The sequence below is a fragment of the Ignavibacteriales bacterium genome, from assembly GCA_026390575.1.
Taxonomy (GTDB): Bacteria; Bacteroidota; Ignavibacteria; order UBA10030; family UBA10030; genus Fen-1298.
On the sequence record JAPLFR010000008.1, the window covers coordinates 57,672 to 173,014 of the forward strand.

Here is a 115,343-nt window from a genome sequence, read left to right on the forward strand (position 1 = left end):
GCAACATTGAATATTTATTTACAAAATATTATTGTTGAAGGTGTTCATATGAAAATGAAATTATTTGTCTGTATCGCAAGTCTTTTCTGTTCTACGATAAGTATTGCACAACCTTATGACGCTTCAGTCATCATTCACCAAAATACGCTCAACGGCTTTTTTAATGCCATCGGTCCCGTTAGCGGTAAAGCTCAATATAATGTACTCGGACAGCATGGAGAGTACGATTGGACGCTCCGCAATGCCCGGATTGAATTGCGTCCGAATCAGGCACGATTCATTGCCGATGCAAACATCCACATCGGGCCGCTCTCCTATGGTTCAGAAGCGTCCGGGAAGGTCGAGGTCCTCTATCACCCGGAATCGAACAGAATCTCGGTCAAAATTCTACAGGCAACCTTCGAAGTGTATTTTAAAATATTCGGGAAGAAAATCCATATCACGGACATCGATGTTGCGAGATATTATAAACCGGAATTCGAATTCTCAGGCCCGCAGCCAATTCAGGCAAGCGTCGATGTTGCGCTTCCGGACGGATCCAAGAAAACGATCTTCATTAAGCCAGTCACGCAAAATCTTCGCATCGAGCAGGATCAAATAGTTGTCACGTCTATGCTTGCCTTCGCAGATCATCCAATCCCGGAAACGGTTGAGCATCGTTGAAGCCTTAACCCGATTAAGCTCGTTGTGCTTTTTGCAAGTAATAACAAGCCCCGCCGGTGACGGCGGGGCTGAGCGTTAGTTCTTAAGTTCACTTCAACAGTACCATTTTCCTCACTTCATTCAATGAATTTCTTTTCCCAGCTATTGGAGTCACCTCCACACGATAAAAATAGACTCCGCTGGACATGATTTTGCCGGCGTCATTTGTTGAATTCCACACTACTGATTGCAAACCTACACTTTGAATCCCACTGAAGAGAGTTCTCACTTCCTGCCCGAGAACATTGTAAATTTTAATTTTCACGTTACTTTGTGCGGATAGCTGGTATTGAATTGTCGTTGCAGGGTTGAAGGGATTAGGAAAATTTTGTGCTACGTTAAATAATTTTGGCATTTCATCTTGTTTCACATTGGTAAGCACTGATGTATTGAACACCCATCGATCCAATGAAGTGGGAGGATGATACGCAATTATTTCAAATTGATCTTCTGCTGCCCACGGTGCTGTACTTCTTCGAGTGCAGGTCATCACCCACATCATTGGGAGACTTGCATTCCCAGACAGGTTCGCATGGAATATCGGATCATCTGTTGTTGAATACGGAGTGCCGAAAATAAATGCAAATTCACGGTTGATCGTATTATCACCGGTTACATCTGGCGGCCAGTACCTGCCGTCAACCGAGGCACCCGGATCATTATTTTCAAACATACCTACTGTCAGCCGAGTTGGCGGTGAGGTTGACATATCCCATGCAGAGAAAGGCACTGAATAATTAAAATCTTGATATGGATAACCACTGCCCGATTGAATTATCCATGGCACAAACGAAGGGTCAGCTGCTGGATTGGCAGCATGGCGCAGCCATCGATACCCCTTCGAAATGTTTGCATCTACAGGCGTAACCAAGGGATTCCATAATGCAACCGGATCAACTGCCGCAAGTTTGAGAAGAATGGTATGATACTGTGTTGGGCTTGTAAAAGTTGTTCCTATTCCACCAAACGCAAAGGAGCCGGCCATTCCGATCGTTCCACTATTTGGATTGTATGCAAATGTATCAGCAGCAGTGCTAAATCCTTCAAGGCCAAGTCCAATGAATCCACCAACAGGTGAAAATCTACGAGTGCCTTCCGGGATCGACCATTCTTTCATACCTAGCAGCGTGTCAATAGTGCCAAGTAAAACTTTGAATCCATCGAAAATCGGGCTTGTATGGCCTAACGGATCCGGAAGTGGATGGTTTGTGACGAGGATTTGTCCTGTGGTGGAGTCTTTTAATGAATAACCTGTTGTGCCGCCTTCAGTGTTTATATCTGCGCCGGTTATTATGTACAAATGATTTTTTAACTGTGTAGAATCAACGATAGATATTAAAAAATTACCTGAGGCATTTCCTTCAATCTGTGTAATCGGAGTACCGTAAATAAAATGACTCAATGGCTTTACGGGAAACACCAAGGTATCTATCCATCGATTGTTACTTAAATCAGTGATTACTAGAATGACGGAAATGACGGTATCGGCATATCCTTGTGGTACCGTAAAAGAAAAATAGGTCGATGGATCATAAGGATTATACGTGATTGAATTACTTGCGCCTCCACTCAAGAAGGGGATGGTGAGATATTGGCCGAATGGACTTGGTGATGCAGAGACAGTCAGATTGGATAATCCGACAGCAGAATTATTGTTGACGGTAAAGACATAACGAATGTTTTCTCCGGGATTTGCAATTCCATCATTATTGAGATTGTCGGAAGCGATAGAATACGCGGTAAGAGGGAGAGGTCCTGCAGTCGTTATATTATCAATCACATGCGGCCATGTCATCGTGTAATTATTTTGGTACGTAACAATTGCATCTGCGTAGAGTCCGTACGACCTTGGAGATGTTATGATCTTTCCAGCGAATATATTATCTCCTGCCGCACCATCGCTATGAGCGCCATCATCCAATAACGTGGTACTCTCTATGAGCGATCCGTCATAGGATTTTACATCGACGACAATTTTCGTCGCGTTGATATATCGTGCATCCGCTTGAAGGGAAATTGTCGTTGCTGTAGAGAAAGTCGTTATCGCGCTGATGAACGGCGGTAGAGCCATATGAATGATCTGATCATAGAATGTTTTGACAAACTCGACATTCGATTTTAATGCCCTGACACTGCTGATGTTATCCATCCCAATACCGCCGACGAGTGCGATGACAACTTCGGCTGTATCATGAAGAGACAGTGTGATAGGTCCATGAACGTTATTTATTCGCCGATCGCCCGGCGGTAAATCATATCCATCAACCCAATCCTTTCGGGTGGTTGGATCACCGCTTAAACAGTAGGAGGAGACTATGGAATGGCTCGCCGCATACGATGATGATGAATAATACGGTGATCCACCTGGATATTCCGGACGCGGCAGATAACCGCGCATCAAATTATACCATTGATTTGTTCCAGAATATGCGGCATCGTCCGGATCGCTGATCGTTGTACCGGCACTGAAATAATTAAATGCAGTCAGTGGTATTGCGAAGTTATACTTATACCCCGTTCTCCATTTGAAATTTATCATTGCACTATCGGTCGGAACTCCGGTAAAATGTGATGTTCCTTGTACAATCGTATATCCCGATGCAGGAATAGTCAATCCCTTGCTGCTGTATTTTAGATCTGTCGGCGTTGCGTTATATGCATATCCTAAATTAAGTGTTGAATCGCACCCAACATAATCATCAGCAGCATCTCCGATATCAGGATCAGACCAATAAACAATATACATACTATCGATTTTTGAATTTGCCGGAGCGCCAATATTTCCTTTATAAATTAATTTTACCTGTTTAAAGATAATATTATTGAGCGGTGTTGATGAGGTATATGCCCATACAGTGGTTTGCTGTTCTATTCCCATGGGCGGCGAGCCGGCAAAGACCTGTGAGACTGAGGTGTCCAGGTCGTTACAGGAAAACCAGATGGTTTTTGCAGCGCTCGGAATTCCAGGAATATGATGTACGTTGGTTGGATCAAATGCTGCGTCATTCCGAACGATTTTCACACTATCAATAAACCATGGTGCTCCTTTTGAAGCCGGCCAATTCTGCCAATCTGTAAAATAGCTCGCAGCGACAGCTTGAATTTGTGAAGGAGACGGAGTCGCAACTTGATTAAATGTTGCTGCATCAATTGTAAGATCCGGCCATATTGACGGTAGGCTTTCTACTGTTGGCGGCATATCGGGCCGCACTGCAAAGACTACCGCAGTGGGGGAAGTAATATCTTCCGCATTTATGCTGTTCCCGCTTGCATCATTGATGATTGATCCTGCACGCATACCATTAAAATAGGTATTACCGGTAACACGGAGCGATTGAGAGAAAAGACCATCGTTACATTTTCCACCAAAGACAATGCCTTCGGAAAAGATAGTGCCAATGCCTGATCCTCTTGGAAACTCTCCGTTCCATGATTGATCTATCAGCCAGTTGAAGAACCCATCTCCACGCACCCATGAAGTAAAATTATTTGCATTCATAAGCACATAGGTTAATGTTCCAGTACTTGTTTTTGCTAGTCTCAGGTTTTGTTTTCCAGGCTTTTCTTTAGCGATAGAAGGAGAACCTAATAAGAAAAGTGCAAGCAGCACCACGATGGATTTGATGCAATGTCTCATGGTATTATTCCTCCTTTAATAATAATGGATCTTTAAATAATCGATTTTATTATGGTAGTCGCAATCTTCCTGCCCGACTGCTGATGCAGTCACGCAGGCGGGTAGATTGCGTTTTTCCATTATTATCGCGAACTAAAGTTCGCGACTACCGTTATTAAATTATTTATTAGAGGTCTCAATAATTAACTCATCATAAGAATATCACACTTTGTACGACGTATGAAAACTAATCCTAGGGTAAAAAGATCATGGGATTATCGTATGAATTCGATCAAGTCTTCATAAAGAATCTAAACGGATAACAACGTGATTGTAGTAGCGATATTATTTTTCCAACCCCCTTTTGTATAGATTGATTACGGCAAGAAACGTTCTTCACTTATTCTCATGGAACGCAATAAATAAATTCCTCCATCAACGCAGATTTTTCGCCATAGGCCGGTCAAATCAATCGACATCACCATCCTCACCGTCTGGCTAGTCGATATTATGACATTAAAGTAGTAGAGTCTCAAGTTAAAAGCAAGAACAAAAAGGATCGGAAATTGCTCTCCGGGCTTTTCAGTATTGAAATAGGTCTTGGCTATTTCAACAGGATCATCTTCTTCGTATCAACAAATCTGTTTCTCTGATCCGACAAATCAACTGCTTCTATCCTATAGAAATATATTCCACCTGCAACGGTAGCATTCCAAATAACAGATTGATATCCTGCAGCTTGTTCATTGTTTACCAGGTCGGTCACGACCTGCCCAAGCATATTGAATATCTGAATCTTCACGTTGCTCCTCATTGGTAAAGCATATCGAATTGTTGTCGATGGATTGTAAGGATTGGGATAGTTCTGCGACATTGAAAAGGCTCTTGGCAGAGGAATATCCACTTCCACACTTTGAAAATATTTATAGGCACCGTCGTTGTCTATTTGCTTGAGACGATATTCGTACCGGCCAGAATTGAGACTCGCATCGGAATACGAATATTCGTGCGTAGCGTTGCTGGTGCCATTACCGGTGATAAAGGCAATTATCCGCCAAACAGTATCAGCGGAGGATTGAATAATATTAACTGTTCTCCTTTCCAATTCAAAACCATAATTATTCACTTCTATTGCAGTGTGCCATCGAAGAACAATATTGCTCTTCGAAATCGATGCACTGAAATCCACCAATTCAACGGGAAGTTCTGAAGCATTACCGGAGAGAGGTATTTTTACTAATGGTGTTTGTGAGTTATTCCATACGTACAACGTGTCAGCATAACTTGAAAGAGTAGTTGGCGTGAACGAGACAATGAACTTGAGTGTGTCTGATCCGACAGTCCCGTTAACTCGGTTCGCAATAAACGCATTGGTTTTCGTATAGATAGAATCCACCATCAAAGTGTTTATCGAATTGTTGACCAATTTCACCGTGTCCTTCTTCGTTGTGTTCTTGGCAATACTGCCGTAGTTGATTGCTGTCTTATATGCAGATACTGTCGGGTATGGAGATGAACCTGACAAAATAACTTTGCCAGTTCCACTATTAGACATGATCGATAATGTATCTATAAATGAACCAAAAGCAGTTGGTTTGAAGACTATCTTTGTCTTCAATGTGTCGTTTCCATTTATTGTAACCGGCACTGTCATGTCCGGCCGGAAGATTGTGAGTTTGTTCGTTACTGAATTTATTGTGAATGCATAACCTGGAGCCGAAACCATCGGAAGTATTAAATCTGAAGGATCATTTTTAATGGTATTCTCAAAATTGATCGAAGAGGGAGAGGAAAAAAGTGGAGGGGCAGATAAAGTCATAACACCACCGGCATTCCAACGATCAACGGCGGGAATGCTTTTGCAGGTTACGTTGCCGGAAAACTTGCAACCTAACGGCGGCCACGTATATGCAGTCGAGAGGAAAATCGGGCGTAAATCCTTGTAGTATGATGTTCTTTCCCCGCGGCTGAAACTACCATCTTTAACGACATTTAATCCAGTATTACCATCTTCATTGTCTAAATCATCCCAATTCCAATATAATGCCTTTACTTTATTATTAAATACGCAATCGGCATCACGCACAGCATTGCCAAGTACATAAAAATGCTGCTTGAAACTACTTTGATGATCAACTCTAATACCTCCTTCTTTGAGATCAAACGAATAACAGATAAAGATGGGCAGTCTATTTAACGCGTTTCTGAAAAGTGTATTGTACGGTCCGTTCAGTCCCCAGACAAGATCAGCTTGAGCAAATTCAGCATAATTTCCTTCGATTAAATTCGCAAATGGAAAGTGTCCATGAAAACAGATATCCGGCTCCAGGGAAGAATATACATCTCTTGAATAATTAAATCCAAATACATTGCCATTCGCTCCGCCTGCTAAAATCATCGCATGTCGTAATGTCTTAAAAATATTATTTTCGATAAGGCAGCTTGAGGAATGACCGGTCATGCAGATACCATAGCCATGCCCGCCTTCTCCATAATCCTGAGCTTCATGAAAATAGCAACCCTGGATTTCGATATTGGCACTGCTGCCCATTCCGACATGTGCAAAGCCAGATCCCTGACTTTCTACACCGGAAATCCAGCAATCTGTTGCGCAACTGAAATTGAAATTTGTACTAAAGTTTGAACTGCTCACCGGACTTTGATTGCTTACTTTAAAATTTTCAAATCCAACATTCGTTATGGTATGCATTTTTGCTACTTTGGGTGTTAAGCTGCTGTAATTCAAACGAAGTTTATCGTCGAGCATAATAGCAGATCCATTCACTTGTTTCACACGGACTACTTGCCCAATGCAATAATACCAAACAGCTTCATCTCCTGGTACAACAAGTGATGGGTCATTGGCAGAAATTTCGATGAAATCTCCAGCTGAAACCGAGAACGGCAAAGTAATTGTTTGAGCATCCTTTACTAATTCTGCCGCAGCTGCCGCAGGAACTGACGCTTCTACATCTCCCTTGATTGCGAACACGGAATTTGAATGCGTATTCATGAATACAGTATTCGAAGAACCAGCCCCCAGAATAACACAATTGCTCCTGAGTGTAATTGTGCTTCCGAGGAGGTATGTGCCGGCAGCAAAATAATAGACAGCGAAATCCGAATATGCATTGATGGCACGCTGAATTTTCGGTGCATCGTCTGTAATACCGTCTCCCTTCACATCAAATTCTGTCTTTACATTGACAATGCGATCAAATTGCCTTGGAATGTCAGCCGCCTTGCCGCGGTATCCAGCATTCGTCCAATCTATAGGTGCATCGGATGCTACCTGGCCGAATGAACATTGGACAAACAAAATCATCAATATAAAAAAACAGTATTTCATCAACACTTCGTATTGATCATGATAAAATATGCAGTAAAGTAGCACAGACTGATTGAAAATGCAAGAATTACTCAGATCACGTTATCACTCTCCATGCCATGCAAATTAAGCATTTCGGATTTCCAATCAAACCTATCAACGGTGGAGCAGGTTGTTGTAGAGAAGATAACGGCAGGATTTTAGGATTACGAGATTACGCAGCATTTGAATATCAGTCCAGCAGAGTTGAATGAGTTAATGAAGAAAGTTCGGGAGAAAGCGGTGGAATATTTATGCAGATTATGAAAACAGTCGATGCTTGACAGCACTGGTATTAAGTAAAGTGCGTTAGAGTTAATATTTATGAAGACATATTGAGTTGAAGAAAAGACATATTGCTCACAAGTGAGGTAAGTAAAAAAACTACGGATTTCATTTTCACCTATTTCAGCGGGATGGCGGTTATGGTGAAAAAAGATGTACCGTTTTGTCCATTGAAGATAAGCTTCCTCGGTACGCAGGCTCAGATGTTGTGTACAAATGCAATTATGTACATGCTGTAGTATTATTTCGTTAGCCATACTATTTCCCTTGCAATTGAGTAAGACATTCGATAGTTTAGCGGAAACCTCAAGAGAAAATCCAAAGAAGTTTATTTTGAAGAAAGGGAATGGGCTGTTGGGGGCTATCTCGCGAAGGGCATAAGGACAAGCACAGACAGCACACTCCTTTTTAGAGGGCTGCGGAGGACGCAGTCTATAATACAAAACACTCATATTAGGCTGAATTACGCAGTCTAACCAACAGAAGTGAGGATTTAGACTGCGTTGCGCAGTCTAATCATAGTTAGGGCGCACGAATTAGTTAGGGGATATTTATACAAGTAATTTACTATTTGATTACAATCATATGATTTAATATTAAAAGACAATATCTATGAAATATAGCAAACAATTCATTGTCGTTATTTTGGGAATTCTCTTGTCAACTGTTGAACTCAGTTCTCAATCGCCGCAAACCGATTCGGCGATTAACTATTGGCCAACATCCACTCCCGAAAAACAGGGATTTAATTCTTTAGAACTTGCAAAGTTATTTGACAACGTCAAAGATAACAATATCGATCTCAATAGTATTATCATTATTCGCAACGGTCATCTGATTTTAGAGGCATACCTTTATCCATTTCAAAAGAATGTTATCCACGACATCGCATCTGTCACTAAAAGTATTACATCCCTAGCAACCGGGATTGCAATTGACAAGGGATATATCAAAAGCGTCAACGAACCGGTATTGGGTTTTTTCTCAGATCGTTCTGTCGCTCATCTTAATGAAAACAAAAAGGCCTTGACAATAGAGCACCTGCTCACGATGACATCTGCCCTCTGCCGGAACTTTCAAGAAGGCGAAGAACAAACAGTGCTCATGCGTCAAAGCGGCGATTGCGTGCAATACTTTCTGGATCTGCCGCTGGTAGATACCCCGGGCAAGAAATTTGTCTATTCGTCTCTCGCACCCCATATTCTTTCAACCATTATCACGAGAACGACTGGAATGAACCTGCTTGAGTTTACCCAAAAGAATTTGTTCCAACCGCTTGGGATCAAAGACGTTCGGTGGGAAGCTGAACAGAACGGGAACACCAACGGATGGGGCGACCTTTTTATTGCCCCGGTTGATCTGGCAAAGATAGGATACCTTGTGCTGAATGATGGCATTTGGGAGGGTAATCGAGTGATCTCGAAGGAATGGATAAAGCGTTCATCCCAACCGCATGTGTATGAAGATTCTGGAACAGCGTACGGATATCTCTGGTGGCTGCCATTGGAAAGGCTCGGATTGTTTGAAGGACGAGGGAGAGGTGGCCAGAGGCTTATCATATGGCCTCAAAAAAATATTATTGTCATCTTAATCGGGAATGGCGGATATACCCTCGGAGACATTGGAGAATATATTGCGAGAGCTTTTGCATCAGACACCTCTTTACCGGAAAATCCGAAAGCTGTAAAACTTCTCGAGCAAAAGATCAACGAGGCAAGCAAAGCTCCTGCATCAAAACCGGTGACGACATTGCCCGCCCTTGCCAAAACATTATCGGGTAAGGAGTATTTCCTGGAAACTAATTCTCTGGGATTGCTGTCATTCACTATGGTCAATGGAACAGGAAAAGAAGATACGATTAAAATGTCCTATGAAGGTGTTCACACAGTGCTACCGGTAGGACTGGATGATGTGTATCGAATATCAAACACATCAAAATATAATCTTCCTGCAGGGGCGAAGGGTTCTTGGACATCTGAAAATACTTTTTGCTTTACCTACAACGAACCATCAAATGATCGTTTGTTACAATTCCAGATAGAATTCAAAAGCAATCTCGTAGAGTTGAAGGTCTCAGAGCGCACAGGTCTCTTCGGCGAGATTACAATAAAAGGCAGGATGCGCCAGTCGCAAGGAAAGAATTAGAACTTTTTACTGCGTGCGTTCTAACCAGCAACTCAAGCTGACGGTTTGAGCGTGGGAGCAATCAACATGGCTAATAGAGGTTTGGTGCTTAATAATTCAGTTGATAGCGTGAACTCGTTTCGTTGGTTGCATTACGATAATTATCAACGCCGCAGTCCGATCCTGCTCTGCAGGATCGCGATCGCGTCCCGATATGTAATATCGGGACGGACTTAGCGCCGGTCCGTTAGGTCGCAAAAACTTTGAGAAGTAAATCAATTAACAACGGAGCAGAAATGAAAAACTCATTGATTATGTTATTTCTCCTACCCTGTTTAGCTTTTTCTCAACCTTCTTCAAAAGTTGCTAACCCTGATTCATCATCCTCATCTAAAGACTCTACTTTGCTACCAGAAATAAAGAAAAGCTACTCGAGGCAGATCGGGGCTGCGTTTAAAATGTTGGAACATGTAATTGATAATGCCAACGATACAACATGGACGGCAAAAATAAGCAACGTGCCGTTCTGGCAAATATGTTATCATGTTCTATGGTTTACTGATTTTTATTTTCACGCTGATGAAGCAACTTTTCGACCTCAGAGTTTTGACATGAAAGGAATTCATAATTATTCGGTTTATCCAGATTCTCAAATGATTGAGGATCAAAAGCACCCAATCTCAAAAAGTAATATGAAAGCTTATTGCACATATGTGAGACAAAAAGCGAATCAATTCATTCAAAATATAAATGTTACATATTTTACTACTCCTTCACCGTTTGAATGGCATGGTTTCCCTAAAATTGACCTAGTGGATTACAATCTCCGTCATCTTCAACATCATGTTGGACAATTGGACATTGTAACAAGAAGAGAACAAAATATTGGAAATCCTTGGATTATGTTTGATGATTTATCGAAAACGCCAAATAACTAGAACTATTATCGTTTGCGTTCTAACCAGTGGCTCCCCGCAAAAAGAGCGGGGTTTCACACAAAACGTTCAACAAGCTGACCGAATGAGCGTTGGTACATTTTACATTGCTGGTGGTGGGTTGACATTTTTATAATTAACTTTTCAGTACCTCGTTGGTTGATTGCAGATTAATTTAGTTATCAGTATGAACTCATTTCGTTTAGTGTATTATGAAAGTTATCAACGCGGCAGTCCGATCCTGCTCTGCAGGATCGCGATCGCGTCACTTAGCGCCAATCCGTTAGGCAAACCACTCTCAACTAAAAAGGAGAAAATCATATGAGCGAACAATCTTCCAACACCAAGAAATTACAATGGAAATGGGTTGGCATCACACTGTTGCTTTATGTGGTATTTTATCCAGCACCAGTAGTAATAGCTTATTACCTACTTACTCAAAAGGCCGTTCAAATTTTCATTGGTATGTGGTTATTTGCAGGCATCATCATTATTGGAGCCGTTGCAGGATATTTGTCAGAAGGAGTCACACTTTGGGAACCGGCAATTGCAGCAGCAGGATTTATCGTTCTTTTTTTCCTCGGCGCGATGGCAATGATGGTAATGATGGGCGGCGGGCTAGCAGGACTTACATTATTTCAATCCGTTATGCAAATCGTTATCACAATAGTAATATTCTTCTTTTTTTCGCTCTTAGGTGCCTGGATTGGAGAACGTGCACAAAAACTCTGGAGATCAAAAATTCCACAGTAAATTTGTTGGTTGTTTGCCTAACCAGCGGCTCCCCGCATAAAGAGCGGGATTTCACACAAAACGTTCAACAAGCTGACCGGATGAGCGTGGGAGCAATTTACATTGCGAGTAGAGGTTTTGTGTTTAATAATTCAGTTGGTAGCGTGAACCTGCTTCCTTGAGTGCAATATGATAATTGGTCACGCGGCAGCTTAGCCGCAGTCCGTTAGGCGGGCGCTCGGTAAATTATTACTTTCAACGGATCAAAAGGAAGAGAAAAATGGAAAAAATGAAAGCAGCCATTTGCACCAAGTATGGCCCACCTGATGTCTTTCATATTGTAGAGTACAACAAACCTGTGCCAAAAGATGATGAAGTCCTGATAAAAATATACGCAGCATCTGTAACCAATAGCGACATTTTTATACGAAGCTCTAATATCCCGCTTAGGTTTCGCATTCCTATGCGACTGATGATAGGTATTACAAGGCCACGGAATGAGATTCTCGGAGAAGTATTGTCGGGAGAAATCGTGAAGATAGGTTCTAAGATAAGACGATTCCATGTTGGCGATCAGGTATACGGCCTTACCGGATTTTCGCTCGGAGCATATGCTGACTATAAATGCATGAAGGAATCAGATTCGAAACAAGGGTGTGTCGCAATAAAGCCGAGAAACATCAGTTTTGAAGAAGCAACTTCAGCCGCATATGGTGGTCTCTTGGCCCTACAATTTCTTGAGAAAGGAAATATACAACCGAATCAGAAGGTTCTTGTTTACGGTGCGTCCGGGACATCTGGTACAATAGCAGTACAGTACGCCAAATCTCTTGGAGCCGAGGTCACTGCGGTGTGTAGTACGGCAAATATTCAATTCATAGAATCATTGGGAGCAGATAAGACACTAGATTACACTGACAAAGAATCAATTTCCAGAATAGAGAAATATGATTTCATCCTCGACTCCGTTGGAAAGGCAAGAACATCCAAGTTGAAAGAGGCATGCCAATTATCGTTGACACATAAAGGCCAACTCGCGTCTATCGATGATGGTGCATTGATCTTGAGTTCAGAACGACTTGATAGGATTAGAGGTCTTGTTGAATCGAAAGTAATCACGCCAATTAATGATAGATGTTTTCTTTTTGAACAAATAGTTGATGCCTATAGATATGTTGAACTGGGGCATAAAAGAGGAAATGTTGCAATAACAATTAACAAGATACTCTGACAAGCGCCCGCCTAACCAGCGGCTCCCCGCAAAAAGAGCGGGGTTTCACACAAAACGTTCAACAAGCTGACCGGATGAGCGTGGGAGCATTTTACATTGCGCTTAGAGGTTTTGGTTCTTAATAATTTCTTTTTCATAATGAACTTGTTTCGTTTTCAGCATTATGAAATTTATCAGCGCCGCAGTCCGATCCTGCTCTGCAGGATCGCGATCGCGTCCCGATATGTAATATCGGGACGGACTTAGCGCCGATCCGTTAGAACGCACGAATCACCAATGGCGCGAATAAAATAGTTATTTGTAAGATTCAGACTTCGAGCAGTTAGTAATTGCTAATCAACCCTTTACATATATAACTTTGTGAATAATAATTAAATATAAAAATTATGAAAAATATAAAATTCAAATTCTTCATTTTAATGATGGGTTTTGGGCTGGCATTAAATACTGCTTTAGCACAGAAATCTGCAATTATTAACGACTCCATTGATTCAAAAATTTTAAATGAACAACGCAAAATAAAGATTTGTCTTCCCGAAGAATATGAGCCGGGCTCCAATGCAAAATATGATGTTGTCTATATAATAGACGGTGAAACACACTTCGATGATTTTTTATATATCTATCAGTTTGCTAGAAAACAAAATTTTCTTCCTCCACTTATTTTAATAGCTTTACCAAATACCTATACCCGTGAAGGTAATATGCGCGCCCGCGATTTTTTACCCGAAAAAACAACTGATAATCCAATGGCAGGCGGTGCGGATAATTTTATTGCTTTCTTTAAAAATGAACTCATGCCTTATATCAATAACAAGCTGCCCACCAGTGGAGATAATAGCTTGTTTGGTCATTCTTTCGGTGGTTTGTTTACCATGTATACCATCATTAAAGAGCCTGGTTTGTTTACGAATTACTATTGTTCAGATCCGGCATTCCCCTGGAATAACAGGCGCATAATAACCATGGCAACAGAAACCTTCAAAAATACTGCTGAACTTAACAAAAATTTATGGATTATTGGCGTTGAGGAAACGTATAGGAATGTTGGTATTCAAAAAATGGATTCTGTTCTAAAAGAATTTGCGCCCGAAGGGCTTCGTTGGAAAGTTTCGATTTATCCGAACGAAAATCACATGTCCGTACGTCTTAAAGGTATTTATGATGGTTTAAAATATACCTATGATGGTTACAACTCAAAGAAATTAGTAGAATTTCACGCCAATAACGGATCTCTGCTTGAAGGAAAACCCGCGCCGGTATTTCTTAATGGAAGCTTTCCAAATGTGTTTTATACCACCGATGGTTCGGAACCTGATACTTCATCGAAACGAGCTCCGCAAATGATCGAAATTACCGCTCCTGCAAAGGTCACAGTGAAATGGATTGGCGAAAATAAAAAATATATCACATCTTCAACAGGCAATTTTGAGTTGAGCAAAGTCTGGCCTGCTCTTCAGAATGTGAAGGATATTAAAACCGGTGGTTGCCGCTACTCGTACTACGAAGGAGCATGGAAAACATTGTCGGATTTCACCAAGTTAAAGGCTGTAAAAACGGGTATTACCGACAGTTCGTTCAGTCTGGATAAACTTCACGCCAAGTCGAATTTCGGATGTGTTTTTGAAGGATATCTTAAGATAGACTTAGAGGGATATTATGGATTTGCACTTTGTTCCAGCGATGGATCGAAGTTTTTTATTAATGGGCGTGAAATCATCAATAATGATGGACAGCATGGAAGCGAGTGGTACAAATCATACGTCGTTCCATTACAAAAAGGTTTTTATCCTGTTCGCCTGGAATATTTTCAGAGCGAGGGCAATCGTCGTTTGAATTTAATATACCTGTCACCAATTACGCACGAGACTATCCATGTAACGTTTGGGATGATGTATTTCAAATAGTTTGATACGCGTGCGTTCTAACCAGTGGCTCCCCGCAAAAAGAGCGGGGTTTCACACAAAACGTTCAACAAGCTGACCGAATGAGCGTGGGTAGGTTACGCATGGCTGGTGGTGGTTTCTGATTTTTATAATTAACTTTTCAGTACCTCGTTGGTTGATTGCAGATTAATTTAGTTATCAGTATGAACTCATTTCGTTTAGTGTATTATGAAAGTTATCAACGCGGCAGTCCGATCCTGCTCTGCAGGATCGCGATCGCGTCATCCGTTAGGCCGGGACCGAATCTATTCACAACTGAAAGGAAATTTTCCAAAGTGGACATCCCCCGGATATTTAACATCACTGAGAGTGCTCACCGTATCCACAACCCATTCACACCCGAAAAGCTCGCCACTCTCGGCGCGGCGCTGCGTCTAGAATCGGGAGCCCGAGTGCTCGACCTCGGCAGCGGTTCGGGGGAGATGCTGTGCACCTGGGCACGCGATTACGGAGTTATGGGTACCGGCATCGACATGAGCCAGTTGTTCACCGAGCAAGCGAAACTCCGCGCTGAAGAACTCGGCGTCGCCCATCAAATCAAGTTTATCCATGGCGATGCTGCCGGCTACATCTCTGACGAGAAGGTCGATGTGGCAGCCTGTGTCGGTGCCACTTGGATTGCCGGTGGTGTCGTCGGCACTATCGAGCTTCTAGCACGGAACCTGCGCACTGGAGGGATCATCCTCATTGGCGAGCCCTACTGGCGGCAGTTCCCGCCGACGGAAAATATTGCCAAGGAGTGTCATGCCAACTCCATCTCCGACTTTCTCATACTTCCGGAACTTCTCGCGTCTTTCGGCAACCTTGGCTACGACGTCGTTGAAATGGTTCTGGCTGACCAAGACGGCTGGGACAGATACGAGGCGGCCAAATGGCTCACCATGCGTAGATGGCTTGAAGCCAATTCCGGCGATGAGCTCGCGAAAGATGTTCGAGCCAAACTGACCTCGGAACCCGAGCGCCACGCCGCTTACACGCGTGAATACTTGGGCTGGGGTGTGTTCGCTCTGATGCCGCGGTGATGCGTTGGCGTATCCGGCGGATCGTCAACGGCTGTGTCGCGCAACAGCTGGTGGCTCGTCGAGATGTGATTGCGCCTGAATTCATTTCTTACGGTCACGGCCTAACCAGCGGCTCCCCGCAAAAAGAGCGGGGTTTCACACAAAACGTTCAACAAGCTGACCGGATGAGCGTGGGAGCAATTTACATTGCGCTTAGAGGTTTTGGTTCTTAATAATTTCTTTTTCATAATGAACTTGTTTCGTTTTCAGCATTATGAAAATTATCAGCGCCGCAGTCCGATCCTGCTCTGCAGGATCGCGATCGCGTCCCGATATGTAATATCGGGACGGACTTAGCGCCAGTCCGTTAGCCAGCATAAATAATTCTTTAAATTAATTGGAGGATATATAATGGATACGTCGTTCTTTTCATTCCATCTTAATTTTTGGGAACTGATTATTATTCTCATCAATACATGTTTTTCTGGTATAGCTATTTATCTCATCCAAAGGGTAAAAAATAAGGTTGAAGAAAACGAACCGAATGTTTTAACAGGAATCATAGAAGAATATGAAGCACATGTAAATCATGTTAGCGATCCACCTGTTGATCAATGGAAAGATGAGGCACTTTTAGGTGCATGCAAAGGAATGGTAAATAGCTTGATGGAATTTAGAAAATTCCAAGAAGGCCTTAAGAATTTACTTAATTCGCAAATTGATGAACTTAATGATTTGTTAAAAATAATCACGTCGAAACCAAAAATAAAACTTACGGAAAATGAAAAAGGTAAGATATCCTATCTGCTTGAATCTATTCGATCATCTTTGCCTAGTAAACGAGCGACAATATTTAGAATTGAAGAAGAAATGAAAGTCCTACTGAAAAAGAACAAAGAATTCAGAGCAAGAACTGGGAAACCTTCAAAATAAGCTTAAATAAAATATTTGATTATTTTGTGCTGGCTAACCAGGCGCTTCCCGAAGGGATCTGCCAAAGGCATGGCATAGCTACCTTTGGGACAAGCTGACGGTTGCCAGCGGCAGGCTGGGTACGTTACGCATGGTGAACATAGGTTATAGTCTTAATAATTTTTTTTTCAGCGTGAACTCGCTTCGCTGGGTGCATATTGAAAGTTATCACCTGCCTTCCGGCTTGTCCGCTGAAACGAAGTGCAAGCGGAAGTGCCTACGGCACGCAGGCAGGGCGCCGCAGTCCGATCCTGCTCTGCAGGATCGCGATCGCGTTCCATTGCAATGGCAATGGAACGGACTTAGCGCCGATCCGTTAGCTGGCAACGCATAACATAACAAGGACAATCTCAATGAAGAATATCGGAACCCTAAAGCAAGCAATAGTTCGTTGTTTTGCCATCTCTGGATTTATAATCGCAATCGCCTTTTTAATTTATCGGGCTGAAGTTTTTACTCCAACAATGTGGCCATTCCAATTTCTTGTTTCAGGCATTACGATAGGAATCGCATTTACTACATTTCGAGAAAAGAATTATCGAGGAGGTATTGCATTATTAATACTTTGGTACCTTGTTCTTACCATTCCAACTTCGCAAGGCAATTCTTGGATATTCATTCTAGAAGGTGTGTATGCAGTCATCATATCTGCAGCAGTCTATTTATACATTCATATTGTTGGGAAATCATTCATAAAAAATGAAATATTCCGAATTATTACTTCGACTTTAATCATCGGGATATTCAACTCTTTGATTATTCTTGTCTTAGGTCTATATACTCTTCAATCACTATTTCGCAATTTCCCAAGCATAGTAGATGCAATGTTTCTGAATTTGAAGATTGGAGGAATGCTCGGTTTGTTTATGGGAGTAGGGATTGAGTTGTCAGATTATCTAATCGATACATTGTACAAAAACAAGGAAGTTGCCAGCTAATCAGGCGCTCCCGCCCAACAAAACGGCGGGCAAGCAAGCTGACGGTTGATAGCTGCCTGCCTACATTTAAAAGCAAACTTCAGCGAGCTTGGTACGTTAAGCATGGCGCGCAACGGTTTTGTATATTTTGAAGGCTATCAGCATGAACTCATTTCGGTTTCAACAACTTGAAAATTATCACCTGCCTGTCGGCTTGTCCGCTGAAACGAAGTGCAAGCGGAAGTGCCTACGGCACGCAGGCAGGACGCCGCATCCGAATTATCGGGAGCCGATCCGATAGGGTGCATGTCTTAAAGTAGTAACATCAGAGTGATTATGGAAATAATCGATGTCTTTGGAATTGCAATCACACTAATTTTGATTATTACAGCTATTTTTTTATTCATTGGAGGATTTTTCTCTTCTACCTTAAAGTATAGGAGAAGAATATATTGGGGAAAAATTGTTGATTGATTAAGGGATAGCTATAATGTATAGTTATCTCATGCATGTCTTGTTTGCCGGAGATCCACCGGAATGTGAATATAAGAAATCCATTGTTGGCAATGGATAGATGTCGCTAGTGGATTGCCTATTCACTCAATCGGCTACACTTTGGAAAAAACTGATGTCATTATCTAGATTATTGTCTGATTCCCTATTAGTATAATAATGTATTTCTTTTTAACTGCGGCCTAATCATAATCGTTACTTCGATAAAGTTCTGCTCTCGAAAGTGAGCTGTTCTAAATCGCAGATATGAGTATTTATTTGCTCTAAAAAATGATATGTTGTAATTATTGAATTTCACAATTGTAATTCGTAAAACTCTTCGAGAAAAAGAGTTCTTTTTACCAACAAAGGGAATGAATTATGCCGAAAAAAGGTTTACGATATATCATCCTCTGCTTTTTCATCACTTCCAGTTTTGCATACAATAAATTAACTGCACAAAGCATCAGTAATATTACAAGTATTAAAATCGAAGATAATACGTTGATAATATCTGCAGGCACCAATATTGTAATTATTAAACCATGCACAGACAATATTGTTATGATCAATTATCGACCGAATGGCGTGAAAGATCCCGACACGCTTGTTGTAGCTGATACCGTTTGGCCATCAATATCAGCAATGATCGATACATCCGGAGATCCGCTGCGCATAACAACAGCGAAATATAAAATAGAAATCGACAGGAATCCTCTTCGATATCATTTATACGACAATATCGGCCAGATGCTTTGCTATGAGTCGTCATCGTGTAGCATGCAAGCGAACAGTGTTTGCTTATCTACCTCGGGCGGGACATTTTATGGAGTTCACAATCGCTCACAAGGCTCTCTTAGCACGCAGAACACGAATGCGATCAGCGCTGGTAGTCAGGGGCAGGCAGGGGGTCCGTTTACGTGGACCAATCATGGCTGGGGATTTCTTGCCGATGTTGACGGAGGTTCCATAGCGATCAGCGGTAATTCGTTTTCATTTTCACGTAGCTCTTCTACAGTAAAAAGAGATTTAGAATTTTATTTAATCATCGGAACACCGAAAGAAATCATTAAAGGATTGAATCAGATTACCGGCATGCCCCCACTTTTCCCAAAGTACACACTCGGTTTTATGAACACCGAATGGGGGATTGACCAGACAGAACTGTACAGTGACATCCGCAAATATCGTCAGAAATCGATTCCGATCGATTCGTACATTCTTGATTTCGATTGGATGGATTGGGGAAGCGACAACTACGGCGAATTCCGATGGGGGCCTAAGTTTCCCGACGGTCAGTCGGGGGCGATAGTAGACACGCTGAAAAAATACAGCATGCACTTGATGGGAATTCGCAAGCCGCGCGTCGGGACCGGAACCATCCAAGGGAATTATTGTCAGGACAATAATTTCTTTGTGGATTATCAGACCGATTATTTTAGCGGCAAGCAGGTTGGACGCATGAATTATTTTCTTCCCGCTGCGCGTCAGTGGTACTGGAATAGCTTTGCAGTGCAAGGCAATTCATACACGAAAGGAATTACCGGTTATTGGAACGATGAAGCCGATGAGTATGGGGGTAATTTAATGTTCATGCAAATGCAGCGTGCACAGTATGAAGGGCAGCGTGCGTTCAACAACAACCGTGTCTGGTCGATCAACCGGAATTTTTATACCGGCGCACAGCGCTATGCTTACGGGCTCTGGTCTGGCGACATTAATTCTGGATTTTCATCGATGGCAGATCAACGACTTTTCATGCTTTCAAGTATTACCCTTGGTGTTTCATGGTGGAGCATGGATATCGGTGGATTTCAAAGTACACCAGTCGCGGAAAATTATTATCGCTGGATACAATTCGGAGCTTTCGTGCCGATTTTTCGCGTTCATGGTTCATACAATCAGGAAAGAGAGCCTTGGTACTTTGGGACAGTCGCGGAATCTATTGCGACACGGTATATTCGTCTCCGTTATAAGCTGATGCCTTATATTTATTCCGCCGCATGGGAAAATCATCTTACTGGAATTCCAATCACACGCCCTCTTGTGTATGAATATCCTAATGATGTCGCAGTTGAGAATATTTTTTCCGAGTGGATGTTCGGCAGAAGCCTGCTCGTCTCTCCTGTCGTCGTTTCCGGTGCAACACAGCAATCGGTCTATCTACCGGAAGGAGATTGGTACGACTACAATACAGGCACACACTATTCTGGAATGGCAAACTATAATGTTCCTGTTACGAAGGAAGACATTCCGATCTTTGTCAAGGGAGGAGCGATAATCCCAATGTCTCCCGTTGCACAATATACCGATAACCCTGATGCTTTAAAGACTCTGATACTCAGCAGTTTTCCCGGTGGATCAGGGGGATGCGTTGTGTATGACGACGACGGATTAACCTATGATTACGAAAAAGGAATTTTCAACGCTGTTACAATCGCTCACGATCGCAATGACGCACGTGCGATCATTAGTATCGGTACAAAAACCGGTGCATACAGCTTGCCTCAAAGAGACTGGCTGGCCGATCTGAATTGGGTCGCTTCACTTCCCGACAGTATTGTGCTTGACGGCGTTCATTTGAATATTCTGTCAGTCGATTCTATCAGTCTAGTTTCAATTAAGGGCTGGGCATACGATAAATCAGGAGAGTACTGTTATGCAAAATTTCCAGACGACGGTGCATCGCATTTGTTGACGGTTTATTTTAGTTCTCAAACATCAGTAGGGAAGTCAAACGGAAATGAATTGCCGCAGCATTACGAGCTAAAGCAGAATTATCCCAATCCATTTAATCCCAGCACAACTATATCATTTAGTCTGCCATCCAAATCGTATGTATCACTGAGAATATATGATGCATTGGGAAGAGAAGTTTCAACGCTCGTCAATGAAGAGCTGCCTGCTGGAACTCACAAGAAACAATGGAATGCAATGAATATGGCTAGTGGAATCTATTACTATCGTTTGTCCGCCGTGCCCTCAGCACGGCGAGATCTCGTCCCGACCAAAGGTCAGGACGGACAGGCAGGGTCGTTTACAGAAACAAAGAAACTTGTTTTATTGCGATGAGGCAATAGCAGCTTATCACTTAAAAAGGAAAAAGTCCCCGCACGCGGGATTTCGCAAGCTCAACAAGAGGTCGCCATCACTGCTATTTGAATTTTGATTGACTAGTTCGCGGGAGCGCCGATCTCATTGTAGGAATACCCCGCCTTTATTTTTTGTAATATTGAAATCGGTAGGTTGCAATTCTTCTTTTGACTTTGACAAAGGAATGTAGATCCGAAATGAAAATGCTCCGTTTCTTAATAATTGTTTTATTTGGATCATCATTTTTCATGGCATTTTCAGTTGGTAGTCTAGGCAGTAATCTAAGAGATGTAAACAACCGCGCTGACTATGTCATAATTACTCCAATATCTTATTACGCCTTAGCGGAAACATTAGCGATATATCGTCAGGGGAAGAACAATTATACCACAATGGTTATCAATGTGGACACTGTGCTTGCTCAGTTTGGATCTGGGGTTTCTCCAGATACGGCTTTAAAGAACTTTATTCAATATGCACTCAATAATTGGAGTGATCCTAAGCCTCAATATTTCGTATTAGCTGGAAATATAAATACTGTTCCTTCTCATCCCGAACCGGAATCCATTTCATCTGAATGGGTTACCGTTCGCGACACACTTTTAATGATCGATCAATGGTTTGTAGAAGTCCCTGGTACATTGCAAGTAAATGCATGTATCGGACGTTTACCGGCATGGGATTCGCTCGGACTTTCTGTTATGATTGCTAAAACCATAAATTACGATCAAGAAGCGGTTGGTGAATGGTACAATAAGGCTATTTGTCTATCCGATTATGATAGCAGCGATGGTTACATTTTCGAAAACAATGCGAACTCTATCAAGTCCATTCTCGGTTCACTCTGGAGTGATACTATTACTGTCAACATCAGAAGCAGTTCGCCTAATCATCTTGATACAGCTGGTTTTCTACGTCTCTGGAATGAAGGCGCTGCAATAATCACGTATTGGGGTCATGCGAACCAGAATCAATTCTCGAAGAGCCGATATTTTTATACAGAGAGTATAGATTCCCTTATTAATGGCAACCAATTGCCTGTGTGTCTTCTGGCTGGATGCGATTTGTTATACGATAGTCGTCCCCCGCTTTCTATTCCAACCCATCTACTTGAGAAAAATGGCGGAGGTGCAGTTGCAGTTATTTCATCCGAAGGATTGTCTTATGAGTCTGAGGTGTTTAATTTCTACACTACTTTAATAAACTCAATGATTCAGAAACCGAACGAGCCGATTGGGATGTTGTTCAAAGAAGCGAAGTGTAGTTTAAATTATTTTGACGTTATTAGAAAATTAACGTTTTTAGGTGATCCGGCTTTAATAGTTAAACATCCTGTCGCTCTCACTGATGTGCAAAACCAGTTTTCTCATCCTGAATCGTTTGCACTTAAACAGAATTATCCAAATCCATTTAATCCGACAACTGTAATTGTTTACCAATTGCCAGCTCAAAGCAATGTTACGTTGATAGTATTTGATATGCTAGGAAGAGAAGTTAAAACGCTAGTAAATGATAGACAATCTGCCGGTCTTCATTCGGTAATTTTCAATGCGAGTGGTCTGACGAGCGGTGTTTATTTTTATCGGTTGCAAGCTGGTTCATTTACTGAAACAAAGAAATTATTATTTCTCAAATAGTATCAAATGCATTTGCACTTAACCATTATAAAAAGGAAAGAGTTCCCGCCGAAGCGGGATTTCGCAGGCTCAACAAGCAAATAAAATTCTTCCCATACGTCCCGCGAAGAGAGATGCGAATGTTCAATAAACTTGTTTCGTTTTCGCAACTTAAAAATTATCACCTGCCTGCCGCATCCCGCTTTGCGGGACGGAAGGCGGGCACGCAAGCAGGGCGCCGCAGTCCGATCCTGCTCTGCAGGATCGCGATCGCGTTCCATTGCAATGGCAATGGAACGGACTTAGCGCCCATCCGTTAGGCGGCCTATGTAGGTTAGCTGATTATTTATTGTTCGATTATCATGAAGAAAATTATTATGGAAAATACTCAAATATCTCAATCAGAGGTGATAAAGTTAATATGCAGTAGATTAATCATAGGTATTCCTGCATTAGTACTAATTCTATTCCTTCCCGCGGGAACGTTTGCTTATTGGGAAGCTTGGATTTATCTGGCGATATTATTAATTCCAATGTCGCTAGTTATGTTTTACTTCCTAAAAAAAGCACCGGAATTCTTGGCGCGAAGAATGAAATTAAAGGAAAAGGAAGCTGAGCAAAAATTAATAGTTAAGATCTCATATATTCCATTTCTATTGTCATTCATTATTCCGGGAATTGACAATCGATTTGGTTGGTCAAATGTTCCCTTTATTATCATTGTTATAGCTGATGTATTAGTATTTACTGGCTATATATTTGTTTTTCGCGTATTCAAAGAAAACCAATTTGCATCTCGCATTATTGAAGTCGAAAAAGGACAAAAAGTAATTCAAAGTGGACCGTATAGAATAGTTCGGCATCCTATGTATATGGGAGCAATATTGATATATATCGCATCACCATTGGCGTTAGGTTCATATTGGGCAATTATCCCAGCGATATTCATAGTTCCAATTTTCGTTGCAAGGATTATAAATGAGGAAAGTGTACTTATAAAAGAACTTGAGGGGTACTCGGAATACAAACTATACACTAGATATCGCCTCATTCCAGGTATTTGGTAAAAATATTTCATGGGACGCCTAACCAGCGATTCCCGCCAAAAGGTGAAACACGGCGGGTTTTCAACAAGCTGACCGGATGAGCATCGCCCGCCTGCGTTGATAAGAAAACTTCGGCGGGCTTGTACGTTAAGCATGGCAAGCAGAGGTTTTGATGTTTAATAATTTAGTTTTCAGCATGAACTCATTTCGTTTTGTTTATTTTGAAAGTATTCATCGCGGCAGCTTAGCCGCCATCCGTTAGGCAACGTTGCCACCATATAGACTTGAATATATTCATGGAGGGCACAAATGAAAAATCGACTTGTTTTTTTCTGTTTGTTCGTTTTTCTACTTCCAGAATTTCTCAATGCTCAAACAAACACTCACCTTACTCAAGAGCAAAAATCCTGGCTCTCTAAAGCCAATCGCCATAAAAAAAACGGCTGGTTGTATCTCCATATTGAAGGAGCACCAAAAGAACGCGGTTTCCAGCATGGATACTTACTTGCAAAAGAAATTAAGGAATCAATTAGAATACTCAGCGAGTCATGGAAATATGAAAGTGCCTTAGAATGGCAGTGGCTTGTTCAGGAAACTGGTAGGATGTTTACTGCCAAAATTGACACGGAAAATCTTACCGAAATCGATGGGATAGTCGAAGGGATGAATGCTTCCGGTGATTCAACAAGCCGAGATGAAATTGTAACGCTAAATGGAGTTATAGAAATTACGGGATATTGGTGGCCGACAGTAAAAGATACAATATCGACCAATTCACCGGAACCGAAGAAAGAATCTTGCAGTTCGTTTATCGCAACGGGAAACATGACTGCCGATGGCAGTATAGTACTTGGACACAACACGATGAGTGGTTATTGTTCCCCCTTCTTTAATATTATATTGGATATACTTCCCGATAAAGGTTACAGGGTGTTCATGCAATCCTGTGCAGGTTTTATTCATAGCGGAACTGATTTCTTTGTAACAGCCTCTGGACTTGTCGGATCAGAAACAACAATTTCTGGTTTCCTACCATTCGATAAAAAGGGCACTTTAGAATTTACACGAATGCGGCATGCCACACAATATGCATCTTCGATTGATGAATGGTGTGAAATAATGAAAAAGGATAACAACGGTGGTTATGCAAATGCATGGCTGATTGGTGATATAAATACTAACGAAATTGCCCGGCTTGAGCTCGGATTGAAGTATGTTGGATTTGAGAAAAAGAAAGACGGCTATTTTATAGGCTCTAACGTTGCTGAAGACTTAAAAATCTTGCGCTTCGAAACCAAAATGAGGGAAACCAACATTAAGAATGATTGCATTGCCCGCCGTGTTCGCTGGAAACAACTGATGAAAGAATATAAGGGCAAAATTAACTTGAAACTTGCCAAACAATTTGAATCCGACCATTTTGATACCTATTTGAATTCAATGAAACCCGGCGGACGAACGCTCTGTTTACATGCGGAAATCGATCCTCAATTCTTTAGTTCTGGTATTCCTTTTGATCCATCGGGAACGCTTGATGGAAAAGTTGTCGATTCAAAGATGGCAAAGAAAATGTCTTTTCTTGCACGCTGGGGATCGGCATGTGGAAGAGCATTCATTGCCAAAAATTTTCTTGAAGAACATCCACAATTCGAATGGATGACCGGTTTGCTCAAGGATCGTCCGACGCAGCCGTGGACAGAGTTCAAATCCGGAGAGAAATAAACAATATTTTGCAATTCATTGAATCTTAGACTTCAATAACATCTTGGGCGTTACGCTGCCTAACAAGACGCTCCCGCCCAACAAGACGGCGGGCAAGCAAGCTGACGGATGTTAGCTGAGTGCAATTTACATGGCACGCATAGGTTTTAGTCTTAATAATTTCTTTTTCAGCATGAACTCACTTCGCTGGTTACATGTTGAAAGTTATCACCTGCCTGCCGGCTTGTCCGCTGAAACGAAGTGCAAGTGGAAGTGCCTACGGCACGCAGGCAGGGCGCCGCAGTCCGATCCTGCTCTGCAGGGATCGCGATCGCATTCCATTGCAATGGCAATGGAACGGACTTAGCGCCGATCCGTTAGTTGCACTTGCCCGATACAGTTTATAAAAGGAGAATAATACATGAAAAACCTATTTCGGTTTTCGGCACTGTTAGTTTTGTGCTACGCCAGCGCAGACCTATCAATTGCTCAATGGGTTCAAAGTAACGGACCGTATGGTGGCAGTATTCATACCATTGCAATCAGCCCCGACGGAAGTAACATCTTTGCAGGCACTTGGGGCGGGGGAGTGTTTCTCTCCACAAACAACGGTTTAAGTTGGACATACTCCGGATTGACAAACGCTGGTGTTAGCGCTCTTGCTATCAGCCCCGACGGAAAAAATATCTATGCGGGCTGTTCAGCCTGGACCAGTGGAGTTTTCCTTTCGACAGACAATGGTTCGAGTTGGACGGCAGTCAATAATGGTTTGCCAAACGTCGGCGTCAGTTCACTTACAATAAGCTCTGATGGGTCGAAGATATTCGCTGGAACCAGTAGTGGCGCCTTTCTGTCAACGAATAACGGTTCAAGCTGGATGACAATAAACAATGGACTTACGAACACAAATATTTGGTCTCTCGCCGTCAGTCATGATGGATCAAAGATATTTGCAGGTACCTTAGGTGGCGGGGTCTTTCTATCAACGGACAATGGCTCTAACTGGACAAGCGTCAGCAACGGATTGACGAATATGAATGCCATTTCTCTAGCTATTAGCCCGGATGGTGCAAATATATATGTTGCGGTCTGTACCAAAGGGTCGATCATCCAAGAGGGGCCCACGGGCGGTCGGGTTTTTCATTCCACGAACAACGGTTCTAGCTGGACAAAATGCGATTCCATATTGGTGAGTGCAGGTGCGGATGCTTCCTCTCTCGCGATCAGCCCGGATGGTGCGAATATTTATGCGGGAACTTGGAGCAACAGAGGAGTTTATCTTTCCACAGACAACGGATTGAGTTGGAGCCCGGTCAATAATGGATTCAATACTCCGTCTTTGGTTCCTCCAAACATTTGGACTCTGGCTACAAGTCCCGATGGGGGAAGTATTTTCGTCGGCACGCATGGTAATGGACTGTATCGTTCCACCACTAGCAATGTAAATTGGATAGAGACGAATTCCGGATTGACAAACCTCGGCATTCAATGTTTCGGATTCTATTTGAACGATACACACGTCTTTGCAGGCAGCGGCGGTGAAGGAATTTTCCTTTCTACGGACGACGGTTTAAACTGGACCACAAACAACATTGGGTTGACAGGTGGCAACGTTACCTGTCTTGTTGTCAACCCGGCCGATTCGAATATATTTGCAGGTACTTGCGGGTGGTGGTCAGGAATCTATGTTTCTACGAATCCCGGTGCCAGCTGGGCCGCAGGTCATAACGCATTAACATACGTCAACATCAGGACCCTTGCAATGAATTCTGGCGGGATGAATATCTTTGCGGGTACCGACAGTGGAGTTTTTCTTTCCACGGACAATGGATCATCCTGGAGTGCGGTAAACAATGGGTTAACCAACCTTACAGTGTACTCTCTCGCAACTACCCCCAGTGCGACGGATATCTTTGCTGGTACTCTCGGCGGCGGTGTGTTTCATTCCACAAACAACGGTTCAAGTTGGACGGCAGTTAACTCTGGATTAACTAATGATTCTGTCTATTCTCTTGTGATCAGCCCGGATGGGACGAAACTCTTTGCCGGTAGTTGTAGCAATAATGGTGGAATTTTTCTCTCCACGAACAATGGTGTAAGCTGGGTGGCAGTAAACAATGGATTTCCAAATCCTTATATCAATTCCAATTCCCTTGCAATTACGCCAGATGGGAAGTATATCTTTGCCGGTACTGCCTTTAGCGGGATGTATCTATCTGCGGACAATGGTTCATCCTGGACAGCGGTCAATGATGGATTGCCGAATCTATTGATTACATCAGTTGCAGTCAACAGAAGCGGAACATTTCTCTTTATCGGAGCTGCAGGTGGAAGTACCACAAGTATGATGAAGATGAGTAATAGAACCGTAGGGGGGAGTACCGCATATGGAGTGTGGCGACGCCCGGTGTCACAGTTGATCAGTGGCATTGAAAATAGGTCAGAACAGATTCCGATTCGTTTTGCTTTGGAGCAAAACTATCCAAATCCGTTCAACCCATCAACAGTCATAAACTATTCCATGCCAACAAGTGGCATGGTAACTCTGAAAGCCTACGATGTACTTGGCAGAGAATTACGAACATTGGTCAGTCAGCATCAGACCGCAGGGAGTCATTCCGTCACTTTCAACGCGGGCAATCTCACAAGCGGATTGTATTTTTATCGTTTACAAGCCGGCTCATTTTCAGAAACAAAGAAACTTGTTCTATTGCGATGAGCAATTGCACCTAACCAGCAACTCAATCTGACGGATTGCGCGTAGGTGCATTGAACATTGCGCTTAGAGGTTTTGATGTTTAATAATTTTGTTTTTAGCATGAACATAGTTCGTTTTGTGTAACATTGAATTTGATCACGCGGCAGTCCGATCCTGCTCTGCAGGATCGCGATCGCGTTTCATTGCAATGGCATTGGAACGGACTTAGCGCTGATCCGTTAGGGCGCATGCGCAGAAATGAATTTACCTTTTACTCATCAGTAATATAAATCTTTATAGATTGTTCTAATCTTCCTATAACATACGAAAGGGTAAGAGAATGATATTACGAAGACATAAAAGTAAAATGTTTTGGCCAATGACAATTCCTGTGAAACCACATAGTTCAACAGTTTTCTCAGTGGCTGCCGTCATCGTGGCGATGTTCCTCTGTGCTCCATCGCCATTTCCGCACAAGGCCGGAAACACCAAGGGACGACCAATTGCGCAAACCGTAAAGCCAATGTCACCGCCCGTGGATTCAGCTTCACTTGTGCGTCTCCTAGATTCTCTCATCGTTCCGGGACTGGAGAAATATCACATACCCGGGATGGTCGTTGCAATCGTCCATGACAGCAACATCGTTCTGGCAAAAGGATACGGCTACGCCGATGTCGAGCGTAAGATTCCTTTTGATCCGGACAGCACCGTTATACGGATAGCCTCGGTCTCGAAGCTCATCACAGGAACGGCAGTGCTGCAGCTTGTCGATCGCAGAGTGCTCGACATGCATCAGGATATCAACACCTATCTGACACAGTTCAAGGTTGACAATTGGCCGGGAAAGCCGATCACGCTTCACCATCTTCTCACGCATACGGCCGGATTCGATGACCGGTCTATCGGGAAATCAGCATGGACACAAGAAACCCAGGTTCCTTTGGGTAACTTTCTTGTGACGCGCCTTCAACGGATATGCCCGCCGGGCGAAGTGTATACTTATTCGAACATCTCCAACGCGCTTGCTGGCTTCGTGGTGGAGGAAGCCGTGCATGAGGACTATGCCGCGTATGTCCGCCACAACATATTCGAACCCCTCGGGATGGCAAGAAGCGACTACCGGCTGCGCCCGGATCTCCAGCCGCTTTTGGCGCAATGTTACTCTCATGCCGGCGCGGGCTTTCAGCACAACCCGTTTGACTTTATCAATGATTATCCCGGCGGGCAGATGCTTTCAACCGCGAAGGATATGTCAAAGTTCATGATTGCCCACCTTCAGCTCGGACGGTATGCAGGCAAGAGGATCCTGAGCGAGGAAAGTGCTGTGGCTATGCACTCAGTTCAATTCACGCATCATAAGGGATTGGAACATCCGGTCGGGTACAGTTTCGGAATCGTCCCGGCCAAGTCACAGACAGTACTCATGCATGACGGTGGATATACGGGAATCGGTTGTAGACTTTGCCTCAGTCCTGAAAACCGGATCGGTTTCTTCGTGGCGTGCAACATCATGGATGGCAGGCTGCTCGACGAGGTGAGCCGCAATATTCTTGACTTGTTTATTCCCGATTCGCCGCAGGATAGCACGAAATATCCTTTGACCATCCTTCCACAGTATGACAGGGGCATCGCGGAGTTTGCCGGAACGTACCGGTTCTCCCGATATGTGCACAGCGATGTCACAAAGATGGGCGTCCTGATCGGCATGAGCGGCCCCGAACTGAACATCGGGCGGAACGAGGATGGAATGATTTTGATGGACACGTACTATGGCAAGCCGCGCCGAATGATCCAGATCCAGCCCTGCGTGTTCCAGTCGATCGATGACAAATATATGTGCGCATTTCGAAGGGATGAGTCGGCGAAAATTACGCACCTCTTCACGAACGGCAATACTGCTTTTGAGAAGATTTCGTGGTATGAGACGACGAGTTTTCAGCGCAGCTTGCTTGCCGTTTGTATGATATTTTTTGTGTTTGTGTCAATCGCACTCCCGATCATCCGGAAGATTAGGAAAACGCAAAAACCATCCAGGCTGGATGTTGATCCTATACGCTGGTTCTCACAGAAGACGGCATCCACGTTTCTCATCTATTTTCTGGGATTAGGAGTCGTGATGGGATTTGTCATTCCCCAAGAGGAACTGATGTTAGGATTTGCTCACGGGATGCACTGGATAACCTATATCGTGCAGACTATTGCACTTCTGGGCATCTTGTTTCTAGCGGGACTGCTCGGGTTATTGTTCTGGCAGTCTATTGGAAGATCTGATGCGAGACCTAGTGAACAAGCGTGGTCAGGATGGCTGGGTCTCATGACCGCTGTTATTGGAGTGACATTTGTCTGGTTCCTCTGGTACTGGAACCTGATCGGATACCAGTTCTAGTGCCACTACAATTAAGTAATATTGTGTTTTATTACTGCTAAGTTCATTATTTTCGCGGCACTGTGCCGCATGGAATACAAGATCATTTATTAGAAACGGCACTAGAATTCACACAAGACAGTATATGATTCAAACCATAAGAATTATTTTTAAATATTTTGTCAGTGCCATGCTAGTCCTTGCCGCCCTAGCAGTATTGGGTTTTGCATTGATTATTGGACCTCACAATATTACAGTTATGGCTATTATAGTACCGCTATGCACATGGTGTATTATGTTAGTTTGGTTCCTCCACTTTCGACAGCGAGTCTCTGCAACAGTCCGGCGATGGATGGCTGTAGCACTCTTTATAGTGTTTCCTATCAGCATCTATTTTGCATGGGTGAATGTGTGGCGTCTGGAACAGTATCTCGAGCATCGCAACTGGTTAAGCTACAAAAGCGATCACTTTATTTTCCACTATTCATCCAACTATCCCCGTTCAAACGAGCTTTCTACCTTTGTCAGCACCCGTGATAAGGCATTTGAGCAAAACTGTGAATATCTAAATGTATCTCTTAAGGACAGGATTGATTTCTATATTTACGATACGCTTGATGAGGGATTTGCTGTGCCCGATTGGAATGTGATCTATGCAGATGATGACCAAAGTATCGGCCATGAAATGACGCATATCATCGCTTACCACATTGCCGGTGAGAGACAGAATATCAAATTTCTTGATGAAGGTATTGCAACTTGGCTGAACCATAGTACACGGGTGAAAGACCATCACCATGTTGCATGGGAGCTTATTCAGAAAAACGGCTTATCGCCTCTTAGTGAATTAGGGGACTCAAGGACATTTCGTCACCAGAGAATTTCGCCATACTATCCTGCAGCTTCTTTTCTGGGTTACTTAATTGATAATTATGGAGTAGATACTTTTCGGCGACTTTGGATAGCAAATGCAAGGTATCCTGAGCTATATAGTATCTTAGAAGATTTAAAGTTGTCAAAGTATTTCTCGTTTATTCCTGGTGAACGAGATCACTTTGAATCTACTGTATTGAATGTCTGCGGTCTTACTTTAGATGAGCTAGATACTAATTGGAGAGCTTGGCTAAAAGGGCGTTATGGAAGATAATCTACATATTGCTTTCTCTACTCGCCGCCCAACCAGGCGCTACTACTAATGACATCATCCTGAAATAAGTTGAAACCCTAACGACTTAGCTTTTTTTTGTAAGAGTCGTAATTGTTGTTCTTTGAATTTTTGTTGATCGCATACAATATGGTTGTAATCCAAAGAGACGAAATTCTCCGCAAACCCAAAAATATAGTTTTCAATCCTGAGCTTGTGATTCGCACATCTGCATAAAAGTAAATAACTAGAGACGACGATGTTCTAGGAAACTCGGTTCAAACGTAAAAATATTTCGATGAACGATCAATCCGAATGAATATCGAGCCTGTGACTGATGTGAATGCGTTAAGAATTGTTTGTGTAGAGTTTATCAAGAAATTCTGTTGTGATAACAAAAGATACTTGAATATATGCTGCTTGTTGATTTCAGGTATGATATATCAACGGTAATGTATTTACGTATAAGAAGAGATAATATTAAGTCCTTTTCTGGAATCCGAGTGATGTCCCCTTGAGCTTTGGCAGGTTCGTTTTCTTGCCATTTACCCACGGGCCGCGGGGATTTATCCTCATCTGATCAACTATCAATGCTTTTTCCTCGGCCTGTTTAGGTGTGAGCACGAAATGTTTAATAGGATTTGGCATGCCTTTACTCCTTGATTGTATTAAGTCTGCCGCTCTGACCAACTAAGTTAAAGGCACGACTTTAAAAAGTGGATATCAAATGTTTTCTAATGTATTAAAATAAGATACGCAATTTTTATGGTTTATTCAATGGCAACTCGCGCTTTCCTTTTGAGACTGCTGCTGATGAGTTCTTTGATGTATAGTTCAAAATAGAGTTCACTGAGATCGCGATAATTGGCACGGTTTCAGCCTTTGAATATTGCATCTAAAATTATATCGATCATTATGTTCCAAATGTTTTTTTCTATGTTTACAATATGCAGTCTCCTTGACTGCACACGGTGAGCTCTCCTAAGTTCGGTGTCCGTTCGTGTAAGAATATATTCTTTCTAAAAATCTCTTATCAGGTTTATGTCCTCCCAATGCACTTTACTTCAAAGAATTATTTACTTCTTCGGATATGCCGGAGTAGCAGGGAAGGTGAACGGATTTTTCTTGATGCACTCAAGAATTGTTTCGATTGCCTTTTCCAATTGTGGATCTTTTCCGGCTATAACTGATGCGGGATCATTGTCTATCATAATCGTCGGATCTGCTCCATGATTTTCAACCAGCCATGTGCCCTCTTTTCCGTAGAAGGCATTGTTGGATTGCTCCACCGATCCGTTATCGATGGTGATCTGCCGATTCAGAATACCCACTAATCCGCCCCACGAGGGGACTCCGACAACTTCGCCGAGTTTATTTGCCTTAAAATCCTCGATGAATGCTTCACCATCTGAGCCATTGTATTCATTAGAAACGGCTACGTAGTTGCCATTTCCGGCGCTTCCCGGGTACCGGAATGGAACCATACCCTGAAGCACGTTATAGGCCGTCATCTTACGCTCGAGTTTATCTATGAGAAAGTACTCCGTCCACCCTCCAGAGTTGCGGCGAACATCCAGGATCACTCCTTCTTTATAACGGAATGCGCGCCAGAATTTATCGAACTCAGCAATACCGCCTGAACCCATTGCATTGATATGGAGGTAACCAACTTTACCGTTCGTTGCGGCGAGTACTTTATTCATATTATTCGTCAACCATCGAAAATACCGCGGAGTGCTGCTATTCCGGATGGGTGAGACTTCGTATGTCATTGCGCCTTGTGATGAAGGTTTACTGTTTACCGTGATCATCACCTTCTGACCCTCGATGATTTGGAGTAATTTGTAATAGTCGTCCGGTACACGCACTTCGGTTCCGTTGATAGCAATGAGGAAATCTCCTTCTTTGACATTGATATCGGGACGGGCAAGTGGAGTCGTCAGGGACATATTGAGTTCTGTTGGGCCATAGATCGTCTGGAATTTGTAGTACCGCGATGATTGATCCGGTACGAGATCGGCGCCAAGCCAGCCGGTGAAGAGCGGGTTATCAACTTTCATGGATGGCCCGTTATCGCCGCCTCCAATGTATGTATGTGATACTGAAAGCTCACCCACCATTTGCAGAAGCACCCAATTCAGTTCATCTCGCGAAGAGAGCTGAGGAATATAAGCACGGTATCGATCGCCCAGCATTTTCCAATCCCGTCCATGCATGTTCTTATCGTAGAAGAAATCGCGATACCATCTCCAGGTGTCATTGAAGATCTGGTTCCATTCTTTCTGCACGTCTACAGCATAAAGCAGTTTGTCGAGGTTCACTTTCGAATCGATGGATTTCGATTTGTAAGCATCATCAACGGAAGATGTGAAGAAATCCTTCTCCTTTCTTGTGAGAATGTTTTCTCCATTCGTCGAAAGAACGAACTCCCGGATCTTATCCGCAAGCACAACTTCTTTCTTCGATTTCATATCAAAGATGTGGAGGTTCCATTTTGATTCTCCACCCGGTTTGAATATCTCTTCATATTCGTCTTCGGTGAATTTATCGATTGAACACCACGCTAATATATTACTCCCGGCTTTGAGGAAGAAGAAGTTACCGGGTGAAACGGGAAGTGGAGTGACCCGGGAACGGATGCCGTTCAGATCGATGTGGAATCCTTCCGTCGGCGATTTTTTATCGGGTGCTGAATCGGAGAACGGAGGCGGTTCGTTTTCCTGCAACTGCACGACCATAATTTTCTGAGGTGCAGAGAGAACGTGGTTATCCTCATAGAAGTCCATTTGCACGTCGTAGTTCTGACTGGATAAGTAATAGAGATACTTTCCTTTGGCATCGAAGCAAGGATTGAGATTATCATAGAAATCGTCGCTGATTGTGAATTTCTTTCCCTGCTCCAAACTATAGAGGAATATCTGGCTGTTCCGATTTGCTTGAACGAAGCTGTAGCAGATCCATTTACTGTCCGGCGACCAATTGTAATCTGCCATCTCCCAGTAGAATTCATCGTTCTTCATCTGGTTCGATGCATCGACTTTTGTGAGCTTCTTGGTATCGACATCGATATATTGAATTGCGTATTCTTTGTTCCCGAAAAGGATTTTCTTGCCGTCAGGTGACCAAAGGAGTTTGTAGTTCGTTCTCTCCAATGTTGCGGTGAGCGGTATCAAGTCGCCGCCATCGATCTTCTGTTTATAAAGTTGGTATTCGCCGGATTTATCTGAAAAGAACGCTACCCATTTCCCATCTGGCGAAATCTGCGGATACATCTCACGGCACCCTGGAGTATTGGAGAGATTCAACGCTTTTCCTTTTTCAATTCCTATAATAAAGATATCACCGCGCGCTTCTAACACGACGGTGCTGTCATTATTCGAAATCGACATAAAATGGATATAGTCCTTGGGATTGATCGTATGGTTGCGCAGAGCCCACCGATCGGAAGGGATCGTTATGGTCAGTTTTTTGTACTGTCCCGTTGCCACATCGAGAATATTCAGGTACCCGTCGTGCAGATAAATGATCTGCGAACCATCGGTTTCCGGACGGATGACATCGACATCGGTGTATTTCGTAATTTGTGTGATCTGGTGAGAGGCGATATCATATTTGTAGATATTCGCCACGCGATCTGTTCGGTCGGAAACGAAATACATCGCATCGCCGATCCACATCGGATACGCATTCTTACCGACATAATCCGTGATCGGTGTAAAAGTTTTTGTCCCGAAGTCATAGAGCCAAATGTCCGTATATTCGCCCCCTTTGTAGCCCTTCCAATTATATTCCTCGTTCCCTTTGCGGACATAAACCATTTTCTTACCGTCTGCCGAGAAGCTGCAAAGTGTTCCTCGATCAATGGGGAACTGTTCAGGTGCTGATCCATTTTTAGAAACGAAATAAAGATTCGTTGTTCTACCAATCACATTTTGCATGTAGGATCGGAAGATCACTCTTTCGCCATCCGGAGTCCATCCGATTGACTGATGACTTCCAATCGCATAAGTAAGGCGCATGGGTGTACCGCCCTCGGCCGGCATGGTATAAACCGTTTGCGGTCCATCATATGACGCGGTAAAGGCAATGGTTTTGCCATCCGGAGAGAATCGTGCCGAGAATTCATCACCTGGGAAGGAAGTAAGTCGGATCGCAATTCCTCCTGCGGACGAAGCCGACCACAGATCTCCTTCGTACGTAAAGACAATTTTGTCTTTGTGGATGGTCGGGTAACGCATAAATCTTCCCTCATCCGCGCCAAGGAGAAATTGAAGCGACAGGAAAAGAAGAATGATAATGATCGAATAACGTTTCATACATGCTCCTGGAAAATTATTAATGGATAATTTTAAGATGGCTCAATATAGGAAAAAGAGGATTAAGAATGGATTAAAATGCGATAGAATATCCGTCAAAAGTGAATGTAACCGATCCCTTCGGTTATGTTCTCGATCATTGGCATAAAAGATTAGCTACTTTACGATCCTTTTTTTAGTTTGAGGATAGATAGATTCGGATAATGAAAGTAAGAGCGATAAAACAGAACCATTTGAAATTTTAACCTGAAGATATGGATAAAAGTTCCCTGTTCTGCGCAAGATAGAAGGAAGTTGGAGCTGATTGACGTGTTTGACAATCCCGCTCAACAATAATATATTATTGTATAGTAGTTTGGTTTTATTATCTCACGACGGAACGGATCTATAAGTCATCGTCTCCATGATCACGGATTTCATCCGTCAATAAGAAAATGAATAAGATAACCTGCTGTGTCATCCCTGAACAGATACGATGTGCATTATCACGAACCCAATCATGAATACTGTGGGTGCAAAATGAAACGAACTATTGGAACCATTCTACTCATTCTTTTCTGGTATAGTGTAGGTGTTTCAAGGCAAATAATTTTTCCATCGCCGCTGAGTCCATGTATTGCCAATTATGATATTGCCGTCACGCTTGATACGCAAAAGAAAATGCTTCACGGTAAAGAAACGCTTGTCTGGCGTAATAAATCGCTGGATAAAATCAAGGAACTGCAATTCCATCTATACATAAATGGATTCAAGAATACAGAATCCACGTTTATGAAAGAATCCAGACAGCGAGATGGTGAAGTGGAAGGAATTCCCTGGGGCTGGATCGATGTTAAAAAAATGGTCATTCGTAATGGTGAAGACTTGACGAATAAGATGAGATACATTCATCCGGATGATGATAATGATCAAGACCAGACGGTCATCAGTGTTCCTCTTACAAAACCTGTTCGCAGAGGTAAAATAATTACTATCGATTTGGAATTTGAAGTTCAGCTTCCAATGATATACGCTCGTACAGGATACAAGGATAACTTCTTTATGGTTGCACAATGGTTCCCCAAGATCGGTGTGTATGAAGCGGCAGGCGACCGGTATGCCACGAAAGGAAGTTGGAATTGCCACCAGTTCCATGCTGAGACAGAATTTTTTTCTGATTACGGTGTGTATAATGTTGAAATCACAGTTCCGCAGAACTATATCGTCGGAGCTGTCGGTGTGCTTCAACAGGAATTGAAAAATAGTGATAGCACAAAAACGCTGAAATTCCGAGCCGAAGACGTTCATGATTTCTCATGGTCAGCATCGCCAGATTTTACGGTTATTGAGGATCAATGGCGTTCTGTTCACATCCGCCTGCTTACACAGAAATATAAAGTTGGCAGCATATCGGAGAGATATATTCAATCAATGAAGGTTGCACTTCAGCATCTCAACGATTGGGCTGGAACATATCCCTATCCAAATGTGACCATTGTCGATCCTCCCCTGATGGCGGAGAAAGCAGGTGGTATGGAATATCCAACTCTCATAACCGGACTTTCTATTTGGGGATTGCCAAAAAAAATCCGCATGGTGGAGGTGGTAACAATCCATGAGTTTGGGCATCAGTACTTTTACGGACTTTTAGGAAGCAATGAATTTGAAGAGGCATGGCTCGATGAAGGTTTTACGCAATACTTTGAGACACGCATCATGGATGCAGCATACGGCGAGAAAACTTCTTTTGTGGATATTTTTGGATTGCGTATCGGCGATTTTGAATTTTCTCGCTGGGGATATATCGATATGAGAAATAATAAGATCGCTCCTACACTTCAACCTGCGTGGCAGTATCGTGCTGGGGGATACGGCAGCCTGACATACATGAAAAGTGCAGCACTGCTTGTCACGCTGGAACGGATGGTGAGCCGACCGGTGATGGATGAAATTATGCATACATACTTTGAACGATGGAAGTTTAAGCATCCGTGTACGCGTGATTTTATTGCTGTGGTCAATGAAATTGTTCCCAAGCATCATGGCGAGAAATTCGGAAAGGATATGAATTGGTATTTCGATCAGGTTCTCTCGGGCACGGATGTTTGTGACTATGAACTGACGAGCATTGCAGTAAATGAAATTCATCATTCGACGGGTATATTCGATGTAGAAGGGAAGAAAACAAATATTCATAGGCAACGTGGAGAAAAACCTGATTCACTCTTTAGATCAGTCGTTCTCGTGAGCCGGCTTGGGGAAGTGAAAATGCCTGTTGATGTTCTCATACGCTTCGATGACGGCAAGGATGTTCGTGAAACCTGGGATGGACAGGTCAGGTGGAAACAGTACATCTATTCAGGAAAATCGAAGGTCGTTTCCGCGACGGTTGATCCTGACAATATTCTCGTACTGGACATTAATATGAATAACAATAGCAGGACAGTGCAGCCGTCTTCGATTCCTTTCTGGAAATACACAACAAAATTCATGACGCTGGTTCAAGCGATTCTTCAATCCACACTTCTGTTCTGACATCGCGCGGAAAGGCAAGGTTCCAATGACAATTCAAAAAGCATGTGTTGAAGGAATTCGACAGACAAATCGTTCCTTTCTTGTAGTTTTGTTACTCTTCGGAGTGAATTTCTTGTTCGCCGGTATTATAGCGATGTTATTTCGATCGGTGGTGAGTACTACATTTGGAAATTCACTCGCCCCTTTGAAACTTGTACACGATTTCGATTTTACGGTGTATATCGATTTTATAACGAAAAACCAGGGCAAACTCAGTGCTGTATATGCACTGATTACATGGTTTGTCGTATTAAACAATTTTTTAAGTATGTTCTTTGACGGAGGTATTATCGCTTCTGTTCAATCGGATACAGAACGATTCAGATTTCAATCATTCTGTGCTTCGTGCGGAGAATATTTTGGGAGATTTATGCGTTTGTTTTGTATCGTTGTGCCTGTCATGCTCGTATCAGGATTTGTGATGATATTTCTGAGCGGCTTTGTTTCTTCTGCTCTAGTGGGTTCTGGTGAAACAGAAATTCAATTGCTCAGAGGGTTTGTCATTGCCGCGGTTATCTTCCTTCTGCCTATGTCGATACTCTTCCTTGCTTCCGATTATGCAAGAGTCATCACTGTTGTAGAAAATGAGCGTCGGATGTTGCGCGCGTTTTGGCATGGACTTCGATTCGTCTTAAGAAATTTATTCAAAGTATTCACTCTTTTTCTTCTCTATTTCATTTTTTCCTTACTCTTTCTTGGATGTTGGGCTGCGTTGTCGACTCAAGTGGTCGTTGATTCAGGTCTTTTGGTGCTTGGTGTCTTTCTGATTCAACAAATCATTGCAATTGGAAGATCATGGGTACGAGTTGCGGCAATCAGCAGTCAGGTTGCGTTATACGCAGGTTCCCGACCTGTAGTGCAGGTAGAACTGCCATTTGTTCCGGAAATACCAATTGAAAAGGAAAAGGAACCTCAACAAATTCCCGCTCCTGCGGAAGTAATAGAAGAAGAAACTACACGTGTTATGAAAACAAGACCAAAACGACCTGTCTCGAAAAGGCGAATAGTACCGAAGCGGACGAAACAGACGATAAAGCGTACTATGAAACGATCAAAGAAATAATGAATCGCTTCGACTCAAAATATATTATTGAATTCTGGTAGTGCTACGATACTATACTAAAGCTGGATTGCTTCAACCATGAAATTATTTTCGGCAGCAGGATGACGATATACCAGTCTTTAACCTTTGACTTCATAGATGGATTGTGATGAGGCTGTCGCAATCCATCTCGGAAGAAATTGATCCAGAGTAATATTGACGAGGCATACAATCGAAAATTGAAGAACGAAACAAGGCTGGTAAAAATTTTAATATGATGTCAAAACGCAGGCAGGGCTTACGAACGGTTGTTCCTCGTATGAACGATATTGATACAGAGAAGTCTTCTGTCATTCCATTCATTTCCATCGTAGATTCTCCATTTGCATTGAGTCCTTGGACGTTACCGGTCGGCCTTACCGATTTAAAAACACGGGTGCCATAGAAGGAAAAAAAGGCACAGATGACGACGGAGATATTCATTCACTTTTTGTGCCTGGTATATATCCATTTTGACTATACAGGACAAGAGGATTGGATGATTTTGATGCGGTAGTCCTTGCCACTTGATTCTCGCCTGTTGATAAAGTAGATTTGTATCCGTTGAATTCATAATGATCACTTTTATCAAAACACTTCATACAGTCATCTGGGTCATTATGACTCTCTCAGTCTGTTATATCGGATATTCTGTCGCGAGAATGCATTTCGATATATTGTTCTATATTTCCTTTTTCCTCATTATGACTGAGTCTATGGTGATCGCGATAAATGCATGGAAGTGTCCGCTGACAAACGTTGCACGGAAGTACACTGAAGAGAAGACCGCGAATTTCGATATTTATCTGCCGGAATTCATTGCTCACTACAACAAAGAGATATTCAGCATCATCTTATGTGCCATCGTAGTATTCTATTTGTATAATCTGATAAAATAATTTTCACTGAGATACATAGAAATGGAAACCGAGATGACAAAACAAAGAACACTTCCGCAAATGTTTGAAGACAGCGTCGTAAAATATCCTAACAATATTTTACTGTGGGAAAAGAAGGGTGACGTATACAAAGGAACGACGTATCGCGAGATCCAAACACTCGTGTATCAATGCGCGGCAGGACTTATCCATCTCGGTATCAACAAGGGCGATCGATTGGCACTTATCTCCGAAGGGCGAAATGACTGGGTCGTGTCGGAGCTTGGCATTCTCTTCATTGGCGCTATCAATGTGCCGCTTTCAGTGAAGATCGACGAGTTATCGGATTTGAAATTCCGGTTAGCACATTCCGGATGCCGGGCAGTTATTGTCTCTGGAGCGCAGGCACAAAAAATACGTGCAATTAAAAATGATCTACCCGAATTGACAAAAGTCATTTTACTGGACGGTGACCCGCAAGCTGAAGAGGAAATGGCATTCCAAACTCTGCTCCATGATGGTCAGAGTTATCTTGGCGCGCATCAAAATGAGTTTGACATTCGTTGGAAATCGTTACGTGAAAACGATCCTGCGAACATCTGCTACACTTCCGGCACTACTGCAGATCCAAAAGGAATTATTCTCACGCATCGCAATTACACTGCAAACGTCGAACAGTCGTCAATGCTCTTAACGATACCAGAATGGTACTGCTCGCTTCTTATTCTCCCATGGGATCATGCCTTTGCACACACTGCAGGTATCTACACGCTGATGAACAACGGTGCAAGCATGGCATCTATTAAGCTTGGTAAAACACCAGTTGAAACGTTGAAGAATATTCCAGTAAATATTAAAGAGACACGTCCCACATTTCTTCTCAGCGTGCCGTCGTTAGCGAAGAATTTCCGCAAGAATATCGAGAAAGGAATTCGAGAGAAGGGTGAAGGGATTGAGAAACTCTTCAAGAAAGCGGTCACTCTTGCCTATGCATATAACGGCCTTGGCTGGGACCGCGGCAAGAACGCAACTGTTGCGGAAAAACTCCAATTGAAGATGTATGACGTACTACTCTTTCGGAAAATTCGGAAAAACTTTGGTGGGCGGCTCGAATTTTTTATTGGCGGCGGTGCATTGCTGGATATTGAATTACAGCGGTTCTTCTATGCCATTGGCATTCCGATGTTCCAGGGATATGGTTTGACAGAAGCTGCGCCGGTGATTTCTGCAAATGTACCAAAGAAACACAAACTTGGTTCGTCAGGATATATCGTTCCAAATCTTACCGTCAAAATATGCGATGAGAAAGGGAACGAGCTTCCGGTTGGTCAGCAAGGTGAGATTGTGGTAAAAGGTGAGAATGTTATGATCGGTTACTGGAAGAATGAAAAAGCAACCCGCGAAACCATTCGTCATGGATGGCTGTATAGCGGCGATCTCGGGTACATAGACAACGATGGATTTCTGTACGTGCTTGGCCGTGCAAAAAGTTTGCTCATAAGCCACGATGGCGAGAAATACAGTCCGGAAGGAATTGAAGAAGCGATTGTTGGTAATTCGCAATATATCGATCAAGTGATGCTTCACAATAACCAGTCAACGTATACAGTAGCGCTGATTGTTCCGAATAAAGACAATGTGTTGAAGTATCTGAACGATCGACATCTCTCTCCGTTAGATGATGTTGCGCAAGATATGGTGTTGAAATTGATAGAATCGGAAATTGCAGAATACAAGAGTGGGGGAAAATATGCCGGAGAATTTCCGGAACGCTGGATTCCCTCCGCTATTGCAGTATTAGGCGAGGGATTCACAGAACAGAATCATTTCCTCAATAGCACATTGAAGATGGTTCGAGGGAAGATTACAGAGTTCTACAAAGACCGGATCGATTTTCTCTTTACTGCCGAAGGAAAAAATATATGCAATCATCAGAACAGGATGATTCTTAAAAGGATGGGTTAAGCAGAGTCCCCGCCAAAAAGATTGCGTGTAAGCTGCTCGTAGCAAGACGAACACGACGGGGCCATCTTCTTTGACCTCACCCCCGCATAAAAACATTGCGGGGCAGGCCTAACTGGCGCGAAGCGCCATGTTGAAAACGGCGCACAATGCGACGGCGCCAAAGGCGCTCACCTCTCCTAAGAAGAGAGGAAATTTTTCCTCTATTTATATAAATGCTGAGCAGTTACGAAATGACGGAAATAATATGAAAATCATAGAACCTTATTTTAAAAAGCCGCTTCTCATTTTTTTTCTTGCTGTGGTTGCCGTTATAGAATCTATTTGGATTCTTAAATCGAACGGTTTTTATTATATCGACGAATTATCACATTATCTTTATAGCAGATTTGTGCTGCAAGCGTTACCAATAACAGTACAAACCTGGCATAGGCCTATACCTCAATGGCTATTTGCTCTGCCGGCACAACTCGGACATACATTCACAATGTTTTTTGCGTGCGGGCTTTTCCTTTGCCTTCTTCTGATCGCATACCGGATTGCCGTGCTTCAAGGAATAAAGCATGCTGAGTGGGTTGTCATTCTCGTCGGGCTGCAACCAATCCTCTTTGATCTCTCGTATGCATGTATGACGGAAATGCCAACTGCTTTTCTAATTTCGCTCTCCTACTACTATCACCTGAAGAGAAAACACGGATGGAGCCTGGCATTAGCTTCAGCAGTAATATTATGCCGGAGTGAAATGTACATTTTTGCAGGTTTGATGTTCCTCGTATACACCCACAAACGAGAATGGAAAATATTGCCACTCGTACTGATCGGTCCGTTGCTCTGGATTAGTTCGACAACGATCATATCAGGAAATATCATGACATTCTTCAAGGAATGGAAACATTTTACGGATATAGGGAAGTTTATACCTGGCGCCTCGTTAACACATTATGTAGAAAATCTGCAAACAACATTCGGATTTGCCCAAGTGATTCTATTTATTGCAGGCGTCATATTTATTAGGCGGGCAAAGAGGAGCGCCGACTTTGGAATTATCTATGCCGCAATAGCGATTACCATTATCTTTCATACGATTGCCGGAGCAGAGATATTTCACTGGACAGGAAGCATTGGAGAGTTAAGGTATATTACCGTTATCGGGCCTTTATTCGGGATCGTATCTGTCTATGGTATGTCGGAGATTCTTGATAGATTAAAATCATCAAGCGGTCGATTTGCACTTTCAATTCTTGTCTTCGGTGTTGTTGTGTTCAATTGCACATTGACGGCTCATCCTCGGCTATGGGCAAATTATAACAGGGTTGTGATTACTCTGACAAAAGAGTTTCTGAACGAATATCCGGATCTGACTGTACTGAGTAATAATTGTATTGTTGCATATATTATGGATGTGTCTCCGGCCGGGGGGAGGCATTATGCGCTATTCAATAAGGATACACTGAAGAAGTATCCAGAATGTCTTATCTTTTGGGATCCTTTCTCCTCAAATTCTATTTTCTATCAGACAGAATTGACAAAAGAAATGATGCTGCAGGATACGACAATAAAGGTGTTGAAAAAATATAATTATTGGAGTGCGGAGTACCTTTTATTATATAGGCATTAGGGTATAAAAGTTCATGAACCGAATTCGGTGGTAGTAAGTATTCTTATCATGGTCGATTTCTCTTAACAGGTTCATCTTTGAACTTCATCTACTGGTTTTTCTTCGGCTTATAGTCCGGATACAGCTTGTCTATGCAGGCCGGACACAGACTATGCGAAAAATGCACATCGCTATTTTCTGATAGGTATTCCTCTACTGCCTTCCAATAACCTTTATCATTACGAATGCTTTTGCAATTGGCACAGATAGGGAGCAATCCACCTAATACCTTAACGTTATCTAAAGCTTGTTTCAATTCTGCATTGAGCCGGCGTAATTCCAAGAGGTCTGCAAAACGCGCAGCTGCAATGATCATTGTCCGTTCAATTTCCTCTGCACTTGGTGGTTTCAAGAGATACGCACCAGCTCCTGCCTGACTTGCCCGCCTGACCATCTCCGGATCCTCGTGTGAGGTGAGCAGGACTACAGGTCTCGGATATTTATCCAATATTATTTTTGTTGCTTCGAGACCGTCCATCTTGGGCATCTCAATATCCATGAGCACAATATCCGGTTCCAAGGATCTGGTGAGTTCGATTGCTTGCATGCCATTTGATGCCTTGCCTACAACCGTGTGCCCGATCTTCTCCAATTGGCGCCGCAAAAGTTCTCTGATAGACTCCTGATCGTCTACAACCAGGACTCGCAAATGTTTTTGTGTTGTCATGTTCATTCACCACATTATTAAATGTAAATTTGTCTCGATACATGTTGATGTTGCTAATTGACGGTAGGACAGTATAGTTAGAGGATTTATATTTTTTTATTCAGATAAGGAATATATTTTCTATCTGTTTGAAGAATATGATTCTGGAGCCAATTGCTCAAGAAGTTCAGTACATCGATCGCAAGTTTATCATCTTTTCGTTCATAATCGATGATAAATTTATTTACTTTTTGTATAGCATCTTCATGCTCTGCCTTGTGACTGGAAATATTTGGATACGCGTACATTTTCATCAATGATTCTTCTGCTTTGAAATGATATTGAACATATTGCTGCAATTCTTTCAAAACAGGTAGGAGTATTTCTTCTTTTTCTCCAGTTTTCATTGAATCGAAGAGCATATTGATAATATGAAAGAATTTTTTATGATGCTCGTCAATCTCCCTATTGCCGACTGAAAATGCGTTATCCCACTCAATAAGAGGCATCTATATTATCAGTTCCCACATAAAGATTTTAGAAATCCTAATTTTCCTGAAACAGTTAAAATCTTTCATATTCAATCATACATAAAATTCTCTTAATTTACTCAGACTAAATAATCACCATCATAAAACAATGAGGAATTTTGTATTTTATCCCCTCCAATACAATGCGTTTCTATGTTCTTCCTTGCTTTTCCGAGCCCGTGTGGCTATATTGACTCCGATTTGATTGATTGAATTTTATAAAAATTGGCGCTAATAAAAAGTTATGGCAGTACTCAATAAGCTTATTACCACAGCATTTCCATTTATTCCAAAAGCAATTGTAGGACAAGTAGCGAAGCGTTACATCGCCGGGGTTGCCTTATCAGATGGTATTCATCTCGTTAAGGAACTTAACAAGAGAACAATAATGGCGACAATGGATCTGTTGGGCGAAGATGTGAAAAATGTCGCTGAAATCGAAGAAGTGAAAAAGGGAATTCTTTCAATTCTCCATTCTGTCCAAGAAAACAGATTAATATCCAATGTCTCTATTAAACCTACACAACTTGGCTTGAAGATCGATAAGGAACTCGCTCATCGCAATATAAAGACGATTATTGAAGAAGCACAGAAGTTTGGCAACTTCGTGCGGATTGATATGGAAGATGCAACAACAACAGACGATACTCTTGCAATCTATCAACATCTTAAGTCAGATGGATTGAGCAACACGGGTGTTGTCATTCAAGCGTACCTTCGTCGAAGCGAAGCCGATGTACGTGCTTTGGTAAAAAGCGGGGCAAATATCCGATTGTGTAAAGGAATTTACAATGAAGCGCCAGCGTTAGCGTATAAGGAACGACAGGAAATTAGGAACAATTATCTAAAGCTCCTTCAGATCATTCTTGAAAACGGTTGCTATGTCGGTATTGCTACGCATGATGATTACTTGATAAATGGTGCGTACGCAATGATTGAGAAATTGGGATTGAAAAAAGAGCAGTATGAGTTTCAGATGCTTCTCGGTGTGCGCGAAAAGCGACGCGATCAAATCGTGAAAGATGGACATCGGCTCAGAGTCTATGTCCCATTTGGTGAACAATGGTATGCCTATTCAACACGCCGGTTGCAAGAGAATCCGCAAATGGCTTGGTACATTACGAAAGCAATTTTTATTCATTGATGTGGTAAGGAACTCAAACACAAGGAGCACTGTATGGCAGATGTGAATAATGGAGTAAGCGGTAAGAAATTTATTTCATATGTTCCGTCGAACACCAATATGAAAGAATTTACAATCAGAGCACTGCTCATCGGTTTAGTGATGTGCGTTGTGCTGGGTGCGGCAAATGCGTACCTCGGTTTAAAAGCAGGAATGACAATTGCGGCAACATATCCTGCGGCAGTGATTGGGATGGCGCTGTTGAAAATTATGAAAGGATCCATTCTTGAAGAAAATTTTGCAAGAACAGTCGGTTCCATTGGTGAGTCGGTAGCCGCGGGCGCAATTTTTACTATTCCGGCATTTGTTATTTTACGCATTTGGAATTTTACACCGCAGAGTATGTTCACAGAGTATCTGACTGCCGTTGCGCTGATGATTCTGGGCGGTGTGCTTGGAATCATGTTTGTAACAATTCTTCGGCGTGTCATGGTGGAAGATCAGACGTTGCCGTTTCCAGAATCCGTTGCAGCCTCGGAAATTCACAAAGCAGGTCAGCGCGGTGCCGATGCCGCGATTTCGCTTTTTAAAGCAATGGCAGTCGGCGCAGTCATTAAATTGATGGATGGTTTGGGAATATTTCATTCCTCGAATGATTTTCAAGTGATGGTCGGACGGTTGAAAGAATCTTTCGTAAAACTTGGCTTGAACTCCGACTCTGAAAAAATTCTTGGCGGCGGTATCACGACAATTTCCGCTCCTGCGGCAACACCGGCCTATATTGGCGTTGGCTATATCATCGGACCGGAACTTGGTGCTTTAAATTTCGCCGGTGGTGTTTTAGCATGGGGATTGTTTGTCCCATTGCTCGTCTTCTTCCTCGGCCCGCAAATGATTGATAAGTATCTCGTTTCCAGCAATGGAGATTCTCTTGCAGCATGGGCTGCAATTACCGGACATTTGTACCGTTACATTGTACGCCCAATTGCAGTTGGTGGAATGCTCGTCGGTGCGTGCTATACACTTTGGAAAATGCGGAAGAATTTGATTCTCGGTATTAAACGCGGTATTGCCGATGTAAAGAAATCTGCAACGGCAACAGCCGCAACCGAGCGCACTCAGAAAGATTTATCGTTCAAGGTTGTCATCCTTGGTATAACAGTAATTTTCGCACTGATGATTGGGTTGTATTTTTATTTTACAAATATGATTCTTGGTGCCGTCCTTGCTGCAATTGTGATGTTGGTGACAGGTTTCTTCTTCGCTGCTGTTTCTGGAAATTTGGTCGGAATGATTGGTTCATCGAATAATCCTATTTCTGGATTAACTCTTGCAACAACTGTTGTTGCCGCACTGACAATGGTGGTGGTCGGTGTCAACGGTATACAAGGCGTTGCTGCAGTCCTTGGTGTTGCAGCTGTTGTCTGTGTATCGTCAGCGGTAGCAGGCGAGATGCTGCAAGATCTTAAAGTTGGTTATATTCTCGGCGGCACTCCATCGAAAATGCAGATAGGCGACATAATTGGGGTTGTACTTGCGGGACTTGTGATGTTCTTTCCGTTGTACGTTCTTCACAATTCGGATTTAGCAAGTAATCCTTTAACCGGTGGGTTTGGTTCCAGTAATCTTCCTGCACCGCAAGCTGGGCTTATGGCGGCTCTATCACAAGGAATTGTCGGCGGTGAAATGGCTTGGCCGTTAGTTCTTGTCGGTATCGCATTAGGAATATCATTGATCCTGATAAAAGTGAAAAGTCCGATGTTGTTTTCGGTTGGAATGTATCTTCCGCTTGAAACGACATTCGCAATATTCATCGGAGGGTTGATTCGCGGACATGTTGATAAACGAGCATCTAAACGCGGCTACAATGAGGCTCAAAAAGCACGAGTTGAAAACGCTGGTATTTTGTCGGCTTCGGGATTAATTGCGGGTGAAGCATTAATGGGATTGTTTATTGCAACTGTAGTCTTTGCCAAAGATCAGATGGGTCTTGAAGCGAAGTTCTGGACACTCGAGATGTTTCAGTCCATTGCATCGTGGCTGGCGATTCCGATTTTTGCAATCCTTGCTTTGTATTTAATTTACATCCCGCTTTCAAAAGCAGGCAGGGCAGATGAACCTGCACCGCCTACAGCGATGATGTAGTAAACGAAGAAACCTTCCGAAGGTTATCTGAGCTATTATCAAGGCAACCTTCGGAAGGTTAGATTACCTTGCGAAGGTTACTCTTAACGAACTTATTAGGAGATTTTGCTGTTACAAGCTCATAAATTAGGGCTTACGTCAACAAAAAAAGTCTTTTCTCAACAATAAAAGAGGTTGATATGTCGAATTCATTATCAGGTCTGAAACCAGAATTAGTATGGAAGTATTTTGCTGAAATCAGCAAGATTCCACGCGGTTCTAAGAACGAAAAGAAAATATCAGCATACATCGTTGAGACTGCAAAGAAGCTGGGGCTGGAAGTAAAACAAGATAAAGTGCTCAACGTTGTCGTCAGCAAGCCGGCCTCTAAAGGGCATGAAAATGTTCCTTCCGTGTGCTTGCAAGGTCACCTTGACATGGTGTGTGAAAAAAATAAAGACAAAGTCCATAATTTCGAGAAAGATCCGCTCGATCTCGTTGTAAAGGGCAATTTTTTGATGGCGAATGGAACGACACTCGGTGCGGATAATGGAATCGCCGTTGCGACAAATCTTGCTATTATGGAAGACAAGTCGCTTGAGCATGGTCCGCTAGAGTTCTTATTCACCGTAGACGAAGAAACGGGATTGACGGGCGCGAACAATTTGCAGCCGGATTTCATCAAAAGCAAAACGCTTATGAATCTGGACTCCGAAGAAGAGGGTGCTATTTATGTCGGCTGCTCCGGTGGAAAAAATTCTATTGGTACATGGAAAGCTTCATATGAAACTGTTCTGCCAAAATATGCTCCTGCAATCGTAAAAGTAAAAGGGTTGAAAGGCGGGCATTCGGGATTGGAAATTGATAAAGGACGCGGCAATTCAATAAAAATTCTGAATCGTGTTTTGTTGGAACTTGACAAGCTTGGTGTGCGAATTTCTACATTGAATGGCGGGAATAAAAGCAATGCAATCCCGCGAGAAGCCGAAGCTATGGTGTATATCCCGAATAAGAAATTAAATGATGCCAGCGCGGTTGTTTCCCAATACAATTCTATTATCAAAGATGAATTGCCAAATGTTGAATCTGATCTTGCAATTATTTTAGAAGAGGTAAAGGGAAAATCGAAAGGAAAAGTTTTAAAGAAAGTATTACAGAAAAAAATACTATTAACGATTTCTGCATTACCTCATGGCGTAATAAAGATGAGCGCAGATATACCGGGATTAGTAGAGACATCGACAAATGTTGCGATTATCTGCACAGATACAAAAGGTGTCACGTTAACAACAAGCCAGAGAAGTTCAGTTGCATCGGAGATTGATGAAGTTGTGCATTCGGTCGTATCTGTCTTCATGCTCGGCGGAGCAAATGTAGAAACCACAGATGGTTATCCCGGATGGAAACCAAAAATGGATTCTTCAATTTTGAAAATTGCCAGAACGACCTATCAGTCGCTTTACAACAAAAAGCCAGACGTAAAAGCAATTCACGCAGGATTAGAATGCGGCATTATTGGAGAGAAATATCCGGGTATGGATATGATTTCTTTCGGCCCAACCCTCGAAGGAGTTCATTCCCCCGACGAAAAAATTCATATCGACACAGTGGATAAATTCTGGAATTTTCTCCTCGCGATCCTGAAGAACGTAAAGTAAAGGTAAACGGTAGAGGGTAGAAGGAAGAAGGAAATAAGTAGAGGGGAGAAAGTAAAAGGGGATGGAGAAGAGCCACAAAAAACTTGATGTTTGGCTTAAAAGTTTTGAATTGACAAAATCTATTTATGCGGTGACAAAGAAATTTCCATCTGAAGAGAAGTATGGATTGGTTTCACAAATGCGAAGGGCAGCTGTCTCAATTCCGTCAAATATTGCCGAAGGATCTGCGCGACAAACAAAAAAGGATGCATTGTATTTATTTGTTGTTGCGCGCGGCTCGCTCAGTGAACTCGATACACAAATAGAACTCTCTCGTTCCTTAGAAATGATCAATGACGCTGACTATCAGCTTTTAACAAATCAGATTAATTCTGTTGACTCATTGCTTTCAGGGTTCATCCGATATCGAAGGTCAAGGAATTGATTATTCATGGCTTCAGAATATTATTCTTTTACCATCTTCCTTCTTCCATTTTCCCTTTCCTGTCTACTGTTCCCCTTCTACCATCAAGTTAAAGTGTTTATTCTAAAAGGATTAATTTTATGACTGATTCAATCCCATCTTCCAGCAGTTACTTCCATCCATCGAGACGTCCATATCGATACGCAGTTTTATTTATTGTTAGTTTTCTGACCTTCGGCAGTTATTTTGCCTATGACAGCGTTGGTGCGATTGCTCCTACACTTATTACTGCGCTTGGTATAGGCCGCGAATCCATCGGGCAAATGTACACGCTCTACAGTATTGCGGCAATTCTTTCTGTGTTCATAGGCGGTTTGCTTATCGATCGGATTGGAACGCGCCGCGCTAGTCTTCTTTTTTCAGCACTTGTTACAGTCGGTGCGCTTATTGTTGCCGTAGCGCCAAACATTTGGGTTCTTTATTTTGGTCGTTTTATTTTTGGCTGGGGATCAGAATCACTGGTAGTCGCACAAAGTGCAATCTTTACCCGTTGGTTCAAAGGAAAGGAATTGGCATTTGCATTTGGCATCGGACTTACAATCAGCCGGCTCGGGACACTTTTCAGTTTCAACACAGAAGCATTGATAGCGGAATATTTTAAGAACTACAGTGCAGCCTTATGGGCAGCGGTCATTTTCTGCGTTCTGTCGCTGCTTGCGAATGCTCTTTATATATTTTTAGATCGCCGCGGTGAACGTATCCTCAAACTTCAGGAAGAAGGCGGTGGTGATAAAATTGTTCTTGCCGATATAAAGAAATTTCGTTCATCATATTGGTATGTCACGCTTCTCTGTGTCACATTCTATTCCGCAATCTTTCCATTCACAGCGCTTTCCACGGATTTTTTTAATAGTAAATGGGGATTACCGCTTACAGCCGGATCAGAAGGCGGATTCTTCACTCAAGTGTTTTACAATGTTATTCACATGTTTAGCACGGCAGGCGGTACTACCACAATCATAATATTTGCTTCTATGGTTTTTGCGCCCTTTTTCGGGCAATTGGTTGATCGTTTTGGCAAACGTGCTACGGTAATGGTCGGCGGCTCAATTCTTATGGTGCCTGCATTTCTCACAATGGCATTCACGATGATTCCCCCTGCACTTCCAATGATTGTCCTTGGAGCAGCATTTGTTATGGTTCCTGCGGCGATGTGGCCATCGATTCCGCTTATCGTGGAAAAGAATCGTGTGGGCACGGCATTTGGATTGACAACGACGATTCAAAATATAGGTCTTGCATTGTTTCCATGGCTTAACGGATTGCTGCGCGATGCGACGCAAGCATACACAGCAAGCATGGTAATGTTTTCCATGCTCGGCATTGTCGGATTGATCTTCGCTATTCTCCTCTTGCGTGCCGACAAACGCGAAGGGAATAAATTAGAAAAAGTGGATACTATTACTCCGTAATAATTTGTTCAGATCGTTATTACGCGACGAACGATACCTCTCCGACCGCTTAGAGCGATCGGAGAGGTACGTGCTTGTTTCTGACGTATGGCGGCTTGACATCTCCTTTGTATTCCGTTACATTAAATACAAGAATCGCTTCAGGGAGTTGCGGCGGTTTGGGCTTTCTTGAAGTGTTCTCTGGTTTTTTAATAGAAATTGTGACAATTGGTACGAGTACAATCGCTTCGAGCTTCTATGCCAATTTCTTGACCACTAAATCGTTGAAGAGATGTATGAGCTGTACGGCTTGGCCGCCGAAATGAAATTATGAATTAAAGTTGTGAATATCCCCAAGCCAGATTTCTTCGTTCAACTCTTCTCTTCTCAAAGAGAAAATCGTATCTTATCACCAGCTATTTGGATTCTGTTGTTCTATTGAATTTCTCTGGAGATGACGATGAAAAAAAATGTGTTCGGTTTGAGTATTGCTCTACTGCTAATTGCATCATTTTCCCATGCACAGGTCAGCACATCCGGTTTATCAAATGCTGAAGGATTAACAAAGGCGGTCTACGGACTTGGTTTTTCTGCTGGGTGGGCTTCCGGTATCGGCCTAAGCTTTCGGTCGCACTTACCTTCCAAAGCATCCGTCCAAGGAGTCTTTGGTATAATAAAAACGTCAGATAAGCTTTCCATGAGCATCGGAGGAGAGTTTCAATATGATCTTGTGAGAAATAACACGACACGATTTTTTGTCGGTTCGGCGATGTCCTTTTTCTATAATGGGAATGGCTCGAATGAAGTTGCCGGGCCATTTCGTGTGGGTGCGGGTATCGGCGGTGAATTTCATGTGCAAGGCGCCTTGCACGTCACATTAGAAGGGATGTTCACATATTTTTCTGATGGACGCGTAATTCCTCTTCCGCAAATTGCGGCGCACTATTATTTCTTTTAAGATCGGTCATGCTTGCATCGCATATCGTTCTCTCACACTCGCTGAAAATTCCATACGCTGAATTGCAGTTTAAAACCAGCAGAAGCGGGGGGCCGGGCGGACAGAATGTGAATAAGTTAGAAACCCGGGTCGAAGTATTATTCGATTTGGCAAATTCACCAAGCCTCCCAAATCACATCCATCAGCGCTTGCTGAACAGTCTCACTTCTCAACTTGATTCATCCGGGATATTGCATATTGTCGTGCAGGACACAAGAAGCCAATGGAAGAATAAGCAGTTAGCAATTGAACGATTGACAGATCTTCTAAAATCCGCATTGATTGTTCGTAAGAAACGAATCGCTACTAAGCCGACACACACTGCTCGTGAAGTGCGGTTACGCACAAAAAAAGCACGGAGCAAAACAAAGCAATTGCGGAAAGTTGTTGTAGAATAAGAAAACAGTAGTTCTTTTCTTAGCAAATTACAAATAGAAGAACAAGGTTCCCATGACCACAAAACCTGCCTATTTCAAAAGAAGAAAAGTATGGTGGTGGAATCCATGGATTATTGCTGTTCCTATAGTTTTACTATTAGTCGCTGTACCTATGGTTTGGTGGATCTCGACATATAACAGCTCAATAGCAGTTCGTATTTTTGTAATCACATATTTGAGTTTACTTGCATTTGTTATGTATATGATCAAGGGTTCTCTCCTTGATCCGCACATGAAGGTTAACAAGGATGAAATAAATAAGCAGAAGAAGGAATTACTCGATCATCAAACTCGTGAAAAAACAATTGTTCATACGAAGGATTTATTGATGCTCGAGAAGGGCGAAAAGACTACAGTGTTAGATATTTGGAAACTTGATTCAAGCCTTGAAAAACGTCATCCCTTCTTTTCTTGGACGGAGACATGTACTCTGGACCCAATAGTAAAGGAATTGCATATCAGAATACAGATCGATGAAATGCAATCTGATGCCGATCAAGCAATTACATCTGAAAAGGAAATCCTGAGATCGGTATTCGCTTACCTAAGAATTCTTGGTTCAGATGAACATCTGATGAGCTTGAAACCACTGTTTAAACTCCTTGTCATAGAGATTTATTCATATAAACATCTTCCGCAGCATAAAACAATTCCTTTTCCCATATTCAGTCTGATAGTGACTGCAACAGTTCTCCCGCAACTTGCGTATACAGCAGCAGGTGACATTCGACAGATGAAAATCATAGGTGATGTCCGGTTCTCAGGTGGGAATGAAATCACTCCACACCGCGGCATCGTATCGAATGCAACACAGACGCTCTAGCAATCTAACAGGAGGTACTATATGAAAAAGCTCTTTCGATCACAAACGAACAAGAAAATTGCAGGTATTTGCGGCGGTATCGGTGAAATGACAGACACCGATCCGACCATTATTCGGCTCGTTGTCATCGTGCTTGGTATCGCGACCGGTTTCTTTCCATTCTTTATCGGTTACATCATAGCATGGTGGATTGTTCCTGTGAGAGGGCAAAACTAATCCTAAACTGCTGAAACTTTTCTCCCTGTGTTCAGTGTTGTACCATGAAATTCAATAAACTCGAATCACAAAGGGTGCAACAATGAAATACACAAACGTCATAGTGCTTGCAGCATTGCTTATGTTTCAAATGAATGTATTGGCACAAACCAAGGAGAAGCAGATGGAAACACAACCGGCGCTGTATTCTTTTACAATGAAGACGATTGATGGCAACGATAAAAAACTTTCAGACTACAAGGGAAAAGTACTGATGATTGTGAATGTCGCATCTAAATGCGGCCATACACCGCAGTATAAAGGACTAGAAGCACTTTATGAAAAATACAAAGACCGCGGCTTCATGATTCTCGGATTCCCGGCGAACAATTTTTTATGGCAGGAGCCAGGTACAGATTCTGTAATAAAACAGTTTTGCACAACGATGTATGGCGTAACATTCGATATGTTTTCAAAGATTAGTGTGAAAGGGAATGACCAGCATCCGCTTTACCACTATCTTACCGAAGAATCTCCGGTTCCTGGAGCTGTAAAATGGAATTTCCAAAAATATCTTGTGGATCGGAAAGGAAATGTCGTGGAAAAATTTGCGCCAGGTACAGAACCGACAGAAAAAGAATTGATCGCTGAGGTTGAAAAGCTTGTGAGCGATCAATAATAAGCTGCATAAATAATTTATTTCGAAAGGTCAACAAGATTCTCGTTGACCTTTTTTTGTTATACTGCTATCGGTTGAAACTACTTTAAAAAAGCGGTATGTTATTCCATCTTATGGCTTCTCTTATCCCATTATTTAAAGAAAAACAGCTGAAACCGGCATGGATTTTCGATGCCGGCGCATTAATTTGGCGAATATTTTTCACTTCAAATAATCTCATTATTGGTGAAACACGTAATCAAGAAACGAAATCGACAAGTTTCTTTTGCATTGACATACATTCCGGGAAACCTTTGTGGCAACATATTGGGTTTGATGAACCATGGTGGATTGGAATTGAAGCAGTGCATGAGAAATGGATGATTTTGCATGGATTTGTCAGGCCGGATATGCCGGAACATCGCGGCATTCGTGTTATTGACATTCCATCAGGCAAACTTCTCTGGAGAAACGATACTCTTGCGTTCTGGTTCATCGATCATGAAACACTCTACGCGCATAAATATCTCTTTGAAAAACATCTCGGCTGCGAACTTGACATCAACACGGGAACATTATTACATGAGCACTCCGACACTCTTGATCTGTTGCAGGAACTTCGACAAAAAGTAACGCAAAAAGAATCAGAGCATCAGCAGGATGTAGTATTCCCTGAAGTATTTGATGAGAATGAAGCAGACGCAGCACTCAGGAAAATCGTTCAACGATTGACGGAAGGTAAGGCACTTGAAGGCTGGATTGAATATATTTCACATCGCGGAATTCTTATCGTAAGTCAATATCGCCGAATACAAAATCAATCAGATTCGTCATTGCTGAATAATCTCCTGGCAGTTTGTGATTTAAAAACAGAAAAGACGCTTTACAGTGACGTTATCGCTCAAGGCTTGAAGACGCCGAGCCCGAACTCGTTTTTCATTAAAGACGACTTATTAATTTTCATCAAGCATCAAACTACATTAATAGCGCTGCAGCCATGGAAATCATAACAGAACATATTCGAGCAGCGACCAAAGGAAACTCGGAAGTTGTCGATATTACCGGCCAGGTCGATGCGTTGCTTCAGAAGCATAGTTTGAAAGAAGGCACTGCAACACTCTTTGTCGTTGGTTCTACTGCTTCTATCACGACGACTGAATTTGAACCGGGATTAAAAAAAGATATTCCGGAAATGCTGGAACGGATTGCGCCAAGCGATGTGCGTTATCACCACGATGATACGTGGGGAGATGGAAACGGTCATGCGCATGTCAGGGCATCGTTTCTTGGTCCATCGCTCGTGGTGCCATTTGCCAGCGGTAAGTTGCTTCTTGGAACGTGGCAGCAAATTGTGTTGATAGATTTCGACAACCGAGCACGGAATCGCGACATCGTTGTTCAATTCATGGGAAGGTGAGATAATGAAAACTTACCGTATTAAAATTGTTGATGCATTCACAAAGAAACCGTTCGCGGGCAATCCGGCTGGAGTGGTTCTCGATGCCAATGGACTGGCTGATAGTCAAATGCAGCTGATCGCACGAGAATTAAATCTTTCAGAGACGGCGTTCATTCTTCCTGCAACAGAACCGGATGCAAATCTTCGCATTCGCTGGTTCACAACGGTCGGTGAAGTGCCTCTCTGCGGGCATGCAACAATTGCAAGCTTTCATGCTCTTGCAGAAGAGGGGATGGAAGGTATGCGCACAAACGGTCAACATTACTTTCGGCTGCAAACAAAGAGCGGAATTCTCGCTGTGCGAGTGGAGAAAAATTTCTACGGTACAACAATTGAATTCGAGTTGCCGACACCAAAATTTCAAGTCAAAAAAATAGTATCCGATAAAATGCTTCATGCGTTAGGGATGTATAGGAAAGATGTGAAAAAAGTTTTGCCTGTAGTTACTGATTCGTATCTCTATATACCGGTGACCGGACTTAAGGTTATCGAAAAACTAAAACCGGAGTTTAAAACGCTTGATTTCGAGTTAACGAAAATGCGAATGGCAGGTGTTTGTGTCTTTACTTTGGAAACAAAGGACAAATATTCCGCAGTGCATTCCCGATTCTTTGCACCAAACTACGGTATCGATGAAGACCCTGTGACAGGTTCAGCGAATGGACCTCTTGGCTTCTATCTGCATAAATATGTATTACCTGCAGGATATCCGGTTGCATGCCATGAGATGCCTGACGGTGGAATGGAATTTATTGGAGAGCAGGGAGATGACATTCAACGAGCCGGACGCGTGAAGATTCGGCTTCGACTTAAACAAAACATCGTTGAAGACATTAGTATTGCGGGCGAAGCAGTAACAATTATGGATTCAATTCTGAAGATGTAATCAATAAAAAGGAAAGATGGAATGACAACGAAGGCAATCGTCTTTGCAGTTTTACTGTTAGGTGCATTCGGATTATTTGGAGTAAGTCTGAGGCGAATGATAAAGCTGATCTCAATCGGCATGCCGGAGAATCGACTGGATCATCTATGGGAAAGATTTAAAAAGATGATGACAGTGGCATTCGGCCAATCGAAGCTCTTCCGCGAACCGATACCTGGATTGATGCACGCATTTATCTTCTGGGGATTCCTGGTATTACTGTCGTCCGTTTTGGAAGCAATCGGCGAAGGACTCTCTTCCGGCTTCACATTTCGTTTTATAGGTATTTTCTATCAGCCTTTGCAATTCTGCCAAGAACTTTTTGCAGGATTAGTGATCGCAGGGATTTGTATTGCCTTGTACCGCCGCTATATTCTTCGGCCAAAGAGGCTGCAAGTTGATAGGCATGCACAACTAGATGCAACCGCAATTCTCTTAACCATTTTTCTTATTATGACAAGTTTGTTAGGACAGAATGCGGTACGGCTTCAAACTGATTTGAATCAAGGAGGTCGCTTCCTATCAGCGGCACTTGCTCCAATTTTAACTTCATCAAATGTATCGACAAACAATGTCTTATTTGAAATCTATTGGTGGGTGCATATTGTCCTTGTGCTTGGATTTCTGAATTACCTGCCGTATTCAAAGCATGCACACATACTGACATCGGTGCCGAATGTCTTTCTTTCATCCTTGAAACCAAAAGGCGCATTGAAGCCAATTGATCTTGAAGCTGAAGGAGTAGAAAAATTCGGTGCAACAGATGTTGATGATCTTACCTGGAAACAATTGCTTGATGGCTATACCTGCACTGAGTGCGGTCGTTGTACAGCGTCATGCCCGGCAAATATAACAGGTAAAAAGCTTTCCCCCAAGAAAATCATGACAGATATACGGCATCGTGTTGCAGAAAAGGGACCATTATTATTCGATGGTGATAAAGTAGCTAAAGTCAAAGAGGGGGAGAAAGATCTTTTAGAAAACACACTGTTGCATCATTATCTCACAGCAGAGGAACTGTTTGCTTGCACGACTTGTATGGCATGTGTACAGGAATGCCCTGTCAACAACGAGCATATTCCGGCAATTGTCGAATTGCGCCGTAGTCTCGTTTTGATGGAATCCAATTTTCCGCCAGAGGTTCAGGTTGTGTTCAAAAATCTAGAAACGAATTTTAGCCCATGGGCGTTCCCTGCATCAGCGCGCGCCGATTGGGCAGAAGGAATGAATATCCCGCAAATGTCGCAAGCAAACGATGCGGAGATTCTTTTCTGGGTTGGCTGTGCTGGAGCTTTCGATGCGCGTTACACAAAAGTGACTCAAGCTTTTGCAACGTTGATGCTGAAAGCGGGAATTAAATTCGCCATTCTTGGAACGGAAGAAAAATGTACCGGTGATTCTGCCCGGCGTATTGGCAATGAGTATCTTGCTCAAATGCTGATGAAAGATAACATAACGACTCTCAATGGATACAATGTGAAGAAGATTGTGACAACATGTCCGCATTGTTTCAACACTCTGAAGAATGAATATCCTCAGTTTGGTGGTAATTATGAAGTTGTTCACCACACTGACTTCTTACTCAATCTGATTCATGAAGGTAAACTGAAGGTTACAAAAGAAGAAGCGGCAAAGGTAACTTTCCACGATTCGTGTTACCTCGGACGGTACAACGATATATACGATCAACCGCGAGAAATTCTCAAAGCAATTCCAGGTGTGAATACGTTGGAGATGAAACGGTCGAGATTTAAAGGATTTTGCTGCGGTGCAGGCGGCGGCAGAATGTGGATGGAGGAAAATGAAGGCAAACGCGTCAATAGTGAGCGAACGGAAGAAGCGCTTGCGCTCAAACCGGATATAATCGGAACTGCTTGTCCATTCTGTCTGACAATGTTAGAAGACGGGGTGAAAGATAAGGAAGCAACAGAGAGTGTAAAAGTAAAGGACATAGCGGAAATGCTTTTAGCGGTGGTGGAGTAAACAAAGAAATGCCAATAACAAAGATTATACAGTTCTTCGGCGAACATCTGGATCCGGACGATATGAATGATGCAGTTGCAACGCTTCGTTCAGGAGGATTGGTTGCCTTCCCAACTGAAACAGTTTACGGTCTCGGAGCAGATGCATTCAATCCAGCTGCTGTACAAAAAATCTTTGATGCGAAGGGGAGACCTTCTGATAACCCCCTTATTGTACATGTTGCATCTCTGGAAATCGCATGGCATTTTACAACAGAGATTTCAGATAAAGGATTACAACTGGCGAAGCATTTCTGGCCCGGTCCGCTTACCCTTGTCGTAAAACGAAAAGCGAATATTCCGGATATTGTCACTGCCGGCTTGGATACTGTCGCAATAAGAATTCCAAATCACCCGGTAACTTTAGAGTTGCTGACAAGATTTGAAGGCGGCATGGTTGGACCGAGTGCAAATATTTCCGGGCGCCCAAGCCCAACGTCGGCTGAGCATGTCTATCATGATTTAAACGGAAAAATTGATATTATTCTTGATGCAGGACCGACAACCATTGGTATGGAATCGACCGTCATAGATGTGACACTTGACCCGCCAGCTATTTTACGCATTGGCGGATTAAGCCGTGAAGATATTGAACAGGAAATAGGAGAGACTCGCCGAACAAGTGATCAAGAATTACTTCGGCGTTCGCCGGGTACTCGCCATCGTCACTATGCACCGAAGGCGCACATAGTTCTTATTCCGAGAAACGACCGCGATGCTTTCGTACAACAGTTGCACAAGATGAAAGACGATGGAAAAAAGGTTGGTATAATTACGTATTCAGAAGATTTGAACGCCATCGAAACAACAAGATTCCATATCATTCTCTCTTCCTCTGTTGAACGTTATGGCCGGAATATTTTTCGGGCGCTTCGTGAATTAGATACCTTAAATGTTGACTGTATGCTTGTGGAGAGTGTTGAAGAAAAAGGAATCGGTGCAGCGATCATGGATCGTCTTTCCAAAGCTGCGCAGAATATATAGTATTCGTGTGCTTTATTGTAAATATTCATTTAAATTGAAAAAGAATATGCCATCCCGAAGGAGATTATTTATATGATTCTATTAAATACTGAAAAGTCGGTTCAAATACCTATTGTTGCTGTACTTATGGGAAGTATATCTGATGCAGAGACGATGGAACCCGCACGGCAGATACTGAAAGAGTTTGATATTCCGTGCGAAATGAAAGTCCTTTCCGCACACCGCACACCAGAACAGACAATTGCGTATGTGAAAGCAGCAAAGGTACGCGGAACAAAGATTATCATCGCTGGAGCCGGGGGTGCAGCGCATTTGCCAGGAATTATCGCCGCTGTCACAACATTACCGGTGATCGGCATTCCTATCAAATCAAAATCCCTTAATGGATTAGATTCGTTGCTGTCTATCGTTCAGATGCCAGCTGGTATTCCAGTCGCTACAGTTGCCATCGATGGAGCGGTGAATGCCGCATTGCTTGCCGTAGAAATACTTGCACTTGCTTCTCAGGAACTTACCACAAAACTTGAAGGCTATCGTACAAAATTACAAGAGAAAGTTCTGAAGTCTTCCGTTTAATCAAATGGAGAGATAAAACTTATTCAAGGAATCCTATTCATTCTTGCAATGGTCATGGAAACGTGTGTTTACTCAATGATCAAGGCAAACGGTACAGCAGTTCATTCAAAGACAAATGAGACATCTACAACAGACCAATTACATATTAATAAAGAATACTTATGAAAATTGATAAAATTTTAAAAATGCTGCTCCCGCATGATGAAAACTTCTATAATTTATTGGAAGAATCTGCACAGAATCTGGTAAAGGCCGGCGTCGTATTGAGGACGCTCCCATTATGCAAAACACAAGCCCAGCGTGAGGATGCCGCAAGGCGAATCAAAGACATCGAACATGACGGTGATTCGATAACACATCGAATATTCTCGGAACTCAATTCAACGTTTGTTACTCCAATTGACCGTGAGGATATTCATGAACTTGCCTCGGCATTAGACGATATTCTTGATCATATAGACGGATGCGCAAACAGATTTGCGCTCTACAAGATAACACGCGTTCCGAAAGCGGTGATACAACTTATTGACGTGCTGATTCTGTCAATAGCTGAATTGACGAATGGAGTTCATCTCCTGCGCAAACTCGATGAAATAGAAATATTCAAAGCGTCATTCACGAAAGTGAACGAGTACGAAAATCAAGCGGACGATATATTCGATAAGGCAGTAGCGGATTTATTTGACAAAGAAAAAGATCCGGTACAGATCATCAAGCTCAAAGAAGTTTTTGTCGGATTAGAAACTGCGACCGATAAATGTGAGGATGCGGCAAATGTACTTGAGGGCATCCTGATAAAACACAATTAATGCCATTGCAATAACTCTAAACGGCAAAACACTCGCTTCCAACATACTATGCTTCAACGAATATTGAAAAATATTTTAGAAAGCATCACTAACCGGACATTTGTTATATGATGTCACTTATTGTTTTTATTGTTTTGATCGCGCTGGTTTTTGATTTCCTCAATGGATTTCATGATGCGGCAAATTCGATTGCAACGATAGTTTCAACACGTGTACTCACACCACGAAAAGCAGTCCTATGGGCAGCGTTTTTTAATTTCCTTGCGGCATTCCTTTTTACTGGTCACAATGTTGCGAAGACAATCGGCAAAGGGCTTGTGACTCCTAGTTTAGTGAACGAAAATGTTATCTTGGCTGCGCTGCTTGGTGCAATAGCGTGGAATATAATAACATGGTATTACGGCATCCCGTCCAGTTCTTCACACGCATTAATGGGAGGATTGGGCGGTGCAGCAATTATGCGTGCAGGTTTTGGCTCCATCATCTGGAGCGGTTGGATAAAAACACTTATTTTTATTGTTGTTGCTCCCGTGCTTGGTATGGTATTGGGGTTTGGTATGATGATGCTTCTCATGTGGATGTTTCATAAACATCCATCATCAAAAATCAATGGTGTTTTTAGAAAACTGCAGCTTGTTTCTGCGGCTTTCTATAGTCTCGGACATGGTGCAAATGACGCGCAAAAAACAATGGGAATTATCACAATCTTGCTTATCAACGCACAGCTTATTCAAACGAGCGGCCCTGATGATTTTCCAATAAAATGGTGGATCATTATTCCATGTTATACCGCCATTTCGCTAGGAACGATGTTCGGCGGCTGGCGCATTGTGAAAACGATGGGACAAAAAGTGACAAAGTTGAAACCTGTAGGCGGGTTTTGTGCGGAAACGGCTGGTGCATTTACATTGCTTATTACCGCGTTCAGCGGCATTGCGGTCAGCACAACACATACTATTACCGGCGCAATTATGGGAGTAGGCGCAACAAAACGTATGTCCGCTGTGAAGTGGGGACTCGCAGGAAAAATTGTTATTGCATGGATCATTACAATTCCAGTATCTGCATTGGTCTCTGCCGGTTGTTACTGGATGATTGAACGATTTATATAACAACCTCAGTTCATAGTTTCATTTCAATAGAATCGCCTTTTTCACAGAGAAGTAATTACCTGCCTGCACTTGGATTAAGTACACGCCGCTTGGCAACATTGACGCATCCCATGTAACCTTGTACTCTCCTGCTGGTTTTATCTCATCTACTAACATTGAGACTTCACGACCAAGCATATCGAATACTTTCAATGTCACTTGACCTTTTGCAGGTATTTCATATCCTATCGTTGTGGTTGGATTGAACGGATTCGGAAAATTTTGATATAGTCTCGCGGTAAAAGGAGTTGTCTTTCCGTTATTGACTGATGTGGGTTCAGTATTAAAATTGATCCAGTGAAGTAGAACATTATATGAAGGTATTTTGACCTTTATTTTTTGTTCACCTGCTGGAAGTGTTAATGCTATGCTGTTTGTTGTTGTCCAATTGTTTGTTGTTGAAATTGGTACGCTTAAATTTTGTGTGCCATAGGATATTTGTATACTGGATGATTCAAAACTCATAATCCTGAAGGTGAGATAGTATGTTCCGGCTGTAGGGACATTGACAAAGTACTCTGCCATCGCTTGGGGGCCAAAAATAAAAGAATCATTACTATCTCCATCACCTAGCGGATAAATAAAAATGTTATTCATATCAAAATAATTATCAACCATGATTTTTGCAGGAATCGCAATTGACGTCGGTGTGGCACCGTTGATTACCTCTAAGGAATTAAATGACTGAAGAACACCGCCATCGCTAGATTGTAGGTCTCCGCCTGTATAGGAAATTGTGCAAATATCGCTTCGTTGGATTTGGATACTATCTATCTGAACAATGAAAGTTGTGCTATCGCCGGTTTTGAGAGAAACTTTGTGCGATGACGGAAGTGTTGTGTTGTTCTGTGTTACTGAGAAGGTACCGTTGAATGCGGACGGAGCACTCATTTGTTTATTGAATGTGAGTTCCAAAAAATGTGGATTACTTGTAAGTAATACTGATAAACAAACCGGAGCAGAACCGCTTGGCGAGTCTGTAAAATTTTGAATTCCAAATCCGTACGCATAGCGAGGAGTATAGGAAGGATCGCCATAATTGATTGGTATTTGTGACATATTCTTCGGCCATGTGTGCGATAACAAGCCTTTGGGTTGATAGTCGCCAAATAATACCTCAGCTATTCCATCACCTTCTGTGCCAGGCAACCATGCGGCTACGATAACATCGGAATAATGTAAAACATCTTCTATGATGAGGGGCCTTCCGGACACAAGAATAAGAATCACCGGTGCGCCATATCCTTTCATTTTCTTAACTAATGCGATATCATTTGCAGAGAGGCGAAGATCAAAAGCATCACCGTACATTTCTGCATAAGGCCGTTCACCAATCACAACCAGTGAATAATCAGCTTTGGTATTTGTGAAGACACCCGTAGCACTGTAATCTATTTGTGTACCCGGTGCAATCTTTTTCAGACCGGCGAGTATTGTGGTGCCATTTGTAATATTGCCGCTTTGGCCCTGCCAGTCAATTGTCCATCCACCACATTGATTTCCTAAATCATCTGCGTTCGAGCCTGCAACAAGTATTCTTGCATTCGTTTTTCGCAATGGGAGGATGCCGTCCTTCTTTTTTAAAAGTACCATCGATTCACGAACACACTGCCGTGCAACTGCGCGATTTGCGGAAGATCCAACTTGCGTAAGTAATGATCGATTGGCGAAAGGGTGTTCAAATAATCCGAGTTTGAATTTTTCGGTGAGTATTCTCCGCACAGCATCGTCAATACGGCCTAATGAAATTTTACCGCTGCTTACAAGGCTTTGCATGTCGGCAGCTGCCGTTGTCTGCGGTATCATAATCATATCTATGCCTGCGTTGACCGATTGCTCGAGGCATGTTTTATAATCATTGTTCAATTGATCGATTCCACGCCAGTCTGATACAACAAATCCTTTGAACCCTAATTCATTCTTTAGCACATCTGTAATCCAATATTTATTTCCATGCATTTTCAATCCATTTATGCTGCTAAACGAAACCATAACGCTTCCTACACCGGCGTTGACAGCTGAGATATATCCCGGCAGATGAATCAAACGCACAGAGCTTTCGCTGAGTATTGTATTTCCTTGGTCAAGCAGAGCGCTACTTGAAGTACCGAATATTGTTCCACCATCTCCCAGAAAGTGTTTTGCACAGGCGAGAATACTTGTTGGACCATTTAACGTATCTCCTTGAAAACCGCTTACTTCGGAGGCGGCGAACATTTGTGCAAGTTCTGGCGTTTCACCAAAACCCTCATACGTCCTACCCCATCGTATATCACGTGGAACAGCGATGCAAGGGCCGAATGTCCAGTTCAAGCCAGTTGCCCGGACTTCGGTTGCAGTGACTTGCGCCGCTTGTTTTGCAAGCTCCGGATTTCGTGTACATCCCATGCCAATGTTGTGCGGAAAAATTGTTGCGCTATAGACATTATTGTTACCATGAACGGCATCAATTCCATAAATAATGGGAATTTTCAATCGACTCTTCAATGCATAAGTCTGGAGTGAGTCATACATATTTGCCCATTTTAAAGGGGTATTGCCAGCATTTGGTACAGAACCGCCACCGCTCAAAATTGATCCAACGGGAAATGTTGAGAGACGTGAAAGATTGTTTTCAACAGAGCCTCGTTCAAGCTGGAGCATTTGTCCGATTTTCTCATCCGTTGTCATTTGGTTAAGAAGATCTTCGACACGCGTTTGTATCGAAGCGGTAGAATCAAGATAAATCTGTGCAGAACTATTATCATGAATAAAAAGTGCTGATAATGTCACGATGAGCGCCAGTGAATATTTTTTTCTCCACATAGTAAATGTCTCAGCATAGATGGTGAATGGAATGACAAGGTAATTATTTGATATGATTTAATACAATACTTCGGATATCTTTTCCTTTATTTTCGATCAATTAGAATTCTCTACGATAAATCGGTTTAATTTACATACTTGGCTTGATGTAACTAAATAGAGTTGACGGATATTTTATAATTTTGTTTCAGTATTGAATATTTTCTTGAGCGAATAGTTGAATCTATACTTCCAAAATGAAATCTTTAAAACCTATTGCGAAACAAATGAATAATTTAAATGATAGAAATATATACTGCTCAAGAAATATTTTTCACTTCGCTTGCCTCAAATCTCTATGGAATATAATAAATATTAAAACGTCCTATATCGGCAATTAAAGATCTACTCTTTAACAAATATGTTTAAAAGAACCCTGTCAATTATATAACAAAATCTTTACTTAAGAAGCACCATTTTCCTTTGAATCTGCACACTCCCCGTATTCAAACGGTAGAAATATATTCCGCTCGCCATAATATGTGGATTCCATTGGTACTCATAGACTCCGGAATATTGTTTTGCATCTACAAGCGTTGTGACCTCACGTCCCAGGATGTCGTAGATCTTAAGAACAACCTGTTCCTGTCTTGGAATCTGGTATACAATAGTGGTTGTGGAGTTGAATGGGTTGGGATAGTTTTGTTCTAACAGGTAAATAGATGGAGGCCGATCGTTTTCACTAAACAAAAATTTCAATATCCAGCCCTCGGGATCGAGAAACACGACGGAAGGCTTTACAGGATATGGAATAGTAAAATTCTGTTGCTGTGCATTGTTAAATACTATGATCGTCGTATCATGTCCGTTCGCAGAAATACGAATATCGATAGGCATTGTATAAAATGAAGGAGTAGTTCCAATCGTCGTCTGATTGATGGTAAGTAAAATGAAAGAAGAGTCACCCAATGAATTCCACGTCCACGCATAGCTGTAATCGGGAAACCTATCGCCATAAAGCCACTCTTGAAAGAAGAACGCAAGGCTTTTCCCCGCAACTGTTTCGCACACAGTTTGAAAATCCTTCATTGTGGCGCTGGAATATTTTAGTTTTGGATCGTTGGCATAAGTATAGACCGAAAGGAAAAATATGCTATCTCCCAATACATGTCGAAGCATATGCAACACAGTAGCTCCTTTCGAATATATTCTTTGTGGATTGAAAAGATTGAGGACACTAGACGTATCGGGAATTCCAATAGCACCATGCGCTAACTTTGCTTGATCGAGCTGTGAGTTCATATATGTCCAGTACGATGTAACCCCGTACTGTCGTTCGCGATAGAGCGCCGAAGAGTACTGTGCAAAACCTTCGTTGAGCCATAGATCCGACCACGTTTGGCATGTAATCATATCTCCAAACCATTGATGAGCAAGCTCATGTGAAAGTACATCTTCGTTAAATGATGTAAGAGAAGTCATGGTTTGATGTTCCATAGAACTGCCACCGCTAATTTCCGAATGACCATATTTTTCTTTATTAAATGGATACAGTCCAAAAAGGTTTGAATAAATCTCCAGCATATGAACCACATGCGGGAGATTTTGGCGGGCAGTCGAGTCATGTTCGGGAAGAACGTAGTTCAGAATTTCCATGGAATCAGTGGCGGAATACCTAAACCAATTGGAAAACTGAGTATAGTTCGTGATTGCAACTGAGATGAGATATGAAGCGATAGGGTAACGCTCTTTCCAATGGTGAGTCGATGTTCCATTTCCATTGTTTACAACCGAGACGAGCGTACCTTCTGAACCGACCTTCAACGTTGAATCGCAAGTGACAATGATATCTGCGGAATCGGCTTTATCGCTCGGATCATCTTTACAGGGCCACCAGTCTTTTGCTCCATAGGGTTCGCTGAGAGAGTACACCCAGGGTACGCCTGAGTGAGAATCAAACATGAAACTTCCGAATCCCGTTGCAAGGGGAGCACCCTCGTAAAAAACATCAACCGAAAGTACTTCTCCGGATGTAAAAGTACGAGCAAGTGAAATGTCGAAAGAATTGTCGTTGTGAGCAACAGATGTAGTATGTCCATCCACCAGCACAGAATCTACTTGCATTCGATTCACAAGGTCAAGTGTAAGAATACTTGCACTGTCTCTGCAGATTCCTTTGATCGTAACTTTTCCTTTGAGAGAATTCGATTGGGTAAAGATATTTAATGCGAGACGATAATACGTTACATCGAACCAGGTACTTGCAGCTGTCTCCGTCAACATGAAAGAGCGTTTCTGAAACGCGAGATTTGCACCATAAAAAATACTATTTACGATTTGTTCATGCTCCAAACTATTGAATGATGCCTGCGCCTCTACATTAACATGGACAATCAACAGCAAAAAGATTAATACATCAAATATCACTGTTATGCAATGATACTTTTTCAATTTATAGTTTGATGTAAAGAGTGATTGCATAACAAGCTGATTCCAATGCAACATGGAAATGCAAAGCGGGATTCATAGCGCAAAATCATTTGATGATAAAATCTCAAAACGGGAAATAAATAAAGTACTTGGAATACATCATTCGGTTTTTCCATGAGAGTAACGAATCACGTCCACTTTTTCAAGCGTAACCATTGCACCACCTCCTGAAGATTCAATCATCTCATTGACGAAAGGCATGAATGATTTAATCTTTTCCTCTGTGTCAATAATTTCTATGACAATAGGTAAATCTTCAGAGAGGCGCAATAATTTAGCAGAATGAATGTAGCGGCTGTTCGCTCCGAATCCTTCAACACCGCGCAAAACCGTCGTACCAGCGATACCATGTTCGCGTGCCGAAAGAACAATCGCTTCGAAAAGTGAGTTGTGATGCACCTTGTCTGATTCACCGATGAAAATCCGTAAAAGTGTTCCTTCGCCCGAAAGTTTCATTCATAATCTCCTAGAATAATCGACCAATGAACATACCAAGAGTTGTTGCTGCCAAACAACCGAGTACAGAGGCGGCAATGTTGAGAGAAGCAAGAAAAATTTCGGCATCTCGAAGTAACGCTACAGTTTCATAACTGAATGAAGAAAAAGTAGTGAATCCGCCGAGAATTCCAATTGCAAGAAAGACTCTCAGTGAAGGTTCGGAAAGAAAACGTTCTTCCATAAGTGTCATAAGCAAACCAATGGCGAAGCACCCTGTAATATTGACAATAAGATTACCATAAGGAAAATCAGCTGGAAGGAAACGATACACTGCGCCTGAAAGATAATAACGTGCAGACGCTCCGATGCCGCCGCCGAAAAATACGAGGAAGTAGTTTCTAAGCATTGATTAACGGTGATTTGTTGGTTGTAAGTAAAAATATTCCTTCAGTCGGTTGCGAATTCATAGTTCCGAATTACGAGTTAGAGATTTTAAATTTCACAGCCAACCTTTGTCTTTATACCAGCGAAAAGTTTTATTCACTCCATCATAAATGGATGTTGATGTTTGGAATCCAATGTGTTCCTGAATTTTTCGCGGATCGCAGACCCAATGCGTTTGCAGAAGATCACGCGCCTTTTCGATGTTCAGTACGGCAGGATTCTTGCTCAAAAACGCAACAAATTGCATAATACCTGCCATCGAATATACTAATCCTTTTGGCAGACGTATCTGAATAGTTCGTTTGTGTACAAAAGTAGCAAGATAATCGATGATGGAAGAGAAAGTAAAAATTGTCGGATCGGCGATATTGTATGTTTCGCCAACGGTTCTATCATCGAACGTCGCACGGATAATTCCTTTTGCCAAGTCAGGAGCATAGACAAGACTGAGCGTTTTTGCTGATGAACCGAGTATGGGCTTTAACCCATGATTGACCCATTTGAATATTTCCAAAATATCCGTATCGCGCGGCCCGAAAACTGCAGGAGGGCGGATGATGACAATAGGCAGTTTAGATGAATAATTCTTACAGAGACGTTCAGCTTCTAACTTTGACTTGCCGTACGCAGTGATAGGATGACAATGCGATGTTTCAGTGAGAGGAATGCCGCTCGAACTCGGTCCTACCGCAGTGAGACTGCTTATGTAACAAAACTTCTTTAGATTCTTCAGTCGGCTTGCTGCTAAAAGGAGATTATTGGTCGTTGTAGCGTTTCCTGTATAGAAATCACTCTGGTGTTTGGCCTTCGTAATCCCTGCAATGTGAATGATATATTCTGAACCCTCAAGACATTTTAAAATCGAAGCAGAATTCAATAAATCGCACTCTACCAAATCAACAGGCAGGCCTTGAAGCCATCTCAAATTTGTTTGATACGGACGGATGAGACAACGGACGTGAAAACCTTCCGCAATCAATTGCTCAACGGTGTGGCTTCCGATAAAACCGGTTCCTCCGGTCACAAAAACAGTACGAATCGTTTTTCTCCTCGAGTTTGGGCGTTCATTGACTTTCTTTGCTTATTAAACTATATTCAAAAAAGTACAAAGAAGCAAAAAGGCTTCTTTCTGCAATCATTTTACTATTTTCCTAGGAGAATTCATTGGATCTTTTTGAGAAGTGTTGGAGTTTTACGCGCGCAGATGAAGTAAAGGCACAAGGATGTTATCCTTATTTTCATGCGATCGAAGAAAGTGAAGGTCCTGTTGTTCAGATTGAAGGTCGTAAAGTGATTATGGCCGGATCCAACAACTATCTTGGATTGACGGCACACCCAAAAGTGAAAGAGGCGGCAATTGCGGCGGTGAAAAAGTACGGCACCGGCTGTTCCGGTTCAAGGTATTTAACCGGTACACTTGATTTGCATGTTGAGTTAGAGCGACGCCTTGCAAACTTTATGGGCCGAGAAGCATGCTTACTTTTCAGCACCGGATATCAAACAGGACAAGGAATTATTCCGACACTCGTTGGACGCGGTGAATATGTTGTTTCGGATAAAGATAACCACGCCAGTATTGTTGCAGGAACTCTCATCGCAGCAGGAATGGCATCCTATGATTCGAAAGAAGGGAACTCTGTCGTTCGATACAAACACAACGATATGGCACATTTGGAGCACGTGCTTTCACAACTGCCTGCTGAATCGGCAAAACTTATCGTGAGCGACGGTGTCTTTAGTACATCGGGCGAGATTGTCAATTTGCCGGATATGGTGAAGGTTGCACATAAGCACAATGCGCGTGTCATGATTGACGATGCACACGCTGTTGGTGTCATTGGCAAAGGCGGTCGGGGAACGGCAAGCCATTATGGTCTTGTAAAGGAAACCGACCTGACGATGGGAACTTTCAGCAAAACATTTGCATCGCTGGGGGGATTTGTCGTTGGTGAACACAAGGTCATTGACTATCTAAAACACAGCGCACCGGCTCTTATTTTCAGCGCAAGCCCAACACCTGCATCCGTGGCGTCAGCAATGGCGGCACTTGATATTCTCGAAGCTGAACCTGAGCGAGTAGCTAAATTGATGTGTAATGCGCGCACAATGCGTGCCGGATTAAAAGCACTGGGATACCGTGTCAGCGAACACGATACAGCTGTTGTCTCCGTTATTATCGGCGATACAGAAAAAGTTTTGATGATGTGGAAAACGCTCTTTGAAGAAGGAGTGTTCGTGAATGCGTTCATTCGTCCTGGTGTACCTCCGGGAATGGAAATGCTTCGTACAAGTTATATGGCAACGCATGAGAAAAAACATCTCGATAAAATACTTGAAGTGTTCGCAAGTGTCGGTAAAAAGTTTGGTGTCATCAACTAAAATGCTGTACGCTTTTTTATTCATTGAAGAATGCAAGCCGCGGTTGTAACCCAGCTGCGGTTTTATTTTGTCTTATTTGTCAATGGGGTTCTCCATGGATGGATTAATCATTAGGCCGATTGCATCGAAACATGATGTGAATTCATTTATCCGTTTTCTCTGGAAGATTTATAAAAATTATCCGGCGTGGGTACCTCCGTTGATGATGGATCGAAAGAAGTTAATGGATCGAGAAAAAAATCCGTTTTACAAGCACAGTGATGCGGAATTTTATCTCGCCGAACATGAAGGCGAAGTAGTCGGCAGAATTGGTGCAATTGTCAATCATAACCACAACAAAGAGCACGGCGAAAATATTGGATTCTTTGGTTTTTTTGAATGCATCAACGATCAGACAGTAGCAAATGCGCTCTTCGATAAAGCGAAGGAATATTTGCTCGCTCATGGTGTTACATCGATGCGCGGACCAGCGAATCCATCGGTGAATGATGAATATGGATTACTCGTTGAGGGTTTCGATGTAAGTCCAACGGTTATGATGACATACAATCCGCCGTATTATGTTGAATTGATTGAGAAATACGGATTCCGAAAAGCAAAAGATCTCTATGCGTATTTACTTGATCAGAAAAAAATATATACGGATCGATTTAATCGAGCCCATGAACTTGTGAAGAAGCGGCATAATCTTGTTTTTAGAACTTTCAATGTTAAAAAGTTTGCCGAAGAAGTCGAGAAAGTAAAAGAAGTGTATAACAAAGCGTGGGCAAAAAATTGGGGTGCGGTTCCGATGACCGATGAAGAAATGGATGCACTTGCGGCGGATCTTAAACCCGTTATCGTCCCTGAACTTGTCATCTTTGCTGAGAAGGACGGTAAGACTATTGGATTTTCGCTTGCACTGCCGGATATTAATGTTCCACTGAAGCATAACAAGAATGGTTACATCCTGCCCGGGTTATATCATCTTCTCACGAAGAAAAAAGAAATCGACCTGGTGCGTGTTATAGTCCTGGGGGTTCTACCGGAATATCTTTATACAGGAGCTGGAGGCGCATTGTTTTATGAGACTGGTGCTAACGCAAAGAAACTTGGCTATGGATATGGTGAAGCGAGTTGGATTCTTGAAGATAACGAACGTATGACAAAATCAGCAGAAGCGATGCTTGGTATCATAAACAAACGCTATCGGATTTATGAGATAAATTTGTAAATTTAATGATAAATGCAAAATCAATAATGAAAAACTGAATACTGAGAACACTATAACACAAATCGGGAAGAAATATGCCAGTCAAAAAAGTTGAAAAAATATGGATGAATGGAGAACTCGTCAATTGGGATGATGCGAAGATTCATGTACTTTCTCACGTTGTGCATTACGCCTCGAGTTGGTTTGAAGGGATTCGTTGTTACGACACAAAAAAAGGACCAATGATATTTCGTCTTCATGCGCACCTTCGGCGGTTATATGATTCTGCAAAAATATATCGGACAGAAGTTCCTTATACTGAATTGGAGATAACGGAAGCAATTAAAAAGACCATTCTTGCAAATAAACTCAGGGCGTGTTATATACGACCAATTGTATACCGAGGATACGGCGACGTTGGCGTGAATCCGCTGGGCTGTCCAGTGGATGTTTCAATTGCCGTGTGGGAATGGGGCGCTTATCTGGGAGCGGAAGCCTTAGAGAAGGGAATCGATGTCTGTGTTTCTTCGTGGAGGCGTCCAGCGCCTAATACATTTGCAACAATGGCTAAATCCAGCGGTAATTATTTGAACTCGCAGTCAATTAAATTGGAAGCACTCGCAAATGGTTATGTGGAAGGCATTGCCCTCGATATTCAGGGCAGTGTCAGTGAAGGAAGCGGCGAGAATATCTTCGTGATTCGTGATAAGACGATCTATACACCTCCGTTTGGGTCTTCAATTTTACCGGGGATTACGCGTGATTCGGTGATTATATTGGCAAAAGAACTTGGTTATACGATAATTGAGATGGCAATTCCGAGAGAGATGCTGTATATTGCCGATGAAGTGTTCTTTAGCGGAACGGCAGCAGAGATAACGCCGATTCGTTCTATAGATAAAATTGTTATCGGCGCAGGTCATGCTGGACCAGTGACAAAGAAACTTCAAAATGCATTTTTTAAGATTATCCAAAGCGGAAAAGACAAGCATAGTTGGTTAATGCCTGTTCGATAAACCAATCTGGAGTAACGACGATGGCACCTTCAAAATCTAGTTCTGATAGCGCGGTTTGGAAAAACTTATTTTCTCAACGTGTTATCCGCGAAGGCACGACAGAAGAAGTTTTAAGCAAGGTTCCTGCATTTGCCAATCTTGCACCCCGCGACTTGAAAGAAGTAGCAGCGATTGTCCACAAACGTGAATACCGGGCTGGAGAGCCGGTATTCTATCAAGGTGATCCGGGGCTTGGAATGTATATTGTGCAGGATGGAGAAGTGTCTATAGCGATTTTAGGGAAAGATGGAAATGAACAAGAACTTGCTGTCCTGGGAGATGGAGATTTTTTCGGCGAGCTTGCACTGTTAGATGAATCGCCGCGCTCTGCGAACGCCATTTGCAAAACAGATTGCACGCTGATAGGTTTCTTCCGTCCGGATCTCTTTGAATTAATCGATAAAAAAAATACGTTAGGAATAAAAATTGTACTGAAGCTGGCAGAAATTGTTGCGCAGAGGTTACGCCAAACCGACAAAGAACTTTCAAAAGTGAAGAGTCAATTAGAGCGACTTCAAACACGAGACGAAAGGGATTCCTATGTCAACAAAAAAAGTCAAGCCAAGGAAGAAAGCCCCGGCACATAAAGTTAAACCAGTTCACCAACCATCCATTCATATTCAGCGTATTCTTGTGCCAATCGATTTTTCTGAGCATTCCAAGAATGCATTGAAATACGCTATTCCTTTTGCAGAGAAATTTAAAGCATCCATCGACCTCATCTACGTTGTGGAACCCACAATCTACCCTGCTGATTTTAGTTTTGGACAAATAGGATTTCCAAATGTTGAAGAGGAACTGCGCACACGCGGCAGTGATGAATTAGAGAATCTCATAACAAAGGAAATTGCGGGTAAAGTGGTTTCACGAAAAATTGTGCGGACTGGAAAACCTTTTTACGAAATCAATCAGTATGCTTTGGAAGAAAACATTAGTCTTATTATCATTGCGACGCACGGACATTCAGGTATGGAGCAGATTCTTTTCGGCAGCACGGCAGAAAAGGTTGTGAGGAAAGCTCCATGCCCGGTGCTCGTGGTGAGATCTGGTGAGCATGAATTTGTAAAAGTTTAAGGAGTTATTTTAGAACAAAAAGGGCGGGCGGGAGAAAGGAAATAGACACGACTGTAGCACACTGAACGAAGTCGAATATTATTTAGTGTTTTGTCCCCACTGACATGGGTGTTAATATATTAGAGGATATATAAAATGTTCTTCGCATCATCAAACTGCATTTTCATTCCCTCGAACAGTTTTTCCTTACAGGGTGAATTGTTTTCTAAAGTGTAAAAAGGACAGAGTATTTTTCAGAAAGGAGGACTTTATGATATCCCCGACCTGTCATTCTATTCTGAAATATTTTTGTATTATTGTTCTCGAAAATATCATCCAGTTACAATTTCTTCAAGCGCAATGGGTATCGCAAATCGGTTATACACCGGAAAATCTTGTAGATATTGTTATGCTCGACTCCTTGAAAGTCATTGCGATCGGTGATAGAAATGGAATTCTCCGAACGATCGACGCCGGCTCGACCTGGATTAACCAGACTATTGCCTTGAGCGCCATATTTCATTGGAATAGGATTTCTTTTTTCGATACTTCAAACGGTGCAATTGTTGGTGACCATCGGCTGATGACGACCACTGACGGAGGTCTCCAATGGCAGATACGGACGGTTCCGACACAAACTCAATCGTGCCTTAGTGTTATGCAGACCGGACCCGCAGGCATATGTGTTGGCACCGATTCCGGTTGGGTGTACAGTACATCAGATACCGGCAAAACTTGGATTTCTGAGAAAATCAGTACATGGCCGATTCGCACATTCTTTGCATGGCGTGATTCGACTTTTCTAGGCTTCTCGAAATATGCACTTACACCTTATTCACTTTGCACACAATATGTGATTCCATCTCCTTCATGGAGCGAAGAAATATTACCGTTCTTCCGGGGGCTTGGATCGGAAGCATTTGATGCGGGGTTTTGTCATGGGGGCGGGTCGGGATTTATTGTCGGTGTATTTGGCGACCTTTGGTCACAACCTGCAATTGTTCGAAAATTAACGACCGATACTGCTTGGTACAGTATTTCAACAAGCATTATGGGCAATGGACCATTATATGGTATTTCAACTCCTTCAGCCAATGTAATATATGTCTGCGGCAGCGGCGGCAGGATCTATAAATCGACAAATGGCGGAGACGCATGGACAAAACTTGAAGTACCGACAACACGGAATCTGCATGCAATCTATTTTTATGATGAAAAACATGGTTTCGCTGTCGGCGATTCGGGCACAATTCTTTATACATCCAACGGCGGGGAGATTACAGTTGGAGTTAAAAAAAATGAAATAATTCCGTCAGAATTTGCATTGAATCAAAACTATCCCAATCCCTTTAATCCGACCACAACGATTGAATTCTCTATAGGGAAATCGAGTTATACATCGTTGCGAATATACAACGTTCATGGAAGAGAAGTGGCAACGCTTGTGATCGGATCATTGTCTGCCGGAACTCACTCGGTAGTATGGGATGCATCGAAGTGTGCGAGCGGGATCTATTGTTATCGGCTGCAAACTGGCAGCTTTATAGAAACTAAAAAGCTCATCTTGTTGAGATGAGAACACATCGCGACATGCTAAATACTGTCATGATTCTTTTGTAAAGGCACGACACCGTCGTATTCTGATGAACAATAGCTTTAAAATGTGACGTTTTTATTCTGTACGATTTCTTCCTTTTCTAACCTTGCGCACAAACTTTCAACACTCATACTATATTCAAAAGGGATATCTTATGAGGATTCGATTCTGAAAAACAAGGATATCATTCTGCTTAGCAGAATCAGATTGAGCTATAGCGTATAACACACCGCAAAAATTAATCTTAATTTCAGTATATTATTTAATACAATGTTTCATTTGGTGAAATGGTAGATAAAATAGTCTCGATACTTTAATAGGAATATTCTATGGAAATGAACCATTTTGTGAAATCTCATGGATTAGGAAATGAATATGTCGTATTTGATTCAGAATATATTAATTTTCAGATAAACGAATCGAATATCAAAAAAATATGTAATGTACATTTTGGTATTGGCTCCGACGGTATCCTGCTTAAAATCCCGAGCAATAAAGCTGATTTTGGATTGAAAATATATAATCCGGATGGCAGTGAAGCTGAAAAAAGCGGAAATGGGTTAAGAATATTCTCTAAATTCTTATATGATTATAAGTGGAGTAAAAATAAAAAATTTACAATAGAAACAAAAGGTGGAATCGTTCATGCATCTGTTATAGAATCACTCAATGACAGAGCAAAAATTATTACAATTGACATGGGTAAAGCTATTTTCGATAGCAAATCAATACCCGTCCTCAATAATAAACCCGAGTGTATAGATGAAATATTAACTCTTGAGGATGCTGTATTTTCCATCAATTGTGTTTCTGTCGGTAATCCTCATTGCGTGATTTTAAGAGATACACTTGATATCGATCAGATTAAAAAATACGGTCCACAAATAGAAAACAATAAAATTTTTCCTCATAGAATAAACGTCCAATTTGCAAAGGTACTTAATGAGAAGGAAGTTGAAATACTAATATGGGAAAGAGGCGCCGGTTTTACTCTTGCTTCCGGAAGTTCTTCATGCGCTGTTGCTTCTGTTCTCTATAAAAAAGGATTGATTCAATCGGATGTAACAATAAGAATGCTGGGCGGCACGCTTACTATTGGCATTGATAAATCATGGAATTTGCAAATGACCGGTGAAGTAAAACAAATTGCGGAAGGAAATCTTAGTGCAGATTTTCTAAATGAACTACAATAACATTACTGCTGCACCTAACTGTGGCTGTTACCAATGATCGGCGTACAACACATTGAACTATGAATCTATGTACACAAGAAGATGAGGAGTAAACATGAACTTCTTTGATAATAAAATAGCTGAAAGACTTGGCGGACAAAAATTCGGGAAATCTACAGAAATATATAAATTTGAACTTATTAAAAGAGCAAAAGCTGCAGCAAAGAAAGAACATCCTGACATACCCTTAATCGATATGGGTGTCGGGGAACCTGATTGGCCTGCTGACCCGCTTGTAGTTCAGACACTATCACAGGAAGCAGGAAAACCGGAAAATCGATGGTACGCGGATAACGGAATTCAAGAATTCCAGGAAGCAGCTGCTCAGTATCTCAATCAAGTCTATGGCATTACAGGACTGAATCCAACAGAGCATATAGTCCATGGAATCGGTTCAAAGCCTATGCTTGCGATCCTGCCGATTTGCTTTATTAATCCTGGCGATATTCTCCTCACAACAATTCCAGGGTATCCGGTGACTGCCACCTATACAAAATATTTGGGCGGGGAAGTTTATAATCTTCCATTGCTGGAATCAAATTCATTTCTGCCGGATTTGGGATCAATTCCAAGGCCGATTCTCAAAAAGTCAAAAGCCATGTATCTAAATTATCCAAATAATCCAACCGGTGCAACTGCAACCTCGGAATTTTTTAAGAACGTTGTTGACTTTGCTGATCGTCATGGAATTGTAGTTATCCACGATGCTCCTTACAGTGCGTTGACATTTGATGGTTATAAACCGCTCAGTTTTTTATCTGTTGATGGAGCGATGGATGTTGGAGTTGAGGTCCATTCATTATCTAAAGCGTTCAATATGACGGGCTGGAGAATAGGTTTTATTTGCGGTAATCCTAAAGCTGTCAAAGCGTACGCCACTGTGAAAGACAATACTGATTCAGGACAGTTTAGGGCTATTCAAAAAGCGGCAATCACCGCACTGTCCAATACGCGTATTACTGAAAAAACAGTTGAGAAATATTCAAGAAGATTCAATTTACTTGTAAAGGCATTAGCTGATTCAGGATTTGATGCAAAAAAACCAAAGGGATCTTTTTATTGTTATGTCAAAGCACCAAAAGGAACTGAACAAGGAGATACTTTTAAAACTGCTTCGGAATTTTCAGATTTCTTAATTCGGAAAGCTCTCATATCAACAGTACCATGGGATGACGCCGGTGCATACATTCGTTTCTCTGTAACATTTGAAGCCGATTCACTTGAAAAGGAAATTGAAGTCCTTGAGGAATTGAAGAATAGAATGAAAAGAATAGGACTGATTTTTTAAGGATCACCTCCGGAAGACAGCAAGTTATTTAATCTAACAATTCGCTCTTGACCACGATTAAGTTTTCATCCAAATAGAAACGGACAGTAAGAGAAGCGGACTATAGACAAGATGGTCAAAGAGTAATATATTTAGCACAAGACAATGGCGCTGGTTTTGATATGAAATATGTAAACAAGCTTTTTGGTGTATTCCAACGTTTATACAGTGAGAGAGAATTCGAAGGAACTGGAGTTGGTTTGGCAATAGTGAAGCGATTAATTAATCATCATGGCGGAGAAGTCTGGGCAGAAAGTCAAATGGATAATGGTGCTGTATTGTACTTTACAGTTTCAAACAAAGGAGGCATACTTTGAATTATCAAAATGTTGTAGATATTTTGTTAGTGGAGGATAATCCGAGGGATACGGAGTTAACGATCCGAGCGCTCAATAAACATAATAGTACCAGCCGGATTATTGTGCTTGAGGATGGGGCGGAAGCTCTTGACTATATTTTCTGCAGAGGTAAATACGCTGACCGTGTGATCACCAATCAACCGAAAGTAATATTGCTCGATTTGAAACTGCCCAAGGTTGATGGACTCGAAACTCTCAAGATAATCAAATCGGATGAACGGACGAAAATGATTCCGATTGTCATGGTGACTTCATCAAAACAAGATTCGGATATGAAGGCTGCATATAAATACGGCGCCAATAGTTATGTTGTGAAACCAGTGGACTTTAATACATTCGTAGAAGCTATGAGTCATCTTGTCCTTTACTGGTTGTTGGTTAATCAATCGTCGAGTTAACGTGAAAAATTCTGGTGTCACACAGTTATGGAGAACAGAGAAGTAAAAATTATTATATGAACGAACCTGCTCATATTCTCACTAATGTTCTTGATCGGATAGGGAATAACTTCGTCTAACTCCCTAGAAGTCATATCGTGAAAACAGATCGTCGTGCGCCGATTTCAGTTGTTGTTCCGATCAAAAACCAGTTATACCTGCCTAGAGAATTAACCATACATTAATACTGTTCATATTCTAGAATGTCCGGAAGTAATTCCTGACATTCTAGGAACTGCATCATTGATACTATCTCCCGTTGTCTGAGTTCACCAGTACATTAAAAAGGAAGGTTGCACGTGCAGAATAAATACTGTGAAGATGGGTGGCTAACTGCTTCTTTCTAAAACGAAGCTGATAAAATGAAGAAGTGATTGCTTAACAGGAGAATCAGGAAAGGAAACGAGTGAGTGAGCCGCACGTGCAGCAAATTCTTCTGCCTTTCTTGATGAATATTCAATGCCGTTATTTGCACGAACGAAGTCCAATACCCATGCAATTTCTTTTTGCCGCGCACCTTTTTTTACATATCGTAATGCCTGCGTCGCTTCGTGCCGATTGCTGTTTTGAAGTGCATAGATGAGAGGAAGAGTGAGTTTCTTTTCTTTAATATCGCTGCCGGTGGATTTTCCAAGTATGCTTTTTCGTCCAAGGTAATCTAATAAATCATCTCGTATCTGAAATGCCAATCCAACATTCTCACCGTACGCTTTTAGCAAATTTCTTTTTTCTTGATCGTGTGTAGTGCTTGCCGCCCCAATATCTGTGCATGCAGAAAAAAGAGATCCTGTTTTATCGCTGATGATCTTGGTATATGTTTCCTCATCAATATTGAGCTGGCGGCTCTTTTGAATCTGAAGCAATTCTCCTTCACTCATCCGCTTGACCGCAAGCGATGTCGAATCCAAAAAGTAATGATCGTTGTATTGTAAGGATAACAACAATCCGCGTGAGAGAAGGTAATCGCCCATCAAGACAGCAATTTTATTTTTCCAGACAGCGTTGATGGATGCAAGTCCGCGACGTGTATCGGCGTCATCCACAACGTCATCGTGAACGAGTGTAGCTGTATGGAGAAGCTCAATAAGTGTCGCAGCACGGTATGTGCTTTCGTTAATCTCACCGCATAACTTTGCGCTCAGCATCACTAATAACGGACGGACGCGTTTCCCTTTTTGTCGCAGAAGATAACGTGTAACAACATCTACAAGCGCGACTTGTGAACGCATCGCGTCCCTGAAGACACTGTCAAATTTCTTCAGTTCTTTCTCAACTGGTCTACGAATTGTATCGAGTGAACGATCAGATGAGCGCAAAATACTCATACTATATTTTCCGTTGATGGAGTTTTTTTCTTCTGGGCAAACTTGGAGACAAAAATGCTGACTTCATAAAGAAAGAACATCGGTAAAGCAAGTAGTGTTTGCGTAACCATATCAGGTGTCGGTGTCACGACGGCGGAAATAATAAGGATAACAACGATAGCATGCCGGCGGTATTTCCGCATGAATGCAGGAGTAAGCATTCCCATCTTCGAGAGGAAGTATGAAATCATCGGCAATTCAAAGACAAGGCCGGCGCCAAGCAATAAAGCCAGCATAAAGCTGACATATTGATCGAGCGCTACATGCAATTCAATGTTCTGTGTGCCGAAGGTTGAAAAGAATGTCAGTGCGGCGGGAAGCAATACGTAATATCCAAATGCTATGCCGGTGAAGAAACAGAGAGATGTGAAGAATACAATACGCGAAATATACTGCCGTTCTTTTGGAAGCAATCCCGGAGCAACAAATTTCCAAAGACAATAAATTGTATATGGCATACTGAGAATAACGCCGCAGATAAGAATTGCTTCCATGTAAAGCATGACAATACCGTATGGCGAAAGCACCTGTGCTTTTAATCCGACCGATCGAAGAGGGCTGAGAAGAAGGGTCTGTACGATGAAATCAGCAAAGAAGATGCACAATGCGGTACCAACAAGAATACCGATAACCATTTTGATGATTTGCTTGCGCAGTTCTTCGAGGTGATCGAGAAATGACATTTCACGTTCTTTGGAAATGTTACTGGCAGATTTAAATATTTTCTCGATTATGGCTTGTGTAATACTCATGCAACGCCGCTAAATCATTTCAGGATACAGAGGAAATCCTTCACAAAATGTTTTTACTTCTTCGCTAACCTGTTTTAATAATTTTATATCCGTCCGATTATTGAGGACGCGGTCCATAAATTCCGCAATAACTTCCATTTCAGGTTCTTTCATTCCGCGTGTTGTAATGGCAGGTGTACCAATACGAATACCGCTTGTGATGAGGGGTGATTTATCATCAAATGGAACTGCGTTTTTATTCACTGTTATACCGGCAAGATCAAGAGCTTCCTGCGATTCCTTACCGTTCAGGTCTTTGTTACGGAGGTCGATAAGCATCAGATGATTATCTGTCCCGCCGGAAATAATATTGTAGCCGCGCTTGGTTAATGATGCAGCGAACGCATGGGCATTTTTAATAATTTGCTCTGCATACGTGCGATATTGCGGCTGAAGATTCTCGTTAAATGCGACGGCTTTTGCAGCAATAACGTGCATCAGCGGGCCGCCTTGAATGCCTGGAATGACCATCGAATCAATAAGCTCCGACATCATCTTTCTTCTGCCGGATTTTGCCGCTACGTGTCCAAATGGATTCTCGTAATCTTTACCGATCATAATCATTCCACCGCGCGGGCCGCGAAGTGTTTTATGGGTCGTTGTCGTGACGACGTGGCAATACGGAAGAGGATCATTGTGCAGTTTTGCCGCAACTAATCCTGCGGGATGAGCAATATCAGCAAAGAGGAATGCACCCACTTTATCCGCGATTTCACGGAATGTCTTGTAATCGATGTTGCGCGAATAGGCGCTTGCACCGACTGTAATCATTTTTGGTTTTCCACGTTTCGCTTTTTCTTCAACATCATTATAATCTATGCGGCCTGTTTCTTTTGAAACACCATAAGCGGAGAAATTATATAATTGTCCGGAAAAGTTTACGGGAGAACCATGAGTCAGGTGTCCGCCGTGGGAAAGATTCATACCAAGGACGGCATCTCCCGGCTTGATGAATGAAAAATAAACAGCCATATTCGCCTGTGATCCGGAATGCGGCTGGACATTGACATATTCAGCGCCGAATAATTTCTTGGCACGATCGCGCGCCAGATTCTCTGCAATATCGATATATTCGCATCCGCCGTAATAGCGCTTGGCTGGATATCCTTCCGCATATTTGTTTGTCAGAACGCTGCCCAATGCTTCAAGCACAGCCGGGCTCACAAAGTTTTCTGATGCGATGAGTTCGAGCTTGGAATTTTGTCTGTGAACTTCGCCTTGAATAGCAGCGAATACTTCCGGATCAGATATTTTGAGGTTATTCATAGTGAGATTGATTTAGAAAATGGTTGTTCCACTGAATACTGATGAGTTAAATTTTATAAACCTGTAAGAGAGTGAATCTTTTGAATTCGATTTATATGCCGTTCTCCACCGCTAAAGGGAGTTGTTAAAAACGTCTTTACAATTTCTGTTGCTGTTTCCCAAGGTGTGATGCGTGCACCTAAACACAGGATGTTGGCGTCATTATGCGCACGTGAAAGTTTTGCTGATGCAGACGATTCGCAAACAGCGGCACGGATTCCGCTGTGCTTGTTAGCGACAATGGACATACCGATGCCAGTTCCGCAGATTAAAATACCACGCTGGAATTTGCCTGAAGCGACCGCCTTAGAAACTGCGTGCGCAAAATCAGGATAATCAACAGAATCTAAAGAAGAAGTACCGAAATCCTCATAAGGCTTTCCAATTTCATCTAGAAGTTTTTTCAAACGTTCTTTGTAGTCAAAACCCGCATGGTCGCTGCCGAGCGCAATCATAGATACTATTCCTCATCAAATCGTAGAAACCATATTTCATTTGCAGATACTGCAACTGAAAGACGAACGAACGTGTCCTTCTGCAAATAATTATCTGTACTGCCGCGCACACCTATTTGTAATCCAATATTGAGCTGCGATTCCGGTCCCATCGGAAATCCAAGACCTCCGCTGACAAGAAACTCATTGATTCCGATACCATTGATTTGGTAATAGGTCGAGTTATAAGCAAGTCCGGCGCGGTAGACAATACGTTTCCAAAAAGTATCTGCCTCTTTCGCCGGAAGCGTTTCGAAACCGAAACTCGCACGTAAAGAATTCCGAAGCTCAGTAGGATGTATCCCGAAATTTTGTACACTTCCCCAATTCTCGGTCACGATATCTCCAAGAAAGCGATAACGATTCTGTAACAAATAAGAGAGTCCGAATCCTGTAGATAGGGGAATGTCGGCAGTTCCATTTTGATTCGTTGTGTCGCCTTCTGAATAAATCCTCTTAATATTCGCATCAAGTGAACTTGCAGCTCTCAAGGTGAACCCAAGAGACAAGTTATGGAGCGAGGGAAGGTTGAGAAGTTGATCTACCCCTTCATAAATAGCACCCAAAGTGAATGTGAAACCGGAATAATAAGTAGCACGGTCGAAAGTAAGAGAAGTCAAATAGGTACTATTGAAAGAAGTCGTTTGATACTGGTGTGTACGTCCATACATATAATCGAAGCGTGCGCCGATGTGAAGCGTTGATAATGGAGAAGCAGAAAGTCCTAATCCTATAGACGAGAGACCTCCACTGCCATAAAACGTTTTATCTTGCTGCGATTGTGTCAAAGAGTCGAAGAGGGAAGAAGTAATGCCATAACTCACCGTGCTGAAAGGAGCGAATTCGGCAGACATGACAATTCCGTTTTCTCTTGAAATTGGGAAAGCAAACGCTAATCCTTGAAATCCACCTGTGGAATAGAATGAAGAACCGGTTTCGTCTTTTGATAAAAAATTATTGTATTCAAATCCTGCAGAAAATCTGGTATAAGAAATACGCGCTAAGCCTGCCGGATTTAATCCATTAATAAATCCGTCGTCTAGTAAAGCAATTCCTGTGCCACTCATAGCATACGTTCGACTGTCGCCATTACGCAGGATATCACCAAAACCATACCGAGAAAAAGAAGAGCCGCCGGCAAATGTGATGGATTGAGATGCGACGATTGAAATAATCAAAAATATTTTTATTTTGGAATTATTCATAATCAATAAACATGTTAACGTTGGATAGAATAAGTAATTATGAGTCTAGGTTTCAATTTTTTATCTGAGAGAGCACCATACAATGCATGTAAATCAAAAGACCCGCTCTCAGAGTAGCCGCTCAAAGCTATCTTTCGTATTGAAGCATTATTCAGCATGCGAACCGCAATTTGTCTTATTTCAAACGAATAAAATGGATGACCAGAACTATCAGTCGAGAGCTGACTCATTCCATAAGCCCCTCCATCACTTTTATCGTTCGTTCCTACAGAAAGCGCATATAATGAATCGTGAGCAAAAGGAGTAAATTGAGCGGAGGATTGAGGAACGTTTAACGTTACCTGCAGAACCGCACGGTAAACCGATGCAGGCCATGGAGTGGAAATACTGTCGAACGATACAAATCCTCGGTAGGAAATACCGTTTTGAACATAAATCAAAGTATTATCCATTATGAGACTTGCTTGATTAACTGTCGAAACATATTTGGAAATCCCAACTTTATGAGAATAGCCCACAGTATTGCCATTTGTATCTTGGTACGTAATGTACAGTGTCGGCTGATACGATGTATCAGATGCATTGAATGAATAAAATCCTTTGATAATATTTGAATTCGTTGGACGAAAGAGAAGACCATCATTGAGATCCGTAGTATCTGTGTTGGTTGAGAACCACTCCCGAAGCATTGTCGTATCAAGAATATGTATTGTCATCGACCCGGTGTCTCCGACCGGAAATATTGTCGGGATAGAAAGAGGAGAGCTGTTATAATAAACACCATGCACACTATTGACACTATTCAAATTGAGTGAATCATAGGTTAATGAATCAGTAAGGAAAAGATTAGACATTGCTCGATACGCGTCAAACGATAGTGGTGCTAACGAATCGCCGAAATGATATACGCCTTTCAGCCGAATTGTTGCACTTGTAATTTTCTTCCCGATCAGGGAATCAGGCCACCCATAAAACTTTAGGCAAGTCCATGCTTGATATGTTTTATACTTGCCAAGCATGAATCGGTCAATTGATGACGTATATATGAGATTCTGAGTTGAGGCATGATCTGTAGCATATAATGTATCGACATGAACAACACCAAAGTCTTCTTTGTTCTGCGAACCCCTGCCAACAGAATTTGGAGTGTCGTTGCAGCCATTGAGGAGGAATAGCATCGATGCAATACCAAGGAGGAGAATAAAACGAAACACCTTCAATTCACAATATCCTTTATCTATTTCGAGTGCGATGAAAGATGAGAAAAAGAAAGTCTCCATCAGAGACATTCTGGACGGTGGAGGCGAGCAGGTTCCGCGTTGTTCCTGCGGTCACGGGCAGACAAATAAATCCAACGTCATTTAGGTTTATACATTATGTTTTAAAAGGTCTTTGTAGAGGTTGATGTACTTCCGTGCGGAATTTTCCCATGAAAAATTGCACATCATGCCATTGCGCATTATTCGTTTCCATTCTTCGGGTTGCTGGAAGACCTTAAGCGCTCGCTGAATCACCTTCATTAATTCTTTCGATTCGTATTTTTCAAATTTAAATCCGGTTCCTTTTCCATTACCGGTATAATCTTCAACTGTATCATCTAATCCGCCGGTTGCACGGACAATGGGAACCGTGCCATAACGCATACTATACATCTGGTTTAATCCGCATGGTTCGTACTTAGACGGCATAAGAAACATATCCGTTCCCGATTCAATCATATGCGCTAATTCATTATCATAGCCAATGAATACAAAAATGCGTTTTGGATACTTTTTTTGGAGAGCTTCTGCCTTCTTTTCATAGTCTCTTTCACCTGCAACAAGCATGACGATCTGAACATCAAGCTTAATGACATCTTCGATAATATCAAAGACTAAATCAAATCCTTTCTGGTCAGCGAGGCGGCTAATCATCCCGATGACAGGCCGGTCTTCGGAGAATTCCATCTCCAATTTCGTAAGTAATGCTCGTTTATTATCGACCTTGGCTTCAATAGACTTACTATCAAATTTTCGGAAACTGAATTCATCGGTGGCGGGATCCCAGATTTGGTAATCAATACCATTAAGAATTCCGCTTAAATCTTTTCTTCGTGACGTCAGCAAGCCATTGAGCCCGGCGCCGATTTCAGGAGACTTGCAAATTTCGTCAGCATACTTTTCGCTGACTGTTGTAATAGCATCGGAGAAAAAGATGCCCGTCTTAAGAAAGTTAAAATTACCATACGCTTCAACGCCATTAGGATTAAACAGCTCTGCCGGCAAGTTCGATTTTACAAATGATTCCTGCGGAAAGGCGCCTTGATAACCCATATTATGTATGGTGAAAACTGTCTTCATTGATTTGAAAAACGGATCTGCCATGCACATGGTCTTGAGGTATGCAGGTATTAAGCCCGACTGCCAATCGTTGCAATGGATGATGTCTGGCTGCCATCCCAGCCGTTTCAATGTCTCTATCACACCTCGGCAGAAGAAGATAAACCGTTCGTCGTTGTCTTTATAGTCTTTCTTTGTCGTTGGACTTTGGTAAATACCATCGCGACCATAGTATGTAGCATTGTCGAGAAAATAAACCTGAACCTTTTCTTTCAAATTGTTGATGAAAGAAGACTTGACGTTACCGAGTTCAACAGTGCTTCCTACCGGAATCGGAATCTCGTGCAAACGTATTATATCATGTAATCGAAATTTCCGCTCACCGATAAAACGGTATCTCGGCATCATGATACGGATCTCGTGTCCGAGATCTTTGATTGCTTTCGGAAGGGCACCAGACACGTCAGCAAGCCCGCCGGTTTTAGCAAATGGATATACTTCGCTCGAAACAAATAGAATATTAAGTGGTCTAGACATATCACCTAAATAAAGTTAAAGTAATTTGTAATCTAAATTTAGCGAAAAATTGCCAGAACTGCAAAACAAAATGGACGAGAATTTTATATTTGAAATTTATCCAAATCCTAGAACATGCATCTTGTCTGCAAGAGAGTTGTTTATGCCTTTTCCGGAACTCAATTGCTTGACAATCTACATTCCATTCGTTATATTTTAACAACAAAAGAAGAATTTGAACGGAGATTGTATCGAAGACTTGGTAAAGGTTTGTTCCTAAAGTAATTTGCTGTATTTGCTGCTCTAGGAATATTGTTCAAAGCATAAACCTTTTTCAAGTTCGGCTGACAATCTCTAATAGAAAAGTTTAGCCGAACGAGAAAGTATATTTTCTCTCGTTTGGCTTTTTTTTTATGAAAAACATTTTTGCATTTATACTCTTAGTGTGCATCGGACCGATAACGGGTGCAGCGCAGCCGTTGACAGAAATCCGAATTGTCAGTGAAGATCAACACTCAGTTGTTCTTGAATTTACACCGCACTTCACTACAGAGCACGTGATTGGAATTCATGGCGGTGTTTTTACACGGTTTTGTTTCTTTGAGAGCCAAACAACATTTGATTCAACGGGACAGGCAGATTTCTCGCGGAATATTCCATTGCTCTTTCCATCGACACAATATTCAATCCATGTGCTTGGGAGTGAATTCCAAATTAAAGATTCGATAAAACTTTTGCCGAAGCCCACGATAAAATCCTTAAAAGATTTCGGAATAAGTGAAAGCTACGACGACACGAAGTTCATCCAAGTTGCACGATCGTTATCACAAAGTGCGCTTGCTGAAGTTGCGCGTGTCGGTAAAACAAGTCTTGGGTGTATGGGAATACTGATATTTCGCCCCATTCAAGTGATAGATAGAGAAAAAGTAAGAATGTACTCGCGTATTGTTGTACGACTGGAATTTAAAGATGTGTTACCGGATGGTATGCATTCTACCTGCTTTCTTCGAGGAGAATTACCGCAGAAAGCACAACTTTCCAAAATGGGTCAAACCAGTTTTCGTAAAACAACTGCGGGCAATTCTCCATTTGCACAGGGAGATTGGTATCGAATCGATGTGACAGATGCGGGTATGTATAAATTGGATTATGACTACTTACGTAAGTTGAATATTTCACTGAGTGATATCAATTCAATTCGTTTATTTGGAAATGGTGGTTTGGTACTTCCGGATAACAATACAGACCCGAGGCCGGACTCATTAGTGGAAATTCCGCGCCTTGTTGTACGAAAAAATAGCGTCGGTGCCGACACGGCGGATTATATCGTTTTTTATGGACGAGGAGTGAAGGGATGGCGCTACAATGCAAACACCAAGAAATTTCGGCATTATATTAATCCATACACTGAAAAGAATTGTTATTTCTTTACCGTGAGTCAAGGAACAGTAGGAAGGCAGATGGATTCAATTGTTTCTGTAAATCGGAATTCGACATCAATACAATATTTTCAAGAAAAAATATTTAAAGAGGAAGAAATCAATAATCTTAGAAATTCTGGCAGAAGATGGTTTGGCAAAGAATTTACAAGTCGAGACGATATGGACACATATTATAATTCTCTACAGGGAATCGTCTCGAATACACAAATCAATTATGTCTTCAACTTTGCTCGTCGTTCACCCACGCAAGATGTATTGAATATATTTGAGAACGGCAGCGCTCTTACACAAAGATCGATGGGGGCAACAAGCATGGGGGATGGCGAGACAGAACCATGGGCAAACGATCTCACTTTTTCTGCGACCGGAATATTGCCTCAGACCAATACGAACGCGAGCAGTGTAGTCAAAATTCAAGTAACGGCCAATGATGAAAGTTCAAGTACTTGGTTAGATTGGATGGAAATTTTTTACCAACGGAAATTTGAAGCTTTGAACGACGCTCTTTTATTCACAACATCGGATGCCGCAGGATCATTGCAATACAGTGTAAAAAATCTTTCTTCAGAAGTCCGTGCTTTCGATGTGACAGGTCATGATAATGTTAAGCAAATAATAGGATTGACTCAGGCAGGTGATTCGTGCACATTGCAACTCCAGCAGACTGCGGGAAATGTACGTGAGATTGCTGTCGTCGGTACAAACGGGTATAAAATTCCCGTGGCGGGGACAAAAGTCGATAAATTTATTCTCAATAACAATCTTCAAGAAAATAATCTTCACGATTTTCAAGAACAAATTGATTTCATTATTATTTCTCCGATCGAATTTATCTCTGAAGCTAACAGATTAAAAGAATATCGCCAAGTACACGATAGCTTACATACACTCGTGGTGGACATTCAGCAAATCTTTAACGAATTCTCCGGTGGTCTTCCGGATCCGTTGTCAGTGCGGGAATTTTTGAAATATACTCAAGACAATTGGGTGAATCCGCAGCCACGATATGTCTTGCTGTTTGGTGATGGATATTTCGACTATAAAAATAAAATCACACCTCGTAATTGGATCCCTCCCTACGAACCGGAAGAATCTTTCGCAACAGTCAATTCATACCCATGCGATGACCAATTTATTATGTTTGGTTCTTCAAATTCCTATGCGCTTGCAATCGGACGGCTTCCGGTGCGTACTCTTAAAGATGCTTCAATAGTAGTAGATAAAATAATTTCTTATGAAACAACTTCCCCATTAGACCCATGGCGAAATAGAATGACATTTGTTGCAGATGATGGAAAAAAAGGTATAGAAGGGGATGACGGCTCACTGTATACCGATCATTCAGAAGAATTATCTAAAACAAGTGCGCTCCAGAGTTATGAAATAAACAAAATTTATATTGTTGAATATACTACCGTGAATAGCGCGGATGGCCGCAGGAAGCCGGATGCAAATAAAGCAATTGTTAATGCATTAAATTCGGGAACGATCATTACTAATTATATCGGTCATGGCAATAACCGGTTGTGGGCGCATGAATCAATCTTTACACGAGAAGTTGAACTGCCGCAGCTTTTCAATAAAGAACGATTAAGTTTTGTTGTCACGGCAACGTGCAGCTTTGGATGGTATGATAATCCAACGGAAGTGAGCGCAGGAGAACAATTGGTCACCATGGAACAAGGCGGTGCTATTGCTGATTTTACAGCAGCGCGAGTAGTTTATGATGGTTATAATTTTGATCTGGATAAATCCTTGTTTAATTATCTCTTACAAAAAAATTCCGATGGACAGAATCCAAGATTAGGTGATGCGTGTCTTTTGGCAAAATCGAATAATTCGGATCAAAACAATACCAACAAATTTCATCTTTTCGGCGATCCTACCGTTCGCCTGATAATGCCAAAGAATGAGGCTACCGTTGATAGTGTAAACGGATTCAGCATAGTAACAAATGATACAATTAAGATTAAGTCCCTGGGGCGTGCACGTATTGCAGGTACCGTGAAACAAAACAATAGATTGATGTCTTCATTCAATGGCATAGGCACAATCCAACTTTTTGATTCACAAAAAGATATATCCATCGTGGATGGAGTTGTTTATAATAATCTTTTCCAATTCAAAGTAACTGGCAGCTTGTTGTATCGTGGCGATGTCTCTATCACGAATGGACGCTATGAAGCGATTATTCCTATTCCCAAAGACGTAACGATTGGAAAAAACGCACGGATTTCAATGTACGCCTGGAACAGTCAAACGGATGGAACTGGAAGCACCGAACAGGTAATGATTGACGGCGTAGATACAACGATAGCTAAAGATACAGTAGGGCCGGTTCTAGCGGTGTATCTGGATACGATATCATTTCATCCTGGTGGGATAGTGAAAAGCAATCCGATTATTATTGTGCAGCTTGATGATGAAAGCGGTATTAACGTATCGACTGTTGGAGTAGGACATCAATTATCAGCAACTTTAAGTAACCCAGAGCGGACATTCGACCTTTCCAATTTTTATCGCAGCAGTCTTGATACGTACAAAAAAGGAGAAGTGCGTTATCCATTGCGTGATCTGAGCGACGGTAAATATACATTACGCGTGAAAGCGTGGGACATTCAGAACAATTCATCGGAAACTGAGACTTTTTTTGAGGTTCACACTGCTGACGACTTTGGATTGCTCAATGTTGTGAATTATCCAAATCCGTTTTCAAATTCGACAACGTTCACATTCCAACGCACCTCATCCGATCCGATAGATGTTGATGTAAAAATTTATTCAGTTGCAGGCCGTTTAATTGGAATTATCCATGTGCAAAATGTTGCGGAGAGCTTTGTGAGAATACCATGGGATGGAAAAGATAATGATGGAAGTGCTCTTGCCAATGGAATCTATTTCTATAAATTAATTGTGCACGATAAAGTCGGACAACGCTCCAACGAAACAATCGGTAAGCTTGCTGTCATGCGATAATCCATTGATAGCAAACTCACGTGAAACAAATACATAGTAGAACATGTGCATCTCAAATTAAATTCATGCTTGTTACTCACGCTGGTCAGAAAATATATCAGCATTCATTATTCTTAGGAGGATTACACGTTATGATAAAAAAAATGATTTTTGTAATGGTCGTCGTAGGAATTTGTGTTCCAGAGATCATGCGGGCACAAACCACGCAAACAACAGCAGTACCATTCTTACTCATTGTGCCGGATTCAAGAGCAAGCGGAATGGGAGAGGTTGGTGTAGCGTTGGCGGATAACGCATGGGCTACATTTTGGAATCCAGCCGGACTTGCCTTCCAAAAAGGTTCTGAGCTTGCAATGACCCACACAAATTGGCTCCCTGGTTTGGGATTATCAGATATCTGGATTGCTCATCTCGCATACAAACAACCGGTTGAAGATTTAGACGGAATAGTAGGCGCTCAATTAACGTATCTCAATCTTGGTGAGTTTAATAGGACGAGCAATTCACCAGAAGTAATCGGTACATTTACAGGATATGAGATGGCTGTTGCCGCAACATATAGCACAAAGCTTACCGAACAATTGGGTATTGGCACAAGCGCCAGAATTATCTATTCTCATCTTGCAGATCAAGGAGCCGGACAAGAGAAGGGAAGCGGAACTTCGACAGGATTTTGTTTCGATGTTGGATTAATGTATCGTCCGGCCGTCTTGCGCATTCCTTTAACAGGTATTGATCTCGGTAAGAGCATTAGTTTTGGTGTGAATATTGCGAATATTGGTCCTAAGATGTCGTATGTCGACAGAGCGCAAGCAGATCCTTTACCGATGAATCTTCGTCTTGGGATGGCATACAAAATTATTGAAAGTGATTACAATAATATGACTGCCACTGTAGATGTAAACCGATTATTAGTAAATCGATATGGAACTTCGTCAGATGAATTCTACAAAGCATTCTTTACGACTTGGTCAAGCGGCAATATCAGTGAACAAATACGCCGTTTCGATGCAGGGGCTGGGTTGGAATATTGGTATGGTTCACCGAGGCTCATTGGACTACGGGCTGGATATTTCTATGAGGATCCGAGAGAAGGGAATCGAAAGTTCATGACGTTCGGCGCCGGTCTTCGATATGATCTCTATGCATTTGATTTTGGATACCTGAGCGCTTTTGAAGGTCAGCATCCGCTGGACGGAACATTACGCCTGACCCTTTCCATCGGCTGGGGCGGTGATGAGAACTAAGAATTTCTTGAATACGTCTGATCTGTAAAAAATAGCTACTTAAAAAGTACCCATAACGATTGGAGTTCGATTCATGCGAGCATGGGCAATGTGTATGTTGCTCCTCATAAGCAATTATTTAGTTGCACAAAAACGAAATGAGTTCTCGCAGCCGCTGAGAAAACTCGCGAGTGTCAGGCAGGTACACACGACCACAATAACGCCGCGGGACACCGTCCGCATGCTCGCTATTATGGTAGAATTTAAAAAAGATGCTTTTGAACAAACGACAGGAGATGGTACATTTCAAACCTCTGGTTCTTCTAAGCAAATTGATCCGCCGCCGCATGATTCGTTGTATTTCCAAAACAAGATTCAGTTTGTCAGAAATTATTTCAAGAGGGTGTCAAACGGAAAACTTACTCTCATCGGCAATGTGTACGGTCAGAACAGACGCATAACGCTTTCGAAACCGATGAAGTTTTACTCGCCTCCGACATTCACGAACGATAATAAGGAGCTTGCTGATCTGGCACAAGAGAGCTGGCAGATTGCAGATTCCCTCTATCCGGAAATCAATTTTTCACAGTACAATATATTTGTCATTTTTCATGCGGGGGTTGGACGGGATATTGAATTAGTCCCCAACTATACTCCGTTTGATATTCCCTCATTGTACTTGGATTCAACTGCATTTGCAGCTGCATTGAGACAATCATCGTTCCAGGGTTTTGTCCATGGTGTTATCAAAAATACAATTATTTTACCGGAGACTGAATCCCGCGACGTTCTTACAGGTTTTGGCACGACGCTACTTCAATTAAGCATCAACGGATTGTTTGCTGCTTCGGTAGGAAGTTATTTAGGGTTGCCGGATTTATTCAATACGAAAACGGGAAGTTCCGGTATCGGACAGTTTGGATTGATGGATGGCGCAGCGATCTTTGCATACAGCGGACTCTTTCCACCGGAGCCAAGCGCATGGGAAAAGATGTTTTTAGGATGGGTTACACCGATCATTATTGGAAATTCCACAACTCTATCCGTGCCGGCAGTCGGATTAAAATATCCAATGCAGCAAGACACAGTCTATAAGATTCCTATAACGTCATCGGAATATTTCATCGTAGAAAACAGAAATAGAAATCCCAAAGGGACGGGTGTCGATGTCAAGATTGCGGATGCGAACGGGGATACCCTCTGGCGTCATTTTGACCAGGATACTCCGGGCTTCAATACGTATACCGATAGCCTCATCAGCGGATCTATCGTCGATGTCAGCAACTTTGATTGGGCGCTCGTCGGCTATACCGACACGACTCATGAAAATGATGGAGGCGGAATACTTATCTGGCACATTGACGAAAGTGTCATTCAAGCGGGATTAAGTACTAATTCCGTTAACACGAATCCGAATCACCGAGGCGTCGATTTGGAAGAGGCTGACGGTGCAAAAGATATCGGCCTGTCGGAACCAGGCTCCGGACCAGAAAACGGAAGCCCGTTAGATTGCTGGTTTGCAGAAAATAATGCAACGCCTTATAAAAATATCTTTGATCAGAAATCTTTTCCGAATAGCAATAGCTTTTCTGCTGCTGCAAGTGTAGTGACTCTGAAGAATTTTAGTGTACGGTCACCACGCATGACACTCACAGTGGAATTTGGAAACCTGGTGTTTCAGCGGGATTCTTTGATGCGCCGAGCATTTAAAAACACGGTTGTGACATCATTCCCGACTTCAACAAAAAATCATCTCTATCTTCCGACAAGCAATGGAATTTATGCGCTCCAAAACAATGGACAAAGTTTATTAGGAGATCCGACAGGTATCTTAGTACCATCTGAAACTGCCAATGGCATTGCCGTATATCAGCAAACGGACAGTGAAATTGCAGCCTGCGTTCAGGATAGCACGATTAACATTTTTCATCTTACTTCACTCAACAATCAAGGTGTATATGATAGTGTGCAACGGTTTGCACACACAATAAATCAAAGGTTTACGACATCACCATGTTTTGCAGCAAGAAATATCTATATATCGATTCTTGTTGGAACATATTCAGGGAAAGTGTTTGAGTTTAATGTCAACGGAGATTTAATTTCTCAGCGTTCCGTGGCAAATGCACCAATATCTTCCCTTGCTCTCTTGCCAACGCCTTCACTATCGAAGCCTGAAGAATATTTTTGTACTTCCGGCAATAAGATTTATAGCGAACACGACTCGATAGCGTTGCCCGCTTCACAAGACGGCTGGATGCTTGCGGCGGCCGTATCACGAAAAGGAAATTATCTCATCTCAGCAGAAAAGAATGGCAACAGAATAATCTCTTTTGATCAATCCTTATCCCTGAAGAATTATGAAATCAGTATTCCGGGTTCTGGAATTCAAGAGCTTGCTATAGCTGATATTGATGGAGATGGGGAAAAAGACGCTATAATCCAATCCGTAAATTCTCTCTCAGTAATTAATCGCATCGGTTCTATGCTTGACGGTTTCCCAATCCAAGCACGAAACGGCTTGGAATTTACAGGAACACCGCTTGTCGTGGATTTCAACGGCGATGCCAAACAAGAAGTTATTCTCCTGACAAATGATGGCGAGATGTGGGTGTACGATCGAAACGGAAAATTATTATCGGGTTTCCCTGTGGAAGTAACTTCTCCGGGAAAAGCATTTCCCATGGCTTATACAAGTCCATCTAACAAATTGGGTATAGCCATTCTTTCCGAAAACGGTTCATTCGATGCATACCTTACTTCGAGCTCGGCAACATCAGCCTCGTTAACGTGGTGGCAGCATTTGGGAGATGAGCGGCACAGCAACGCGGAGGTGAGTGTTTCACCATTTATTTCAGCGAGTATAGAATTCTTTCCAAAGTCACGCGTATATAACTGGCCGAATCCTGTTTATGGCCAATCAACACAAATTCGGTACTTTACAGCTGAGGATGCGAATGTCACGATCACCATTCTTGACCTTTCAGGTGTGAAGATAACAGAATTGACAGGGCAAGGAACGGCAGGAATGGACAATGAAGTAACATGGAATGTCTCGAATATTCAGAGCGGAGTCTATCTTGCTCGCGTTGATGCGCGTGGTGTAACCAAGAGTGAAGTAGTGTTTATCAAGATAGCCGTGGTGAAATAAAGTACGTTTTTCTAGGCGTGATTTTAAATAAAAGCGAGGGTGATTGAAGCAGGTTTTATTTTTGATACTCATATGTAATGTTGTTACATCTTCGATAACTGTCTCTCAGGAGGATTACAATCATCCTGAATTAGATTGGAAAACGATTGAGACGGAACATTTTCTCGTTCATTTCCATAATGGTGCAGAACGGACGGGACGCGAAGTAGCAACCATCGCTGAAAGCGTTTATGGCCCCGTTACTTCCATGTACGACCACGAACCGGATCAGAAAGTCAGTTTTATCATTCGTGATCACGACGATTACTCGAACGGCGGGGCATATTTCTTTGATAATAAAATTGTCATCTATGCACCTGCATTAGATTTTGAATTGCGCGGTACTCATCCCTGGTTGTGGAGTGTGGTAACGCACGAGTTTACACATATCATTCAAATTCAAACAACCATGAAGTTCGGCAGGAAGGTACCGGGATTTTATTTCCAATGGCTTGGATATGAAAAAGAAAGTCGCCCGGATGTCCTCTATGGGTATCCCAATGTTATTGTTTCATATCCTTTAGCAGGATTTGTTATCCCGCCCTGGTTTGCTGAAGGTGTTGCTCAGTACAGCAATCCAGATCTGGGATATGATACCTGGGATTCTCATCGTGATATGATCTTACGGATGTATATGATAGATGGAAACCCGCTCACTTGGAATGAGATGGCGTTCTTCGGTAAAAATAGTCTCGGAAATGAATCTGTATACAATGCCGGATTCTCTCTCGTAGGATATATCGGGCAGAAATACGGCCCTGATAAACTTCAAGCAATATCGAGACAACTCTCTGCTCCTTTTCGCATTACCATCGACGGTGCACTGGAAGCGGTCCTTGGAAAAACCGGAAACCAGCTTTATGAAGAATGGAAGACAGAAAAGACAACGGTATACAGACATCTTGCAGACTCTCTGAATCCAACGCGAAAAGATGGAGAAATTATTGAAAAGGAAGGATTCGGGAATTTCTATCCTGTCTTCTCGCCGGATGGTTCCAAAATTGCATACGTTTCAAATAAAGAGACAGATCGTTGGGGCAGCAGAATTTATCTGTATGACGTTGCAACGAAAACTTCAAAATTGATGCTGCCGGAAGCGCCATCATCACTGATCCGCTCGTCTCTTTCATTTTCTCCCGACAATAAATGTATCTACTATGCACAAATTACCCGGGAGAATCCTCATTGGTCGGGGTACAGCGATTTGTTCCGATTCGATTTTTCGAAAGAGAAGGAAGAGCGGTTAACTTATGGACTGCGGGCAATGAATCCAAAATTTTCGGTCGATGGAAAAAAACTTGTTTTTACGACCGATGGTGACGGCACGCTCAACATTGGTGTCTGCGATGCCGATGGAAAGAACATAACCCGTTTGACACATTTCCAAAATGGAGAACAGGTGTATACTCCCGGGTGGTCAAAAGACAGCAAAACAATTGCATTCGGATATTCCACAGCTCATAATCAATCCATCGCACTTATCGATTCAAACGGGAACAATTTCCGTGAATTGATTCACACGGGCGATTGTCGTAATCCTTTCTTTGCTTCAGATACAACACTCTTCTATTCGTGGGATCGGGGCGGAATTTTTAACATCTATTCGCTTGATCTGCGCACAAAGTCCGAACAGCAAATTACAAATGTTCTCGGCAGCGCCTTTCTTCCCACAGTCAATAACAAAGGGGATGTCGCATACGTTACGTATACCTCCAGCGGATATAAAATTGCACTGCTTCGACAGGATATGACCAGTGTTCCAGTACCATTAGTTTCAGGAAAGGACACAGCAGGAGAGTCGTTCAATACACAGATTTCTTACAGACGCATCATCGAGATGAAACAGGGAGAGGAGGCATCGCCGGCACGCAGTGTGCATTCGCTCTCGGAAAACAAATCCATGCTTCAAGCAAGACCCTATCGTTCAGTCTTCACCAGCCTCTCCATTATTCCGCTGCTTCGGATCGACACGTATAATAAAAACAGCAGCGGACTTGATGTTGTGAAGCCGGGATTCTATTTTACTTCTTCCGATGTGTTAGATAAATTAAGTATTTTCGGCGGCGCCGATATAAATAGAAAATTAGAAAGAGATCTTTTTTTGGTACTCCAATATAGCGGCCGTTTGCCCATCCTGTATCAATTAGGATTGGACCCGACAGCCTCGCTTGAAGTTTACAATATTACCCGAACACGGAATGTGTCTTTTTCATTTCCGGGCAATCCGGATCCCTTGTATTTTGACGCTGATGTCACTTATAATCTTTCAGAATTCGATTTTTCACTCAAACAAAAAATGTTTTCGGAATATTGCGATGTAAAATTGAATTATTCATTGAGCCGGTTCAGTCAGGATTTTGGAAGTTGGTTTTATCAAATTCCGGGCGATCCAAAAAATAACCAGGTAATTCCTGGTACAGGATCAACGTATTTTATCGGCAATAGCTTCTCCCTCCAGTTGAGATATGATGGTATTCTTCCTTCCTTGGATAAAGACATCAATCCGGTCGGGAGATCTTTCTCGATGAAATATTTTCTTGAGATGGACAAGTTTAATCCAACAGATTCTACTTCGACATCCGGAGGGTTTCGAGTTCCTGTCTACACGAAGTACAATATTTCGAGATTTGAACTGGCGTGGAATGAACACCTTGCTCTACCTTTTCCGCGGCACACGATTTCGTTCACAGTAAATGCCTCCGGCATATTGGGACCTCCTCTTGACGAGTTTTTCGATTACTATGCAGGCGGGTTCATTGGAATGCGCGGTTATTCATTTTATGCGCTCGGTGGAAATAAAACAGTGACACTGAACGCAACATATAGATTCCCGATTGCCACTCAATTAGATTTTCGAGTTCTTCAAATTTATTTTTCCAAACTCTACGGTTCCGTATTTTACGATATAGGAAATGCATGGCCTCGTGAAACGGCATCTGATAATTTTTGGAAGCAGGATGCCGGTTTCGAACTCCGGCTTGAAACATTTTCCTTCTATGCCTATCCAACACGCATCTTTTTTTCAGGTGCGTATGGTTTAGATCAATTTTCTCGGAATGTCCAGGATATCAATACCACTACAGTCACGTACGGCCACGAATGGCGTTTCTATTTGGGCGTGTTGTTTGGATTTGAATTAAACGACATCATGCCCCGGCAATTAATGAGGTAATCATGAAATATCGAATTTTAATAACCGGACTCTTAGCGCTATTTATCACAACCATTTCTCTCAGCCAATATCTTCATCTCCCGACATATAAATCCAGCAAAACATTCCTCACGGGGAATTTACAAAATGATTTCGTTATGCAAGAAAATCAGATGAAAGATATCGATGGTTCTGATTCCAATGGTAATTTGGTTGCGAAGAATAAGTATTTTCCGTTAGCTGCCGGATTGTTTTCGGCTGTTATACCAGGCGTAGGACAATTCTATACGAAAAGTTACTGGCAAAGTGCGGCTTTTTTTGGTGCAGAAGTTTTAACGTGGGTTATCTATGCTGCGTATGAAAAAAAAGGTGATCGGCAGACAGATGCGTTCCAAAACTATGCGGATGAACACTGGTCGGTTGTGCAGTATGCTGATTGGATCAATATAAACTTTGGCAGAACAATCAATATCAATCAGGATCTGAGTCTTCATTCCTGGGAAAGAGTTAATTGGGATGAATTAAATACCGTTGAGGAACAGATAGCACAGACCGATCCGCCGACAGGCTTTACGCATAAACTTGCGCCGTACAGTGATCAGCAGTATTATGAAATGATTGGAAAATATTCACAGTTTGGCGGTGGATGGGATGATGCAACCGCATATACAAAAGCCGATGTCATTGCAAATAACGGGATCGGTAATGTCTCTCCGCGATTTATAGAATACAGTAATATGAGAGGTGAAGCAAACAGCTTTTACAATATTGCCACCACTGTCTCGTATGTTATCGTTGCGAATCACGTTTTCAGCGCGCTTGAAGCAGCTTTGAATGCCTCTAAGATTAATCATAGGATTCAATTGCAGGGGCATGTTCAATCAAGAAGAATTTATGGAAACCTAATAGAGTTTGTGCCGACGCTTCAAGTTAAATATGAATTGTAGAATTCTGCCAGCTTGATTCGAATGGATTTGTTTCATAAATTGCTGATGAAGTGCTCAATTTGTAATTTGTTATAGGGTTTACTCTTCCCGCCTTTGTGCCCGAGCACTTTTGCACTGCGGCGGGCAAATAATCATTACTATTCTTTATTCACTGGTCTTAAGATGAAGCGTCTTTTTTCCCCTTGGCGTTCAGCGTATATTCAAACGTTCAGTGAGACAAAAAAATCACATGGATGCCTTTTTTGTACCATGCTGAAAGAGACGTCAGATGATGAGAACCTTATAGTATTGCGTGGAAAATTTTGCTTTGTTGTCCTTAATAAATTCCCTTATAACAGCGGCCATTTGATGGTTGTGCCGTACCGGCATACTTCTCGCTTTGCAAAGCTTTCCAGTGAAGAACATGGAGAGATTATGATGGTAACTGGGAAATGCATCAAAGCGCTTGAAAGAACTTCCAAACCGCAAGGATTTAACTTCGGTGCTAATTTAGGTAGAACCGCAGGTGCGGGTATTGATAAGCACATACATTTCCACCTTGTTCCTCGTTGGGATGGTGACACAAATTTCATGCCCGTCATTGGTGATGTTAAAATTGTGTCAGAAGAAATTCAAAATTTGCATTGTAAGCTTAAAAATCTATTGTCCTCATCTCATCGGATGAAGAACAAGAATGCGCAGATTCAAAAATATTCAAAATCATAAATCAAATGACTGCGAATCTCTCCTTCAATGTATGTACAGATGCCAAAGGGATCTGCAATGAATAAACACAATATTACATTCTGCTTAATTGTATCCATATGGCTAGCGGGCACCGGAGTTCGCTTAGTAGCTCAAACGAAAACTCAGGCTGAATCTGCCCTTCAGCGTTTAACACCGGAAGAGATTGACCGTAAGTTGAAAGAACTTGGAATATCGAAGGAAGAGGCGATTAATCGGGCTTCTGCATTAAATATTAATCTTGAAGATTATCTTAGGAATATGCAAACGGTACCCGGTGAAACTCCGACTCCAGGTGTTACCGACACGACGCGAGTTGCACCACCGGTATCGGTTGCGCGAGGTGAAGTCACAATTCAAAAGAAAGACACACTACCGGTTCCCGGATTTGAAGGAAGAATTCCATTAATCCTTCGACCGTTTGGGTATAATATCTTTCAGTATTCAGCATCGACATTCCAACCGGTTGTGAATGTAGCAACGCCTCCGTCTTATGTTCTTGGACCCGGTGACGAGGTTACGATCTCAATGTGGGGCGAAACCAAATTGAATTTTCAAATACCGGTTAATAGAGAAGGAAGTATTGTCATTCCTGATGTCGGCCCCATCCATGCAAGCGGTATGACCATCCAGCAGCTTCGGGACAAGATGTTACGGCGCATGAGTGCTGTCTACTCGAGCCTTCACAATGGAGAATCGGGAGCGACTTCTTTCTTGGATGTATCTCTCGGCAAACTGAGAACTCTTCAGATATTTGTCCTTGGAGAAGCGCAGAAACCCGGTGGATATTCACTTTCATCGTTGTCCACAGCGCTTCATGCATTATACCTTTCTGGCGGGCCGACCATGAATGGATCCCTTCGAAACATCCAGATCGTACGTGGAGGAAAGATCTTTGAAACGTTAGATTTCTATGATTATGCATTACGTCCGGATAAGTCGAAGGATATTCGTTTACAGGATGGGGATATTGTGTTTATAAAACCGGCGGGCAAGCGGGTTGCTCTTGTAGGATTTGTAGTACGACCCGCAATTTATGAGTTGAGTGAATCAGAAAAATTTGGCGATGTTATTGGGTTTGCAGGTGGATTACGATTTAACGCTTACATCGATCGGACGCATATTGAACGGATGATACCATTTAATGAACGTAAAGAGTATACTCACAATTTTTTAGACTTTGATCTTCGGTTTACCTCGCATCAGGAGCTCGAAACCAGTAAATTCGAGATGCAGGATGGAGACGTAGTGACAGTGTTTAAGGTGGATACCATACCGGAAAATCGCGTGACGATTACAGGAAGTGTAAAAAAACCTGGTATCTTTGAGCTCAAACCGGGGATGCGTATCAAGGATTTAATCATGGAAGCAGATAGTTTAGATCGAAACACATTCTCTGAACAGGGGATGCTATTTCGATTGCTGCCCAACCTTCGTCATGAAGTAATTTCTTTTAATCCACGGCTTGCACTAGTGAACGACATCCATAATAACGTAGAGTTGAAAAATGAGGATTCAGTTGCCTTATATAAGGAAAGTCTATTCTTTCCTGAACATTCTGTAAGTGTGGGGGGCTCTGTCAGGTCTCAAGGCCAATATCCGCGGAGAGATAGTATGACGATAGCAGATCTCATTGTGATGGCAGGAGGTCTGACTGAGGGTGCATCGAGTCAGGGCTGGGAGCTGGCTCGTTTAGACACAAGTGTAATCGGAGCACTGAGCCTGGTGAAGCAGTTTAATGTTTCAGAGAATTATTGGGAAGATGACTTTTGCAAGCACTTTGTCCTTCATGATTTCGATCATCTCATGATTCCTTCAAATCCGAAATATAATACACAACGGGTTGTAGGTATCTGGGGCTATGTTTTGTATCCGGGTGCGTATGCTCTGCAAAATGAAGGGGAAAAACTATCCAGTATCATTAGGCGTGCGGGAGGATTGAGGCCTGGAGCGTATCTAGAAGGTTCAAGTTTGTTTCGAAAATGGAAAAATGCTGGGTTGGTATCTATTGATTTTGTGAAAGCTCTTGCTGATACGCAATCACTTGATAATATAACCGTTTTACATGAAGACTCGATCAATATTTCCCCTTTACAGGATTTAATTTACATTCGGGGTGAAGTTTTCATGCCTGCTGCTGTTGCTCACAAGCAAGGTGCAAGTCTCAGTTACTACCTCGGCCAGGCCGGCGGATTGAAAGAGACTGGTGATGAAGACAGGGTCTATGTGACACTGCCGAATGGAAAGAAATGGGAACAGGGATGGTTCATCCTTCCTAGTCCGGAGATCCCTGGCGGCACAATCATCAGTGTTCCAAGGAAAATTGAAAGAGAGGACAAAACATTGTCAATTGTCACAAGCTGGGCAACTATTATGGCAAGTTTGGCGACAATGATGATAGCAATCGTGCAAGTAACAAAATAGAGACGAGAGATATCGGATGAATGATCGGATCATTATTGATGAAATATTTAATGAAGAAGAATATTGAAAGCAACTATGGAAGAAAAGAACGAAGAATTACCAAAATCTTTTGTTGATGTACTCGCGGATTTTATCATTAAGATTAAACCTTCTATCGCTTTACTCTGGAGCAAGCGGAAACAGCTTGTGTTGGTAAATGGCGGAGTAGGAATCATTACAATTATCATTCTGTATTTTCTTGTAAATCCATATTATCAAAGTACAGTCACGATCCTTCCTGATTTTGGCAATAAGAGCTCTGATATGCTTGGACAGTTCTCCGGACTTGCTGCGATGGCCGGAGTGAATGTTGGGGGAGATGTATCGACGCAAATCTATCAAAACCTCATTATGAGTGAAACTGTATTGAGTGAGGTGATCTATCGTAAGTATGAAACAAAAGAATATGATAAACCCGTTAATTTGGTAGAATATTTCGATATCAAACCAGACAAGTCCCTTCCTGATACTCTGCAAAATAGAAAAATGTTTTTAAAAATGTATGAAATGTTGATCAAAGGAAATATATCTATAAGCTATGAACTTAAAACCAAAATTCTTACAATGGTTGTGGAAATGCCGGAGTCTAAACTCTCTGCAGATGTAGCAAATACCTTAGTAATCTCGCTCGATAAATACGTAAGAACACAAAGGAAATCTTTTGCAACCGAGCAAAGAAAATATCTTGTTTCTAGAGTTCAACAGATCAAAGATACTTTGACATCGAGTGAAGATGCTTTGAAATCTTTTAGAGAGAAAAATAGACAAATAGCACAGTCTCCAGAGTTATTGCTAGAGCAAAGTAGATTGATGCGGAATGTCGAAATTCAGCAAACAATTTTTATTGAACTAACAAAGCAGCTTGAACTTGTGAAGTTGGCAGAAGTAAAAGATGTACCAGTGGTGAATGTTAGGGAATATGCTAAGGATCCGGTTGTTAAGACAGGTCCGAAACGGGTGATGACACTGGCTCTCATTCTCTTCTTCTCGTTCCTGTGCTCTGCCGGATGGATGATAGGAAGAGAAAAGGTGCATGATACGATTGAGAAGATTAAGAAGGGATAAGTAATAAACTGATGGGATTTGGAAAATAAATAGAGCACAAAATAATTAGTCGGGGGTAGGTGTAAGGAATGAAAGAAATATTACTAAAAAAAATTGAATCAAAAGATTTCACAGTCGGTGTGGTGGGGATGGGATATGTAGGTCTTCCATTGATCTTATGCTTTATAGAAAAAGGTTTTAGAGCAATTGGCATAGATATTGACAAGAAGAAAATTGATACTATCAGAAATGGGAAGTCGTATATCAAGCATATACCAGAAGAACGAATCCTGAAAGCGATTAATTCGAACCTCTTTATACCTACAACTGATTTTTCCAAAGTAGCTGATTGCGATGCGATTCTCATAGCAGTTCCTACACCTCTCAATAAGAATCGTGAACCGGATATGGAATACATTGTTAAAACATGTGAATCGGTGTATCCTCATATTCGGAAAGGACAACTCATTGTATTGGAATCTTCAACATATCCAGGGACTACTGAGGAGGTTGTTGTCCCGATATTAGAAAAAAGCGGATTGAGAGTTGATAGAGATTTCTATGTCGGATATTCACCAGAAAGAGAAGACCCGAATAATCGCGATTATCGCACAGAAACTATTCCGAAAGTAGTAGGTGCCACTTCTTTGGATGGATTGGCGGTTGCTGAGAAGATATATCAACAAATCGTTGTAAAGACTGTCCCAGTATCCTCAACTCGGGTTGCTGAAGCAACGAAGCTCATGGAAAATATTTTCAGAAGCGTAAATATTGCTTTGGTGAACGAATTAAAAGTAACATTTATGAAAATGGGAATCGATATCTGGGAAGTAATTGATGCGGCAAAAACAAAACCGTTTGGGTATATGCCATTCTATCCCGGACCGGGGCTTGGCGGGCATTGCATCCCTATTGATCCGTTCTATCTCACTTGGAAAGCGAGGGAGTATGGCGTCAATACTCGTTTTATTGAATTAGCCGGTGAAATTAATACTTCTATGCCTGATTTTGTCGTAAGTCGAGTGATGGATGTGTTGAATGAATTTGGCAAATCTCTTAAAGGCTCTAAAATATTAATGCTTGGTTTGGCATACAAGGCGAATGTGGATGATGATCGTGAATCGCCAAGTTATTTTTTAATGGAAAAATTAGAAAAAAAGGGTGCAATAGTTGAATATAATGACCCGTTCATACCGGTTATTAAGCCGACTCGGGAACACCCTCAGTTTATAGGCAAAAAATCTGTAGATATATCGAAAGATTATGATCTGATTTTAATTACCACAGCGCATGATATTTATAAGACCATGGATTTGTTATCGCTTAATATACCTATCGTTGATACACGTAATTTAATACATACGGTTTCTTCACTCGTTCATAAAGCATAAATCATTGAAAACAATAATTTCTGTTGTTGGAGCGCGGCCAAACTTTATGAAGGCAGCTCCAATCTATAAAGAATTGCTTTCACATCGTCATGAAGTCAGGCATATACTATGCCACACCGGGCAGCATTACGATGAAAAAATGTCAAAGGTGTTTTTTAATGAATTGGATTTGCCGAAACCAGATTTTTATCTCGGTGTCGGTTCGGGAACTCACGCCGAACAGACAGCTGGAGTAATGGTTGGATTTGAGAAAGTAGTGCTCGAAGAGAAGCCCGACCTTATCATTGTGTACGGCGATGTAAATTCAACTGTCGCATGTAGTCTCGTGGCGTCTAAACTAAACATTAAGCTAGCACATGTGGAATCTGGATTACGCAGTCATGATCGGACTATGCCAGAAGAGATAAATAGGATTATAACGGATACACTTTCGGATTATTTATTTGTTACAGAGTCGTCAGGTATAGAAAATTTACTACATGAAGGAATTAATAAAGAAAAAATTCATTTTGTTGGCAATGTTATGATTGACAGTCTTTTGCATTATCTCCCAAAGATAGCATGCTCGCCTATATTCACTACACTGGGTATTAAAAAAGATGAATTTATTCTTGTGACTCTGCACAGACCGAGCAATGTTGATTCAAAAAATAATTTGGAAACAATCCTTAACACTTTGAATATTCTCTCACAGAAATATCCTGTTGTATTTCCGATGCATCCGCGGACAAAAAAAAATATCAATGAATATGAATTAAATAGTTTGATTTCTAACAATATCATTGTAACTGATCCGTTGGGCTACATAGATTTCCTTGCATTAATGAACTTCGCGAAACTTGTGATTACTGATAGCGGAGGCATTCAGGAAGAATGCACATTCTTAAAAGTGCAATGCCTGACAGCAAGAGAAAATACTGAACGCCCGATCACGGTCGAAGTTGGGACAAACCATTTGCTCGGCACTGACTGGAAAAAAATACAAGTTATTGCAAAAGAAATACTAAACGGAAAAATAAAAATGGGGACAATTCCAGAATTATGGGATGGCCATGCAAGTGAAAGAATTGTAGATATCTTACTTCCCCCAAAAATTTAATTACAAACTAGACTATGAAACAAGCAATCATAAAAAAAGGTAAAGTATTCGCTGAACAAATGCCCGCCCCTGTCGTTTCAAAGGGGAGTGTTCTTATTAAAGTAGTTAATAGTTGCATATCTGCAGGCACTGAAATGAGTGGTGTTGTTGAAAGTGGGAAATCACTTATTACGAGAGCTATGGAACAACCCTCAAATGTTTCAAAAGCAATTAGCATGATTCGATCAGATGGAATTGCCAGATCATATAAGAAAATTATGGGCAAACTGGATTCCGGTCATCCGACAGGATATTCCATCTCGGGAATTGTCATCGGTGTTGGTGAGAGGACAACACGTTTTAGAGTCGGCGACAAAATTGCGGCAGCGGGCGCCGGATTGGCGAATCATGCTGAATATGTTGATGTACCAGAACAATTAGTAATGCATATTCCGGCAAATCTCGGATTTTTAGAAGCATCTACGGTAACTTTGGGCGGTATAGCGATGCAAGGAGTTCGCCGGGCAAATATCGCGATCGGAGAGTACTGTGTCGTTATCGGGGCTGGTATTCTTGGTTTGCTTTCAGTGCAGATACTTCGTCATTCGGGAGTGCGTGTAATCGTCGTCGATATCGACTCGGTACGCCTGGATGTTGCTAGAGAGATCGGGGCTGAGATCGTCATCAATTCCAAAAAAGAAGACCCAGTAAAAGTGGTTGAGAATTATACGGGTGGATTCGGTGCTGATGCAGTTCTCTTTACCGCATCGACAACCAGTAGTGAACCGCTTTCTCAAGCATTCCAAATGTGCAAGAAAAAGGGACGTGTCGTTCTTGTTGGGGTCGTAGGTATGACGATTAATAGGGAAGACATGTATGCGAAAGAACTAGATTTTTTGATCTCTACTTCATACGGTCCAGGTCGATATGATAAAAATTATGAAGACAAGGGATTGGATTATCCTTATGCATATATCCGGTGGACAGAAAATCGGAACATGGAAGAATATCTGCGCCTTATTCATACCGGAGCGATTAAGCTTGAAAAACTAATTAGTCGGATTTTTCCAATTGAAGAAGTGACGAAAGCATTTGAATCGCTAAAAAGTTCCGTTCAACGTCCCTTGATGGTAATTTTGGAATACGGAGAACCGGAAGAATCCGAATTGGTAGAGTATCTCCATCATGAGAGAAAAGTACAGACAGGCATTGTGGAGGTGAAGAATGATATTGTCAATGTTGCCCTCGTAGGTGTTGGCAGTTTCGCAACGGGAATGCATTTGCCGAATATGAAAAAACTGAAGGAAAAGTATCGACTGTATGCTGTTCTGGACCGCGTTGGCCATAGGTCTAAGACTATCGCCGAGCAATATAAGGCGGCGTTTGCCACTACGAATTATGCTGATGTCCTCAACGACCCCAATATCGATCTGATATTTATCTCAACTCAGCATGATTCTCACGCTGAATTGGCACTACAGGCACTACAAGCTGGAAAAAATGTCTTTGTGGAAAAACCGTTAGCGACTAACCAGAAGGATCTTGATAAAATCAAAGCCTTTTACAGCAATAAAGATATAGTCAAACCCTTACTGCTAGTCGGTTTCAATCGGCGATTTAGCAGATATGCCTGTGAAATAAAAAAACATATCGATAAACGAATAAATCCAATGGTGATCCGCTATCGCATGAATGCAGGATACATCCCTCTCGATCATTGGGTGCATGAACACGGCGGTCGAATTGTGGGCGAAGCGTGTCATATTATTGACCTGATGACATATTTTATTGGAACGAAAGTCGTTAGTATAAGTGTCGAATCGATGACACCGAAAACGTCGAAGTACAGCAGCAGTGATAATAAATCAATCATCTTGAAATACGACGAAGGATCGATCTGCACCATTGATTATTTTGCCATCGGGAGTCGGGAGATCCCCAAAGAATTTATGGAAATTCATTTTGATGAAAAAACAATCATCATGAATGATTATAAATCATTGATCGGTCATGGTCTGACATTGAATCCAATTTCAACATCAATTAGTGAAAAAGGTCATTTAGAAGAATTGGATATTCTTTATCAAACGCTTAAGCAATCTAGTCCTTGGCCTATTGAATTATGGGATATGATTCAGACGATGGAAATCACTTTCGCTGTTGCTCCATAAAACTAACTGAAATAGACATAACGGAAATTCTACGCACAGATCATCGCAAAATGAGAACAACAAAAATTCTCTTTTTAGGATCATTTCCTCCACCGTTTGGAGGTATTGCCTCGCATCTTTATGATCTCTTTAAGGTGTTTGCTGATGCAAAACGCGATTTTTATGTATTTGATATATACCAGAGGGACCTTTCGAATGATGAAGGTTATCTCCACTTGCGTTCACAGAAGAGAAGGGGAAAATTATTCTCTCATCTCTCTTCGCTGTTCTGCTTCGTACGGTACCTCAATAGATTTACTATAGTCCTTTTTCAGACGGTGAAATTCTATGGAAAAGGGGACCAAGAATTTCTCTTTCCATTCAAGGTAGTCCTCACACTTATCGAACTCATTAAAACTATCCGAAATGATGGTATCACCACTCTCTCCGCCTATCATACATTTCCAGAAGGGATGTACGCATATTTTATAAGAAAGTATTTTTTTACTGAGATTTGTTATTCTGTGACTGTGTTTGGTGAACTTCAGGCGGATACCATTCATATTTCAAAACATGAAAAGTTATACAATCAAATATTGAAAAATGCCAACATTTTGATGGCATCAAGTCAATATTGTGGAAGTGGTGTAGAAAAGGTCGGACTCTCGACAGCGAAAGTTTCCGTTATTCCGTATGGCATAGATATCGATCATTTTAAACGGACTATTCCCTATGAAGAAACTAAATCAAAGCGGAAGATTTTGTTCGTCGGTCATATAAATGTGCGAATGGGGCTGGAATGTTTGTTGAATGCGTTGGCTATTCTGAAAAAGAAAAGCATTGAAACAAATGTTATAATTGTTGGTAATGATCATGGGTTCCTTTCAGAATTTACGAAGTTGGTGAATACTTTTGGGCTTGTAGATAATATTTCGATACAAAAAAACGTTTCATACAATGCACTGCGTACTATTTATGATGAATCGTATCTTTATGTAAATACGGCAAATACCAAATTGCCCTGTATGGGATTGTCCATGAAAGAGGCGATGGCTTCAGAATTACCCGTGATCGCATCAAATGCCGGTGGAATTCCAGAAGCAGTAGTTATCGGGGAGACAGGTTACATCTTTCCGGCAGATGATGCGATTGAGTTAGCGAAATATATTGAGTTGACGCTCACGAATTTTGAATTATCAAAAAAGATGGGAAAGTCAGGAAGAAGAAGGGCGGAAGAAATCTTTGATAAGAATAAAACAAGCCAGAATATTTTAGATATATTAAATATGATGGAAAAAAACTTATGACAACCCACCAAATTGTACCTCTCATTGAACCCTATTTGGGAAAGAATGCTCGTCTTTATGTCTCCGAATGTATTGATAGCAACTGGATTAGTTCAAGAGGGCATTTCATTCCTGATTTTGAAGACGCATTTGCAAAATTTATCGGAACAAAATACGCTGTTGCTGTGTCAAACGGAACGGTCGCAATTCATTTGGCGCTTGTCAGTCTGGGTATCAAGGAGGGGGACGAAGTCATTGTTCCCGACCTAACATTTGCCGCTACCATTAATGCAGTGCTGCATGCACACGCCACTCCAGTAATCGTTGATATTGATCGTGATACATGGAATATTTCACCTGAAAAGATTATTGAAGTCATCACGACAAAAACGAAAGCTATCATCCCTGTTCACTTATATGGTTATCCGTGCAATATGGATGAAATTATGAAAATCGGTGAAAAGTATAATCTGAAAATTATTGAAGATGCTGCAGAAGCTCATGGCGCTGAATTCGACGGAAAGAAGGTTGGTAGTTTTGGTGTAGTTGGAACGTTCAGTTTTTATGGAAATAAAATAATCACTACTGGAGAAGGTGGAATCTGTGTGACGGATGATAATCATCTTTATGAGAAGATGATCATTTTACGTGACCATGGAATGAACCGTCAGAATAAATATCAATATGATGTAGTGGGGTACAATTATCGAATGACGAATCCTCAAGCGGCGATGGGATTTGCGCAGCTCGAAGAGATCAATGAGATAATTACCCAGCGCAATCTTATCAAGAGTTGGTATGACACTGAATTTAAAAAAAATAAATTAATCACATTACGGAAGGATACGAAAAAGGTTGAATCGGTTAACTGGCTATTCACCTGTTTGATAGAAAACCGTGATGAGGTGATCAAGAAATTGGCTTTGAATTACATTGAAACTCGTCCCATGTTCTATCCGCTTCATCAAATGGAGATTTATAAAAGATATTCAAAGAACATTTGTATTAATTCAAGTGAAATATCCCTTAAAGGGATCAGCTTACCAACCTACTTTAAGATTCCCTATTCTTATGTGGAACGCGTGTGTCATTCACTTCTAGCCGAGGAAAAATCCTATGCCTGCTGAACCGTTTAAATTTGACGGTGTATTAGATGAATGGAAGAGCAATCAAATTCTCCGCTTCTGTAATAAATCAGCACTCGACATAGGGTGTAATACAGGTGAACTTGTTTCTTTTTTGAATTCACGGAATATTTATACTGAAGGTTTAGATTCCAATCAAGAATTTATTTACGCTGCTCGAAAAAAATATTCAACACTTCATTTTAACTGTGGAAGCGATTTATCGATTTTTAAAGATAATCAATTTGAGAGTGTCATCGCATGGAATGTGATAGAGCATATCCATGATGATCTTGATGCTCTCCATCAAATGGTGCGCATAGCGTCTCACAATGTGATCCTATCAATTCCCAAAGAAGATGAATTATCCTTGCCTGATTCTCGCGTCACTTATCGACCGTACGTCGATCCGACTCATAAACATTACTATACTCGAGATATCCTCCTGTCCATGGTTTCGCAGATAGGCCCGTATATTACTTATTTTGAGGATACAACTCGTGTCCGGCCGCTTCTAGCATATCAGAAAATTGGTATACCGCGGTGGCTCTGTGCATCACTGGATACACTGTTCTGGAAATTTGGCTCCCAAAAGGAATTATTTCATGCTAACATCATGATGGTGGTGGAAAAAAAATATAGAGCTTGATTTTTTATTATAACAATGATAGACAAACGGCTGAGAGTGTACAAGATTGCTACATCAGTTAAAATCAATTTCAAAAGAGACAATTATTTATGGGGTGGGCGGTGCAGCAGGGAGCATCGTTTCATTTTTATTATTGCCGTTGTATACGAAATTCCTCACGCCGGAAGATTACGGGTATCTTGCAATTTTTTCTGTGTTTCAGTCTATCATTGAAATTACCGCCGTCTTTGGTCTAAGCTCTGGGTTGTTTCGCTATTACCTGATGGCGAAGGACGAAGCTGAACAACGGATGGTCATGAACACTTGCTTTTGGACTCAAACTCTTTTTATTATCGTTCTCGCCGCGATCACGCTTCCAATGGTAAGCCAGTTCTCTCAGGTTCTTTTCGGCAGCACTAAATATTCGTACTTATTTACAATGGTTACAGCCACAGGTCTTTTGTCTGCCTTTGGAAGCTTCATTTTTTCGTTCATGCGGGCGAAAAGGAAACCGGTTTTTTTTGCTTTCGCGCAAATTGTTAAGGTGACACTCCTAACACTTACGAATGTCTATTTTGTCGCCGTACTCCACTGGAATTATTCCGGGATCATTATCGGAAATCTTACCGTGCTAATCGTTATCACGGTGATTGTACTTGGATGGTTCTCCAGATTCATTGGCTTTTCTTTTTCCGCGGTCATTTTAAAAAAACTTTTCGTTTTCATCAGTCCTATCTATGTTGTAAACTTGTTTTTCCTCCTTCTCAATCTCTCTGACCGCTTCTTTCTGAATCATTTTCTTACTCCAACGGAAGTTGGCCTTTATTCCTACGGGAATAAGATCGGGTCAATCGTGATGATCGGAGTTGTTACTCCGTTTTCAACTGCCATCGTGCCATACGCCCTGTCTATTGCGAAAGAGGATCACTTTAAAAAAACATTCTCTAAGATCATCAAGTATTTCCTTCTGATTCTCATATATCTTTCCATGTGTATTTTTTACTTTTCGAAGGAGATCGTCTTAGCGGTATCGAATGCATCCTATGTCGACGCGAGTGGCATCGTTGGCCCCATCCTTCTCTCAAGTATCTTTTACGGACTCTATTATAATTTGAGCATTGCCATCGATATAGTGGAAAAAACGTACCTCGCAACTATCGTTGTAGTAACGGGTGCCGTTGTCAGCATCAGTCTCAACTACAGTACGATACCGTTTCTCGGGATGTATGGATCAGCGCTTGCCAGCTGTGTTTCAAATGGTGTTCTTCTCTTATTCATGTATTATTATTGTCAGAAATACTTTTACATTCATTACGAAGTGAATGCTTTTCTAAGAGTGATTGGTATTATCATATTCTATTCCATTTTTTATTTCATTCTCCCCGGAATTGGCATTCAGGATGTAATGACTATTTTAATCAAAGTTGCATTGTGTATTTTATTTCCATTTCTCTTATATGTTTTTCGGGTTTTTGATGAGGATGAAAGAAAATATGCTAAAAAATATCTACATAGTAGAATACCTATATTTTAAGCATTCATCCAATGGGTATTAAAAGTTTTATTTTTACATTTATAGAAGATCCAAGGATTACAATATGTGTGGCATAGTAGGAGCACTCACGTTCCAAGATAGTTCTTTCAAAATATCGGAAGATTATCTCGTCACGATGAGAGATACAATGGTATGTCGCGGGCCTGATGGCGGTGGAATATGGATCGCAATGGATGGATCAATAGGATTCGGCCACCGTCGTCTGTCGATCATCGATATGTCTGTTGCCGCCTCACAGCCAATGAGTAATCAGGATGGTACACTTTGGATCACGTATAATGGTGAAATTTATAACCATGCCGATCTCCGCAAGGAATTGGAAGCAACAAACAAGTATCGTTGGAAGACAGATCATTCTGATACGGAAGTAATTTTGCATGCATACGAAGAATGGGGAGATAAATGTATTAACAAGTTTCGCGGAATGTTTGCCTTTGCATTATGGAATGCGAACAACGAAGAGCTATGGCTTGTCCGTGATCGCATCGGTGTGAAACCACTTTATTACAGTGTCCATCATAATCGGATTACATTTGCATCGGAAATAAAGGCTCTATTAAAGGATCCGGATCAGAAGAAATCAGTAAATGAAGAAGCTTTTTATCATTACTTATCGTTCCTAACGTCTCCAGCGCCTATGACAATGTTTGAGGGAATTCAAAAATTAGAGGCAGGTTCTTGGCTCAAGATTAATCGCGATGGCAACATAATAAAAATTAAATATTGGGACGTCCTCGATCATCAGACTGACTTAGCTGGTTTTTCTGAAGACGAGATTGCATCAATGAT

87 protein-coding genes (1 of these 87 only partly in view) are annotated in these 115,343 nt (G+C 41.9%); 68 read left to right on the top strand and 19 right to left on the bottom strand.

The window, feature by feature from the left end; translation table 11 throughout:
• Positions 1 to 48: 48 nt before the first annotated feature.
• On the top strand, positions 49 to 663 hold the full coding sequence (locus NTX44_06505; protein MCX6121254.1) for a hypothetical protein: 615 nt from the start codon (positions 49 to 51) through the stop codon (positions 661 to 663).
• A gap of 88 nt (positions 664 to 751) precedes the next feature.
• On the opposite strand, the gene NTX44_06510 is transcribed toward NTX44_06505, so the two are convergent.
• Positions 752 to 4,339 (bottom strand): T9SS type A sorting domain-containing protein, encoded by a 3,588-nt coding sequence (locus NTX44_06510; GenBank protein ID MCX6121255.1) that lies wholly within the window; start codon positions 4,337 to 4,339, stop codon positions 752 to 754.
• Positions 4,340 to 4,922: 583 nt separating this feature from the next.
• Positions 4,923 to 7,667, bottom strand: a complete 2,745-nt coding sequence (locus NTX44_06515; protein ID MCX6121256.1) for a glycosyl hydrolase family 28-related protein — start codon at positions 7,665 to 7,667, stop codon at positions 4,923 to 4,925.
• A gap of 915 nt (positions 7,668 to 8,582) precedes the next feature.
• Between NTX44_06515 and NTX44_06520 the strand changes: the two genes are divergently transcribed.
• The 6 genes from NTX44_06520 to NTX44_06545 all read left to right on the top strand — a co-directional run bounded on the left by NTX44_06520 (position 8,583) and on the right by NTX44_06545 (position 15,960).
• Positions 8,583 to 10,115 carry a serine hydrolase gene (locus NTX44_06520; protein ID MCX6121257.1) on the top strand — a complete coding sequence of 511 codons (1,533 nt, stop codon included), beginning with the start codon at positions 8,583 to 8,585 and terminating at the stop codon, positions 10,113 to 10,115.
• Between the two features lie 275 nt (positions 10,116 to 10,390).
• Entirely contained in the window at positions 10,391 to 11,032 is a 642-nt protein-coding gene (locus NTX44_06525) for a hypothetical protein (GenBank protein ID MCX6121258.1), read from the top strand.
• A gap of 318 nt (positions 11,033 to 11,350) precedes the next feature.
• Positions 11,351 to 11,782 carry a hypothetical protein gene (locus NTX44_06530; protein MCX6121259.1) on the top strand — a complete coding sequence of 144 codons (432 nt, stop codon included), beginning with the start codon at positions 11,351 to 11,353 and terminating at the stop codon, positions 11,780 to 11,782.
• A 259-nt stretch (positions 11,783 to 12,041) separates the two neighbouring features.
• Positions 12,042 to 12,992 (top strand): NAD(P)-dependent alcohol dehydrogenase, encoded by a 951-nt coding sequence (locus tag NTX44_06535; protein ID MCX6121260.1) that lies wholly within the window; start codon positions 12,042 to 12,044, stop codon positions 12,990 to 12,992.
• Positions 12,993 to 13,378: 386 nt separating this feature from the next.
• A complete protein-coding gene (locus NTX44_06540) occupies positions 13,379 to 14,899 on the top strand; it encodes an alpha/beta hydrolase-fold protein (GenBank protein ID MCX6121261.1) in 1,521 nt (506 codons plus the stop codon).
• A 182-nt stretch (positions 14,900 to 15,081) separates the two neighbouring features.
• Positions 15,082 to 15,960, top strand: a complete 879-nt coding sequence (locus tag NTX44_06545) for a class I SAM-dependent methyltransferase (GenBank protein MCX6121262.1) — start codon at positions 15,082 to 15,084, stop codon at positions 15,958 to 15,960.
• Between the two features lie 192 nt (positions 15,961 to 16,152).
• On the opposite strand, the gene NTX44_06550 is transcribed toward NTX44_06545, so the two are convergent.
• On the bottom strand, positions 16,153 to 16,317 hold the full coding sequence (locus NTX44_06550; GenBank protein ID MCX6121263.1) for a hypothetical protein: 165 nt from the start codon (positions 16,315 to 16,317) through the stop codon (positions 16,153 to 16,155).
• Between the two features lie 33 nt (positions 16,318 to 16,350).
• On the opposite strand from NTX44_06550, the gene NTX44_06555 reads away from it, so the two are divergent.
• From NTX44_06555 to NTX44_06605, 11 genes are all read left to right on the top strand, one after another.
• Positions 16,351 to 16,872 (top strand): hypothetical protein, encoded by a 522-nt coding sequence (locus NTX44_06555; GenBank protein MCX6121264.1) that lies wholly within the window; start codon positions 16,351 to 16,353, stop codon positions 16,870 to 16,872.
• Positions 16,873 to 17,002: 130 nt separating this feature from the next.
• A complete protein-coding gene (locus tag NTX44_06560; protein MCX6121265.1) occupies positions 17,003 to 17,245 on the top strand; it encodes a hypothetical protein in 243 nt (80 codons plus the stop codon).
• A gap of 19 nt (positions 17,246 to 17,264) precedes the next feature.
• Entirely contained in the window at positions 17,265 to 17,849 is a 585-nt protein-coding gene (locus NTX44_06565; GenBank protein MCX6121266.1) for a hypothetical protein, read from the top strand.
• Between the two features lie 852 nt (positions 17,850 to 18,701).
• Positions 18,702 to 21,392 carry a DUF4968 domain-containing protein gene (locus NTX44_06570; protein ID MCX6121267.1) on the top strand — a complete coding sequence of 897 codons (2,691 nt, stop codon included), beginning with the start codon at positions 18,702 to 18,704 and terminating at the stop codon, positions 21,390 to 21,392.
• A gap of 218 nt (positions 21,393 to 21,610) precedes the next feature.
• A complete protein-coding gene (locus tag NTX44_06575; protein MCX6121268.1) occupies positions 21,611 to 23,050 on the top strand; it encodes a C25 family cysteine peptidase in 1,440 nt (479 codons plus the stop codon).
• Between the two features lie 356 nt (positions 23,051 to 23,406).
• Positions 23,407 to 24,096: an isoprenylcysteine carboxylmethyltransferase family protein gene (locus NTX44_06580; GenBank protein MCX6121269.1), complete on the top strand. Its 690-nt coding sequence runs from the start codon at positions 23,407 to 23,409 to the stop codon at positions 24,094 to 24,096.
• A gap of 288 nt (positions 24,097 to 24,384) precedes the next feature.
• Entirely contained in the window at positions 24,385 to 25,797 is a 1,413-nt protein-coding gene (locus tag NTX44_06585) for a C45 family autoproteolytic acyltransferase/hydrolase (GenBank protein ID MCX6121270.1), read from the top strand.
• Between the two features lie 194 nt (positions 25,798 to 25,991).
• Entirely contained in the window at positions 25,992 to 26,183 is a 192-nt protein-coding gene (locus NTX44_06590; GenBank protein MCX6121271.1) for a hypothetical protein, read from the top strand.
• A 14-nt stretch (positions 26,184 to 26,197) separates the two neighbouring features.
• Complete coding sequence (locus NTX44_06595) at positions 26,198 to 28,495, top strand: T9SS type A sorting domain-containing protein (protein ID MCX6121272.1); 2,298 nt, start codon at positions 26,198 to 26,200, stop codon at positions 28,493 to 28,495.
• Positions 28,496 to 28,814: 319 nt separating this feature from the next.
• Positions 28,815 to 30,860 carry a serine hydrolase gene (locus NTX44_06600; protein ID MCX6121273.1) on the top strand — a complete coding sequence of 682 codons (2,046 nt, stop codon included), beginning with the start codon at positions 28,815 to 28,817 and terminating at the stop codon, positions 30,858 to 30,860.
• A 124-nt stretch (positions 30,861 to 30,984) separates the two neighbouring features.
• On the top strand, positions 30,985 to 31,986 hold the full coding sequence (locus tag NTX44_06605; protein MCX6121274.1) for a hypothetical protein: 1,002 nt from the start codon (positions 30,985 to 30,987) through the stop codon (positions 31,984 to 31,986).
• 477 nt (positions 31,987 to 32,463) lie between these two features.
• Here NTX44_06605 and NTX44_06610 read toward each other — a convergent pair whose 3' ends face one another.
• Positions 32,464 to 32,631, bottom strand: a complete 168-nt coding sequence (locus NTX44_06610; GenBank protein ID MCX6121275.1) for a hypothetical protein — start codon at positions 32,629 to 32,631, stop codon at positions 32,464 to 32,466.
• Positions 32,632 to 33,059: 428 nt separating this feature from the next.
• The gene (locus tag NTX44_06615; GenBank protein ID MCX6121276.1) at positions 33,060 to 36,299 is read right to left on the bottom strand and encodes a S41 family peptidase; all 3,240 of its coding nucleotides are present in this window, start codon (positions 36,297 to 36,299) and stop codon (positions 33,060 to 33,062) included.
• A gap of 519 nt (positions 36,300 to 36,818) precedes the next feature.
• Here NTX44_06615 and NTX44_06620 point away from each other — a divergent pair.
• From NTX44_06620 to NTX44_06645, 6 genes are all read left to right on the top strand, one after another.
• Positions 36,819 to 38,813 carry a M1 family metallopeptidase gene (locus NTX44_06620; protein ID MCX6121277.1) on the top strand — a complete coding sequence of 665 codons (1,995 nt, stop codon included), beginning with the start codon at positions 36,819 to 36,821 and terminating at the stop codon, positions 38,811 to 38,813.
• Positions 38,814 to 38,838: 25 nt separating this feature from the next.
• Entirely contained in the window at positions 38,839 to 39,915 is a 1,077-nt protein-coding gene (locus NTX44_06625) for a hypothetical protein (GenBank protein ID MCX6121278.1), read from the top strand.
• Positions 39,916 to 40,213: 298 nt separating this feature from the next.
• The gene (locus tag NTX44_06630; GenBank protein MCX6121279.1) at positions 40,214 to 40,339 is read left to right on the top strand and encodes a hypothetical protein; all 126 of its coding nucleotides are present in this window, start codon (positions 40,214 to 40,216) and stop codon (positions 40,337 to 40,339) included.
• Positions 40,340 to 40,508: 169 nt separating this feature from the next.
• On the top strand, positions 40,509 to 40,832 hold the full coding sequence (locus tag NTX44_06635; GenBank protein ID MCX6121280.1) for a hypothetical protein: 324 nt from the start codon (positions 40,509 to 40,511) through the stop codon (positions 40,830 to 40,832).
• A gap of 33 nt (positions 40,833 to 40,865) precedes the next feature.
• Positions 40,866 to 42,776, top strand: coding sequence for an AMP-binding protein (locus NTX44_06640; GenBank protein MCX6121281.1), 1,911 nt, complete (start codon positions 40,866 to 40,868; stop codon positions 42,774 to 42,776).
• Positions 42,777 to 43,020: 244 nt separating this feature from the next.
• Positions 43,021 to 44,391 (top strand): hypothetical protein, encoded by a 1,371-nt coding sequence (locus tag NTX44_06645; protein ID MCX6121282.1) that lies wholly within the window; start codon positions 43,021 to 43,023, stop codon positions 44,389 to 44,391.
• A gap of 88 nt (positions 44,392 to 44,479) precedes the next feature.
• Here the strand turns inward: NTX44_06645 and NTX44_06650 are convergent, their stop codons facing one another.
• Together NTX44_06650 and NTX44_06655 are read right to left on the bottom strand one after the other, a co-directional pair.
• A complete protein-coding gene (locus tag NTX44_06650; protein ID MCX6121283.1) occupies positions 44,480 to 45,097 on the bottom strand; it encodes a response regulator in 618 nt (205 codons plus the stop codon).
• Positions 45,098 to 45,183: 86 nt separating this feature from the next.
• Positions 45,184 to 45,585, bottom strand: coding sequence for a bacteriohemerythrin (locus tag NTX44_06655; GenBank protein ID MCX6121284.1), 402 nt, complete (start codon positions 45,583 to 45,585; stop codon positions 45,184 to 45,186).
• A gap of 265 nt (positions 45,586 to 45,850) precedes the next feature.
• Between NTX44_06655 and NTX44_06660 the strand changes: the two genes are divergently transcribed.
• From NTX44_06660 to NTX44_06745, 18 genes are all read left to right on the top strand, one after another.
• On the top strand, positions 45,851 to 46,750 hold the full coding sequence (locus NTX44_06660; protein MCX6121285.1) for a proline dehydrogenase family protein: 900 nt from the start codon (positions 45,851 to 45,853) through the stop codon (positions 46,748 to 46,750).
• 33 nt (positions 46,751 to 46,783) lie between these two features.
• Entirely contained in the window at positions 46,784 to 48,874 is a 2,091-nt protein-coding gene (locus tag NTX44_06665) for an oligopeptide transporter, OPT family (protein MCX6121286.1), read from the top strand.
• Between the two features lie 179 nt (positions 48,875 to 49,053).
• The gene (locus NTX44_06670; GenBank protein MCX6121287.1) at positions 49,054 to 50,511 is read left to right on the top strand and encodes an aminoacyl-histidine dipeptidase; all 1,458 of its coding nucleotides are present in this window, start codon (positions 49,054 to 49,056) and stop codon (positions 50,509 to 50,511) included.
• A gap of 61 nt (positions 50,512 to 50,572) precedes the next feature.
• Positions 50,573 to 50,935 carry a four helix bundle protein gene (locus NTX44_06675; GenBank protein MCX6121288.1) on the top strand — a complete coding sequence of 121 codons (363 nt, stop codon included), beginning with the start codon at positions 50,573 to 50,575 and terminating at the stop codon, positions 50,933 to 50,935.
• A gap of 119 nt (positions 50,936 to 51,054) precedes the next feature.
• On the top strand, positions 51,055 to 52,386 hold the full coding sequence (locus tag NTX44_06680; GenBank protein ID MCX6121289.1) for an MFS transporter: 1,332 nt from the start codon (positions 51,055 to 51,057) through the stop codon (positions 52,384 to 52,386).
• A gap of 439 nt (positions 52,387 to 52,825) precedes the next feature.
• Positions 52,826 to 53,323, top strand: coding sequence for a hypothetical protein (locus NTX44_06685; protein MCX6121290.1), 498 nt, complete (start codon positions 52,826 to 52,828; stop codon positions 53,321 to 53,323).
• Between the two features lie 8 nt (positions 53,324 to 53,331).
• Positions 53,332 to 53,760 carry an alternative ribosome rescue aminoacyl-tRNA hydrolase ArfB gene (gene arfB / locus NTX44_06690; protein MCX6121291.1) on the top strand — a complete coding sequence of 143 codons (429 nt, stop codon included), beginning with the start codon at positions 53,332 to 53,334 and terminating at the stop codon, positions 53,758 to 53,760.
• A 52-nt stretch (positions 53,761 to 53,812) separates the two neighbouring features.
• Positions 53,813 to 54,622: a hypothetical protein gene (locus NTX44_06695; GenBank protein MCX6121292.1), complete on the top strand. Its 810-nt coding sequence runs from the start codon at positions 53,813 to 53,815 to the stop codon at positions 54,620 to 54,622.
• A gap of 21 nt (positions 54,623 to 54,643) precedes the next feature.
• Positions 54,644 to 54,838: a PspC domain-containing protein gene (locus tag NTX44_06700; protein ID MCX6121293.1), complete on the top strand. Its 195-nt coding sequence runs from the start codon at positions 54,644 to 54,646 to the stop codon at positions 54,836 to 54,838.
• Between the two features lie 163 nt (positions 54,839 to 55,001).
• Positions 55,002 to 55,496 (top strand): glutathione peroxidase, encoded by a 495-nt coding sequence (locus NTX44_06705; protein MCX6121294.1) that lies wholly within the window; start codon positions 55,002 to 55,004, stop codon positions 55,494 to 55,496.
• A 113-nt stretch (positions 55,497 to 55,609) separates the two neighbouring features.
• Entirely contained in the window at positions 55,610 to 56,485 is an 876-nt protein-coding gene (locus NTX44_06710) for a DUF4905 domain-containing protein (protein MCX6121295.1), read from the top strand.
• A complete protein-coding gene (locus NTX44_06715) occupies positions 56,473 to 56,892 on the top strand; it encodes a secondary thiamine-phosphate synthase enzyme YjbQ (GenBank protein MCX6121296.1) in 420 nt (139 codons plus the stop codon). Before NTX44_06710 ends, NTX44_06715 begins: the two co-directional genes overlap by 13 nt.
• A 4-nt stretch (positions 56,893 to 56,896) precedes the next feature.
• Positions 56,897 to 57,820 (top strand): PhzF family phenazine biosynthesis protein, encoded by a 924-nt coding sequence (locus tag NTX44_06720; protein ID MCX6121297.1) that lies wholly within the window; start codon positions 56,897 to 56,899, stop codon positions 57,818 to 57,820.
• Positions 57,821 to 57,841: 21 nt separating this feature from the next.
• Positions 57,842 to 59,842, top strand: a complete 2,001-nt coding sequence (locus tag NTX44_06725) for a (Fe-S)-binding protein (GenBank protein ID MCX6121298.1) — start codon at positions 57,842 to 57,844, stop codon at positions 59,840 to 59,842.
• An 8-nt stretch (positions 59,843 to 59,850) separates the two neighbouring features.
• A complete protein-coding gene (locus NTX44_06730; GenBank protein ID MCX6121299.1) occupies positions 59,851 to 60,864 on the top strand; it encodes an L-threonylcarbamoyladenylate synthase in 1,014 nt (337 codons plus the stop codon).
• A gap of 72 nt (positions 60,865 to 60,936) precedes the next feature.
• Entirely contained in the window at positions 60,937 to 61,440 is a 504-nt protein-coding gene (gene purE / locus NTX44_06735) for a 5-(carboxyamino)imidazole ribonucleotide mutase (protein ID MCX6121300.1), read from the top strand.
• Between the two features lie 161 nt (positions 61,441 to 61,601).
• The gene (locus NTX44_06740) at positions 61,602 to 62,249 is read left to right on the top strand and encodes a DUF47 family protein (protein MCX6121301.1); all 648 of its coding nucleotides are present in this window, start codon (positions 61,602 to 61,604) and stop codon (positions 62,247 to 62,249) included.
• A gap of 107 nt (positions 62,250 to 62,356) precedes the next feature.
• Positions 62,357 to 63,361: an inorganic phosphate transporter gene (locus NTX44_06745; protein MCX6121302.1), complete on the top strand. Its 1,005-nt coding sequence runs from the start codon at positions 62,357 to 62,359 to the stop codon at positions 63,359 to 63,361.
• An 18-nt stretch (positions 63,362 to 63,379) separates the two neighbouring features.
• Here NTX44_06745 and NTX44_06750 read toward each other — a convergent pair whose 3' ends face one another.
• The 5 genes from NTX44_06750 to NTX44_06770 form a co-directional block, all read right to left on the bottom strand.
• Entirely contained in the window at positions 63,380 to 66,205 is a 2,826-nt protein-coding gene (locus NTX44_06750; protein MCX6121303.1) for a glycoside hydrolase family 3 C-terminal domain-containing protein, read from the bottom strand.
• Between the two features lie 438 nt (positions 66,206 to 66,643).
• Positions 66,644 to 68,665, bottom strand: a complete 2,022-nt coding sequence (locus NTX44_06755) for a M1 family aminopeptidase (GenBank protein ID MCX6121304.1) — start codon at positions 68,663 to 68,665, stop codon at positions 66,644 to 66,646.
• Positions 68,666 to 68,773: 108 nt separating this feature from the next.
• The gene (locus tag NTX44_06760) at positions 68,774 to 69,130 is read right to left on the bottom strand and encodes a DUF190 domain-containing protein (protein ID MCX6121305.1); all 357 of its coding nucleotides are present in this window, start codon (positions 69,128 to 69,130) and stop codon (positions 68,774 to 68,776) included.
• A gap of 10 nt (positions 69,131 to 69,140) precedes the next feature.
• Positions 69,141 to 69,518: a fluoride efflux transporter CrcB gene (crcB, locus tag NTX44_06765; protein MCX6121306.1), complete on the bottom strand. Its 378-nt coding sequence runs from the start codon at positions 69,516 to 69,518 to the stop codon at positions 69,141 to 69,143.
• A gap of 93 nt (positions 69,519 to 69,611) precedes the next feature.
• The gene (locus NTX44_06770) at positions 69,612 to 70,580 is read right to left on the bottom strand and encodes an NAD-dependent epimerase/dehydratase family protein (protein ID MCX6121307.1); all 969 of its coding nucleotides are present in this window, start codon (positions 70,578 to 70,580) and stop codon (positions 69,612 to 69,614) included.
• 140 nt (positions 70,581 to 70,720) lie between these two features.
• Here NTX44_06770 and NTX44_06775 point away from each other — a divergent pair, with 140 nt between their 5' ends.
• From NTX44_06775 to NTX44_06820, 10 genes are all read left to right on the top strand, one after another.
• Positions 70,721 to 71,935, top strand: a complete 1,215-nt coding sequence (locus tag NTX44_06775) for a pyridoxal phosphate-dependent aminotransferase family protein (GenBank protein ID MCX6121308.1) — start codon at positions 70,721 to 70,723, stop codon at positions 71,933 to 71,935.
• 94 nt (positions 71,936 to 72,029) lie between these two features.
• Positions 72,030 to 73,148, top strand: a complete 1,119-nt coding sequence (locus tag NTX44_06780) for a hypothetical protein (GenBank protein MCX6121309.1) — start codon at positions 72,030 to 72,032, stop codon at positions 73,146 to 73,148.
• A 74-nt stretch (positions 73,149 to 73,222) separates the two neighbouring features.
• Positions 73,223 to 74,143, top strand: coding sequence for a branched-chain amino acid transaminase (locus NTX44_06785; protein ID MCX6121310.1), 921 nt, complete (start codon positions 73,223 to 73,225; stop codon positions 74,141 to 74,143).
• Between the two features lie 20 nt (positions 74,144 to 74,163).
• Positions 74,164 to 74,769: a cyclic nucleotide-binding domain-containing protein gene (locus NTX44_06790; protein MCX6121311.1), complete on the top strand. Its 606-nt coding sequence runs from the start codon at positions 74,164 to 74,166 to the stop codon at positions 74,767 to 74,769.
• Positions 74,723 to 75,256, top strand: a complete 534-nt coding sequence (locus NTX44_06795) for a universal stress protein (protein ID MCX6121312.1) — start codon at positions 74,723 to 74,725, stop codon at positions 75,254 to 75,256. The genes NTX44_06790 and NTX44_06795 overlap by 47 nt, the downstream gene beginning before the upstream one ends.
• 250 nt (positions 75,257 to 75,506) lie before the next feature.
• Positions 75,507 to 76,811 (top strand): YCF48-related protein, encoded by a 1,305-nt coding sequence (locus tag NTX44_06800; GenBank protein MCX6121313.1) that lies wholly within the window; start codon positions 75,507 to 75,509, stop codon positions 76,809 to 76,811.
• A gap of 350 nt (positions 76,812 to 77,161) precedes the next feature.
• Positions 77,162 to 78,025: a diaminopimelate epimerase gene (gene dapF, locus NTX44_06805; protein ID MCX6121314.1), complete on the top strand. Its 864-nt coding sequence runs from the start codon at positions 77,162 to 77,164 to the stop codon at positions 78,023 to 78,025.
• A gap of 94 nt (positions 78,026 to 78,119) precedes the next feature.
• Positions 78,120 to 79,352, top strand: coding sequence for an LL-diaminopimelate aminotransferase (locus NTX44_06810; GenBank protein ID MCX6121315.1), 1,233 nt, complete (start codon positions 78,120 to 78,122; stop codon positions 79,350 to 79,352).
• A 125-nt stretch (positions 79,353 to 79,477) separates the two neighbouring features.
• Positions 79,478 to 79,708, top strand: a complete 231-nt coding sequence (locus tag NTX44_06815) for an ATP-binding protein (protein ID MCX6121316.1) — start codon at positions 79,478 to 79,480, stop codon at positions 79,706 to 79,708.
• A complete protein-coding gene (locus tag NTX44_06820) occupies positions 79,705 to 80,148 on the top strand; it encodes a response regulator (GenBank protein MCX6121317.1) in 444 nt (147 codons plus the stop codon). The genes NTX44_06815 and NTX44_06820 overlap by 4 nt, the downstream gene beginning before the upstream one ends.
• 368 nt (positions 80,149 to 80,516) lie before the next feature.
• Here NTX44_06820 and NTX44_06825 read toward each other — a convergent pair whose 3' ends face one another.
• From NTX44_06825 to glgA, 7 genes are all read right to left on the bottom strand, one after another.
• Entirely contained in the window at positions 80,517 to 81,512 is a 996-nt protein-coding gene (locus NTX44_06825; GenBank protein ID MCX6121318.1) for a polyprenyl synthetase family protein, read from the bottom strand.
• A complete protein-coding gene (tatC, locus tag NTX44_06830) occupies positions 81,509 to 82,303 on the bottom strand; it encodes a twin-arginine translocase subunit TatC (GenBank protein MCX6121319.1) in 795 nt (264 codons plus the stop codon). The genes NTX44_06825 and tatC overlap by 4 nt, the downstream gene beginning before the upstream one ends.
• A gap of 9 nt (positions 82,304 to 82,312) precedes the next feature.
• Complete coding sequence (locus tag NTX44_06835; protein MCX6121320.1) at positions 82,313 to 83,608, bottom strand: serine hydroxymethyltransferase; 1,296 nt, start codon at positions 83,606 to 83,608, stop codon at positions 82,313 to 82,315.
• A gap of 53 nt (positions 83,609 to 83,661) precedes the next feature.
• The gene (gene rpiB, locus NTX44_06840) at positions 83,662 to 84,102 is read right to left on the bottom strand and encodes a ribose 5-phosphate isomerase B (GenBank protein ID MCX6121321.1); all 441 of its coding nucleotides are present in this window, start codon (positions 84,100 to 84,102) and stop codon (positions 83,662 to 83,664) included.
• A gap of 5 nt (positions 84,103 to 84,107) precedes the next feature.
• Entirely contained in the window at positions 84,108 to 85,346 is a 1,239-nt protein-coding gene (locus tag NTX44_06845) for a hypothetical protein (protein MCX6121322.1), read from the bottom strand.
• A 14-nt stretch (positions 85,347 to 85,360) separates the two neighbouring features.
• The gene (locus tag NTX44_06850) at positions 85,361 to 86,626 is read right to left on the bottom strand and encodes a hypothetical protein (GenBank protein ID MCX6121323.1); all 1,266 of its coding nucleotides are present in this window, start codon (positions 86,624 to 86,626) and stop codon (positions 85,361 to 85,363) included.
• An 87-nt stretch (positions 86,627 to 86,713) separates the two neighbouring features.
• The gene (gene glgA / locus NTX44_06855) at positions 86,714 to 88,201 is read right to left on the bottom strand and encodes a glycogen synthase GlgA (GenBank protein ID MCX6121324.1); all 1,488 of its coding nucleotides are present in this window, start codon (positions 88,199 to 88,201) and stop codon (positions 86,714 to 86,716) included.
• Positions 88,202 to 88,593: 392 nt separating this feature from the next.
• Here glgA and porU point away from each other — a divergent pair, with 392 nt between their 5' ends.
• The 16 genes from porU to asnB form a co-directional block, all read left to right on the top strand.
• Positions 88,594 to 92,598 (top strand): type IX secretion system sortase PorU, encoded by a 4,005-nt coding sequence (gene porU / locus NTX44_06860; protein ID MCX6121325.1) that lies wholly within the window; start codon positions 88,594 to 88,596, stop codon positions 92,596 to 92,598.
• Between the two features lie 131 nt (positions 92,599 to 92,729).
• Complete coding sequence (gene porV / locus NTX44_06865; protein MCX6121326.1) at positions 92,730 to 93,845, top strand: type IX secretion system outer membrane channel protein PorV; 1,116 nt, start codon at positions 92,730 to 92,732, stop codon at positions 93,843 to 93,845.
• 73 nt (positions 93,846 to 93,918) lie between these two features.
• Positions 93,919 to 96,975 carry a T9SS type A sorting domain-containing protein gene (locus NTX44_06870; GenBank protein MCX6121327.1) on the top strand — a complete coding sequence of 1,019 codons (3,057 nt, stop codon included), beginning with the start codon at positions 93,919 to 93,921 and terminating at the stop codon, positions 96,973 to 96,975.
• A gap of 61 nt (positions 96,976 to 97,036) precedes the next feature.
• A complete protein-coding gene (locus NTX44_06875) occupies positions 97,037 to 100,186 on the top strand; it encodes a biopolymer transporter Tol (protein ID MCX6121328.1) in 3,150 nt (1,049 codons plus the stop codon).
• Between the two features lie 2 nt (positions 100,187 to 100,188).
• Positions 100,189 to 101,112 carry a DUF5683 domain-containing protein gene (locus NTX44_06880; GenBank protein ID MCX6121329.1) on the top strand — a complete coding sequence of 308 codons (924 nt, stop codon included), beginning with the start codon at positions 100,189 to 100,191 and terminating at the stop codon, positions 101,110 to 101,112.
• A 162-nt stretch (positions 101,113 to 101,274) separates the two neighbouring features.
• Positions 101,275 to 101,817, top strand: a complete 543-nt coding sequence (locus NTX44_06885) for an HIT domain-containing protein (protein MCX6121330.1) — start codon at positions 101,275 to 101,277, stop codon at positions 101,815 to 101,817.
• Positions 101,818 to 101,874: 57 nt separating this feature from the next.
• Positions 101,875 to 104,259 (top strand): SLBB domain-containing protein, encoded by a 2,385-nt coding sequence (locus tag NTX44_06890; GenBank protein MCX6121331.1) that lies wholly within the window; start codon positions 101,875 to 101,877, stop codon positions 104,257 to 104,259.
• Between the two features lie 63 nt (positions 104,260 to 104,322).
• A complete protein-coding gene (locus NTX44_06895; protein ID MCX6121332.1) occupies positions 104,323 to 105,363 on the top strand; it encodes a hypothetical protein in 1,041 nt (346 codons plus the stop codon).
• A 68-nt stretch (positions 105,364 to 105,431) separates the two neighbouring features.
• Positions 105,432 to 106,733 (top strand): nucleotide sugar dehydrogenase, encoded by a 1,302-nt coding sequence (locus tag NTX44_06900; GenBank protein ID MCX6121333.1) that lies wholly within the window; start codon positions 105,432 to 105,434, stop codon positions 106,731 to 106,733.
• A 4-nt stretch (positions 106,734 to 106,737) separates the two neighbouring features.
• Positions 106,738 to 107,832: a UDP-N-acetylglucosamine 2-epimerase (non-hydrolyzing) gene (gene wecB / locus NTX44_06905; protein ID MCX6121334.1), complete on the top strand. Its 1,095-nt coding sequence runs from the start codon at positions 106,738 to 106,740 to the stop codon at positions 107,830 to 107,832.
• Positions 107,833 to 107,846: 14 nt separating this feature from the next.
• Positions 107,847 to 109,982: a bi-domain-containing oxidoreductase gene (locus NTX44_06910; protein ID MCX6121335.1), complete on the top strand. Its 2,136-nt coding sequence runs from the start codon at positions 107,847 to 107,849 to the stop codon at positions 109,980 to 109,982.
• A gap of 50 nt (positions 109,983 to 110,032) precedes the next feature.
• Positions 110,033 to 111,268 (top strand): glycosyltransferase family 4 protein, encoded by a 1,236-nt coding sequence (locus NTX44_06915; GenBank protein MCX6121336.1) that lies wholly within the window; start codon positions 110,033 to 110,035, stop codon positions 111,266 to 111,268.
• Positions 111,265 to 112,374, top strand: coding sequence for a DegT/DnrJ/EryC1/StrS family aminotransferase (locus tag NTX44_06920; protein MCX6121337.1), 1,110 nt, complete (start codon positions 111,265 to 111,267; stop codon positions 112,372 to 112,374). Before NTX44_06915 ends, NTX44_06920 begins: the two co-directional genes overlap by 4 nt.
• Complete coding sequence (locus NTX44_06925) at positions 112,364 to 113,020, top strand: class I SAM-dependent methyltransferase (GenBank protein ID MCX6121338.1); 657 nt, start codon at positions 112,364 to 112,366, stop codon at positions 113,018 to 113,020. Before NTX44_06920 ends, NTX44_06925 begins: the two co-directional genes overlap by 11 nt.
• Before the next feature lie 46 nt (positions 113,021 to 113,066).
• The gene (locus tag NTX44_06930) at positions 113,067 to 114,533 is read left to right on the top strand and encodes an oligosaccharide flippase family protein (GenBank protein MCX6121339.1); all 1,467 of its coding nucleotides are present in this window, start codon (positions 113,067 to 113,069) and stop codon (positions 114,531 to 114,533) included.
• Positions 114,534 to 114,597: 64 nt separating this feature from the next.
• A protein-coding gene (gene asnB / locus NTX44_06935; GenBank protein ID MCX6121340.1) for an asparagine synthase (glutamine-hydrolyzing) crosses the window boundary here: on the top strand, positions 114,598 to 115,343 show its 5' end (the start). Its footprint extends 1,156 nt past the window's final position; 746 of the gene's 1,902 nt are visible here — the first part of the coding sequence; its start codon is at positions 114,598 to 114,600; the stop codon falls past the right edge of the window.

Excerpts from the sequence above, each read along its gene's own strand:
- porV (MCX6121326.1), top strand. The coding sequence starts at position 92,730 with ATGATAAAAAAAATGATTTTTGTAATGGTCGTCGTAGGAATTTGTGTT.
- NTX44_06710 (MCX6121295.1), top strand. The coding sequence starts at position 55,610 with ATGGCTTCTCTTATCCCATTATTTAAAGAAAAACAGCTGAAACCGGCA.
- NTX44_06790 (MCX6121311.1), top strand. The coding sequence starts at position 74,164 with ATGGCACCTTCAAAATCTAGTTCTGATAGCGCGGTTTGGAAAAACTTA.
- NTX44_06525 (MCX6121258.1), top strand. The coding sequence starts at position 10,391 with ATGAAAAACTCATTGATTATGTTATTTCTCCTACCCTGTTTAGCTTTT.
- purE (MCX6121300.1), top strand. The coding sequence starts at position 60,937 with ATGATTCTATTAAATACTGAAAAGTCGGTTCAAATACCTATTGTTGCT.
- NTX44_06665 (MCX6121286.1), top strand. The coding sequence starts at position 46,784 with ATGGCAGATGTGAATAATGGAGTAAGCGGTAAGAAATTTATTTCATAT.
- NTX44_06515 (MCX6121256.1), bottom strand. The coding sequence starts at position 7,667 with ATGAAATACTGTTTTTTTATATTGATGATTTTGTTTGTCCAATGTTCA.
- NTX44_06810 (MCX6121315.1), top strand. The coding sequence starts at position 78,120 with ATGAACTTCTTTGATAATAAAATAGCTGAAAGACTTGGCGGACAAAAA.
- NTX44_06825 (MCX6121318.1), bottom strand. The coding sequence starts at position 81,512 with ATGAGTATTTTGCGCTCATCTGATCGTTCACTCGATACAATTCGTAGA.
- NTX44_06915 (MCX6121336.1), top strand. The coding sequence starts at position 110,033 with ATGAGAACAACAAAAATTCTCTTTTTAGGATCATTTCCTCCACCGTTT.
- tatC (MCX6121319.1), bottom strand. The coding sequence starts at position 82,303 with ATGAGTATTACACAAGCCATAATCGAGAAAATATTTAAATCTGCCAGT.
- NTX44_06595 (MCX6121272.1), top strand. The coding sequence starts at position 26,198 with ATGAAAAACCTATTTCGGTTTTCGGCACTGTTAGTTTTGTGCTACGCC.
- NTX44_06615 (MCX6121276.1), bottom strand. The coding sequence starts at position 36,299 with ATGAAACGTTATTCGATCATTATCATTCTTCTTTTCCTGTCGCTTCAA.
- NTX44_06755 (MCX6121304.1), bottom strand. The coding sequence starts at position 68,665 with ATGCAATCACTCTTTACATCAAACTATAAATTGAAAAAGTATCATTGC.
- NTX44_06795 (MCX6121312.1), top strand. The coding sequence starts at position 74,723 with ATGTCAACAAAAAAAGTCAAGCCAAGGAAGAAAGCCCCGGCACATAAA.
- NTX44_06780 (MCX6121309.1), top strand. The coding sequence starts at position 72,030 with ATGGATGGATTAATCATTAGGCCGATTGCATCGAAACATGATGTGAAT.
- NTX44_06645 (MCX6121282.1), top strand. The coding sequence starts at position 43,021 with ATGAAAATCATAGAACCTTATTTTAAAAAGCCGCTTCTCATTTTTTTT.
- NTX44_06835 (MCX6121320.1), bottom strand. The coding sequence starts at position 83,608 with ATGAATAACCTCAAAATATCTGATCCGGAAGTATTCGCTGCTATTCAA.
- NTX44_06660 (MCX6121285.1), top strand. The coding sequence starts at position 45,851 with ATGGCAGTACTCAATAAGCTTATTACCACAGCATTTCCATTTATTCCA.
- NTX44_06870 (MCX6121327.1), top strand. The coding sequence starts at position 93,919 with ATGCGAGCATGGGCAATGTGTATGTTGCTCCTCATAAGCAATTATTTA.
- NTX44_06920 (MCX6121337.1), top strand. The coding sequence starts at position 111,265 with ATGACAACCCACCAAATTGTACCTCTCATTGAACCCTATTTGGGAAAG.
- NTX44_06580 (MCX6121269.1), top strand. The coding sequence starts at position 23,407 with ATGGAAAATACTCAAATATCTCAATCAGAGGTGATAAAGTTAATATGC.
- glgA (MCX6121324.1), bottom strand. The coding sequence starts at position 88,201 with ATGTCTAGACCACTTAATATTCTATTTGTTTCGAGCGAAGTATATCCA.
- NTX44_06550 (MCX6121263.1), bottom strand. The coding sequence starts at position 16,317 with ATGCTGGCTAACGGACTGGCGCTAAGTCCGTCCCGATATTACATATCG.
- NTX44_06520 (MCX6121257.1), top strand. The coding sequence starts at position 8,583 with ATGAAATATAGCAAACAATTCATTGTCGTTATTTTGGGAATTCTCTTG.
- NTX44_06655 (MCX6121284.1), bottom strand. The coding sequence starts at position 45,585 with ATGCCTCTTATTGAGTGGGATAACGCATTTTCAGTCGGCAATAGGGAG.
- NTX44_06630 (MCX6121279.1), top strand. The coding sequence starts at position 40,214 with ATGAACGATATTGATACAGAGAAGTCTTCTGTCATTCCATTCATTTCC.
- NTX44_06670 (MCX6121287.1), top strand. The coding sequence starts at position 49,054 with ATGTCGAATTCATTATCAGGTCTGAAACCAGAATTAGTATGGAAGTAT.
- NTX44_06605 (MCX6121274.1), top strand. The coding sequence starts at position 30,985 with ATGATTCAAACCATAAGAATTATTTTTAAATATTTTGTCAGTGCCATG.
- NTX44_06750 (MCX6121303.1), bottom strand. The coding sequence starts at position 66,205 with ATGTGGAGAAAAAAATATTCACTGGCGCTCATCGTGACATTATCAGCA.
- NTX44_06635 (MCX6121280.1), top strand. The coding sequence starts at position 40,509 with ATGATCACTTTTATCAAAACACTTCATACAGTCATCTGGGTCATTATG.
- NTX44_06705 (MCX6121294.1), top strand. The coding sequence starts at position 55,002 with ATGGAAACACAACCGGCGCTGTATTCTTTTACAATGAAGACGATTGAT.
- NTX44_06640 (MCX6121281.1), top strand. The coding sequence starts at position 40,866 with ATGACAAAACAAAGAACACTTCCGCAAATGTTTGAAGACAGCGTCGTA.
- NTX44_06540 (MCX6121261.1), top strand. The coding sequence starts at position 13,379 with ATGAAAAATATAAAATTCAAATTCTTCATTTTAATGATGGGTTTTGGG.
- NTX44_06730 (MCX6121299.1), top strand. The coding sequence starts at position 59,851 with ATGCCAATAACAAAGATTATACAGTTCTTCGGCGAACATCTGGATCCG.
- NTX44_06720 (MCX6121297.1), top strand. The coding sequence starts at position 56,897 with ATGAAAACTTACCGTATTAAAATTGTTGATGCATTCACAAAGAAACCG.
- NTX44_06675 (MCX6121288.1), top strand. The coding sequence starts at position 50,573 with ATGGAGAAGAGCCACAAAAAACTTGATGTTTGGCTTAAAAGTTTTGAA.
- NTX44_06715 (MCX6121296.1), top strand. The coding sequence starts at position 56,473 with ATGGAAATCATAACAGAACATATTCGAGCAGCGACCAAAGGAAACTCG.
- NTX44_06925 (MCX6121338.1), top strand. The coding sequence starts at position 112,364 with ATGCCTGCTGAACCGTTTAAATTTGACGGTGTATTAGATGAATGGAAG.
- NTX44_06650 (MCX6121283.1), bottom strand. The coding sequence starts at position 45,097 with ATGACAACACAAAAACATTTGCGAGTCCTGGTTGTAGACGATCAGGAG.
- NTX44_06800 (MCX6121313.1), top strand. The coding sequence starts at position 75,507 with ATGATATCCCCGACCTGTCATTCTATTCTGAAATATTTTTGTATTATT.
- porU (MCX6121325.1), top strand. The coding sequence starts at position 88,594 with ATGAAAAACATTTTTGCATTTATACTCTTAGTGTGCATCGGACCGATA.
- NTX44_06910 (MCX6121335.1), top strand. The coding sequence starts at position 107,847 with ATGAAACAAGCAATCATAAAAAAAGGTAAAGTATTCGCTGAACAAATG.
- NTX44_06585 (MCX6121270.1), top strand. The coding sequence starts at position 24,385 with ATGAAAAATCGACTTGTTTTTTTCTGTTTGTTCGTTTTTCTACTTCCA.
- NTX44_06900 (MCX6121333.1), top strand. The coding sequence starts at position 105,432 with ATGAAAGAAATATTACTAAAAAAAATTGAATCAAAAGATTTCACAGTC.
- NTX44_06530 (MCX6121259.1), top strand. The coding sequence starts at position 11,351 with ATGAGCGAACAATCTTCCAACACCAAGAAATTACAATGGAAATGGGTT.
- NTX44_06555 (MCX6121264.1), top strand. The coding sequence starts at position 16,351 with ATGGATACGTCGTTCTTTTCATTCCATCTTAATTTTTGGGAACTGATT.
- NTX44_06745 (MCX6121302.1), top strand. The coding sequence starts at position 62,357 with ATGATGTCACTTATTGTTTTTATTGTTTTGATCGCGCTGGTTTTTGAT.
- NTX44_06560 (MCX6121265.1), top strand. The coding sequence starts at position 17,003 with ATGGTGAACATAGGTTATAGTCTTAATAATTTTTTTTTCAGCGTGAAC.
- NTX44_06570 (MCX6121267.1), top strand. The coding sequence starts at position 18,702 with ATGCCGAAAAAAGGTTTACGATATATCATCCTCTGCTTTTTCATCACT.
- NTX44_06700 (MCX6121293.1), top strand. The coding sequence starts at position 54,644 with ATGAAAAAGCTCTTTCGATCACAAACGAACAAGAAAATTGCAGGTATT.
- NTX44_06620 (MCX6121277.1), top strand. The coding sequence starts at position 36,819 with ATGAAACGAACTATTGGAACCATTCTACTCATTCTTTTCTGGTATAGT.
- NTX44_06600 (MCX6121273.1), top strand. The coding sequence starts at position 28,815 with ATGATATTACGAAGACATAAAAGTAAAATGTTTTGGCCAATGACAATT.
- arfB (MCX6121291.1), top strand. The coding sequence starts at position 53,332 with ATGCTTGCATCGCATATCGTTCTCTCACACTCGCTGAAAATTCCATAC.
- NTX44_06610 (MCX6121275.1), bottom strand. The coding sequence starts at position 32,631 with ATGCCAAATCCTATTAAACATTTCGTGCTCACACCTAAACAGGCCGAG.
- NTX44_06590 (MCX6121271.1), top strand. The coding sequence starts at position 25,992 with ATGTTGAAAGTTATCACCTGCCTGCCGGCTTGTCCGCTGAAACGAAGT.
- NTX44_06850 (MCX6121323.1), bottom strand. The coding sequence starts at position 86,626 with ATGGAGACTTTCTTTTTCTCATCTTTCATCGCACTCGAAATAGATAAA.
- NTX44_06510 (MCX6121255.1), bottom strand. The coding sequence starts at position 4,339 with ATGAGACATTGCATCAAATCCATCGTGGTGCTGCTTGCACTTTTCTTA.
- NTX44_06845 (MCX6121322.1), bottom strand. The coding sequence starts at position 85,346 with ATGAATAATTCCAAAATAAAAATATTTTTGATTATTTCAATCGTCGCA.
- NTX44_06535 (MCX6121260.1), top strand. The coding sequence starts at position 12,042 with ATGGAAAAAATGAAAGCAGCCATTTGCACCAAGTATGGCCCACCTGAT.
- NTX44_06625 (MCX6121278.1), top strand. The coding sequence starts at position 38,839 with ATGACAATTCAAAAAGCATGTGTTGAAGGAATTCGACAGACAAATCGT.
- dapF (MCX6121314.1), top strand. The coding sequence starts at position 77,162 with ATGGAAATGAACCATTTTGTGAAATCTCATGGATTAGGAAATGAATAT.
- NTX44_06785 (MCX6121310.1), top strand. The coding sequence starts at position 73,223 with ATGCCAGTCAAAAAAGTTGAAAAAATATGGATGAATGGAGAACTCGTC.
- NTX44_06680 (MCX6121289.1), top strand. The coding sequence starts at position 51,055 with ATGACTGATTCAATCCCATCTTCCAGCAGTTACTTCCATCCATCGAGA.
- NTX44_06685 (MCX6121290.1), top strand. The coding sequence starts at position 52,826 with ATGAAAAAAAATGTGTTCGGTTTGAGTATTGCTCTACTGCTAATTGCA.
- NTX44_06575 (MCX6121268.1), top strand. The coding sequence starts at position 21,611 with ATGAAAATGCTCCGTTTCTTAATAATTGTTTTATTTGGATCATCATTT.
- NTX44_06740 (MCX6121301.1), top strand. The coding sequence starts at position 61,602 with ATGAAAATTGATAAAATTTTAAAAATGCTGCTCCCGCATGATGAAAAC.
- NTX44_06565 (MCX6121266.1), top strand. The coding sequence starts at position 17,265 with ATGAAGAATATCGGAACCCTAAAGCAAGCAATAGTTCGTTGTTTTGCC.
- NTX44_06880 (MCX6121329.1), top strand. The coding sequence starts at position 100,189 with ATGAAATATCGAATTTTAATAACCGGACTCTTAGCGCTATTTATCACA.
- NTX44_06505 (MCX6121254.1), top strand. The coding sequence starts at position 49 with ATGAAAATGAAATTATTTGTCTGTATCGCAAGTCTTTTCTGTTCTACG.
- NTX44_06760 (MCX6121305.1), bottom strand. The coding sequence starts at position 69,130 with ATGAAACTTTCGGGCGAAGGAACACTTTTACGGATTTTCATCGGTGAA.
- NTX44_06545 (MCX6121262.1), top strand. The coding sequence starts at position 15,082 with ATGAACTCATTTCGTTTAGTGTATTATGAAAGTTATCAACGCGGCAGT.
- NTX44_06890 (MCX6121331.1), top strand. The coding sequence starts at position 101,875 with ATGAATAAACACAATATTACATTCTGCTTAATTGTATCCATATGGCTA.
- NTX44_06695 (MCX6121292.1), top strand. The coding sequence starts at position 53,813 with ATGACCACAAAACCTGCCTATTTCAAAAGAAGAAAAGTATGGTGGTGG.
- NTX44_06725 (MCX6121298.1), top strand. The coding sequence starts at position 57,842 with ATGACAACGAAGGCAATCGTCTTTGCAGTTTTACTGTTAGGTGCATTC.
- rpiB (MCX6121321.1), bottom strand. The coding sequence starts at position 84,102 with ATGATTGCGCTCGGCAGCGACCATGCGGGTTTTGACTACAAAGAACGT.
- NTX44_06885 (MCX6121330.1), top strand. The coding sequence starts at position 101,275 with ATGAAGCGTCTTTTTTCCCCTTGGCGTTCAGCGTATATTCAAACGTTC.
- crcB (MCX6121306.1), bottom strand. The coding sequence starts at position 69,518 with ATGCTTAGAAACTACTTCCTCGTATTTTTCGGCGGCGGCATCGGAGCG.